The 112,902-nt window shown below is 70.9% G+C and carries 97 protein-coding genes and 1 pseudogene (1 of these 98 only partly in view); 57 read left to right on the forward strand and 41 right to left on the reverse strand.

Annotation, left to right across the window (positions count from 1 at the left end):
- The 6 genes and pseudogenes from OV207_RS21520 to OV207_RS21545 form a co-directional block, all read right to left on the reverse strand.
- A partial coding sequence (locus OV207_RS21520; protein ID WP_267556996.1) for a hypothetical protein occupies positions 1 to 883 on the reverse strand: 883 nt, incomplete at its 3' end.
- A 15-nt stretch (positions 884 to 898) separates the two neighbouring features.
- Complete coding sequence (locus OV207_RS21525; RefSeq protein ID WP_267556997.1) at positions 899 to 1,456, reverse strand: DUF2378 family protein; 558 nt, start codon at positions 1,454 to 1,456, stop codon at positions 899 to 901.
- A gap of 103 nt (positions 1,457 to 1,559) precedes the next feature.
- Positions 1,560 to 1,652: pseudogene (locus OV207_RS21530) on the reverse strand (NUDIX hydrolase); the annotation flags it as partial.
- Positions 1,653 to 1,769: 117 nt separating this feature from the next.
- The gene (locus OV207_RS21535) at positions 1,770 to 2,240 is read right to left on the reverse strand and encodes an SMI1/KNR4 family protein (protein WP_324291554.1); all 471 of its coding nucleotides are present in this window, start codon (positions 2,238 to 2,240) and stop codon (positions 1,770 to 1,772) included.
- Positions 2,241 to 2,255: 15 nt separating this feature from the next.
- Positions 2,256 to 2,771: a hypothetical protein gene (locus tag OV207_RS21540; RefSeq protein WP_267556999.1), complete on the reverse strand. Its 516-nt coding sequence runs from the start codon at positions 2,769 to 2,771 to the stop codon at positions 2,256 to 2,258.
- Between the two features lie 255 nt (positions 2,772 to 3,026).
- Complete coding sequence (locus OV207_RS21545; RefSeq protein WP_267557001.1) at positions 3,027 to 4,937, reverse strand: M4 family metallopeptidase; 1,911 nt, start codon at positions 4,935 to 4,937, stop codon at positions 3,027 to 3,029.
- A 250-nt stretch (positions 4,938 to 5,187) separates the two neighbouring features.
- Here OV207_RS21545 and purL point away from each other — a divergent pair, with 250 nt between their 5' ends.
- Positions 5,188 to 9,084, forward strand: coding sequence for a phosphoribosylformylglycinamidine synthase (gene purL / locus OV207_RS21550; RefSeq protein WP_267557002.1), 3,897 nt, complete (start codon positions 5,188 to 5,190; stop codon positions 9,082 to 9,084).
- A gap of 27 nt (positions 9,085 to 9,111) precedes the next feature.
- Here purL and OV207_RS21555 read toward each other — a convergent pair whose 3' ends face one another.
- Both OV207_RS21555 and msrB read right to left on the reverse strand, forming a co-directional pair.
- The gene (locus OV207_RS21555; RefSeq protein WP_267557003.1) at positions 9,112 to 10,992 is read right to left on the reverse strand and encodes a glycoside hydrolase family 18 protein; all 1,881 of its coding nucleotides are present in this window, start codon (positions 10,990 to 10,992) and stop codon (positions 9,112 to 9,114) included.
- A gap of 203 nt (positions 10,993 to 11,195) precedes the next feature.
- Positions 11,196 to 11,618, reverse strand: a complete 423-nt coding sequence (gene msrB, locus OV207_RS21560; RefSeq protein ID WP_267557004.1) for a peptide-methionine (R)-S-oxide reductase MsrB — start codon at positions 11,616 to 11,618, stop codon at positions 11,196 to 11,198.
- A gap of 217 nt (positions 11,619 to 11,835) precedes the next feature.
- On the opposite strand from msrB, the gene OV207_RS21565 reads away from it, so the two are divergent.
- The gene (locus OV207_RS21565; RefSeq protein ID WP_267557005.1) at positions 11,836 to 12,255 is read left to right on the forward strand and encodes a CBS domain-containing protein; all 420 of its coding nucleotides are present in this window, start codon (positions 11,836 to 11,838) and stop codon (positions 12,253 to 12,255) included.
- Between the two features lie 77 nt (positions 12,256 to 12,332).
- Here the strand turns inward: OV207_RS21565 and thrS are convergent, their stop codons facing one another.
- On the reverse strand, positions 12,333 to 13,535 hold the full coding sequence (gene thrS / locus OV207_RS21570) for a threonine--tRNA ligase (protein ID WP_267557007.1): 1,203 nt from the start codon (positions 13,533 to 13,535) through the stop codon (positions 12,333 to 12,335).
- Between the two features lie 257 nt (positions 13,536 to 13,792).
- On the reverse strand, positions 13,793 to 15,640 hold the full coding sequence (locus OV207_RS21575) for an OPT/YSL family transporter (protein ID WP_267557009.1): 1,848 nt from the start codon (positions 15,638 to 15,640) through the stop codon (positions 13,793 to 13,795).
- A 149-nt stretch (positions 15,641 to 15,789) separates the two neighbouring features.
- Between OV207_RS21575 and OV207_RS21580 the strand changes: the two genes are divergently transcribed.
- A complete protein-coding gene (locus OV207_RS21580; protein WP_267557010.1) occupies positions 15,790 to 17,388 on the forward strand; it encodes an MBL fold metallo-hydrolase in 1,599 nt (532 codons plus the stop codon).
- Here the strand turns inward: OV207_RS21580 and OV207_RS21585 are convergent.
- Positions 17,325 to 18,368, reverse strand: coding sequence for a hypothetical protein (locus tag OV207_RS21585; RefSeq protein WP_267557011.1), 1,044 nt, complete (start codon positions 18,366 to 18,368; stop codon positions 17,325 to 17,327). The genes OV207_RS21580 and OV207_RS21585 overlap by 64 nt on opposite strands.
- 133 nt (positions 18,369 to 18,501) lie before the next feature.
- On the opposite strand from OV207_RS21585, the gene OV207_RS21590 reads away from it, so the two are divergent.
- On the forward strand, positions 18,502 to 19,317 hold the full coding sequence (locus OV207_RS21590) for a methylase (protein WP_267557012.1): 816 nt from the start codon (positions 18,502 to 18,504) through the stop codon (positions 19,315 to 19,317).
- A gap of 299 nt (positions 19,318 to 19,616) precedes the next feature.
- A complete protein-coding gene (locus OV207_RS21595; protein ID WP_267557627.1) occupies positions 19,617 to 20,939 on the forward strand; it encodes a carbamoyl-phosphate synthase in 1,323 nt (440 codons plus the stop codon).
- 21 nt (positions 20,940 to 20,960) lie between these two features.
- On the opposite strand, the gene OV207_RS21600 is transcribed toward OV207_RS21595, so the two are convergent.
- The 3 genes from OV207_RS21600 to OV207_RS21610 all read right to left on the reverse strand — a co-directional run bounded on the left by OV207_RS21600 (position 20,961) and on the right by OV207_RS21610 (position 23,733).
- A complete protein-coding gene (locus OV207_RS21600; protein ID WP_267557013.1) occupies positions 20,961 to 22,406 on the reverse strand; it encodes a pyridoxal-dependent decarboxylase in 1,446 nt (481 codons plus the stop codon).
- Between the two features lie 13 nt (positions 22,407 to 22,419).
- The gene (locus OV207_RS21605) at positions 22,420 to 23,280 is read right to left on the reverse strand and encodes a glycosyltransferase family 2 protein (protein ID WP_267557014.1); all 861 of its coding nucleotides are present in this window, start codon (positions 23,278 to 23,280) and stop codon (positions 22,420 to 22,422) included.
- Between the two features lie 255 nt (positions 23,281 to 23,535).
- Entirely contained in the window at positions 23,536 to 23,733 is a 198-nt protein-coding gene (locus OV207_RS21610) for a hypothetical protein (RefSeq protein WP_267557015.1), read from the reverse strand.
- Between the two features lie 174 nt (positions 23,734 to 23,907).
- Between OV207_RS21610 and OV207_RS21615 the strand changes: the two genes are divergently transcribed.
- On the forward strand, positions 23,908 to 24,666 hold the full coding sequence (locus OV207_RS21615; RefSeq protein WP_267557016.1) for an arginyltransferase: 759 nt from the start codon (positions 23,908 to 23,910) through the stop codon (positions 24,664 to 24,666).
- A gap of 24 nt (positions 24,667 to 24,690) precedes the next feature.
- On the opposite strand, the gene OV207_RS21620 is transcribed toward OV207_RS21615, so the two are convergent.
- A complete protein-coding gene (locus tag OV207_RS21620; RefSeq protein WP_267557018.1) occupies positions 24,691 to 25,593 on the reverse strand; it encodes an alpha/beta hydrolase in 903 nt (300 codons plus the stop codon).
- 354 nt (positions 25,594 to 25,947) lie between these two features.
- On the opposite strand from OV207_RS21620, the gene OV207_RS21625 reads away from it, so the two are divergent.
- Together OV207_RS21625 and OV207_RS21630 are read left to right on the forward strand one after the other, a co-directional pair.
- On the forward strand, positions 25,948 to 27,090 hold the full coding sequence (locus tag OV207_RS21625) for a glycosyltransferase (RefSeq protein ID WP_193428379.1): 1,143 nt from the start codon (positions 25,948 to 25,950) through the stop codon (positions 27,088 to 27,090).
- Between the two features lie 89 nt (positions 27,091 to 27,179).
- Positions 27,180 to 28,862, forward strand: coding sequence for a glutamine--tRNA ligase/YqeY domain fusion protein (locus tag OV207_RS21630; protein ID WP_267557020.1), 1,683 nt, complete (start codon positions 27,180 to 27,182; stop codon positions 28,860 to 28,862).
- A gap of 163 nt (positions 28,863 to 29,025) precedes the next feature.
- Here OV207_RS21630 and OV207_RS21635 read toward each other — a convergent pair whose 3' ends face one another.
- Positions 29,026 to 29,514: a GNAT family N-acetyltransferase gene (locus tag OV207_RS21635; RefSeq protein ID WP_267557022.1), complete on the reverse strand. Its 489-nt coding sequence runs from the start codon at positions 29,512 to 29,514 to the stop codon at positions 29,026 to 29,028.
- 118 nt (positions 29,515 to 29,632) lie between these two features.
- On the opposite strand from OV207_RS21635, the gene OV207_RS21640 reads away from it, so the two are divergent.
- On the forward strand, positions 29,633 to 30,466 hold the full coding sequence (locus tag OV207_RS21640; RefSeq protein ID WP_267557023.1) for a 3'(2'),5'-bisphosphate nucleotidase CysQ family protein: 834 nt from the start codon (positions 29,633 to 29,635) through the stop codon (positions 30,464 to 30,466).
- A 7-nt stretch (positions 30,467 to 30,473) separates the two neighbouring features.
- Here the strand turns inward: OV207_RS21640 and mug are convergent, their stop codons facing one another.
- Positions 30,474 to 31,031, reverse strand: coding sequence for a G/U mismatch-specific DNA glycosylase (gene mug, locus OV207_RS21645; protein ID WP_267557024.1), 558 nt, complete (start codon positions 31,029 to 31,031; stop codon positions 30,474 to 30,476).
- 180 nt (positions 31,032 to 31,211) lie between these two features.
- Between mug and OV207_RS21650 the strand changes: the two genes are divergently transcribed.
- Positions 31,212 to 31,520 (forward strand): hypothetical protein, encoded by a 309-nt coding sequence (locus OV207_RS21650; protein WP_193428373.1) that lies wholly within the window; start codon positions 31,212 to 31,214, stop codon positions 31,518 to 31,520.
- Positions 31,521 to 31,538: 18 nt separating this feature from the next.
- Here OV207_RS21650 and OV207_RS21655 read toward each other — a convergent pair whose 3' ends face one another.
- A complete protein-coding gene (locus tag OV207_RS21655; RefSeq protein WP_193428517.1) occupies positions 31,539 to 31,913 on the reverse strand; it encodes a DUF423 domain-containing protein in 375 nt (124 codons plus the stop codon).
- A 104-nt stretch (positions 31,914 to 32,017) separates the two neighbouring features.
- On the opposite strand from OV207_RS21655, the gene OV207_RS21660 reads away from it, so the two are divergent.
- The gene (locus OV207_RS21660) at positions 32,018 to 32,743 is read left to right on the forward strand and encodes an SET domain-containing protein (RefSeq protein WP_267557628.1); all 726 of its coding nucleotides are present in this window, start codon (positions 32,018 to 32,020) and stop codon (positions 32,741 to 32,743) included.
- 52 nt (positions 32,744 to 32,795) lie between these two features.
- Positions 32,796 to 33,731, forward strand: coding sequence for an acyl-CoA dehydrogenase family protein (locus OV207_RS21665; protein ID WP_267557025.1), 936 nt, complete (start codon positions 32,796 to 32,798; stop codon positions 33,729 to 33,731).
- A 64-nt stretch (positions 33,732 to 33,795) separates the two neighbouring features.
- On the opposite strand, the gene OV207_RS21670 is transcribed toward OV207_RS21665, so the two are convergent.
- Positions 33,796 to 34,506: a hypothetical protein gene (locus OV207_RS21670; RefSeq protein ID WP_193428371.1), complete on the reverse strand. Its 711-nt coding sequence runs from the start codon at positions 34,504 to 34,506 to the stop codon at positions 33,796 to 33,798.
- Positions 34,507 to 34,632: 126 nt separating this feature from the next.
- Between OV207_RS21670 and OV207_RS21675 the strand changes: the two genes are divergently transcribed.
- Together OV207_RS21675 and OV207_RS21680 are read left to right on the forward strand one after the other, a co-directional pair.
- Positions 34,633 to 35,466 carry a hypothetical protein gene (locus tag OV207_RS21675; RefSeq protein ID WP_267557026.1) on the forward strand — a complete coding sequence of 278 codons (834 nt, stop codon included), beginning with the start codon at positions 34,633 to 34,635 and terminating at the stop codon, positions 35,464 to 35,466.
- Between the two features lie 12 nt (positions 35,467 to 35,478).
- The gene (locus OV207_RS21680; protein ID WP_267557027.1) at positions 35,479 to 36,789 is read left to right on the forward strand and encodes a M18 family aminopeptidase; all 1,311 of its coding nucleotides are present in this window, start codon (positions 35,479 to 35,481) and stop codon (positions 36,787 to 36,789) included.
- 95 nt (positions 36,790 to 36,884) lie between these two features.
- Here OV207_RS21680 and OV207_RS21685 read toward each other — a convergent pair whose 3' ends face one another.
- Positions 36,885 to 38,993, reverse strand: a complete 2,109-nt coding sequence (locus tag OV207_RS21685) for a M4 family metallopeptidase (protein WP_267557029.1) — start codon at positions 38,991 to 38,993, stop codon at positions 36,885 to 36,887.
- A 370-nt stretch (positions 38,994 to 39,363) separates the two neighbouring features.
- Here OV207_RS21685 and OV207_RS21690 point away from each other — a divergent pair, with 370 nt between their 5' ends.
- Positions 39,364 to 39,945, forward strand: coding sequence for a DUF2378 family protein (locus OV207_RS21690; RefSeq protein WP_193428367.1), 582 nt, complete (start codon positions 39,364 to 39,366; stop codon positions 39,943 to 39,945).
- A 9-nt stretch (positions 39,946 to 39,954) separates the two neighbouring features.
- Here the strand turns inward: OV207_RS21690 and OV207_RS21695 are convergent, their stop codons facing one another.
- Positions 39,955 to 40,968 carry a S1 family peptidase gene (locus OV207_RS21695; protein WP_267557030.1) on the reverse strand — a complete coding sequence of 338 codons (1,014 nt, stop codon included), beginning with the start codon at positions 40,966 to 40,968 and terminating at the stop codon, positions 39,955 to 39,957.
- 186 nt (positions 40,969 to 41,154) lie between these two features.
- On the opposite strand from OV207_RS21695, the gene uvrA reads away from it, so the two are divergent.
- The 3 genes from uvrA (at position 41,155) to OV207_RS21710 (ending at position 48,430) form a co-directional block, all read left to right on the forward strand.
- Positions 41,155 to 46,458, forward strand: a complete 5,304-nt coding sequence (gene uvrA / locus OV207_RS21700) for an excinuclease ABC subunit UvrA (protein ID WP_267557031.1) — start codon at positions 41,155 to 41,157, stop codon at positions 46,456 to 46,458.
- Positions 46,459 to 46,492: 34 nt separating this feature from the next.
- Complete coding sequence (locus tag OV207_RS21705) at positions 46,493 to 47,059, forward strand: glutathione peroxidase (RefSeq protein WP_267557032.1); 567 nt, start codon at positions 46,493 to 46,495, stop codon at positions 47,057 to 47,059.
- A 228-nt stretch (positions 47,060 to 47,287) separates the two neighbouring features.
- Positions 47,288 to 48,430 (forward strand): chemotaxis protein, encoded by a 1,143-nt coding sequence (locus OV207_RS21710; protein WP_267557033.1) that lies wholly within the window; start codon positions 47,288 to 47,290, stop codon positions 48,428 to 48,430.
- Positions 48,431 to 48,440: 10 nt separating this feature from the next.
- Here the strand turns inward: OV207_RS21710 and OV207_RS21715 are convergent, their stop codons facing one another.
- From OV207_RS21715 to OV207_RS21735, 5 genes are all read right to left on the reverse strand, one after another.
- Positions 48,441 to 49,019, reverse strand: a complete 579-nt coding sequence (locus tag OV207_RS21715; RefSeq protein WP_193428362.1) for a DUF4136 domain-containing protein — start codon at positions 49,017 to 49,019, stop codon at positions 48,441 to 48,443.
- A gap of 129 nt (positions 49,020 to 49,148) precedes the next feature.
- Complete coding sequence (locus tag OV207_RS21720; RefSeq protein WP_267557034.1) at positions 49,149 to 49,646, reverse strand: hypothetical protein; 498 nt, start codon at positions 49,644 to 49,646, stop codon at positions 49,149 to 49,151.
- On the reverse strand, positions 49,643 to 50,176 hold the full coding sequence (locus OV207_RS21725; protein WP_193428361.1) for a zf-HC2 domain-containing protein: 534 nt from the start codon (positions 50,174 to 50,176) through the stop codon (positions 49,643 to 49,645). The genes OV207_RS21720 and OV207_RS21725 overlap by 4 nt, the downstream gene beginning before the upstream one ends.
- Positions 50,176 to 50,799, reverse strand: coding sequence for an RNA polymerase sigma factor (locus tag OV207_RS21730; protein ID WP_193428360.1), 624 nt, complete (start codon positions 50,797 to 50,799; stop codon positions 50,176 to 50,178). The genes OV207_RS21725 and OV207_RS21730 overlap by 1 nt, the downstream gene beginning before the upstream one ends.
- A 180-nt stretch (positions 50,800 to 50,979) precedes the next feature.
- The gene (locus OV207_RS21735; RefSeq protein ID WP_193428359.1) at positions 50,980 to 51,456 is read right to left on the reverse strand and encodes a peroxiredoxin; all 477 of its coding nucleotides are present in this window, start codon (positions 51,454 to 51,456) and stop codon (positions 50,980 to 50,982) included.
- Positions 51,457 to 51,576: 120 nt separating this feature from the next.
- Between OV207_RS21735 and OV207_RS21740 the strand changes: the two genes are divergently transcribed.
- The 4 genes from OV207_RS21740 (at position 51,577) to OV207_RS21755 (ending at position 57,326) form a co-directional block, all read left to right on the forward strand.
- Entirely contained in the window at positions 51,577 to 52,755 is a 1,179-nt protein-coding gene (locus tag OV207_RS21740; protein ID WP_267557035.1) for a YcaO-like family protein, read from the forward strand.
- The gene (locus OV207_RS21745) at positions 52,752 to 53,933 is read left to right on the forward strand and encodes a TfuA-like protein (RefSeq protein WP_193428358.1); all 1,182 of its coding nucleotides are present in this window, start codon (positions 52,752 to 52,754) and stop codon (positions 53,931 to 53,933) included. The genes OV207_RS21740 and OV207_RS21745 overlap by 4 nt, the downstream gene beginning before the upstream one ends.
- A 397-nt stretch (positions 53,934 to 54,330) precedes the next feature.
- Positions 54,331 to 56,286 carry a serine/threonine protein kinase gene (locus OV207_RS21750; protein ID WP_267557037.1) on the forward strand — a complete coding sequence of 652 codons (1,956 nt, stop codon included), beginning with the start codon at positions 54,331 to 54,333 and terminating at the stop codon, positions 56,284 to 56,286.
- Positions 56,287 to 56,411: 125 nt separating this feature from the next.
- Positions 56,412 to 57,326, forward strand: coding sequence for a DUF2381 family protein (locus OV207_RS21755; RefSeq protein WP_267557038.1), 915 nt, complete (start codon positions 56,412 to 56,414; stop codon positions 57,324 to 57,326).
- A 16-nt stretch (positions 57,327 to 57,342) separates the two neighbouring features.
- On the opposite strand, the gene OV207_RS21760 is transcribed toward OV207_RS21755, so the two are convergent.
- Together OV207_RS21760 and OV207_RS21765 are read right to left on the reverse strand one after the other, a co-directional pair.
- Positions 57,343 to 58,257 carry a type VI immunity family protein gene (locus OV207_RS21760; RefSeq protein ID WP_267557039.1) on the reverse strand — a complete coding sequence of 305 codons (915 nt, stop codon included), beginning with the start codon at positions 58,255 to 58,257 and terminating at the stop codon, positions 57,343 to 57,345.
- Positions 58,254 to 59,063: a hypothetical protein gene (locus OV207_RS21765; protein WP_267557040.1), complete on the reverse strand. Its 810-nt coding sequence runs from the start codon at positions 59,061 to 59,063 to the stop codon at positions 58,254 to 58,256. The genes OV207_RS21760 and OV207_RS21765 overlap by 4 nt, the downstream gene beginning before the upstream one ends.
- Positions 59,064 to 59,140: 77 nt before the next feature.
- On the opposite strand from OV207_RS21765, the gene OV207_RS21770 reads away from it, so the two are divergent.
- On the forward strand, positions 59,141 to 59,914 hold the full coding sequence (locus OV207_RS21770; RefSeq protein ID WP_267557041.1) for a DNA-methyltransferase: 774 nt from the start codon (positions 59,141 to 59,143) through the stop codon (positions 59,912 to 59,914).
- On the opposite strand, the gene OV207_RS21775 is transcribed toward OV207_RS21770, so the two are convergent.
- On the reverse strand, positions 59,893 to 60,531 hold the full coding sequence (locus OV207_RS21775; RefSeq protein WP_267557042.1) for a hypothetical protein: 639 nt from the start codon (positions 60,529 to 60,531) through the stop codon (positions 59,893 to 59,895). The two genes, OV207_RS21770 and OV207_RS21775, sit on opposite strands and share 22 nt — an antisense overlap.
- Before the next feature lie 70 nt (positions 60,532 to 60,601).
- On the opposite strand from OV207_RS21775, the gene OV207_RS21780 reads away from it, so the two are divergent.
- From OV207_RS21780 to OV207_RS21790, 3 genes are all read left to right on the forward strand, one after another.
- Entirely contained in the window at positions 60,602 to 61,879 is a 1,278-nt protein-coding gene (locus OV207_RS21780) for a dicarboxylate/amino acid:cation symporter (RefSeq protein ID WP_267557043.1), read from the forward strand.
- A gap of 74 nt (positions 61,880 to 61,953) precedes the next feature.
- A complete protein-coding gene (locus OV207_RS21785) occupies positions 61,954 to 62,436 on the forward strand; it encodes an FKBP-type peptidyl-prolyl cis-trans isomerase (RefSeq protein ID WP_193428350.1) in 483 nt (160 codons plus the stop codon).
- A gap of 65 nt (positions 62,437 to 62,501) precedes the next feature.
- Positions 62,502 to 64,397 carry an OPT family oligopeptide transporter gene (locus tag OV207_RS21790; protein WP_267557044.1) on the forward strand — a complete coding sequence of 632 codons (1,896 nt, stop codon included), beginning with the start codon at positions 62,502 to 62,504 and terminating at the stop codon, positions 64,395 to 64,397.
- Between the two features lie 12 nt (positions 64,398 to 64,409).
- Here the strand turns inward: OV207_RS21790 and OV207_RS21795 are convergent, their stop codons facing one another.
- The 3 genes from OV207_RS21795 to fusA all read right to left on the reverse strand — a co-directional run bounded on the left by OV207_RS21795 (position 64,410) and on the right by fusA (position 69,644).
- Positions 64,410 to 65,327: a flagellar motor protein MotB gene (locus tag OV207_RS21795; RefSeq protein WP_267557045.1), complete on the reverse strand. Its 918-nt coding sequence runs from the start codon at positions 65,325 to 65,327 to the stop codon at positions 64,410 to 64,412.
- Between the two features lie 155 nt (positions 65,328 to 65,482).
- The gene (locus OV207_RS21800; protein ID WP_267557046.1) at positions 65,483 to 67,423 is read right to left on the reverse strand and encodes an ABC-F family ATP-binding cassette domain-containing protein; all 1,941 of its coding nucleotides are present in this window, start codon (positions 67,421 to 67,423) and stop codon (positions 65,483 to 65,485) included.
- 103 nt (positions 67,424 to 67,526) lie between these two features.
- Positions 67,527 to 69,644 carry an elongation factor G gene (fusA, locus tag OV207_RS21805; RefSeq protein WP_267557047.1) on the reverse strand — a complete coding sequence of 706 codons (2,118 nt, stop codon included), beginning with the start codon at positions 69,642 to 69,644 and terminating at the stop codon, positions 67,527 to 67,529.
- 156 nt (positions 69,645 to 69,800) lie between these two features.
- Between fusA and OV207_RS21810 the strand changes: the two genes are divergently transcribed.
- Together OV207_RS21810 and OV207_RS21815 are read left to right on the forward strand one after the other, a co-directional pair.
- The gene (locus tag OV207_RS21810) at positions 69,801 to 70,163 is read left to right on the forward strand and encodes a nuclear transport factor 2 family protein (RefSeq protein WP_193428345.1); all 363 of its coding nucleotides are present in this window, start codon (positions 69,801 to 69,803) and stop codon (positions 70,161 to 70,163) included.
- Between the two features lie 10 nt (positions 70,164 to 70,173).
- The gene (locus OV207_RS21815; RefSeq protein WP_193428344.1) at positions 70,174 to 70,500 is read left to right on the forward strand and encodes a hypothetical protein; all 327 of its coding nucleotides are present in this window, start codon (positions 70,174 to 70,176) and stop codon (positions 70,498 to 70,500) included.
- A 16-nt stretch (positions 70,501 to 70,516) separates the two neighbouring features.
- Here OV207_RS21815 and sthA read toward each other — a convergent pair whose 3' ends face one another.
- The 4 genes from sthA to OV207_RS21835 form a co-directional block, all read right to left on the reverse strand.
- A complete protein-coding gene (gene sthA, locus OV207_RS21820) occupies positions 70,517 to 71,920 on the reverse strand; it encodes a Si-specific NAD(P)(+) transhydrogenase (protein ID WP_267557049.1) in 1,404 nt (467 codons plus the stop codon).
- Positions 71,921 to 72,019: 99 nt separating this feature from the next.
- Positions 72,020 to 72,847 (reverse strand): pseudouridine synthase, encoded by an 828-nt coding sequence (locus OV207_RS21825; protein ID WP_267557050.1) that lies wholly within the window; start codon positions 72,845 to 72,847, stop codon positions 72,020 to 72,022.
- Positions 72,848 to 72,889: 42 nt separating this feature from the next.
- Positions 72,890 to 73,099 (reverse strand): hypothetical protein, encoded by a 210-nt coding sequence (locus tag OV207_RS21830; protein ID WP_267557629.1) that lies wholly within the window; start codon positions 73,097 to 73,099, stop codon positions 72,890 to 72,892.
- Positions 73,100 to 73,225: 126 nt separating this feature from the next.
- Positions 73,226 to 73,960, reverse strand: coding sequence for an RNA methyltransferase (locus OV207_RS21835; protein WP_267557051.1), 735 nt, complete (start codon positions 73,958 to 73,960; stop codon positions 73,226 to 73,228).
- 271 nt (positions 73,961 to 74,231) lie between these two features.
- On the opposite strand from OV207_RS21835, the gene OV207_RS21840 reads away from it, so the two are divergent.
- Together OV207_RS21840 and pbpC are read left to right on the forward strand one after the other, a co-directional pair.
- Positions 74,232 to 79,961, forward strand: coding sequence for an Ig-like domain-containing alpha-2-macroglobulin family protein (locus tag OV207_RS21840; RefSeq protein WP_267557052.1), 5,730 nt, complete (start codon positions 74,232 to 74,234; stop codon positions 79,959 to 79,961).
- 5 nt (positions 79,962 to 79,966) lie between these two features.
- Complete coding sequence (gene pbpC / locus OV207_RS21845) at positions 79,967 to 82,330, forward strand: penicillin-binding protein 1C (RefSeq protein ID WP_267557054.1); 2,364 nt, start codon at positions 79,967 to 79,969, stop codon at positions 82,328 to 82,330.
- A gap of 21 nt (positions 82,331 to 82,351) precedes the next feature.
- Here pbpC and OV207_RS21850 read toward each other — a convergent pair whose 3' ends face one another.
- Both OV207_RS21850 and OV207_RS21855 read right to left on the reverse strand, forming a co-directional pair.
- Positions 82,352 to 83,389, reverse strand: coding sequence for an NAD(P)/FAD-dependent oxidoreductase (locus OV207_RS21850; RefSeq protein ID WP_267557056.1), 1,038 nt, complete (start codon positions 83,387 to 83,389; stop codon positions 82,352 to 82,354).
- A gap of 103 nt (positions 83,390 to 83,492) precedes the next feature.
- Positions 83,493 to 85,292 (reverse strand): CotH kinase family protein, encoded by a 1,800-nt coding sequence (locus OV207_RS21855; protein WP_267557057.1) that lies wholly within the window; start codon positions 85,290 to 85,292, stop codon positions 83,493 to 83,495.
- Positions 85,293 to 85,624: 332 nt separating this feature from the next.
- On the opposite strand from OV207_RS21855, the gene OV207_RS21860 reads away from it, so the two are divergent.
- The gene (locus OV207_RS21860) at positions 85,625 to 86,098 is read left to right on the forward strand and encodes a hypothetical protein (RefSeq protein WP_227027618.1); all 474 of its coding nucleotides are present in this window, start codon (positions 85,625 to 85,627) and stop codon (positions 86,096 to 86,098) included.
- A gap of 45 nt (positions 86,099 to 86,143) precedes the next feature.
- Here the strand turns inward: OV207_RS21860 and OV207_RS21865 are convergent, their stop codons facing one another.
- Entirely contained in the window at positions 86,144 to 89,734 is a 3,591-nt protein-coding gene (locus OV207_RS21865) for a tolB protein precursor protein (protein ID WP_267557059.1), read from the reverse strand.
- A gap of 183 nt (positions 89,735 to 89,917) precedes the next feature.
- Here OV207_RS21865 and OV207_RS21870 point away from each other — a divergent pair, with 183 nt between their 5' ends.
- Both OV207_RS21870 and OV207_RS21875 read left to right on the forward strand, forming a co-directional pair.
- Positions 89,918 to 91,369 (forward strand): LVIVD repeat-containing protein, encoded by a 1,452-nt coding sequence (locus tag OV207_RS21870; RefSeq protein ID WP_267557060.1) that lies wholly within the window; start codon positions 89,918 to 89,920, stop codon positions 91,367 to 91,369.
- 15 nt (positions 91,370 to 91,384) lie between these two features.
- Entirely contained in the window at positions 91,385 to 92,476 is a 1,092-nt protein-coding gene (locus OV207_RS21875) for an EAL domain-containing protein (RefSeq protein ID WP_267557061.1), read from the forward strand.
- Here OV207_RS21875 and OV207_RS21880 read toward each other — a convergent pair.
- Both OV207_RS21880 and OV207_RS21885 read right to left on the reverse strand, forming a co-directional pair.
- Complete coding sequence (locus OV207_RS21880) at positions 92,466 to 93,890, reverse strand: hypothetical protein (RefSeq protein WP_267557062.1); 1,425 nt, start codon at positions 93,888 to 93,890, stop codon at positions 92,466 to 92,468. The two genes, OV207_RS21875 and OV207_RS21880, sit on opposite strands and share 11 nt — an antisense overlap.
- Before the next feature lie 237 nt (positions 93,891 to 94,127).
- Positions 94,128 to 94,724, reverse strand: a complete 597-nt coding sequence (locus tag OV207_RS21885; RefSeq protein WP_193428332.1) for a hypothetical protein — start codon at positions 94,722 to 94,724, stop codon at positions 94,128 to 94,130.
- A gap of 272 nt (positions 94,725 to 94,996) precedes the next feature.
- Between OV207_RS21885 and OV207_RS21890 the strand changes: the two genes are divergently transcribed.
- From OV207_RS21890 to OV207_RS22005, 24 genes are all read left to right on the forward strand, one after another.
- Complete coding sequence (locus OV207_RS21890; RefSeq protein WP_193428512.1) at positions 94,997 to 95,278, forward strand: hypothetical protein; 282 nt, start codon at positions 94,997 to 94,999, stop codon at positions 95,276 to 95,278.
- Positions 95,279 to 95,416: 138 nt separating this feature from the next.
- Positions 95,417 to 95,983: a hypothetical protein gene (locus OV207_RS21895; protein WP_193428331.1), complete on the forward strand. Its 567-nt coding sequence runs from the start codon at positions 95,417 to 95,419 to the stop codon at positions 95,981 to 95,983.
- 98 nt (positions 95,984 to 96,081) lie between these two features.
- A complete protein-coding gene (locus OV207_RS21900; RefSeq protein ID WP_193428330.1) occupies positions 96,082 to 96,516 on the forward strand; it encodes a tetratricopeptide repeat protein in 435 nt (144 codons plus the stop codon).
- Positions 96,517 to 96,541: 25 nt separating this feature from the next.
- Entirely contained in the window at positions 96,542 to 96,937 is a 396-nt protein-coding gene (locus tag OV207_RS21905; protein ID WP_193428329.1) for a hypothetical protein, read from the forward strand.
- A gap of 9 nt (positions 96,938 to 96,946) precedes the next feature.
- A complete protein-coding gene (locus OV207_RS21910; protein ID WP_267557063.1) occupies positions 96,947 to 97,783 on the forward strand; it encodes a sigma-70 family RNA polymerase sigma factor in 837 nt (278 codons plus the stop codon).
- A complete protein-coding gene (locus tag OV207_RS21915) occupies positions 97,665 to 98,216 on the forward strand; it encodes an ATP-dependent helicase HrpB (protein ID WP_227027617.1) in 552 nt (183 codons plus the stop codon). The genes OV207_RS21910 and OV207_RS21915 overlap by 119 nt, the downstream gene beginning before the upstream one ends.
- Before the next feature lie 108 nt (positions 98,217 to 98,324).
- Positions 98,325 to 99,143: a type III secretion protein gene (locus tag OV207_RS21920; RefSeq protein ID WP_193428328.1), complete on the forward strand. Its 819-nt coding sequence runs from the start codon at positions 98,325 to 98,327 to the stop codon at positions 99,141 to 99,143.
- Between the two features lie 146 nt (positions 99,144 to 99,289).
- Positions 99,290 to 101,395, forward strand: coding sequence for a hypothetical protein (locus OV207_RS21925; protein WP_267557064.1), 2,106 nt, complete (start codon positions 99,290 to 99,292; stop codon positions 101,393 to 101,395).
- A gap of 24 nt (positions 101,396 to 101,419) precedes the next feature.
- Complete coding sequence (locus OV207_RS21930; protein WP_193428327.1) at positions 101,420 to 102,097, forward strand: FliH/SctL family protein; 678 nt, start codon at positions 101,420 to 101,422, stop codon at positions 102,095 to 102,097.
- Positions 102,098 to 102,113: 16 nt separating this feature from the next.
- On the forward strand, positions 102,114 to 103,427 hold the full coding sequence (sctN, locus tag OV207_RS21935; protein WP_193428326.1) for a type III secretion system ATPase SctN: 1,314 nt from the start codon (positions 102,114 to 102,116) through the stop codon (positions 103,425 to 103,427).
- Positions 103,428 to 103,487: 60 nt separating this feature from the next.
- Positions 103,488 to 103,976, forward strand: coding sequence for a flagellar assembly protein FliH (locus tag OV207_RS21940; RefSeq protein ID WP_193428325.1), 489 nt, complete (start codon positions 103,488 to 103,490; stop codon positions 103,974 to 103,976).
- A 34-nt stretch (positions 103,977 to 104,010) separates the two neighbouring features.
- Complete coding sequence (locus OV207_RS21945; RefSeq protein WP_193428324.1) at positions 104,011 to 104,922, forward strand: flagellar hook-length control protein FliK; 912 nt, start codon at positions 104,011 to 104,013, stop codon at positions 104,920 to 104,922.
- Positions 104,919 to 106,277, forward strand: a complete 1,359-nt coding sequence (gene sctQ / locus OV207_RS21950) for a type III secretion system cytoplasmic ring protein SctQ (protein ID WP_193428323.1) — start codon at positions 104,919 to 104,921, stop codon at positions 106,275 to 106,277. Before OV207_RS21945 ends, sctQ begins: the two co-directional genes overlap by 4 nt.
- 102 nt (positions 106,278 to 106,379) lie before the next feature.
- On the forward strand, positions 106,380 to 107,186 hold the full coding sequence (locus OV207_RS21955) for a flagellar biosynthetic protein FliO (RefSeq protein ID WP_267557065.1): 807 nt from the start codon (positions 106,380 to 106,382) through the stop codon (positions 107,184 to 107,186).
- 10 nt (positions 107,187 to 107,196) lie between these two features.
- The gene (gene sctR, locus OV207_RS21960; protein WP_193428321.1) at positions 107,197 to 108,027 is read left to right on the forward strand and encodes a type III secretion system export apparatus subunit SctR; all 831 of its coding nucleotides are present in this window, start codon (positions 107,197 to 107,199) and stop codon (positions 108,025 to 108,027) included.
- 16 nt (positions 108,028 to 108,043) lie between these two features.
- A complete protein-coding gene (fliQ, locus tag OV207_RS21965; protein WP_014398418.1) occupies positions 108,044 to 108,310 on the forward strand; it encodes a flagellar biosynthesis protein FliQ in 267 nt (88 codons plus the stop codon).
- Positions 108,307 to 109,125 carry a flagellar biosynthetic protein FliR gene (locus tag OV207_RS21970; RefSeq protein WP_193428320.1) on the forward strand — a complete coding sequence of 273 codons (819 nt, stop codon included), beginning with the start codon at positions 108,307 to 108,309 and terminating at the stop codon, positions 109,123 to 109,125. Before fliQ ends, OV207_RS21970 begins: the two co-directional genes overlap by 4 nt.
- 19 nt (positions 109,126 to 109,144) lie before the next feature.
- Positions 109,145 to 110,221, forward strand: coding sequence for a type III secretion system export apparatus subunit SctU (gene sctU, locus OV207_RS21975; RefSeq protein WP_267557066.1), 1,077 nt, complete (start codon positions 109,145 to 109,147; stop codon positions 110,219 to 110,221).
- 9 nt (positions 110,222 to 110,230) lie between these two features.
- On the forward strand, positions 110,231 to 110,506 hold the full coding sequence (locus OV207_RS21980) for an EscU/YscU/HrcU family type III secretion system export apparatus switch protein (protein WP_193428318.1): 276 nt from the start codon (positions 110,231 to 110,233) through the stop codon (positions 110,504 to 110,506).
- A 52-nt stretch (positions 110,507 to 110,558) separates the two neighbouring features.
- Complete coding sequence (locus OV207_RS21985) at positions 110,559 to 111,041, forward strand: hypothetical protein (RefSeq protein ID WP_193428317.1); 483 nt, start codon at positions 110,559 to 110,561, stop codon at positions 111,039 to 111,041.
- 3 nt (positions 111,042 to 111,044) lie between these two features.
- The gene (locus tag OV207_RS21990; RefSeq protein ID WP_193428316.1) at positions 111,045 to 111,521 is read left to right on the forward strand and encodes a SycD/LcrH family type III secretion system chaperone; all 477 of its coding nucleotides are present in this window, start codon (positions 111,045 to 111,047) and stop codon (positions 111,519 to 111,521) included.
- Between the two features lie 78 nt (positions 111,522 to 111,599).
- Complete coding sequence (locus OV207_RS21995) at positions 111,600 to 112,181, forward strand: hypothetical protein (RefSeq protein ID WP_267557067.1); 582 nt, start codon at positions 111,600 to 111,602, stop codon at positions 112,179 to 112,181.
- A 144-nt stretch (positions 112,182 to 112,325) separates the two neighbouring features.
- Entirely contained in the window at positions 112,326 to 112,547 is a 222-nt protein-coding gene (locus OV207_RS22000) for a hypothetical protein (protein WP_193428314.1), read from the forward strand.
- 241 nt (positions 112,548 to 112,788) lie between these two features.
- Positions 112,789 to 112,902 carry the 5' portion of a hypothetical protein gene (locus OV207_RS22005; protein WP_193428314.1) on the forward strand. Its footprint extends 108 nt past the window's final position, so the window shows 114 of its 222 coding nt (coding positions 1-114); the start codon lies at positions 112,789 to 112,791; its stop codon lies beyond the right edge, outside the window.

The following is a 112,902-nucleotide window of genomic DNA, read 5'->3' on the forward strand; positions in this document are numbered from 1 at the left end:
CAACGGTCGCGTCCGGGTTGAAGCGCAGCACGCGGGGCAGCGAAGGCGCGGTGGCCTGCGTGTGCAGCTTCTCCAGCACCTTCAGTTCGATGGTGCCATCCAGGCCCAGCATCCGGTCCAGGCCCTCCGCGGGCACCTGCCGCACCACGTCGTAGCAGGCGCGGAAGAAGTCGCGCTCCCTGCCGGCGTGCTCCTTCCAGAGGGCCGCGTACACCTTGGGCAGGGGGGGCGCGTCGTCCAGGTCCTCCACGGTGAGCGGGACGGTGGCGACCTCCGCCTTGTCGCGCCCGTCCATCAGGAACTCCGGCATGAGCTGGAGCAGCGCGTGGCGGGAGAGCTGGAACTCCGCCAGCGTCAGGTACGTCTTGAGTGACATCCAGAAGCGCCGGCCGTCCGCGCCCGCCACGTACTTGCAGAAGAACGTGGAGCAGACCGACTCGCGGTACGCCCAGATGGTGCAGCCGCCGGAGTCCAGCGCGTAGTACGGGCAGCGCATGTTCGCGGAGCGGCCGAAGAACTGGTGCGCGTTCTTGTACAGGTGGTTGAACTTCGCGGGGGCCTTCACCCACTGGGGGCTCACGCCGATGCGGCTGTCGATCTTCTGCTCGATGCGCCGGCGCCCCTCCGCCATCTCCTTCGAGTCATCCGACAGGAGCGCGCCAATCAGGTAGTTGGGCAGGCGCGGGTAGTACGTGCAGCACTTGGTGTCCGGCCGGAACAGGTGTTCGACGCCGTCCACGGACTCCACGGTGGCCTGCGCGGACGTGCGGCTCATCGCGCACTTCGCGCACGTGGCCTTCGTCTCCGTGGGCGCCTCCTTCTGGAAGAAGGACGGGAGCAGGTCCCGGTACAGGGCGGGCAGGGTCGAAAGGATGGAGGACATGGCGTGCGTGCGGTGTCAGGAGGCCCGTGCGGCCCATTCCAGGTGGTAGGTGACGGCGTCGGGGGAGTGGCGGGTGCGGTGCAGGGTGAGGCCCTGCACCCCGATGCGCAACAGGCCTTCTTCCAGCACGCCCTCCGCGAAGCCCTCCAGCAGCTCCGGCTCGTTGAGCCAGAGGTCCACCTGGTTGGCGCCCAGCACGGTGAGCCGGGTCTCCGTGAAGTTGTTGCCGCTGCGGAAGTTGTGCTGCATGCGCTCCAGCGAGCGCATGGGCCCCACCACCTTCGCGAGCGTGAGCACCGCGCCGCCCATCAGGGTCTGCGCGTAGCCCTCGATCATCCGCCTGCCCAGCAGGCGCCGCGCGGCGTCCAGAGGGTGGGAGGGGTGCAGGGTGCGGCCCACGTCGTCCAGGCACTCCACCCATGTCGCCAGCGGATAGGCGGCGAGCAGCGGGGCCTTGAGGTCCAGGCCCCGCGCGCGCAGCCGGCCCACCAGGGCCTCCGGCAGCTCTGGCAGGAGCGTCTTGCGGTACAGGCTGTCCACGGTGTTGCCGAAGATGACGCGCTCGTCCCGCATGGCCTCGTGCCTTCCAGGGACCCACGGGGGCCCCGGGCGCGCATTCTTCGCCCAGGGCCCGGAAGGAGGCCAGTTCCCGGTGCGACAGGGGCTCCATGTTCGCTCAGGCTTCCTCGTCGGGGAGGAGCATTCGGAGCAGCTCGTCGTCAGGTCCGAGTGGGCGCCAACCGGAGGGAGGAGGTACCGCGCGGAGCGCTACTGCGAGGCCGCCGCGCGCCGCCTGGAGGAGGGCGCGTCCACGGTCGCCCGCGCCGCCTGAACCACCGCTGGTTCCGATTTTCCCTCTCGAATGAGGGCGAGAAACCGGAACCGCTCAGCCCTCCGGCGGATCGCTGCTCAACCAGAAGGAGCGGTTGCCGCTGCTCAATGCCTTCGCCAGGAACTCCTTGAACGAGGAGGCGATGCGAGGCGCCTCGTCAGGGGAGGTCTCGTGGAAGGCGTCAAGCAGCGGGTAGCGGTCGTTCTCGCGGTGGGCCACGTCCACGATGACGAAGTTGGTGTCCTGCATATCCACCAGGGTGAAGTGCGACGGCGAGCCGTCCTCGTTCTCATCGCGGCCCCTGATGGCGACGCGGGCACGCTCGATTCGCTCGAGCGGGAGGATGCGGTAGTTCATTTCCGGTGGCGCCTCGAACAGCGCAGCCCCATTGCAGCGTAGGTAGAAGGCGCGAAGATCGTCGTCGAGCTTCCATCCGACGCGCATTTCAAAGGCGGCTACCTGCGAGGGCGACGCGGGCGGATTGGGGAAGTGAAGCCGGGAAACCTCGGCCAGCAGCTGTTCCATGGGCATGGCAGTTCCTCAATCAGCGTAAGGGCGCTCAGGGCCCGGCGTCAGCCATCTGCCACCAGGGGCGTAGCAGGCGGGGTACTCGGCGTTGTAGGCCTTGTGCACGGAGTCAGGGACGGGCAGCACGTTGTCGCGGGCTGTCGGTGCTCCCCCGTGCGCCAGGTCGAAGACGTGATGGCCCGTCCAGAGGTCGCCGGACGTGCTGGGCCATTCCCCGAACTCCGAGCTCCACTCGCGCCTGAATCCCCTGCGTGCCTTGTCCCAGGTGTTCCGACGCCACTGAAGGTCTGGAACCTTCGGGTAGTCGCAGCAGCAGTGGGTGACGGCGAGGCGCCCACCAGCCTCCGCGGGCATCAGCATGAATCGCCCCTGCCAGTCGCCCTTGATGTCGGCGAGCCACATGCAGCCCATGAGCGCGTGGCCTTGGGCTGCGCACTTCGATTCGCAGCGGGCCATGAACGCGGCGCTGCACTGCCAGGGCCCGTAGTAGAAGGTGGTGCGCACCTGGCCGCCGGCCGGGCTGGGCATGAGTGGGCTCGTCCACTTCGCGGACGCGGGGGGGGCCGACGGTGCCGACGGTCGCCGAGCCGCAGCCCGCGAGGGCGAGGATGGCGGCGGCGCTCGCGGCGAGCTGCTGGTGGCTGGCAGCTATCACGGTAAAAAGTGATAGCGCGGCCATGGTCGGAAGTTAAGTCACAGCCGCGAGTGCGCCCCCATTGCATCCACCTCCACCTCCACCTCCACCGCGCACGGGTCGCGGTGGAGGCGGGAGGCCCTGGTGCGTCAGTAGCTCACGGACAGCGACACGCCGCTGAAGGCCGTGAAGGCCCTCAAGAGGATCCAATGCCGGCCCGCGTTCGCCTGGGTGCCCAGGCTGCACGTCTCGGTGTTGCCGTTCAGGTAGGGACGGCAGTTGTACGCGGTCGCGGTGGGCGCGGACCCGAAGCGCGTGTAGAGGTCCACGTCCCCGGTGCCCCCGGAGACGCTCACGGAGGCGGCGGTGTTCGCGGGTACGTCGAAGCAGAAGTACTGCTGCGAGCCCGCCGGGCCGGAGATGTTGGAGACCGTGGTGTTGTTCGGCAGCACCGTGCAGGGCGGCGGCGGGGGCGGGACGCCCACGCCCACGGCTGTCCACGCCGCGTCCACCGCGTCCTGGATGGCGGTGCTGTAGCCCAGCAGCTGCGCCGAGTACCGCGTCGCCGTCTTGGCCGCGTCAAGGTTCGTGTTGGCGACGAAGAGGTTCCGGTTGGCGTGGTAGAAGATGTGCGCCGCGGCCTCCACGCCAATGCCCGGCACGTTCACCGTCGACTTGCCCCTCGGGTGCACGCCGCCCGTGGCCAGCAGCTTGAACGCGAGGTTCGGCACGCCCGAGCCGTAGTGCACCGGCGTGCCGGGGCTGAGCTGGGCGTAGTGGTCCACCGACGCGCCATCCAGCGCCGGGTCGTCCATGTAGCGCAGGGCGTCCCCGGGCGTGTTCGGCGTCATGACCTGCTCTCCGATGTGCCAGACGCCCGTCGAGGCGCTCCAGGTGCCAGACGCCCAGCTCCCGCACGTCGCGGCGAAGATGTCCGACAGCGACTCGTTGAGGGCGCCAGACTCACCCGAATAGGTGAGGTTGGAGGAGAGGCTCGTCACCGCGTGGGTGACCTCGTGCACGACGACGTCCGGATCCATGCAGGGCGTCCCCGACGAGACGCCGTCGCCGTCGCTGCACACCACCACGTTGTTGAGCCAGTAGGAGTTCGGGGTCTGCGTGTCGTAGTGCACGACCGCCCTCAGCGGCCCGCCCATTCCGTTGTAGGAATCCTGGGCGAAGTTCTGCTGGAAGCAGTCGTAGAAGAGGCCCAGGTGTTCGTACGTCGTGTCGAGGACCGTGTCGCCGGTCGCGGCCTGACCCTCCAGACGGCACACGCCGTTCGTCGGGCCTCCCACCGAGCACACCTTCCGGTCCAGAGCGGTGTGGATCTCCGAGGTCCGCCGCACCTCCGCGCCGTCCGCCGCGCTGATGAAGACGTGGTCGCGCACCGGCAAGCCGTCCGGGGCCACGCCGGACACCACCACCTCGAAGGCCCGCACCAGGGCCGCGTCCGGCGTCGGGCGCACGAACACCTCCCGGGGTGCCGCCGCCGTCTGGCCTCCGGACGTCGCCGCCAGGGCCGCCTCCCGCGCCCTCTCCGGGGAGATGCGCGCTGGCTCCAGGGTCCCTTCACCATCGCGCGCGGTGCCGTTCACCAGGTACACCCGGCCGGCCGGGTCCAGGTGCACGAGCAGCTCCTCGCCCACGACCGGCAGGCCCGCCTTCACCTGGGCATAGCGCACGTGGGTGTGGCCCAGCCCGTCGCGGTGAATGCCCACGGGCGTCACGTCCTTCGGATTCAGCCGGAAGACGGGCAGCACCCGGACCAGCGTGGGCTCCAGCAGCGCATGCGCCTGCCTGGCCGAGGCCCCCGGGATGGGACGGCCCGTGGCCCCCAGCTCCCCCTGGAGGAACGACGGGACACCATCCTTGTGCGCATTCAGCACCTGCACACCGGCCAGGGACGCCAGCACCGCCGACGCCTCGTCCCGTTGGCCGGCGAACTTGATGAGCCCGGAAGGCGGAGGCGCGGGGGCCTGCGCGTCCGGCCCTCCAGCGCCACAGGCGGACAAGGTGAACGTCAGGCCGGCCAGGAGCCAGCGGCTGCTACGCGTCATGGATCTACCCCCGTTGGAGATGAAGCCCTGCTTCAAAGCCTTCCAAGGAAAGCACGGGCCGCTGACTGTCAGTAGGGGTCGCGGAAGACATGGAGTCCATGGACGGATCACCCAGGCCCACGTCGGCGGCGGTGCACCCACCTGGACGGGGGGCAGCCATCCGGCCGCGAAGTCCGGGCGTTGTGACGCGGGGCGCGATGATAAGGACGGCCCCGCTGTTACCTCCCGTCACCCGTTCGCAAGGTCCTCCATGCTCACGCTGCGCGGGGCTCCGGCCCTCTCCGAATTCCGGCTCGCCAAGCTGCTCGTCCGTTGTCGCGAGCGGGTGCCCACGGTGGCCACCCTCTATTCGGAGTACGTGCACTTCGCGGACACCTCCGCGCCGCTGACGGACGCGGAGGCGGAGCGGCTGGGGCGCCTGCTGGAGTACGGCCCCCGCGCGGCGAAGCGCGAGCGCACGGGCACGCTGCTGCTCGTGGTGCCGCGTCCGGGCACGGTGTCGCCCTGGTCCACGAAGGGCACGGACATCGCGCACCACTGCGGCCTCTCCCAGGTGCGGCGCATGGAGCGCGGCGTCGCGTTCTTCCTCACCGGCCCCGGCGGACGGGCCCTGGAGGCCGAGGAGGCCCAGGGCGTGGAGGCGGTGCTCCACGACCGGATGACGCAGGCGGTGCTCTCCCGGATGGAGGACGCGGCGGTGCTCTTCCAGACGCACGCGCCCCGGCCGCTCACGCGCGTGGACGTGCTGGGCGGAGGACGGGCCGCGCTGGCGCTGGCCAACGGCGAGCTGGGCCTGGCGCTGGCGGAGGATGAAATCGACTACCTGGTGGAGCGCTTCACGGCGCTGAAGCGCAACCCCACGGACGTCGAGCTGATGATGTTCGCGCAGGCCAACAGCGAGCACTGCCGCCATAAAATCTTCAACGCGTCGTGGACGCTGGATGGCGCGCCGCGCGAGCGCTCGCTCTTCCAGGCCATCAAGAACACCTTCGCCGCGAGCCCCGGCGGCGTGCTGTCCGCGTACAAGGACAACTCCGCCGTCATCGAGGGCTTCGAGGTGGAGCGCTTCTTCCCGCAGGGCGAGGCGCGCGAGTGGGGCGCCGTGCGCGAGCCCGCCCACATCATGATGAAGGTGGAGACGCACAACCATCCCACCGCCATCTCCCCGTATCCGGGCGCGGCCACGGGCGCGGGCGGTGAGATTCGCGACGAGGGCGCCACCGGGCGCGGCGCGAAGCCCAAGGCGGGGCTCACCGGCTTCTCCGTCAGCCACCTGCGCATCCCGGGCTACACGCAGCCGTGGGAGGTGCCGTACGGCAAGCCGGAGCGCATCGTGTCCGCGCTGGACATCATGCTGGACGGCCCGCTGGGCGGCGCCGCGTTCAACAACGAGTTCGGCCGGCCCAACCTGTGCGGCTACTTCCGCAGCTTCGAACAGCACGTCCCCACGCCCACCGGCGTGGAGGTGCGCGGCTACCACAAGCCCATCATGCTGGCGGGCGGCATGGGCAACATCCGCGCGGGCCACGTGAAGAAGGCCCTGCTGCGCGCGGGGGACAAGCTCATCGTCCTGGGCGGCCCCGCGATGCTGATTGGCCTGGGCGGCGGCGCGGCGTCCTCCATGGCGCAGGGCGCGAGCGCGGCGGATTTGGACTTCGCCTCCGTGCAGCGTGACAACGCGGAGATGGAGCGCCGCTGTCAGGAGGTCATCGACCAGTGCTGGATGCTGGGGGATGCGAACCCCGTGCGCTCCATCCACGACGTGGGCGCGGGCGGCCTGTCCAACGCGCTGCCGGAGCTGGCGCACGACAACGGCCTGGGCGGCCGGCTGGAGCTGCGCGAGGTGCCCAACGACGAGCCGGGCATGTCCCCGGTGGAGATCTGGTGCAACGAGGCGCAGGAGCGCTACGTGCTGGGCGTGGCGCCGGAGGACCTGCCGCGCTTCCAGGCCCTGTGCGAGCGCGAGCGCGCCCCCTTCGCGGTGCTGGGCGAGGCCACGCAGGAAGAGGTGCTCACGCTCACCGACCGCGAGCTGGGGGACACGCCCATCGCGCTGCCCATGGACGTGCTCTTCGGCAAGGCGCCGCGCATGCACCGCGAGGGCGTGTCCCGGCCGCTGAAGCACGCGCCGCTCTCCTTGCCCCAGGACTGCAAGGCCCTGGCGCACGCGGTGCTGTCGCACCCGACGGTGGCGGACAAGTCGTTCCTCATCACCATTGGTGACCGCACCGTGGGAGGCCTCACCGCGCGCGACCAGATGGTGGGCCCCTGGCAGGTGCCGGTGGCCGACTGCGCGGTGACGCTGTCCTCCATCCTGTCCACCACCGGCGAGGCCATGGCGCTGGGCGAGCGCACGCCGCTGGCGCTCATCGATGCGGCGGCCTCCGCGCGCATGGCGGTGGGCGAGGCGCTGACGAACCTGGCGGCGGCGCGCATCGACAAATTGTCGGACGTGAAGCTGTCCGCCAACTGGATGGCGGCGGCGGGCAGCCCCGGCGAGGACGCGAACCTCTACGCGGCGGTGCACGCGGTGGGCATGGAGCTGTGCCCCGCGCTGGGCATCGCCATCCCCGTGGGCAAGGACTCCATGTCCATGCGCACGCAGTGGCAGGAGGGCGGCGCGAAGAAGGCGGTGACGTCGCCCCTGTCGCTCGTCATCACCGCGTTCGCGCCGGTGCTGGACGCGCGCCGCGCGCTCACGCCGCAGCTGGTGGACGTGGGAGAGGACACGCGGCTGCTCCTGGTGGACGTGGCGGCGGGCCGGCAGCGCCTGGGCGCCTCCGTGCTGGCGCAGGTCCACCAGCAGGTGGGCCCGGAGTGCCCGGACGTGGACGACCCGGCCCGGCTCAAGGGCTTCTTCGCCGGGGTGCAGGAGCTCCAGGCGGCGGGCCTGCTGCTCGCCTACCACGACCGCTCCGACGGCGGGCTCTTCGCCACGCTCGCGGAGATGGCCTTCGCGGGCCACTGCGGCGTGGACGTGGACGTGGTGGCGCTGGGCGGTGACGCCGTGGCGGCCCTCTTCAACGAGGAGCTGGGCGCGGTGGTGCAGGTGCGCTCGGGCGACGTGGCGACGGTGCGGGAAGTCCTCGCCCGGCACGGCCTGGGCGCGCACGTCCAGGAGCTGGGCCGGCCCACGCAGGCGCAGGTGGTGCGCGTGCGGCAGGGGGCTCAGGTGCTGCTCGCCGAGGACACCTTGGCGCTCAAGCGCACCTGGTCGCGCGTCAGCTACGAGATGCAGAAGCTGCGCGACAACCCCACCTGCGCGGAGGAGGAGTACGCGGCGAAGTGCGACGCGGAGGACCCGGGCCTGTCGCCGGTGCTCACGTTCGACCCGACGGTGGACGTGGCGGCGCCGTTCATCGCCAGGGGCGCCCGGCCCCGCGTGGCCGTCCTGCGCGAGCAGGGCGTCAACAGCCAGCAGGAGATGGCGGCGGCGTTCACCCGCGCGGGCTTCACCGCGGTGGACGTGCACATGAGCGACCTGCTGGCGGGCCGCGTGTCGCTGGAGGACTTCAGCGGCATCCTGGCGTGCGGCGGCTTCAGCTACGGCGACGTGCTGGGCGCGGGCGGGGGCTGGGCGAAGTCCATCCTCTTCAACCCGCGCACGCGCGACGCCTTCTCCCAGTTCTTCGCGCGGCCGGACAGCTTCGGCCTGGGCGTGTGCAACGGCTGCCAGATGTTCGCGCAGCTGCGGGAGCTCATCCCCGGCGCGGACGCGTGGCCGCGCTTCGTGCGCAACGCGTCCGAGCAGTTCGAGGCCCGGCTGAGCACGGTGCAGGTGGCCCCGTCCCCGTCGCTCTTCTACCGGGGCATGGAGGGCAGCCGGATGCTCATCGTCGCGTCGCACGGCGAGGGGCGCGCGGAGTTCTCCAGCGCGGAGGAGGCCGCGCGCGTGGATGGCTCCGGGCTGGTGACGACGCGCTGGGTGGACAACCGGGGGCAGGTGGCCGCGAAGTACCCGGCCAACCCCAACGGCTCGCCGCTGGGCATCGCGGGGCTCACCACCCGGGACGGGCGCTTCACCGTCACCATGCCGCACCCGGAGCGCGTGCACCGCACCGTGCAGCACTCGTGGGCCCCGACGGCGTGGGGCGAGGACGGCCCCTGGATGCGCATGTTCCGCAACGCCCGCGCCACCCTGGGGTGACGCGGAGCCCGGAGGGGCCTTCCTTCGCTACTGGAGGAAGGCGCCCTTCACCGCGTCCAGCAGCGGGTTGGCGCCCGTCACGGGGTCGGTGCAGCCCTGGTTCACGGTCCAGATGATGGCGCCGCCGTAGCCCTGCTCCTTCACGAAGGCGCCCTTGGCCGCGATGGCCTGCGGGCCGTCATAGGAGATCCACCTCACCGTCCCGTCCTCCACTTCGCTTCCGCGCGCGAAGGTGAGGTAGCTGGACTGGGCCTGCGGGTCCCAGTGGTAGGTGCCCCGCGGGGCATAGCCGAGGATCTTCTTGTAGTTGAAGGAGTTGTCCCCCCCCACGTAGTCGGACCAGTCCGTGAAGGGTTGGTAGGGGCCGGTGATGTTGCGCCAGGCCAGCCCGTAGAACGGGATGCCGATGCCCAGCTTCTCCTTCGGGATGCCCGCTTGCACCCACGCCGCCAGGCTGGAGGACACGGACGTGGGGCGCATGCCCGCCTCTCCCGTGAGCGCGGAGGTGTGCCAGGACTGCCACCCGTCCCATGGGCCGATCATCTCGTAGGTCATGACATTGACCTGGTCCAATGAGGGCGCGAGCTGCGCGTACCAGGGGTCCGCGTCCTCGGGGAAGTTGGTGTTGATCCAATGGATGGGGAAGGTCAGCAGCATGTTCGGCCGCGCCGCGCGCAGCGCCCGCACCAGCGCCAGCAGCCGCGGCCGGTCCGCGACCTCCACCGGCTCCCAGTCGATGTCCAGCCCGTCGTAGCCGAAGTCGTCCACGGCCTTGAGCAGGTTGCTGACGAAGGCCGCCCGGTTCGCGTCGGAGGCCGCGCCCACCCAGCCGTCGTGTTCGCCGGAGCCGCCCACCATGATGACGGCCTTGCGCCCCGCCGCGTGAGCGCGCTGCGACAGGAGCCGCGCGATGGCGGGGCCTTCATCGTTGTCGAACTGGGTGCTGAGCGTCCCATCCGCCCGGGGGATGGCCCGGCCCACGAAGATGTGCGTCATCGCGGTGAAGTCCACCTTCTCCGGCGGGTACTCATCCGCGTTCCAGCCCGTGTAATAGCCCGACACCCACTTGCCCTGGCTGGTGGGCGCCTGCACCACCACGAAGGCCGTGGCCTTCTGCCGGGGGTCCTCGTTGCTGGTGGCCACCACGTTGAAGGTGCCCGGCGTCGCTGGCGCCGTGTAGACGCCGGTGGCGCTGACCGTCCCTCCCGCCGGGCCCTGCGGCACGGACCAGGTCACCGCCGTGTTGGGGGTCCCCGTCACGGTGGCGCTGAAGGCCTGGGTTCCACCGGGGACCAGGATGACGTCCGTCGGGCTGACGGCGACGCTCACCACCGGCGGAGGCGGCGTGGACGCGGCCTCCACGCCAATGTCGTCGAAGTAGAGCGGCGGCAGGCCCTTGCCGCGGTCCTCCTGGATCCAGAGCCCCGTGATGCGGGTCGAACCGGCAGGCACCAGGCTCGACAGGGGCACGCGGCAGGTCGTCCACTTGTTGGCCGGGATGGCTCCGCCCGTGCAGGTGGGGCCCAGGGGGACGCCCACCGGCTGCTGCGTCCCGATGACGGCGCGCACGCGCAGCGCGGCGTCACCGCCGGTCCTGCCCCCATTCACCTTCAGCACCAGCGTGTCGCCGGCCGCGATGGTCAGCTCCGGGTGCGCGAAGTAGAGGGCCTCCCACGGGCCCATCTTCACGGAGATGGAGTAGGTGCCCGAGGCCACGGGACTGGTGTTGCGCAGGGAGTGTTCCTTCGCCCAGGTGTAGTCCTGCCAGGGCAGCACCAGTTTGTTCCGGTAGATCCACGTGGTGATCGCGGGCGGTGAAGCTTCGGCCGGCGACGCGGCGAAGGCTCCCCCGCTCAAGGCCAACCCGAGGGTCATCGCCGCCAGCAACCACGTCCATTGCCATCTCATCGCGTTCCACCTTCGGAGGGAAAGTGCTTCGGGCCTCGCTTGCTGGAGTTCGCCGCCCGGGACGGGTTGCTTGCTCCAGTCACCCGAGCTGCTCGCACGCCGAGCGAGGACTGGCGTGGTGAAGCAATCTCGGGGGGGTGGTCACGTTCCGCACCCAGCCCTGGAGGAGGTACCGGGGGCGCGCGAGTGAGAGGGATTGTTGCCTAGGTGAGGACGGGTGGAAGGGGATTTCCCTCGGGGACGTGTTTCATGGCCACGGAGTTCATGCAGTAGCGCAGCCCCGTGGGCGGCGGGCCATCCGGGAAGACGTGGCCCAGGTGGCCGTCGCAGCGGGCGCAGCGCACCTCGGTGCGCACCATCCCGTGGGACACGTCGCGGATCTCCGTGAGCGAGTCCGGGGTCAGGGCCTGGGTGAAGGACGGCCAGCCCGTGCCGGACTCGAACTTCGTCCCGGACTGGAACAGCGGGTTGTTGCAGCCGGCGCACACGTAGGTCCCCGGCGTCTTGGTGCCCAGGAAACAGCCGGTCCCCGGGTACTCCGTGCCGTGGCGGCGCAGCACGTCGAACTCCTCGGGGGTGAGGCGCTTGCGCCACTCTTCATTGGAAAGATTGAGCTTGTCCGTCATGGGTCCTCCTCCACGGTTCCGGGCGCCTGCCCAGACACGGCCTTGGATGCTCCAGCGTGATTCCCGTCGCAACGTATAGCAGGGGAGCAGGCGGGGGGCCGCCGTCCGGGAAGGGCACCGCACGACCGTGCGGACCTGGAAAGGTGTGGGCCACGAAGCAAGGGGGGATGGGGGTTCTACCTCCGCATGGGGATGCGCCCTTCTGGAGGAGGTACCGATGCGGATTTCGGAACTGATGCACAAGGACGTGGAGACCATCGACGCGGATGAGTGCCTGCGCACCGCCGCGGAGCGCATGCGCACCTGCTACATCGGCGCGCTGCCCGTCACGGAGAACGGCCGGCTCGTGGGCATGCTGACGGACCGGGACATCGCCGTGCGCTCCACGGCGCTGGGCAAGGACCCCAACGTCACGCCCGTGCGCGAGGCGATGACGCCCACCGTCATCACCTGCTCCAAGGACGACACGCTGGATGCCGGCGAGCTCCTGATGGAGGAGAAGAGCGTGCGCCGGCTGGTCGTCGTGGACGAGGACCGCCACGCGGTGGGCATCCTCAGCATGGACGACGTGGCCTCCATCCCCGGCAAGTTGATCCGCCCCGGGGAGCTGCTGGAGCACCTGAGCATCTATTCGTGAGCCGCTGGTGAAGAGGGCCCGGCATCCCCCACCGGGGTGGGGAACACCGGGCCCGTCATCGTGCGTCGCGCCGGGCTTCAGCCCGCCACGGCCGGCTGGCACGCGGCGGACAGCCACGATACCGCCTCATCCCAGGGCAGGTCGCGCTGGGCGCCGTCGCGCTGGCGCAGGCGGACGTTGTTCGCCTCCACCTCGCGGCCGCCCACCACCGCGAGGAAGGGCACGCCGGCCTCGTGCGAGCCCAGCACCTTCTTCGACAGCGACTCGTCCCGCACGTCCGCCCTCGCGCGACAGCCCGCCTGTCTCAACCGTGACGCCAGCCGCTCCGCGTACGCGGCGGCCCCCGCGCCCACGGAGGCCACCACCACCTGTTCGGGCGCGAGCCACGCGGGCAGCGCGCCCCCGTGGTGCTCCAGCAGGATGCCGATGAACCGCTCCAGGCTGCCGAACAGCGCGCGGTGAAGCATCACCGGGCGCATGCGTGCGCCGGCCGCGTCGACGTAGTGCAGGTCGAAGCGCTCCGGCAGCACCAGGTCCAGTTGGATCGTCCCGCACTGCCACGCGCGGCCCAGCCGGTCCTGGAGCACGAACTCCAGCTTGGGGCCGTAGAAGGCGCCCTGGCCCGGCTGCTCCTCGAACTGGAGCCCCGCCTGCCGCGCGGCGGACTGGAGCCACGCCTCCGCCTGGTCCCACAGCGCGTCGCTGCCGGCGCGCATCGCCGGGCGCCCGGAGAAGGCCACCTGCACGGCGTCGAAGCCGAAGCCCGCGTAGAACGCCTTGAGCGACTTCACGTAGCGCACCACCTCCGCCTCCACCTGCTCCGGAGCGCAGAAGATGTGGCCGTCGTCCTGCGTGAACTGGCGCAGGCGGAACAGCCCATGCAGCGCGCCGCTGGGCTCGCTGCGGTGCACGAGCCCGAACTCCCCCAGGCGCAGGGGCAGGTCGCGGTGGCTGGGCGCCATGCGCTGCACGAGGTGGATGTGGCCCGGGCAGCTCACCGGCTTGAGGGCCAGGTGCCGGTCGCCCTCGGGCAGGCAGAACATGTTCTCGCGGAAGTTCTCCCAGTGGCCGCTCTGCTCCCAGAGCGGCTGGGAGAACAGCTGCGGCGTACGGACTTCCTGGTAACCCTCGTCGCGCATGCGATGGCGGACGTGCTCCTCCAGCAGGCGGTACAGCATCAGTCCGCGCGGGTGCCAGAACACCATGCCCGGGGCCTCTTCCTGCAGGTGGAAGAGGTCCAGGCGCTGGCCCAGCGCGCGGTGGTCATGTTCGTCGAGCATCGTCGTGTCTCCGTGTGTCGGTCGGGTGGGGAGCCGGGGCCGGACACGGGGCGTGAGTGCTTGCACGGTCGCCCCGGCCGGAACTCGGCGGGGCGGGAAACCGTGCGCTCGTCAGACCACCGACACGCGCACCGGTCCCACTCCCGCCGAAGCGGTGGTGGTCGTGGTCGCGGTGGTGGTGATGAAGAGGCTCACGGGACAAGAAGTGCTCCCGGACGCACGGAAAGTCAAGCCGTGCGCCGGGACGACAGGGGCCGTCAGTTCAGCAGCGCCAGCAGGCCGAACAGGCCCAGGAACAGGTAGAAGAGCGACTCGCCGGCGATGAGGCCGCCGCCCACCAGCGACATGGTGCTCATGTCCTCAGGGAGGACCGCCTCGCCCGGCGCGGGCTCGCGGGTGAAGCGCTTGGAGAAGGTGTTGAACAGCGACGTGAGCACGCCGCCCACGCCGAACCAGAGCGTGGCCGGCAGCGCGATGAAGCCACCGAACGCGGCCGCGTAGGGGCTCGGCAGCACCACCGAGTCCATCACGTAGCCCGCCGCGAAGCCCCGCCGCGAGCCCTGCACGAAGCGCAGGTACGCCGGGTGACGCCGGATGACCTTGCGCAGGACCTCCATCGTGAAGCCGATGCCCAGGCCGATGAGCAGCGCCTTCACCTTGTATTCCGACAGCGCGCCCAGGTCGCGGATGGCGCCCACGAACTTGTACGTCATCGCGCTGCCCCACTGGCCCACCTGCGTGTCGGGGTGATCCAACTGGTTGATGGACAGCACCGGGTAGGCGCCCATGAACACGCGCGCCAGGCCCACGCACAGCACCGCGCCCATGAAGATGCCCAGCACCTGGTAGCGGAACTGCACCACGCGGTTGGTGCCCAGGCGCCAGCCGGTGGAGCGGTCCTGCTGCATGTCGCAGCCCACCGACGTGGAGATGAGCAGGATGGAGGACGCCATCAGGCCCACCAGCGGATCCTTCAGGCCCAGCAGCGACATGAGCAGCACCGACATCACGAACGCGCTGGAGATGGGGTTGTTGTCGCTGATGCCGTAGGCGATGCCGTTGATGAGCACGAACAGCAGCGACAGCGCGAGCCCGAAGATGATGAAGCCCGCGGGCTGGTTCAGCACCTGCGTGGCGACGACGACGACCGCCGCGCCCCAGCCCACCACCCAGGCGATGAGCCGGGGCACGTTGACCTTCTTCCAGGCCGGCTCGTCGTCCACCGGCGCCTGCGCGCGGCTCCGGATGCGCGCCACCGCCTGCACCGCCAGCAGCGCCAGGTCCACCATCGCCGCGCCGCAGATCATCGCCAGTGAGATGAGGAAGCCGATCTTCCGGTACGGATCATCGGGCCCCAGCCACCCGATGCCCTGCAGGAACGGGGTGATGGCGAAGCCCAGCAGGCCCATGCACATCGCGGGCACGGTGATGCGGCTGCCCACCACCATGCCGGCGCCCACCGTGGAGCTGCTCACGCTCAGCGCGGCCACGGCCGCGACCTTCTCCGTCAGAAACGCGGCGAGGATGCCCAGGCCGGTGCCGCCGCCCAGCTTCGCGATGGACGCCTTGAGCAGGCGCTTGTCCGTGAGCGCGCGCAGGATGTTGGCCACCGCGTAGCCGGACGGGTAGTCCAGCTGGAGCCGGTCCACGAGCAGCGGCGTGTAGAGCATCCCCACGCCCACGCCGAACATGCCCACGCAGCCGACGAAGAGCATGAGCTGCCACGCGGGCGGCTGGGGCATGCCCAGCCACACCATGGCTTGGATCAGCACGGACATGGCGCACAGCGAGGCCACCGACGCGGCCATCGTCTGCATGTAGTTGGCGCCGTGCTTGCCCTCCGCGCCGTAGCCGTACGTGACGACGCTGCCGAGGATGCCGGAGAGCACCTGGCTGGCCACGAAGAAGCCCAGGCTGAAGTTCATGTACGACGCGGCCACGCCGCCCAGCGGGCCCAGGATGAGGATGGCCACCGTGGCGAGCAGCAGGTGGTACTTCCAGGTGTTCACCGCCGGCAGGAAGCGGAAGCGCGGGGTCACCGCCTCGGACGCGGGCGACAAGGTGGGGGAGGGCTCCGGGGGGAGCGGTTGGGCGGGGTGGGCCATGGGTGCGGGGGAGGGTAGCGGCGTTCCCCGGCCCCCCACAACCGGACGCCTCCCCCAGGGACGCGGGCGGCCCGGCGGCCCGTCGCCGACTCCGCCGTGAGGCGCGCCGGCCCTTGCGGAGGGAGCCGCGCCATGCGACGTCGCGGTGCATGCGCCTCACCCTGCACCGTGGTGTCAGCCTCGCCGTCCTCGCGTCCGCCCGCACGGAGGCGGATCACCACGAGGACCTGGGGTGCAGCATCCAGGGGCCCACCGCGCGTCCGGTGCGCCGCGCGCAGCTTCCGCTCAAGAAGCACATCGCCGCGCTGGGCCGCGAGGGTGCGCTGCGAGAAGCGGACGCGCTGGTGCGCTGGCTGGAGGACACGCCCCGCTATGCCGCGCTGTGCGTGGGCACGAAGCGGCGCATGGGCCGGCGCGTGCTGCGCCAGGACGTCCTCTTCCCGGATGCCCTGGGCCACCGTCCCCGCGTGCTGCACCTGCGCCAGGAGTCATTGGGCCTGGACGTGCCGGTGCGCGCGAAGGACTGGCCGGTGGTGGCGGACCTGTTCGCCGCGCTCGCCCGGGGCGCGACGCCGGAGGAGCTGCGGGGCCTGTCCGTCGTCCCGGTCGTGGATGGGCTGCTGGGCGACCTGTCGCAGGCCGGCTGGCTCGTGCGCCATGACGGCCCGGTGGACGTGCCCGGCCCGGGGGCCCTCTTCGTGGGGCACAACACGGTGCTGGTGGCGGGCAGGGAAGGGCGCGTGCTGGTGGATCCGTACTTCCGCCCCGCCGGGGACGCGGACCTGCCCGGCTACGCGCCCATGCAGGCGGGCGACCTGGGGCGGGTGGACGCGGTGGTCATCACCCATTCGCACGGCGACCACTTCCACCTGGGCTCGCTGCTGCCGCTGCCCCGCGACACGCGCATCTTCGTGCCGACGGTGGCGCGCGAGAGTCTCTTCTCCACGGACTGCGCGCTGCGGCTGAAGCAGCTGGGCTTCACGCGCGTGGAGCCCCTGCGCTGGGGCGAGACGCGGCAGGTGGGCGACGTGACGGTGCGCGCGCTGCCCTTCCACGGCGAGCAGCCCACTGACGGCGAGGGGCCGCACCCGGGCCTCTTCAACGAGGGCAACACCTGGCACCTCGGCACGCCGGACTTCTCCGCCGCCTTCTTCGCGGACGCGGGCCATGACGTGCGCGGGGACATGGACGCGGTGTGCCGCGCGGTGCGCAAGGCGCAGGGCCCGGTGGACGTGCTCTTCTGCGGCGTGCGCGGCTTCCGGCTGCCGCCCATCTTCTTCGGCTTCACCACGCTGGATGCCTTCCTCGTCAACGTGCCGCGCGACGCGCTCACCACGCCGCAGCGCTTGATGGCGGGGCCGGAGGAGGCGCTGCGCTACGGCGCGCTCCTGGGCGCGCGCTACGTGGTGCCGTGCGCGGACGGCGGCGCGCCCTGGTACTGGCGCGAGGGGATGGGGCCTCGCTACGAGGGCTATCCGGGGGAGCCCGTCACGGGCGCCAGCTCGCTGGATGAGAACCCGGACGCGGATCCGTATCCGGAGCGGCTGGCGGAGGTGCGCACGGAGAAGGGCGAGGGACCGAAGGCGCTCCTCCTGCGGCCCGGTGAGGCGCTGAAGTGGCGGGGGGCCCGGTCGCCGGAGGTGCGGCCCACGCCCGGCTTCGAGTGGCCCTTCGGGGACTGGCGTCAGCCCGCTTCCGCGCCGCCGCCGCGCAGCAAGCCGCGCACGCGCCAGAGGGCGCCCAGGTAGAGGACGCCCAGGGCGACGAGGCAGGTGCTGCCCACCGCCACGTACCGGCGGATGAGGTGGCTGATGTTCCAGCCGTGGGTCTGCACCAGCTTGCTCGGGTCGCTCATGCCCACGCCCTCGATGGCGCCGAAGGGGATGCGCTCCACATGGGAGAGCGCGGCCCACCACTGCTCGAAGCCGTCCATGAAGGCCGCCGCGCCAATGACGACGAAGCCCCAGCGCAGCGCGTGCCTGCGCAGGTAGTGCTCCGGGGGCACGTAGAACGTGGCCATCAGCGCCGCGCCCAGCACCATCATTCCCCCATCACCCCCGAAGGTGATCATCGCCCGGCCCTGCATGCGGTCCAGGCCCAGCGTGCCCACGGCCTGGGCCAGGAGCAGCACCGCGCCCACGCCCAGCCACGTCCACTGACGCCGCTTCCAGCCCTGGTACGTGAGGGCTGACAGCAGGACCGTCAGGGCCAGTGGGATGAAGACCGAGCGTTCCTCCGACACGCTCGTCACCCACAGCGAGGGCGTGGCGCTGAAGCCGCAGAACCACGCGGTGACGGCGTGCCCCACCTCGTGCACCGGCATCGTGAGGACGATGCGCAGGAAGGCGTGGAAGCCCGGCGAACGGACCGCGAGGTAGGCGACGAGGAGCGCCGCGGGAAGGACCCACAACCGCAGCCGGGCCTCGAAGCGCTCTCGCGCCACGTCGCCGCCGTCGAAGATGTCGGGCGTCGCGAGGTCGGGCATGGCCTCGATGTGGGGCGGGACGAACGTGGGGGCCGCGTGCCCCTCCAGGGCTTCGCGCAACGCGAGCCGCCGGTCCTCGACCTCGCGCAGGGCCGCGTCCCGCTGTGCCGCGTCGCGTGCTTCAGCACTCCGGGCGGCGGCGCGGGCCTCGGCGCGCAGGTAGATGACGCCGCAGCTCGGGCACTCGGGCCCGGCCGCACGGGGGGCGCCACAGCGGGGGCAACTGGCGGACGGGTCGCTCACAGGACCAGGACTCTAGGTGCGACGCGGAATGGACGAAAATCCAGGCGGGCGCGGTGGCGGCGGCCCGGTGGCGCAAGTCCCGGAACGGATGGGGGACCTTGACGCCCCGGTCCTGCTCGCCCATGTCAGGGGGATGGCCGACCTGGACATCCGCACGCGGGGACGGACCGCTCCGGGGCGGCTGCGCGCGCTGGATGCGTACCTGTGCCACTTCGAGGGCGCGCTCCTCACGCGCCAGGACGACGCCTGGGCCCGCGCCGTCTTCGTGGACGTGGGCTTCGGCGAACATCCGTGGACGACGCTGGAGAGCGCCGCGGCCTTCCGCGCGCTCCACCCCGAGTTGGTCGTCGTCGGCGTGGAGCTGGACGCGGAGCGCGCCCAGGCCGCCGCGCGCGCCCACGCGGATGCGCGCACGCACTTTCGCGAAGGCGGCTTCGCGCTGCCCCTGTCTCAGGAGGAGCCCGTCCGCGTCGTGCGCGCCATGAACCTCCTGCGCCAGGGCCCCCTGGAGCGCATCCCGGAGGTGCACCACGCGCTCTCACGTCCGCTGCTGCCGTCGGGTCTGCTCGTGGAGGGCAGCTCGGACACGGACGGCGCGGTGCTCGTGGCCCACCTGCTGCGTCGGGCTCCGGATGACGCGCCCCCCGTGCGCGAAGGCCTCCTGTTCCACACCGACTTCTCCCGGGGCTTCGCGCCGCTGCTGCTGCGCGACTGGTTGCCCCGCGACCTGCGCCGCCGCGTCCGTCCGGGCGAGCCCGTGCACGCCTTCTTCCAGGCCTGGGACTCCGCCTGGAAGGCCGCCCGAGCCGCCGGCCACACCGCGCCTCCAGACGCCTTCGCGGAGTCCGTCCTGCGGCTCGCGGCGACGACTCCCGGGGTCGCCACCGAGGCCTGGCTGCTGACCCACGGCTGCCTGCGCTGGAGCCCGCCCGGCGGCATTCCGCCCTGACGGAAACCCCATTGCTTGGAGGAGCAATCGTCTCCGGGAGCGGTCGCAAGCGCAGCGGGAAAAGGTATTCTGTCGCGAATTGCCCTCCGGGGTCCCCCGGGCTTCCGGAAGGCAGATGGCTCGACATGAACAGGCACCTTCTGACGCTGCTCACCGCGGGGCTGATGGCCAGCACTCCGGCCGCCGGTCCGACCGCCCCCGATGCGGGCGCGGGCCGCCTCGCGCAGCGTCTCCGACAACTTCGTCGTCCCTCCCCGCGCCCCCGCGGCGAGGCCGACCCCGCGAACCTGGAGCATGAGATGCAAGAGGCGGCCGTCTCCAACGAGGCCCCCGCGGCAGTCATCGCGGCGCGCGCCCCCGTGTTGCTGTTCTCCGCCAACTTCTACGGCACCCTGGCCGCGGCGCGCTGCCTGGGCCGCCATGGCGTGGACGTGACGGTGGCGGACACCGGCCGGCTGGGCCCGGCCAGCTATTCGCGCTTCGTCAGCCGCCGCGTGCAGTGCCCGCCGGAGTCCCAGCCGGAGGCCTTCCTCCAGTGGCTGGTGGACTTCGGCCTGCGCGAGCCCGTCAAGCACGTGCTCTACCCGACGAGCGACGAGCTGGCGTGGCTCATCTCCGCGCACCGCGCCAAGCTGGAGGGCCTCTTCCACCTCTACGACCCGGGCGTGGACGCGGTGTACGGCCTGCTCAACAAGCGCCGCCTCTACGAGGTGGGCACGGAGGTGGGCCTGCACCTGCCGCGCACCTGGTTCCCCCAGTCGGAGGCCGACATGGAGCAGGTGCGCCGCGAGGCGAATTTCCCGGTGCTGCTCAAGCCCACCACGCAGATCCTCCACGCCACCCACCGCAAGGGTCAGCCGGTGACGTCCCCGGAGGACCTGGCGCGCGAGTACCGCGAGTTCGCCCGCGACACGTACGCGCCCATGCTCGTGAAGTTCGACCCGGCCGTGGTCAACCCCATGGTGCAGGAGTTCCACCCGGAGGCCGCGGAGGGCATCTACAGCCTCTCCGGCTTCGTGGATGAGTCCGGCGAGCTCTTCGAGGCCCGCGCCGCGATGAAGGTGCTCCAGCGCCCGCGCAAGCTGGGCGTGGGCGTCTGCTTCGAGTCCGCGCCCCTGCGCCCGGACCTCGTCGCGGGCCTGACGCGGCTGTGCAAGCGCCTGGGCTACCACGGCGTCTTCGAGGTGGAGTTCATCCAGACGAAGGACTCCTACCTCCTCATCGACTTCAACCCGCGCTTCTACGGGCAGATGGGCTTCGACATCGCGCGCGGGCTGCCGCTGCCGCTGCTCGCGTACCACGCGGCCACGGGCGACCGGGAAGCCCTCGCGAGCGCCGTGGCGGACGCGCGCGCCGTCAGCGCGCGGCACGACGAAGAGGTGTTCTGCAACCGCATCGCGCTGGAGATGCTGCTCAACCTCCAGCGGCTGTCCGGCGCGCTGCCGGCCAGCGAGGCCCGGCAGTGGCGGCAGTGGCTCACCACCCACCGGGAGAAGGCCGTGGATCCGCTCATCGACCGGGACGACATGATGCCCGCGGCGGTGGAGCTGGCCACCATCGCCTACGGGTCCGCGCGCCACCCCCGCGCCTTCCTCCGGATGATGGTCTTCAACCGGAGCTGAGGCGCGGCGGACGGGCGTTCGCTAGCTGGCGGCGCGCGAGGCCGCGGGGACCTCTCCATCGAAGGTGATGAGGTCCTCGTTCGTCTCCGCCCGGCGCAGCACGCGCACCTTGCCGCCCTCCACGCTGACGATGGCGGGCTGCGGGAAGGAGAAGGACGTGCCGAAGGGCACGAAGTACGCGCCCGCGTCCATGATGGCCAGCGTGTCGCCCACCTTCAGCTCCGGCAGCCGCACCGCGTGGTACAGCGTGTCGCCCGGGGTGCAGATGGGGCCCACCACGGTGTAGGCCCGGTGCGCCTTCGCGTCCGGCCGCTCGACGTGGAAGAGCTGGTGGTACTCGTTGCGCACGCACTCCGCGTGGTTGATGCCCATGTCGAGCACCGCCCAGGTGCGCTCGCCGCCGTCCTTCAGCGCGTGCACCCGGCCCAGCAAGAGCTGCGTGTTGCCCGTCATCGCGCGGCCCGGCTCCAGGAAGATGCGCGGACGCGCGCGGCCCTTCTTCGCGTAGTGCGCCTCCACCTGGGACACCACCTTCGCCACGTAGCGCTCGATGGAGAGCGCCGCCGCGAAGTCCGGCGCGGGCAGGTCGCGCTGGAAGGTGAGGTTGAGCCGCCAGTCCCGCTGCTCGATGTGCTCCACCGTCGGCGTGCAGAGGCTGCCGCCCAGGTCCAGCACCTCCAGGTCCAGGCCCAGCTCCCGGTGCAGCGTGTCCGCGAAGTCCAGCACGGAGCCGACGAAGCCCTCCAGCTCCGCCTCCGTGCGGATGAGCTCGCCCCGGTGCGCGTGCAGGCCCACCACGTCCAGCGTGCCCGCCGCCAGCGCCTTGCGGTACGCGGCCAGCGCCATGCCGCCCGCGATGGGCGTGCCGAACTGCGACGTCCAGCCCTGCGCCGTCGTCACCCGCACCGCGACGCGCGGACGCTTGCGCAATTCCTGCGCGTGCCGCGCAAAAACGTCCAGCTCCTCCACGTGGTTCGCCGCCAGCAGGCCGATGCCGCGCGTGATGGATTCGCGGATGGACGCGTCCGACTTCACCGGGCCGTTGTAGACGATGCGCTCCGGCGCCACGCCCAGCTTGAGCGCGAGCCACAGCTCGTAGGCGGAGATGACCTCCGCGCCCACCCCGCGTGCGTGCAGCGCGGACAGCACGCCGGGCACGGGGTTGGTCTTGTAGGAGTAATAGACTTCACAGCCGCCCGCCGCGCCCGGGGGCACCGCCTGGAACGCCGCCGCGTTGCGGTGCAGGGCCGCCAGGTGCACGACGTGCAGCGGCGAGCCGTGCTCCTTCACCAGCTCCGTCAGCGACACGCCCTCCAGGAACAGGCCGTGGCCGGGGCGCGACTCCAGGCTCCACGTCTCCGGGGGGAGGCAGGCGCGCGCGGGGGCCATCGCGCGCTGCACCACGGGCCCCAGGGTCTGCTTCAACTGCCGCTTGGCGGTTCCAACGAGACGACGACGCAGGCTCACGGTGGGGGCCCTTTCAGGAGGCGCGGGGCAGCTTGAGGGGGAGGTAGCGCGTCAGCCCGAAGCGCTTCTTCAGCGCCCGCGTGGCCAGCTGCAGCAGCCGGTACTCCAACTCGCCGTACTCCCGCCGGTACTTGTTGTGGATGATGGCGTTGGACTCCGCCACGGACTTCTCCACCTTCTCGCCCTTCTTGCCCAGGTCGTGCATCAACGACGGCCTGCCCACCCGGTAGTTGAGGATGGGGCGGTCGACGTAGACGTGGCCGTAGCGGCGGATGCCGCGCATGTAGAAGTCCACGTCCTCATAGACGGGGATGTTCGGATCGAACCCGCCCAGGGGCTGGAAGTGGTCGCGGCGCACCATGCACGCGGAGTTCACGTACAGCGTGCCCAGGAACAGGATGTGCGCCACCGTCCACGCGCTGTTGGGCGTGGTGGCGCCCACCTTCGCGACGCGCTCGAAGTAGCGGCTCTTGTCCTCCAGCCACTCGGGGTCCTCGCTGAAGGGCACCACCCAGCCCACCGCCACGCCCGCGTCCGGCCGCGCGTCCAGCGCGGACACCATCGCCTTCAGGGCCCCTTCGGCCAGCAGGTCGTCGTCGTCCAGGAAGTGCAGGTAGCGGCCCCGGGCCAGCGTGGCGCCGTGGTTGCGCACCAGCGCGGGGCGGCCCTTGGACGGCACCTCCTGCTTGAAGTAGCGCACGCGCGCATCGCCCAGGCCTTCCACCGCTTGGCGCGCGGTGCCCTCGGGCGAGTCGTCCAGCACCAGCACCTCCACCTGGACGCCTTCCTGACGCAGCGCGGAGTGGATGGCTTCCACCACTTCCTTCTCGCGCTTGTACGTCGGCATCACCACCGAGACGTCAATCTGGGACATGCCGGACTTATACCGGTGGCGGCCCACGACTGAGAAGCGAGCCGGCGGGCTCCAGGCCGCGCGCGGGGCATTTCGCCACCCGGAGGCACTCCGCCCTGTGTCCGCGCTCACCCGCCTGCTTCAGGGCAGGGCGGGCGTCAGGACCTTCCTCGCGGTTTCTCGGAAGTTTCTACTGCGTCACGGGCGGTGGAGCCGGCAGGTTTTCCTGTCCGGGTACGACACGGTTGCCACAGCGTGGCCGCCCGCCCGCATGCGTCAGAAGCTGGCCACGGCGAAGTCGAAATCCTCGTCGAACGCGGCATCGGATGCGTCCTCGACGGGCAGGTCCCGGAGGGAGGCGACGAAGGGCTGCGGGGCGTCCTCCTCCGGGAAGGCGTCACCGTGAGCGGACAGGTCGGCCTCTTCGACCGGGTCGAGCGGCAGCCATCCGGGATGCAGTTCCTCGCGGGCCATGTGCGTTCATCCTCTCCGCAAGCGGTACGGTGTCCGCCGTTGACTTGCAGTCGCTGTGCCACCCTCTCTACGGAACGGGCGGTCGGGTTGGGTCGTTCCCGACAGCGGGTGGGTCGCCGGGCAGGCAGGCACTGCTTGACGTGGCGTCGCCGGGCCGACAGGAAAGGAACACCGATGGCGCTCCTGGTGGCACACGAAATCGAAACACCGCGTCCGTGCAGCTATCTGCCGGGGCGGGAGGCGTCCCTGGAGACGCTGTTGATGCGCAACGTCACGCCCCGGGAATACGAGCACCTGCTCGTGCGGGGGTGGCGCCGCTTCGGTCCGCAGTACTTCCGGCCCGCGTGCGTGTCGTGCCAGGAGTGCGTGTCCCTGCGGGTGTCGGTGGAGGACTTCCGGCCCAACCGCAGCCAGCGCCGGGCCCGGGCCGCGTGCGCGCACCTGCGCGTGGAGGTGGGGCCGCCGCGCGTGGACGAGGAGCGGCTGGCGCTCTACCGCGCCTGGCACGCGGAGCGGGAGCAGGTGCGTGAGTGGGACGCGTCGGAGCTGGGGGCGCGCGAGTACTCGCTCCAGTTCGCCTTTCCGCACCCGTCCGCGCGCGAGGTGGCCTGGTACGACGACAGCGACCCGGCGGGCCCGAAGCTGGTGGGCCTGGGCCTGTGCGACGAGATGCCGCGCGCGTGGAGCGCGGTGTACTTCTTTTATGATCCCGCCTTCTCGCGGCTGTCGCTGGGCAAGGCGAGCGTGCTGTTCCAGGTGGAGCTGGCGCGCGAGCGGGGCATCCCGTACGTGTACCTGGGCTACCGCGTGCTCGCGTGTGATTCGCTGCGCTACAAGGCCGCCTTCCGCCCGCACGAACTGCTGGAGGGCCGGCCCGCGATGGATGAGCCCCCGCACTGGCGGACCGCGCCGGAGTCTCCCGACACGCCCTGAGAAGGAGGGCGCTGCCCGGGGGCGTCAGGGGCCGCCGAGCAGCGCCGCGTCGAAGAAGGCGCGCAGGCGGCGCTCGTACTCCGCTGGCGCCTTCGTGGCGTACTCGCCGTGGTGCGCCCCTGGCACGACCCAGTACGCCTTGGGTTCGCACGCGGCCTGGAACAGCGCGTCCTGGAGGAACGCGGGCGCGTACGCGTCCACGTCGCCGTTGATCAGCAGCAGCGGCCGGCCCTTCAGCTCGCACAGGCGCGCCATGGGGTCCACCGCGTCCACGTCCACGCCGGACAGGCGCATCGTCCAGAGCACCGGCTGCACGCTCAGCGGGCCCCAGCGGCCGTAGCTGTAGCGCGTGTCCGCGACCAGCGACGGATACGCGCCCGCCGCGGCCACCGCCTTGAGGCGCGCATCCTCCAGCGCCCCCAGCATCGCGGTGGTGCCGCCCATGGAGAAGCCCAGCACGCCCAGCCGCGAGGGCTCCACGTCCGCGCGCGCCGCCACGAAGTCCACCGCCGCGCGCAGGTCCTCCCGCTCGCGGTCGCCCCAGGTGACGAGCTCGCCGTCGCTCTCCCCATGGCCGCGCGAGTCGAAGAGCAGCACGCCGTAGCCCGCGCGCGACAGCGCCTCCGCTTCAAAGAGCATCTGCGCGCGGTTCTCCGCGAAGCCGTGCATCACCACCACCGCGGCGCGGTTGCGCGACGGCACGTACCAGCCTCGCAGCGTCAGCCCGTCGCGCGTGCGCAGCGCCACGTCCGTGCGCGCCGCGAGCGTCGCGGCCCCCAGCGGCTTCAGGGCCTGCCGCGCGGGGTGCAGCACGGCGTGGGCCGCGCGGACGTTGCGCAGCGCGATGAAGGCGGCCAGCGCGAGGACACCCGCCAGGGCGAACGCGAGGATCCGGACAGGGCGGAGGGGGCGTGGGGTCGTCTTCACGGGGTTGGCGCGGAAGCCTAGGCCAGGAGCCCCCTGGCGTTCAGCGGGCGCCGCGCCAGGGCCCGATTTTCCGGCCCGAGCGGTGCCGGTTTCCCGAACCCGCCCGCCGGCCTGGCGGGCGCGTGTTTCAATTCAGGGGAGACACAACGATGGAGATCCAAAACTTTGACGCCAATCAATTGTCCACGGACTGGCGCGACCGCACGGCCTTCGCTACCTATGGCGGGGTGTGTGGGCTAAGGATCGACAGCCCCTCCACAGGGTGGGCCCGTCGGGCGTTCGAGCGCCAGACGGAGGGTGGAAATCGTTTCTTTCCGGGAAACCCAGACATTGAACCTGAGGGCGCAGCGAGACATGACGGCCTCGGCACTGGAGCCCGGCAGGCGGCGTGTGTTGTTCACGCTCGTCTTCATGGGCACGGGCGGCATCGAGCGTTCGGTGTGCAACGTGCTGGCGGGGCTGGACCGGGAGCGGTTCGAGCCGTCGTTGTTCTTCCACCACGGGCCTCCGCCGCCGGACACGCGCGACCGCATCCCCGCGGACGTGCCCATCTCCTGGGGCGTGGGGGTGGAGGCGTACCGGCGCTGGGAGCTGCCCCGGATGCTCTGGAAGCTGTTCAACGAGGCGCGCAAGGCGGACATCATCGTCTCCGGGCAGGAGGGCCGCGCGGCGCTGCTGGCGCGGATGGCCGGGGCGATGCTGGGCAAGCCGGTGCTGGGGATGGTGCACTTCGACTGGGGGGCCTTCCACCGCGAGCAGCCGCGCCGGCAGCTCTGGGGGCTGAAGGTGCTCTACCCGGGCATGGACCGCATCGTGGCGTGTGGCTACGACTCCGCGAAGGCGTTCGCGGAGCTGGTGAACGTGGAGCGGGAGCGGCTGGAGGTCATCCCCAACTTCGTGGACGCGGCGCGGATCCGCGCTGAAGCGGACGCCCCGCTGCCGCCGTGGGCGGAGGCCGTGTTCCGCAAGCCGGTGGTCATCGCCGTGGGGCGGCTGGAGCCGCAGAAGTCCTTCGACGTGCTCATCCGCGCGCATGCCCGGATGCAGGCGGCCGGGGCGGACACGCACCTGCTCATCCTGGGGGTGGGGTCGCTGCAGGAGGAGCTGAAGGCGCTGGTGAAGGAGCTGGGCCTGGAGTCGTCGGTGTTCATGCCCGGCTTCGCGGACAACCCGCATGCGCTGATGAAGCGGGCGACGGCGTTCGCGCTGTCCTCGCGCTTCGAGGGCCTGCCCATGGTCCTGCTGGAGGCGCTCGCGCTGGGCTGCCCCATCGTCAGCACGGACTGTCCGTCCGGTCCCGCCGAGGCGCTGGACGGGGGGCGGGCAGGGGTGCTGGTGCCGCTGGGGGACGACGCGGCCATGGCGGACGCCCTGGGGCGGCTGGTGAAGGAGCCGGCCTGGCGGGACGACCTGCGGGCAAGGGCCCTGGTCCGGGCGGAGGAGCTGTCCTCCGAGCGGGCCCTCAAGGCCTGGGAATCGTTGCTCGCGGACGTCTGACGCCGTCCCGGTTAAAAGAGGAAGGACGGAGGTCCGGGTCAGGAAGATCTTGCCCGCCCTGTCCGGCTTCAACAGGATTCATCCCCATCATGACGACCACGAACGAGACGCAGGGCCTCAACTTCCTCCAGGAGGTCATCGAGGAGGACCGGCGGACCGGCAAGCACGGCGGTCGCGTGCACACCCGCTTTCCGCCCGAGCCCAACGGCTACCTCCACATCGGCCACGCGAAGGCCATCGCGCTGAACTTCGGGCTGGCGCAGCAGTACGGCGGCAAGTGCAACCTGCGCCTCGACGACACCAACCCGCTCACCGAGGACACCGACTACGTGGAGTCCATCCAGCGCGACGTGCGCTGGCTCGGGTTCGACTGGGACGACCGGCGCTTCTTCGCGTCCGACTACTTCGACCGGCTCTACGCCTTCGCCGAGCAGCTCATCTCCCAGGGCCAGGCCTACGTGTGCAGCCTGTCGCCGGAGGAGATCAGCGCGTACCGCGGTGACTTCACCACGCCGGGCCGGGACAGCCCGTACCGCACGCGCACGGTGGAGGAGAACCTGGACCTGTTCCGCCGGATGAAGGCGGGCGAGTTCCCGGACGGCAAGCACACGCTGCGCGCGAAGATCGACATGACCTCGCCCAACCCCGTGCTGCGCGATCCGCCCATCTACCGCATCCGCAAGGCGCACCACCACCGCACGGGCGATAAGTGGTGCATCTACCCGCTCTACGACTTCGCGCACTGCCTGTCGGACGCCATCGAGGGCATCACCCATTCGGTGTGCACGCTGGAGTTCGAGAACCGGCGCGTGCTGTACGACTGGATCGTCGACGCGCTCATCAAGGGCGACCGGCCCTACCAGTACGAGTTCGCGCGGCTGAACCTCACCTACGCGGTGATGAGCAAGCGCAAGCTGCTCCAGATGGTGACGGAGCGGCTGGTGTCCGGCTGGGACGACCCGCGCATGCTGACCATCAGCGGCCTGCGCCGCCGGGGCTACACGCCCGCGTCGCTGCGCGACTTCGCCAGGCGCATCGGCGTGAGCAAGTCCGACAGCCTCATCGACATGGGCGTGCTGGAGCTGTCCATCCGGGACGACCTGAACGAAACGGCGCCGCGCGCCATGGCGGTGCTGCGTCCGCTCAAGGTCGTGGTGGAGAACTACCCGGAGGGGCAGACCGAGGAGCTGGAGGTCGCCAACCACCCGAAGAAGGCGGAGCTGGGCACGCGCAAGGTGCCCTTCACGCGCGAGCTGTACATCGAGGCGGACGACTTCCAGGAGGTGCCGGAGAAGGGCTTCTTCCGCCTGGCGCCGGGCAAGGAGGTGCGTCTGCGCTCCGCGTACTTCATCAAGTGCGAGCAGGTCATCAAGGACGCCGCCGGCAACGTCACGGAGCTGCGCTGCTCGTATGATCCGGCCACGCGCGGCGGGGACTCGCCGGACGGCCGCAAGGTGAAGGGCACGCTGCACTGGGTGCCGGGCACCGCGCCCGTCGCGCAGGTGCGGCTGTACGACCGACTCTTCTCCGTGGAGCAGCCGGACCGGGACAAGGAGAAGGACTTCAAGGCGTTCATCAACCCGGCCAGCCTGGAGGTCGTGTCGGATGCGCGCGTGGAGCCGTCGCTCGCGCAGGCGAACCCCGGGGACCGCTTCCAGTTCGAGCGCCTGGGGTACTTCTGCGCGGACGCGGTGGACTCGAAGCCGGGCGCGCCCGTCTTCAACCGCACGGTGACGCTGAAGGACTCGTGGGTGAAGGAACAGAAGAAGTAGGGCGGCCCCTTCGCCGTTCGTGATGCACCACCGGAGCCCCGGGCCTGTCCGCCCGGGGCTCCGCCGTTTCGACGGGGCGGGTCATCCCGGGGGCCATGGGGGGCCCCCGTCGACGCACGCCGAGGTGGAGGCCTCCAGCAGGGCCGGGGGGCCCGAAGGGCGGCTATGGGCGGGGCGGCGTCTCACGGGTCATCTCGACCATGGTGGGGCGCCAGCCCAGCCGTTCGAACAGGCGCCGCGCGGCTTCGTTCTTCGCGGCGGTGGAGAGCACGACGCGGGGCGCCCCCAGCTCCGTGAGGCGCTGCACCATGGCCTCCGCGAGCAGCTGGCCGGTGCCGGTGCCGCGCGCCTTCGCCTCCACCCAGATGTCGTGCAGGGCGCCGTGCTTGTCGAGGAGCATGTTCCAGTCCACGCCCTCCAGCCGGCCGTAGCAGTAGCCCACGACCTCGCCGTCCAGTTCGGCCACCAGCACCACGGCCTCGCCGGGGCGGCGCGCCTCCTTGCCCAGCCACCAGCGGTAGCCGGACTCCACGTCGTCGGGGACCATGAAGCGCTGCGCGTCGAAGCCGTGGTGCTGGCGCGCGAGCGCCGCGCCCATGCGGCCCAGCGCGGGTTCGTCCAGGGCCTTCGCGGGACGGATGACGACGGGCATGCGGACTCCAGGCGGCGAAGTGGGAGCCCAAGGATGGGCCGCCCGGGCCGCGTCTGTCGAAGCCTTCCTTCCCATTGGTTTCCAAAGCCACGCCGAGCGGGCACACTCGCGCCACCCCATGCCCGCCCTCGCCCTTGAGCTCGAAGTGGCCCGGCGCATCGCGCGTCAGGCTGGTGACATCCTCCTGCGGGTCTACGCCACCGACTTCTCCGTCACGCAGAAGTCTGGCGGAGCGGGGCCCGTCACCCTGGCCGACGAGCGCGCCAACGCCTTCCTCGTGGGCGAATTGCGCAAGGCCTTCCCGGGCGACGGCGTGGTCGCGGAGGAGAACGAGGACGCGTCCGACGCGAAGCGCTTCGAGCGCTGCTGGTACGTGGATCCGCTCGACGGCACGCAGGAGTTCGTGAACCGCAACGGCGAGTTCGCCGTCCACGTCGGGCTCGCGGTGGAGGGCAGGCCGGCGCTGGGCGTCGTCTACCGCGCCGTCGGGGACGTGCTCTATTCGGGCGTCGTCGGCGAGCAGGGCTTCGTGGAGGACCCCCAGGGCCGCCGCGCGCTGCGGGTGTCGGACGTGGCGGATCCGGCCGCGCTGCGGCTCGTGGTGTCGCGCTCGCACCGCTCGAAGGTGACGGATGGGGTGGTGAAGCAACTGGGCATCACCCGCGAGACGGAGTCCGGCTCCGTGGGCCTCAAGTGCGGCCTGCTGGCCGAGGCCCGCTGCGACCTCTACGTGCACGCCAGCGACAAGAGCTACCGCTGGGACAACTGCGCGCCAGAGGCCGTCCTGCGCTCCGCGGGCGGCGTCCTCACGGACCTGGCCGGCGTCCCGTACCGCTACGACGGCTCCGAGCTCCAGAACCGCCGGGGCCTGCTCGCGTGCAACGCCGCCGCCTTCGACCAGGTGCTGCCCGTCGTCTCGCGGGTGGCCCGCGAGGCCGGTCTCTTGAAGTGACGCGGCTTCAGCCCGCGTCCACCGCGCGGCGCAGCTCGCCGAACAGCCGCGCCAGGTCCGGGAGCTGGTAGCTGGCGTTGAGGCCGCTCGGGTTGGGCAGCACCCACAGCCGCGTGTCCCCCAGCGTCTCCTCCTGGTGGCCGAAGCGCGCCTTGGGCCTGGCGAAGGCGCTCCGGTACGCGCCCAGGCCCAGCACCGCGAGGAAGGACGGGCGGTAGCGCTTCACCTTGCGCTCCAGGCTCCTGCGCCCCTCCACGTACTCCTGGGCCTCCAGCTGGTCCGCGGACGCCGTGGCCCGGTCCACCACGTTGGTGATGCCCAGGCCGAGCGCCTTCATCTCGCCCTGTTCGGACGGCAGGAACCGGCGCGGGGTGAAGCCGGCCAGGTGCATCGCGGGCCAGAAGCGGTTGCCCGGCCGCGCGAAGTGCACCCCCACCACCGCGGAGTAGAGGCTGGGGTTGATGCCGCAGAAGAGCACCCGCATGCCCGGGGCCAGCAGGTCCGGCACGGTGCGGCCGGTGGCGGCGAACAGCTCGTCCTTCGTGGGGCGGTGGAGCGTCTTCATCGGGTCTGGGAGTCCAAACCTAGCGGGTCGGGTGCGGACTCGCACGCCGGTTTCCACCCGGGGCCTTCCGCTCCCCCGGACCGTGGCCCGGCCGCCTGTCCGGTGGGCGCGAGGGCAGGGGGCCCCGGCCGGGCCCGGAGGGCGATGCGGGCCCCCGGCGTCGTTGTTATCCGGAAGGCCATGGCCCGTCCGGTGAAGGTGGAGACCCTGCTGCCCGTGGAGGTGGACTTCCAGCGCGAGCGCGCCTCCGGCCTGCGCCGCTCCGGCGACAGCCTGGAGAAGGCCCTCGCGGCGCTGGCCGAGTCCGAGCGGGAGCTGCGCGCCCTGTCCAGCGCGGCGCGGGCCGCTCGCTACGGGGCGTACCGCGCGCTCTGGAAGGAGGCGGAGCGCCTGCGCTGGAACCTCACCGTGCAGCGCGAGGCCTGCGGGCTGCGCAACCACCGCGACCTGGACCTCATCTACCCGCTGCCACCCCTGCTGAAGGAGTGAGCGCGAGGGGCCGCGTCCTCACGGCGCGGTCCGCCACGCGGCCACGGCGAAGAGGACCCAGCCCGCGAGGAAGCCCAGGCCGCCCAGCGGGGTGACGGCGCCCAGCACGCGCACCCCGGAGAGGGCGAGCGCGTAGAGGCTGCCGGAGAAGAGGACGATGCCCGCGAGCATCGCCCACCCGGCGGCGGACAGCAGCGGCGAGGGCCGCGTGACGCCCAGCAGCCCCACCGCCACCAGCGCGAGCGCGTGGTACATGTGGTAGCGCGCGCCGGTTTCGAAGACGACCTGAAGGTCCTGGGGCAGTCGGGCGCGCAACGCATGCGCCCCGAAGGCTCCCGCCCCCACGGACAGGAAAGCGTTCACCGCTCCCACCACGAGCCACCACCGCATGATCGAGTGCCTTTCTTCGCGGGCTTGACTGCGGCACGCTACACCGCGCCTCACGGCAGCGTCCTGGTTGAACACGCCTCCCGCCCCAGCCGCGCCCCTCCCTGATGATGACTTCTCCATCCTTCCAGCCGACCCCGTCGATTCCCTTCGAGCTGCGCCAGTCCCCCATCCAGGGACTCGGAGCCTTCGCCACCCGCCGCATCCGCAAGGGCGCGCGCATCATCGAGTACATCGGTGAGCGCATCACCCAGGCCCAGGCGGACACGCGCTACGACGACGAGTCGATGGAGCGCCACCACACCTTCCTCTTCAACCTGGACGACGACACGGTGCTGGACGCGGGCACGCTGCACAACGAGTCGCGCTACATCAACCACTCGTGCGAGCCCAACTGCCAGTCGCTCATCGACAAGGGCCACATCCACATCTACGCGCTGCGCGCCATCGAACCGGGCGAGGAGCTGACGTACGACTACGCCTACGAGCGCACGCCGGAGATGGGCGACGACGCCGAGGGGCTCTACGTCTGCCGCTGTGGCACGCCCTCGTGCCGGGGCACCATCCTCGCCCCGGAGAAGAAGGCCCCCGCGCGCCGCAAGAAGCCCGCGAGCAAGGCCAAGGCCCCGTCGAAGTCCAAGGCCGCCTCGAAGTCGAAGACGTCCTCCAAGGTCGCTCCGAAGTCCGCCTCGAAGTCCAAGTCGTCCTCCAAGGCCGCCTCGAAGTCGAAGTCCCGGAAGACCTCCTCGTCGAAGTCCGCCGCGGGCCCGCAGCGGGGCACCCAGCGTGCGAAGGGCGCGAAGGGCGCGGGCCGGGGTCGCCGCGCGGCGAGCTGAAGGCCGCCAAACGGTCGCGCGCGTGGCGGGGGTGGGCGTTAGAGTGGGAAGCGTGAAAGACGTCCTGCGCTTCCTGCTCACCGAAGCCCCCGACTCTCCCTCGCTCGACTCGGTGGACGCCTGGTGGCGAAGGCACCTCACGGTGCTGCCGCGCTTCCCGCTCCCCGCCGACCTGGCGCTCGCGAGCGGGTTCCGGACGGACCGGCTGGGGTACGCGTTCGCTTCCGGCTACCACGCCGCGCTGCGCTCGCTCTTCCCCCAGCTCCCCGCGGACCGCCGCGTCGCGCTCTGCGCCACCGAGTCCGGCGGAGGCCACCCCAACGCCATCGGGACGACGCTCACGCCCTCCGGCGCGGGGTGGAAGCTGGAGGGGGTGAAGACCTACGTCACCCTGGGCCCGTACGCGGAGCTGCTGCTGGTGGTGGCCACCGAGGGCCGCGACGCGCAGGGGCGCAACCGCCTGCGCATGGTGGTGGTGGACGCGAAGAAGCCGGGCGTCCAGGTGGAGCCGCTGCCGCCGCTGGACTTCGTGCCGGAGGTGCCCCACGCGGCGCTGCGGCTGGAGGGCGTCACCGTGGCCCCGGAGGACGTGCTGCCCGGGGACGGCTACACGCGCTACCTGCGGCCGTTCCGCACCGTGGAGGACTGCCACGTCAACCTGGCGGTGCTGGGCTGGCTCCTGAAGGTGGGCCGGCGGTGCGGCTGGCCGGTGACGCTGCGCGAGGAGCTGGTCGCCGTCGCGGTGCTGATGCGGGCCCTGTCGAAGGAGGACCCCAGCGACCCGGGCGTGCACGTGGCGCTGGGCGGTGCGCTCGCGCAGCTGCACCGCGCGATGGAGCGCTGCGAGACGGCCTGGGAGGGCGTGGACGTGGAGACGCGCGAGAAGTGGCAGCGCGACCGGCACCTGCTGGACCTGGCCGCGAAGGTGCGCGGGAAGCGCCTGGAATCCGCGCGGCAGCGGCTTGCCGGGGGCGCGGGCGAGGATTGAAGCGGCCCGCGCGGGAGGGGCTTCGTGCCGCCTCCTGCGCTTGGACCCGGCTGCTACGACGACGTCAGTACCGGCCGCCGCCCGCCGCGGAGACGATGGCGGAGAGGATGCGGTTCTCCACGCCCCAGACGGCCTTGTTCATGCCCTTCACGCCCGCGCCGCGCATGTAGTCGGTGAAGTCGTGCAGGGCGGTGGAGCGCTGCATGCGCTCCGTCTTGGCCGCGTAGAGCAGCGGCGTGCCCGGCGCGCCCGTGAGGCCCAGGTCCGGACAGGCCTCCGACAGCTTCGCGCGGTCGATGCCCGTCACCGCGGACAGCATCGCGACGGTGAACTTGTGCACCGGCAGCTCGCGCGCGTTGGGGACCTTCTGCAGCACCTTCGCGCGGTCCTTGGGGTCCGTGGCCAGCTGCTCCAGCGTCACCTTGGACATCTCCACGAGCTGCTCGTTCGTGACGTGCTTGTTGTCCAGGATGGCGCGGTCGAACAGGCTCTGCGGCGTGTCACCCTTGATGCTGATGTTCACGTCCGCCAGCCGCGAGCGCATCGTCTGGATGGCGCGGCCCACCTCCGTGTTCGCGCCACCCCGCCACGAGCCCGGCGTCGGCGCCACCGGCGGCTGCGTCGAGCGCACCCGCGCCAGCTCCGCGCGGTTGAGCACCTCCGCGCGCGACACCTGCGTCACCTGATTGGACCGGGTCGTCTGCGCGGCCGGGGCCTGCGTGCGGGTCGTGGCTGCGGAGGGAGCGGCGGTGGGGGGGCGGCGGACGGACGTCATGGTCACCTTCTACCCTGGATTTCGGAGTACCGGATTATCGCCCGGGCGAGCAGGGGAGTTGCCTGGCCCCCGTGCCCGGCCACCCCGGCGCGTGCGTTCCGCCCCCGGGCCGCTATGGTGCGCGCCATGGCCCCGCGCTTTCCCACCCAGTTCGCCGACCTGCTCACCCCCAAGGGCCGTCGCATTCTCGAAGGTCGAGACTCCGAGACCTGCGGCGCGTTGTTGGACCCCACGCGTCCCTTCATCGCGCTGCAAGGCGTCATCGACGTGAAGAAGGCGACCCAGGTCCGCGACATGCTGGACGGGGCGATGCGCGACACGCTGGTGACGATGGAGGACCCCATCCCGGAGGACTCCATCTCCGGCATGGTGGAGAACTACACGGAGGCGCTGCCCAAGACGGTGCGCGTGCGCACCGCGCTCCTGGAGAGCCGGCGCTCGCGCTCGTGGCGGGCCGCGGAGGCCCTGGGGCTGGTGGCGCTCCTGCGCTCGGACACGTTCGCGGGCTTCGCGGCGGCGGTGAGCGGCCGGGCGCTCAAGCGCGGGTGGGGCATCCAGACGCTCTGCTACAGCCCCGGCGACTACACGGGCCCGCACACCGACCACCACCCGGAGGAGGACGACGCGCGCCACGGCTACGTGGACATGCACGTCAGCCTGACGCTGCCCGCCGTGGACCACCAGTACCTCGTGTACGCGAAGGACGGGCACTTCTCCGAGCTGACGAAGGTCAGCACCGTGGGCGGCGTCACCGTGTACCGGCTGCCCTTCTGGCACTACACGACGCCGCTGGTGGCGAAGAAGGCCCGCGAGGAGGCCGCCCGCCGCTGGGTGCTCCTGGGGACGTTCCTGGACGCCGGGCCGAAGACGCGCGCCTCCTCCACCATCCTGCCGTCGGGCGCACGCCTGCCTGTCCAGGGAACGACAGTGGGACGTGGCATGGAGGCCGGACGGCGTTAGCGTGCCGGGCCCATGAGCCCCACCGACACCGACAAGCAGGCCGGAGACCTCCTCCAGTACATCGACGCGTCGCCCACGCCGTACCACGCCGTGCGGGAGACGGCGCGCCGCCTCACCGACGCGGGCTACCGCGCGCTCGACGAGCGCGAGTCCTGGTCCCTCAAGGCCGGGGACAAGGTCTTCGTGGTGCGCGGCGACACGAGCATCGCCGCCTTCCAGCTGGGCACGAAGCCGGTGGACGCCACCGGCTTCCGGCTGGTGGGCTCGCACACGGACTCGCCCAACCTGCGCCTCAAGCCGAACGCGCCCGTCAACCGCCACGGCTACCAGCAGCTGGGCGTCGAGGTCTACGGCGGGGTGCTGCTGCACACCTGGACGGACCGCGACCTGTCGCTCGCGGGCCGCGTGGTGGTGCTGAAGAACGGCCGCCCGGAGCACCACCTGGTGGACTTCCGCCGGCCGCTCTTGCGCGTGCCCAACCTGGCCATCCACCTGAACCGCGGCGTCAACAGCGAGGGCCTCAAGCTCAACCCGCAGGAGCACATGGTGCCGGTGCTGGGCCTGGAGAGCGCGGGCCCCGCGGAGCTGCGCGCGCTGCTGGTGGAGGAGCTGGCGAAGGAGGGCGTGACGGCGGCCGCGGATGACCTCCTGGGCTATGACCTGTGCCTCTACGACGTGCAGCCGTCCACCCGCTCGGGCCTGCACGGGGAGTTCCTCCACGCGCCCCGCCTGGACAACCTGGCCTCCTGCCACACCGGCCTCACCGCGCTGCTGTCGCCGGGCGGCCCGCGCGAGGCCACCTGCGGCGTGGTGCTCTACGACCATGAGGAGTGCGGCAGCCGCAGCGCGCAGGGCGCCGCGTCGCCGTTCCTGAAGGACCTGCTGGAGCGCATCGTCCAGGGGCACGCGGACGGCCGCGCGGACGCGTTCCACCGCGCCATCCGCCGCTCGTTCATGGTGAGCGCGGACATGGCGCATGCGGTGCATCCCAACTACCCGTCCATGCACGAACCCAAGCACCAGCCGCAGCTGGGCGGCGGGCCGGTCATCAAGACGAACGTGAACCAGTCCTACGCGACGGACGGCGAGTCGTGGGCGCACTTCGCCGCGCTGTGCAAGGAGGCCGGCGTCACGCCCCAGCACTTCGTCACCCGCACGGACCTGGGCTGCGGCAGCACCATTGGCCCCATCACCGCAGGGCAGCTGGGCATCCGCACGGTGGATGTGGGCAACCCCATGCTGTCCATGCACTCCATCCGGGAGCTGGCCGCCGCGTCCGACGTGGCCCGCATGGTGGCGGTGCTGACGCGCTTCTTCGCCTGAGCCTGGGCGCTGACCGCGCCTGACGCAAAGGAAGAGGCGGGCCCGGCTTCGACACCGGACCCGCCTCGGAGTGCTTCAAGAAGCGTGGGTGACGACTAGTTCACGCCGACCGCGGTCCAGGCGTCCTTGACCTTCTGGACCTGGTTGGAGTCCGCGCCGTACAGGTCCGTGGCGGACTTGATGGTGGCCTCGCGGGCCTGCGCGAAGTTCGTCTTCGGGGTCATGTACGTGGTGAGGGCGCGGCCGAAGATCTTCAGGCCGTCCTCCATCCCGATGCCGTCCTTCACTTCCAGGCCGGAGGTGCGGTTCTTGCCGCCCTCCACCAGGAGGTAGAAGGCGTTGTTGGAGATGCCGCTGGAGCCGTGCACCTCCGTCTGCTTCGGGTAGTTCTTGTAGTTGTCGACCGAGTAGTTGTCCTTGGTCGGGTCGTTCATGTAGCGCAGGCCGTCGTGCGGGTCGCCGTTCGTCGGCGTCCACGCGGCCTCGCCCACGGTCCAGTTCCACTTGACGTCGGGGTTCTTCTGGGCGGCGTGCCACTCCACGCCCGTGCCGATGATGTCGGAGAAGGACTCGTTCAGGCCGCCGGACTCGCCGCTGTAGACGAGGTTGGCGGTGCGCTGGGTGAGGCCGTGCGCGATCTCATGGCCGGCGATGTCCAGCGTGGTGAGCGGGCCGGACTGCTTGCCGTCGCCGTCGCCGTAGCTCATCTTCTCGCCGTCCCAGAACGCGTTCACGTAGTTGTTGCGCACGTGCACGTAGCTGACGAGCTTCTCGCCCGCGCCGTCGATGGAGTCACGGCCCAGGACTTCCTTCATGAAGTCGTACGTCGCGGCCGCGCCGTAGTGCGCGTCGATGCCGGCCTTGGCGCGCGCCGGGTCGGTGGCCTCGCCCCACTTGTCGTTGTCGTCGCTGATCTTCGTCTGGCCGCTGGCCGTGTTCGCGTTCTTCGCGTCGTAGGTCACCACGCCCTTGCCGCGCGTCGAGTCCTCCAGCGAGTACGTGCCGTCCGCGTTCTTCGTGGTCTTCAGGTCGACGTTGCCGCTGTACATCGTCTTGTCGTCCGCGGTGCCCACGGGGTCCGTCGGGGGAGGCGTGGTGCCCTTGCCCGTGACGGTGAGGCCCCACGACTGCAGGGTGCCCGTGTCGCGCTTGGCCTTGTCCTCGACGGTGAGGGTCCAGTCGCCCTTGGCCGACTCGCCCGCGAACGCGGACAGGTCGAAGCTGCCCTTCACGTCGTCCACGCCGCCGCCCTTGCGGTTCTGCACGACGGCCGTCTTGCCGGACGGGCTGGTCAGGCTGATGGTGAGGTCGCCGCTGAACGTGTGCTTGATGTCCAGGTCCAGCTTGAGCGAGTCGACCGTGATGTCGTTCGAGACGGTGACCTTCGACGTGGCCTTGCCCAGGTCCGGGATGGGCGCGTTCGGGGTCGCGAACACCGTCGTCGCCTGGGTGTCACCCCCGGCCAGCGGGCGCGAGTAGCCGTGGATCTTGTTGAAGCTCTCCAGGACCTTCCCGGAGTTCGCGTCGATGATGTAGTTCTGCTTCTTGGGCTCGGCCTGGTTGGTGATCTGCGTCACCTCCACCTGGTAGGCCGAGTGGTACTTGCCTTCCGCGTCCTGGTAGATGACGCGCTCGGCGGAGGGCTGCTTGTCCGGCTTGCCGCCCAGGTCCTTCTTCGCGATGTCGATGACCTGCTGGGGCGCCAGCTTCGGCTTCTGCGAACCCAGGCCCGCGGGGATGGGGTTCTGCTCACCGGTGACGCTGCTCACCTTGCCGTCCTGGCCCAGGTGGCTGATGAGCTGCTCGCCGTAGACCTTCACGCCCTCGTGCACGCGGTCCAGGCGAACGTGCGTCATGCCCAGCGCGTCGCGCTCGACGCTCTTGGGCGCCAGCGTGGGGCCGGACTTGTTGGCCGCCAGCAGCGACGACGCCGTCATCGGAGGCGTGAGGTGCTTCAGCGACGTCTGGATGGCCGACTGGGCCTCCTTGCTGTCCAGCGCGAGGCGGCCCGGGGCCGCGCCCTGCGTCGGCGTCGTCGTCGGGGCCGCGACGGCCGCGGCGGTGTTGGTGCCACCCACGCCCTTGACGGACTCGAAGCCGTCCTTCACGCGCAGGACGTTCTGCGCCTTCGCCGGGGCCTTCGCGGTCTCAGTGGTGGGACGGAGCGTTACGGGCGTCTGACCTTCGGTGCGGCGAATGCTCATGGGGTCACTCACACTGCAAGGGGGATGAAGGATTCTCGCATGAGCCAACTTCAGAGTTTCCGATGGGTTGCGAAAGTTAAAACGCCTTCCCAGAAATCAGTGAAAACCATTGGTTGAGTTCCGGTGAATGCATCATTTGACACGCAGATTTTACTTGCAGTGGGGGTCGAGGCGGACTCGAACTCCCGGAATCCCCGACGCAGGACGTCACCGGCCGAGTGTTGAATGGCGCGAAAAAAGGCCGGAAATGTTTGGAAAAATCCGCCGGGACAGAAAGGGGCCCTGGCGGGAGGGGAAGCGGGGACTGATACACTGATGCATGGTTTCCCGGCCGGCTCGGGCGGGGGCTGGACCCTGGGGGGGTTGGCGCATGGAGTCTTGGATTCAGGAAACGGCGGAAGCGCCGCGGCGGTCGCTGCTGGCGGTGCAGGTGCCGCGTCGCAACTTCGAGGGCTTGTTCCAGCACGCGCTGCGGCCGTCGGGGTCGTTCGCCCAGGCGCTGCGGGACGTGGGGTACGACCTGGAGTCGGCGGAGGAGTACTTCCCGCTGGAGGTCTGGCGCGCGGCGCTGGCGGTGGCGCGGCGGCACGCGTGTCCGGGCCTGGCCGGCGAGGAGGCCAACCGGGTGCTGGGCACCCACTACGTGGAGGGCTTCGCGCAGACGCTGGTGGGCCGCATCTTCGCCACGGCGGCGCCGCTGCTGGGCGTGGAGCGGTGCCTGGCGCGGCTGCCCACGTACCTGCGCGCGGGCCGCGAGGACATGAAGCTGGTGCTGCAGGCGGTGCGCGCGCGCGAGTGGCGGGCCACGGTGGTGGACGCGGATCCGCTGCCGGACTTCGTGGCGGGCGTGGTGGAGCAGGTGCTGCGCCGCACGCGGGTGTTGCCCCGCGTGGACGTGCTGGAGCGCGCGCCCCAGGGCTATTCGCTGCGGATCCGCTGGAACGACGCCTGAGGCCCGCCGCTAGTTGAGGTACGTCTTGGGCGGCGGGCGCCGGGCGAGCGAGGGCGGCTGGGAGGGCCGCGCGTGGCGCCAGCGGCCGATGACGTCCATCAGCCCGTCGAAGGTGTCGCGCAGCGCCCAGGCGCGGTCCTCCGCGTCCCGCAGGGCCTCGCACCGCAGGAGCCCGTCGCGCAGCGCGCGCTGGACGCCGGGGCAGTCGTCGCGCTCGTCGATGAGCTGCTCGGCGGTGTGGGCATAGAGCCGGTAGCAGCCCTCCACGTCGCCCCGGTTGTAGGCGGGGGCGCCCACGTTGATGGCGTGGCCCAGCAGGGCGGCCACGGACTCCACCGAGGGCGTGGCGCAGCCCTCCAGCAGGTTCACCGGGTGCTGGGGCACGTGGCGCACGCGGGTGGCGCGCTGCCGGGGCGCATCCAGCGCGGACAGGGGGCGCGGAGGGCCCGGGGACACGAGCAGGGGCGCGATGTAGCGCGCCGGGATGACCAGCCCCAGCGCGCGACCGTTGGCGAGCGCGGCGGTGGCGAGCCCCACCACCTGCCCCCGCGCGTCCAGCACCGGCGCGCCCGACGCGTCCTCGGGGAGGGTGCGCGACAGCTCCAGCAGGGTGAGCCAGTCCCCCAGCACCTGCACCGCGCGGACCTCCAGCGCGCGGGCTTCGGGCCCACGTCCCGGGCGGGCGTGCAGCACCTGGAGGGACTCGCCCTCCGTGGGCAGCGTGGCGGGCCCCAGCGGGAGGGCGGGCACCAGGTCCGGCACGGACAGCCGCAGCAGGGCCAGGTCGCGCCGCTCGTCCACCGCCGCCACCTGCACCACCTGGGTGCGCAGCCCGTCGGGCAGCACGGCGGTGATGGTGCGTGCGCTCGCCACCGCGTGGAGGCTGGTGACGACGTGGCCTTCCGTGGTGAGGACGAACCCCGTGGCGGTGTGGCCGCCCAGCTCCAGCAGCACCAGCGAAGCCCCCGCGCGGCGCAGGGCCTCGTCGGTCCGGGCCTTGTGGGCCTGATCGTCGTCGGACATCGCAACCCCCGCTTGTGAAACCCGGGCCGGCATTCCCGCGCGTGCTGCGTCGGGGATGCACCCGTCCATCCTTGTAGCAGCCCGCCTGCCCCCCGCCCAACCCACCCGGGCGTCGGACTCCGGCCGGTGTTGTCCTCCATGTTGTGATTGGCGCGGGAGTGTCAGGTCGTTAAACCTCCGGCCGGCATGCACAAGACCCACCTCGTCGGCGCCCGCACCCACAACCTCAAGGATCTCTCCGTCGACCTGGCGGAGGGGGAGTTCGTCTGCATCACGGGCGTGTCCGGAGGCGGCAAGTCCAGCCTCGCGCTGGACACCCTCTACGCGGAAGGCCAGCGCCGGTTCGTGGAGAGCTTCAGCCCGTATGCCCGGCAGTTCCTGGAGCGGCTGGAGCGGCCGCCCATGGTGGCGCTGGAGCCGGTGGCGGCGGGCGTGGCGGTGGACCGGCGCGCGCCGGTGAAGAGCTCGCGCTCCACGGTGGCGACGCTGGCGGACGTGGAGCCGTACCTGTCCGCGCTCTTCACCCGGGAAGCGATGCCGGTGTGCCCGGACTGTGGCCTGGAGGCGGTCCGCACCGACGCGCGCGTGGCCGCCCAGGCCGCCCTGCGCGAGCACCCGGACGCGACGGGCGTCTTCACCTTCCCCGTGCGCATCCCGGACACGTCCGCGTTCCTGGACGCCAGGGCCCGCCTGCTCAAGGACGGCTACCACCGCCTCATGGCGCAGGGCGAGGTGAAGGAGCTGGAGACGCTCAAGCCGGGGGAGGCCACCGACTCCGCGGGCGTGGCGCAGGTGGTGGTGGACCGGGTGAAGCTGTCGGACGCGAACCTGTCGCGCGTCACCCAGGCGCTGGAGGATGCGTGGGCGCGCGCGGACGGCGAGGCGCTGCTGCACCTGCCGGAGTCCGCGCCGAAGCGGCTGCGCCGGGGCCTGGTGTGTCCGAAGTGCGCGCGGGAGTTCGAGCCCGCGCGGCCGGGCCTCTTCAGCTACCAGAGCCCGGTGGGCGCGTGCGCGCCATGTCGCGGCTTCGGGCGCACCATCGGCATCGACTGGGGGAAGGTGATCCCCAACCCGTCGCTGAGCCTGTCGGAGGGCGCCATCCGGCCGTGGTCCGGCCAGTCCACGAGCTGGGAGCGGGACATGCTCCAGCGCTGGTGCCGGCAGAAGGGCATCCCGCTGGACAAGCCGTGGGAGAAGCTGACCGCCGCGCAGCGGGAGTCGGTGCTGGAGGGCTCCGGGGGCTACGACGAGGGCCGCGCCTATCCGGGCGTGCGCGCGTGGTTCAAGTGGATGGAGGGGCGCACGTACAAGATGCACGTGCGCGTGCTGCTGGCCCGCTACCGCGCGTACACGCTCTGCGAGGACTGTCACGGCGCGCGGCTCAACGAGCAGGCCCGCGCATGGCGCGTGGGCGGCCTGGACCTGCCGGGCTGGCACGGGCTGGAGCTGACGGAGGGCCTCACGCGCCTGGAGGCGCTGAAGACGCTCACGGGGCAGGGGGACCTGGCGCGGCGCGAGCTGGCCGGCCGCCTGCGCTACCTGCAGCGCGTGGGCCTGGGCTACCTGACGTTGGACCGCCCCGCGCGCACGCTGTCGGGCGGGGAGGCGCAGCGCGTGTCGCTCACCGCCGCGCTGGGCACGTCGCTCACGGGCGCGCTCTTCGTGCTGGACGAGCCCACCGTGGGCCTGCACCCGGGGGACGTGCCGCCGCTCACGGAGGCCATCGCGGAGCTGGCGGAGCGGGGCAACATCGCGCTGGTCATCGAGCATGATCCGCTGGTCATCCGCTCCGCGCACCGCGTGCTGGAGCTGGGCCCGGGCGCCGGCCGGCACGGCGGGACGCTGTGCTTCGACGGCACCCCCGAGGCCCTGGCGAAGCGTCAGGACCTGCCCACCGGGAGGATGCTGGCGGGGGGCACGGAGGCGCCGCGCAAGCCGCGCGCCCGCACGGGCGAGCTGGTCATCCGCGAGGCGCGCGAGCACAACCTGAAGGACGTGTCCGTGCGCGTGCCGCTGGGCGTGCTGTGCGCCATCACCGGCCCCAGCGGCTCCGGCAAGAGCACGCTGATGGACGAGGTGCTCTACCGCCACCTGGCGCGCGGCCTGGGCGTCAAGGACGTGGAGGCCCCCGGCGACGTAGTGGCGGTGGAGGGCGGCGCGCAGGTGGAGGCCATCACCTTCGTGGACCAGTCCCCGCTGGGCCGCACGTCGCGCGGCAACGCGGCCACGTACACCAAGGCGTGGGACCGGCTGCGCGAGCGCTTCGCGTCGGAGCCGGAGGCGGAGGTGCGCGGCCTGACGTCCGCGCACTTCTCCTTCAACGTGGACAAGGGCCGCTGCGAGGCGTGCGCGGGCGAAGGCTACGAGACGGTGGAGATGCAGTTCCTCGCGGACGTCGCCCTCCTGTGCGCGGTGTGCCGGGGCCGGCGCTTCAAGGAGGAGGTGCTCGCCGTCCGGCACCACGGCTACAGCGTGGCGCAGGTGCTGGAGATGACGCTGGATGAGGTGCTCCAGCACTTCGGCGACGACGCGGCGCTCAAGCGCACCCTGGGCCCGGCGCAGCGCCTGGGCCTGGGCTACCTGCCCCTGGGCCAGCCCCTGTCCACGCTGTCCGGCGGCGAGGCGCAGCGGCTGAAGCTGGCGCGCGCGCTGGCCAGCGACGCGAAGGGCACGCTGTTCCTCATCGACGAGCCGAGCGCCGGCCTCCACGCGGAGGACGTGCGCCACGTGATGGCGTCGCTGCACGCGCTGGTGGACCGGGGCGCGAGCGTGCTGGTGGTGGACCACGACGTGTCGGTGATGAAGGGCTCGGATTGGATCATCGACCTGGGGCCCAGGGGCGGTCGCGACGGCGGCCGGCTGGTGGCGGAGGGCACGCCCGAGGACGTGGCGAAGGTGAAGGGCAGCGCCACCGCCGCCGCGCTCCGGGGCGAGGGCAAGCCGCTGGCCCGCACGGTGAAGCTGCGCAAGCCGGGCAAGGAGGCTCCGCCCGCCATCGAGGTGGAGCACGCGCGCGAGCACAACCTCCAGGACGTGTCATGCCGCATCCCCCTGGGGAAGATGACGGTGGTGACGGGGCCCAGCGGCTCCGGCAAGAGCTCGCTGGTGTTCGACGTCGTCTTCGCCGAAGGGCAGCGCCGCTTCCTGGAGACGCTGACGCCGTACGCGCGGCAGTTCCTGCCCACGCTGCCGCGCCCGGACGTGGAGCGGATCAGCAGCATCCCGCCCACCGTGGCGCTGGAGCAGCGCACGTCCCGCGCGGGCGCCACCAGCACCGTGGCCACCGTCACGGAGGTGGCCCACTACCTGCGGCTCATGTACGCGAAGATTGGCGAGCCGCACTGCCCCAACGACGACACGCCCATCGGCGCCACCACGCCCGCGGCGCTCTTCGCGCAGGTGACCGCGACGAAGGGGGACGGGCAGGTGCTGGCGCCCGCGGTGCGCGCTCGCAAGGGCACGTACCTGGACGTCTTCACGGCGGCGGCGCGCGCGGGCATCACGCAGGCCATCGTGGACGGGGCGCTCGCGTCCACGGACGACCCGCCCCGGCTGGCGAAGACGAAGGAGCACGACATCGACCTCGTGATGTACGAGGGCAAGCTCGCGAAGCTGCCGCGCGAGGTGTTCGAGTCCTCGCTCAACTGGGGCAAGGGCGCGCTGAAGGTCCGCGCGGGCAAGGCGGAGACGCTCCTGTCCAGCGAGCGCACCTGCCCGAAGTGCGGCACCGCCGTGCCGGAGCTGGATCCGCGCTGGTTCTCCTTCAACACGAAGCAGGGCCGCTGCGAGTCGTGCGAAGGCACCGGCGTGCAGGGCGGCGCGGCGGCGATGGCGGAGGGGGAGACGGCCCCGTGCCGGACGTGCGGGGGCAGCCGGCTGGCGCCCATGCCGCGCGCGGTGCGGCTGGAGGGCGCCCGCTACCACGAGGTGGTGCAGGCGTCGGTGACGTCCACGCTCGCGCGCGTGCGCACCTGGAAGCTCAAGGGGGACCGGGCGCTGCTGGGCGAGACGGCCCGGCAGGAGATGCTGCGGCGGCTGGAGTTCCTGGAGCGCGTGGGCCTGGGCTACCTGTCCCTGGACCGCAACGCGGCCACGCTGTCCGGCGGAGAGATGCAGCGGCTGCGGCTGTCCGCGCAGCTGGGCGCGGGCCTCACCGGCGCGCTGTACGTGCTGGATGAGCCGACCATCGGGCTGCACCCGCGCGACACGCACCGGCTGCTCGACAACCTGCGCGCGCTGGTGGACACGGGCTCCACGGTGCTGGTGGTGGAGCATGACTCGGACACCATCCGCGCGGCGGATCACCTGCTGGACCTGGGGCCCACGGGCGGGCGGGGCGGCGGCCACATCCTGGCCGAGGGCCCTCCGGACGTGGTGCTGGAGTCGCAGTCGCCCACCGCGCTCGCGCTCCGGGCCGCGCAGGTGCGGCCTCCCTCCGGACGCGGCGAGCCCCAGGCGTGGGTGGAGCTGAAGGGCGCGCGCGCGAACAACCTCCAGCGCGTGGACCTGCGGCTGCCGGTGGGGCGGCTCAACGTCGTCTCCGGCGTGTCGGGCTCCGGCAAGAGCACGCTCATCCGTCAGGTGCTCTACCCGGCGCTGCGCGACAGGCTGGGGCTGGTGACGTCGAAGCCCGGCGCGTTCGATTCGCTGAAGGGCGTGGAGTCCATCAAGCGGGTGCTGTCGGTGGACCAGTCGCCCATCGGCCGCACGCCGCGCTCCGTGCCGGCCACGTTCCTGGGCATCTGGGACGAGCTGCGCCGCGTGTTCGCGGCCACGCCCGAGGCGAAGATTCGCGGCTTCGGGCCCGCGCGCTTCTCCTTCAACACGGCGAGCGGCGGCCGCTGCAAGGTGTGCGAAGGGCAGGGCGCCATCTCCCATGAGATGTCCTTCCTGCCGGACGTCGTCACGCCGTGCGAGGCCTGCAACGGGGCGCGCTTCGACGCCGCCACGCTGGAGGTGCGCTACCACGGCCTCACCGTGGGCGACGTGCTCCGCCTGTCCGCGGACGAGGCCAAGGACGTGTTCCGCTCCATCCCGAAGGTGGCCGCGCCGCTGGTGTGCCTGGCGGACCTGGGCGTGGGCTACCTGCAACTGGGGCAGGGCTCCAACACGCTGTCCGGTGGCGAGGCGCAGCGGCTGAAGCTGGCCGCGGAGCTGACGGCCACGTCCCGCCACGAGCCCACGCTGTACGTGCTGGATGAACCCACCACGGGCCTGCACCTGGGCGACGTGGAGAAGCTCATCACCTTCCTGGGCCGGCTGGTGGACCGGGGCGACACGCTGGTCGTCATCGAGCACCACCCGTCCGTCATCGCCGCGGGCGACCACGTCGTGGAACTGGGGCCGGAGGGCGGCGAGGGCGGTGGCCGCATCGTGGGCGAGGGCACGCCCCGCGAGGTGGCGAAGCTCAAGACGCCCACGGGCCGGGTGTTGAAGACGGTTTTTTCCACTGAAGAACCCAAGGCCCGCGTGGCTTCGCGGGGACGGTGAAACCTTGAACCCCTTCCGGCATCCTGCCCCCCGCATGCGAACCCCACTGCTGTTCACCGTCGCGACGGTGCTCTGCCTCTCCACGGCGGCTTCCGCCGCGGACACGAAGCCGGAGAAGAAAGCCCCCATGTCCTTCCATCAGCTCTCCGCCAACCGGCTGGACGGCAAGCCCGAGAAGCTGTCGGACTTCCAGGGCAAGGTCGCCCTCGTCGTGAACACCGCGTCCGAGTGTGGCTACACGCCGCAGTACAAGGGCCTGGAGGCGCTGCACCGGGGCTACAAGGACAAGGGCGTCGTCGTCCTGGGCTTCCCGTCCAACGACTTCGGCGGGCAGGAGCCGGGCACGTCGCAGGAGATCGCGAAGTTCTGCGAGCTGCGCTTCAAGGTCACCTTCCCCATGTTCGAGAAGGTGAAGACGAAGGGCGAGGGCCAGTCCCCCGTCTACGCTTTCCTCGCCAAGGACCACGGCGAGCCCAAGTGGAACTTCCACAAGTACGTGGTGGGCAAGGACGGCCAGGTGAAGGCCGTCTTCCCCAGCAGCGTCACGCCGGACAGCCCGGAGCTGAAGGCCGCGCTCGACAAGGCGCTCGCGGAGAAGTGACGTCCGCCTCCCGGTGCCGGGCCCGATGTCGCGGGTCCGCGCCGGGGTGGGGCGGAGGCGGTGCCGCGTCGCCCGACGCGGGCTTCATTCCCGGCGTGAGGCGCCTTGGTGGGAGCCGAGGGATGCGAGGCCCCGCTGTCGCTGGAACCGTCCGACTTCCGACGAGGGATTCGTTCGCGGGGGCGGCTCGGCTGTTCGTCCGGACGTGCGCAGCTTGGGGGCTGGCCCATGTCCCCTGTCTCCTCCCTCCGCGTCGTGACCGTGCTGCTGCTCGCGGCGCTCCTGGGTGGGTGCGCGGGGCTGGGGCCCCAGCGCTCGGAGCTGACCGCGCGCGTGGGCCGCTCCGACGTGTCCGTGGCGGCGCTACGCGTCCGCGTGCGTGACCTGGCCCGGCGCTTCTCGGGACTGCTGGAGGCGACCGCGGACGACCTCTCCGTGCGCTCCGACTCCCCCCGGGTGTCCAGCGCCATGCTGCGCTTCAAGGCCAACGCCGTGCCCACGATGCAGAGCGTGCTCTTCCAACCGGATCCCGTGGCCGCGCTCCTCGACGCGTGGGCGCTGCTGGCGCAGATCCAGGACGCGCTGCCCCGCTACGCGGAGGGGGCTCCGCCGGAGCTCATGTCGCACGCGCAGGAGGCGCTGGCGGACATGGAGTCCCAACTGGAGGCCGTGTGGCGCGAGGTGACTGGCCGGGAGGACGTGTCGCGGGCGCGGGAGCTCGTGCACGGCTGGGCCGCGCAGCACCCCCTGACGGGACCACTGGTCACGCGCGTGTCCACCGCGCCGCTGCTGGCCTCCGTCACCGAGGCGTCCGGTGGCGGCCTGCGCTCCACGGCGGCGGGGCTCGTCGAGGACACCCGCGACCTCACGGCGCGCGTGGACCTCTACGCGACCAGCCTGCCCCGACAGGCCCGCTGGCAGGCGGAGCTGGTCGCGGACGACGCGCTGAACTCACCCCTGCTCCAGTCCTCGCTGGCGGAGCTGGGCCGCACGGTGGACCTGCTGGAGCGCGTGGGCACGGTGGCCGCGAACACGCCAGCGCTCATCGCCCACGAAAGGCGCGCGGTGCTGGACGCCCTCCACGCCGAGCGCCTGGACCTCCAGGGCTTCGTCACGCGCGAGCGGGAGGCGGTGCTCGCGGAAGTGGGCCGCGAACGGCAGGCGGTGGTGGACGCGCTGCACGCGGAGCGGGTCGCCGCGCTCCAGCAGGTGGACGGGCTGGCGCGCGGCTGGGTGGACCACGCCTTCAATCGGCTGGGGCCGCTGGTGGACCGGATCTTCCTCTGGCTCGGGCTGCTGGTGGTGTTGGTGGGCGCGGGAGGGCTGCTGGGCGCGTGGGGGCTCGCGCGGGCCTTGCGGCGGGCCCGCTGACGGGCCGGGCCTAGTCTGGCTTCTCGGGCTTGGGCGGGAAGCGCTCCAGCATCTTCTTCACCCCGTCGTCGAGCTTGTTGCCGGTGCTCTGGATGCTCGGGCTGTCACCCAGGTCCGTCTGGGCCGTGCCGCGCCACACGAGCGTCTTCTGCTTCGCGTCCACCACGTCGAGGATGAGCGTGCCCACGTCGTACTGGCGCAGGTATGTCTGTCCCCCTCCGTAGGGCCCGTAGAACGAACCCCAGAACGGATCCCACGGGTAGCCGTAGTAGCTGTCCACCGACTCCTCGGACAGCCGCGTGTCGATGGCGCCCTGCCACCCGATGAGGAAGTCCGGGTTCGCCTCCACCTTCCGGTAGCCCCGCTCCTGGAGGTCGCGGTCCACCGCCTCCTTCACCTGGGCGTCGGTGATGGCGTTGTTGATGCGCGAGTCCTGGCTCTTCTGGGGTTGAGACAGCCATGCATAGGTGCGGAAGCCCTCAATCCGCTCCACCGCCGCGGGGTCGTAGCTGGTGCCGACATCGACGCCGGCACAGGACGCGAGCCCCAGCCCCACGAGCACGGGAACGACACGGGACAGCAGGCGCATGGCGGACTCCTCGGGAGTGGGGAGTGCCCCTTGGGACGGGACACGGTAGGTCCCATGACACTGGGGATGCGCCAGGGGGATGTCCCGGCCTTGCCCGTCCGTCCGCCTCCGCCCCCGGGGAGGGACGTCTCAGTCGCCGTGCGGTCCCTTCTCCCTCTTGCCCTTGAGCCACTTCGCGCCCTCGGAGCGGGCCAGGACGATGGCCAGCCGCGCGCGCTTCTGGGGGGGCAGGTCCTTGGCGAGCGCCTGGTACATCTCCCGGTCCAGCGCGGCGATCTGCGCCCGCGCGTCGAAGACCTTCTGCGCCGCCGCGTCCACCTGGCCCTGCGCCGCGCTGTCGCCCCGCGACGCCCGTTGCAGCGTGCGCGCCGAGTCCCGCACCTGCTCGCGCAGCGGCCGGCGCCGGTCCTCGAAGCGGCGCAGCGTCTCATCCATCTTCAGCGCCTGCGCGCTGTCCAGCTCCAGCGTGTCCGCCAGCTCCAGCACCTGGCGCAGGCGCTGCCGTTGCTCGGCCCTCGCCATGCGGTCGGGGTCGCGCGCGCCGGGCCCCGGCCTGTCGGGCTGCGCCAGGGCCAGCATCGGCAGCGCGAACACCAGCGCCACGGTCATCCGCTTCAGCGTCTTCACAGTGCCTCTCCCAGGTCGAAGTCCCCGTCCACCAGCTCGTCCTCGCCGTCGGACAGGGACGCCAGCGCGTCCGCGTCCAGCGGCTCCAGCCCGGCCCATGCCTCGAACGCGGCCACCGTCTCCGCGTCCAGGTCGTCGCCGGGGGCCGCGGTCTGGGCGACCCTGCCCGTGTCCGGCGCCACGGCCCGGGGGGCCCTCAGGCGCTCCAGCGCGGACGGGCCCAGCATCAACGCCACCACCGCGGCGACGGCGGCAAGCGAACCCAGGGCCCGGCGTCCCATCCACCGGCGCGCCTGGTCGCGGCGCCACGCCGACAGCGTCCGCGCGCCCAGGCCTTCCTGCGCGCGCGCCTCGATGGCCGTCTGGGGCGGCAGCGCCACCAGCCCCAGCAGGGCCTGGGTGGACGCCACCTCCGCCTGGCAGGCCGCGCAGGACTCCAGGTGGGAGCGGAAGCGCGTGGCCTCCTCTCCCTCCAACGCCCCGGCGGCGTGGAGGCTCGCCTGCTCCTCGTATTCCACGCACGCACCCATCACGGCTTCTCCCCTGGTGTCACGGCCATGTCGGCCTTCAAGCGTTTCACCGCGTGGTGGAACTGCACCTTCGCGTTGTTCTCCGTGATGCCCAGCGTCTGGGCGATGTCCTTGAACGGCAGTCCGCCGTCCACCCGCAGCGTCAGCACCTCGCGCTGGCGCCGGGGCAGGGCGAGCACGGCCTTCCGCACCTGCTGTCCGCGCTGGGCGCGCTCCAGCGTGGCCTCCACGCTCTCCCCCACGTCGCCCGCCACGTCGTCCGTCACCGCCTCCACCAGCACCGGCCGCCAGCGGAAGCCCTGGCGCGCGTGGTTCTTCGCCAGGTTGAGCGCCACGCGCACCAGCCAGGGCCGGAAGGGCGCGGGCGTGGCGGGGTTGAAGCGCGCGAACACCCGGCGCGAGGCCTCCAGCGCCCGGAGGAAGGCCTGCTGCGTGAGGTCCGCCGCGTCCTCCGCGCTGGTGGTGTACCGGCGCACCAGCGCGAAGACGAGACCCCGGTGCCGCTCGAAGAGCTGGCCGAACGCCGCCGCGTCCCCCGCCAGGAAGGCCCCGCACAGGGCCTCGTCCGTGGGGGCCCCCGCGCCCTGCCCGGGCCGCGCCAGTCCTAGGACCCGTCCGCTCACAGGGGCTCCAACCCGCCACGGGACAGGAGGTTATTTTCCGGGGCATTTCGCCCCGCGAAGGTGCGGGAAGCCCGGAGCCAGGCAGGCCGGCAGGTGGGCAGGGGGCCGTCCCGGAGCAGGCGCGGGCCCGGGGAACCCGCCAGAGGGCCCACCCGACGCGCGTGCGTCCAGCGGGGGGCGTCAGGCCGCCGCGCTGGGGCCGCCAGGGAGGGGATTCGCCTGGAGGTACTTCAGCACGTCGTCCAGGTGCCGGTAGACGCGCACCTCGTGTTGGATGACGTGCTCGACGGTGCCATCCGCGCCGATGATGAACGTGACGCGCCGGTCCACGTTGAGCAGGGGCCACAGCACGCCCCAGGAGCGGCTGATCCGCCGCTCGTCGTCCCCCAGCAGGGCGAAGTGGATGCCCTCCTGTTCGGCGAAGTCGCACTGGGTGCTGAGGGTGTCCACGGAGACGCCGACCAGCTCCGCGCCCAGCGCGCGGATCCGCTCGTGGTTGTCCCGGAACGCCCGGTTCTCGATGGTGCACCCCACCGTGAAGGCGCGGGGGAAGAAGAAGAGCACCACCCGCCGTCCGCGCAGCCCCGACAGCCGCACGTCCTGGCCGTGGCAGTCGGTCGCGACGAAGTCTGGCGCGAGTTCTCCGACGGAAATCATGCGGTGCGCGCTCCTCCCGGGGCAGCGGGGTCGCCTTCCCCTACCACGTTTTCCCGGCCATCCCATGCCGCGGCGCGCCGGTCGCCCCGCCTGTCGGGAATCTGGCTAAGGTCTCCCATCGTGTTGCCTGCCAGGACCGACCCAGACGATGCCGCCTTCCGTACGTCCCTCGCCACCGCCCTGGGGGTGACGCGGGTGGCGCGCGTCACCGGCCTGGACCGCACGGGCGTGGAGGTGGCCTGCGCGGTGCGGCCCGGGGGCCACGTCCTCCAGGTCTGCAACGGCAAGGGGCTCACCTTCGAGGACGCCGCCCGGGGCGCGCTCCTGGAGACCGCGGAGCTGTGGGCGGCGGAGACGGTGCGGCCGGAGCGGCTGCGCTGGGGCACCCGGGAGGAACTGGCGCGGACGGGCGACCCCGTCTGGGGCGTGGAGTCCCTGGGGTCCGCGGGGCAGGTGGCGGTGCCCAGGCTCGCGGGGCCGGCCGTGCGGCTGGCGTGGTGCGAGGCGAGGGACGCGCGCGGCGACCGGCCCGTCTGGGTGCCCGCGCAGGGGGTGTTCTGCCCGCCCTCGGGGACGGTGGAGCTGGGGCCCGTGTCGGTGGGCTGGACGACGAACGGTTCGGGGGCGCACCCGGACTCCGAGCGCGCCCTGCTGCACGCGCTGCTGGAGGCCACCGAGCGCGACCAGCTCTCGCGCGCGCTGCCGGAGGGGTGGACGGAGGCCGGCGTGGTGAAGCGGATGGTGCGCCCGGAGAGCCTGCGGGACGGGGCGCCGCGCACGGCCGCCCTGTGCGAAGCGCTGCACGCGCGCGGGTTTCGCGTCCACCTCTTCGACGTGACGCCCGCGCCCCGTGGGCGTGGTGGCCGCGGGGCGGTGGGGCTGCCGGTGGCGGCCGCGGTGCTGGTGGACGCGGAGGAGGGGCCGGTGCCGCTCACCGCGGGCTATGCGTGCGCGCTGGAGCGGGACGAAGCGCTGCTCAAGGCCCTGCTGGAGGCCGCGCAGTCGCGGCTGACGGACATCCACGGCGCGCGCGAGGACGTGGAGGCCGCGGACCGCGACGCGGCGCTGGGGTTCGCCCAGGCGCTGGCGGAGGTGCGGCCCCGGCACCTCGCGGAAGCGATGCCGGAGGTGGACAGCCGGAGCACGCGCACGGTGGCGGCGCGGGTGCGCACGGTGCTGACGCGCCTGGAGCGCGCGGGCTTCGCGCGGGTGGCGGCGCTGGCGTTGGACGCGCCGCTGCCGGGACTGCACGTATGGAAGGTCGTGGTGCCGGGCATGCGCGTATCGGAGCTCCTGTGAAGCGGCGGGCCGAAGACCTGGTGGTGTTCCTGGGGCCGTCGCTGCCCGCGGCGGAGGCGCACAAGCTGGCGCCGTGCACGGTGCTGCCGCCGGCGCGGCAGGGCGACGTGTGGCGGGCGCTGTCGCTCAAGCCCCGCGCGCTGGTGCTGGTGGACGGCGTCTTCGAGGCGCAGCCGTCGGTGTGGCACCACGAATTGCTCGCGGCCATGGAGGCGGGCGTGGCGGTGTTCGGCGGTGGCAGCATGGGCGCGCTGCGCGCCGCGGAGCTGGCCTCGCACGGCATGGTGGGCGTGGGCCGCATCTACGGCTGGTACCGCGACGGCGTGGTGGTGGACGACGCGGAGGTGGCGCTGCTGCACGCGGACGCGGAGCACGGCTGGCGGCCCCTCACCGTGCCCCTGGTCAACGTGCGCCACGAGGCGGAGCGGGCGCGCAAGGCCCGCGTGCTGGGCCGCTCCGGCGCGCAGGCCCTGGTGGACGCGGCCGCGGGCCTCTTCTACCAGGAGCGCACCTGGGCGCGGATCCGCGAGGCCGTGGGCCCCGCCTGGTCCGGCCCCACGCTCGCGGCCTGGGACGCGTGGTTCGCCGACGGGGTGGAGGACCTCAAGCGGCTGGATGCCATCGCCTGCGTGCGCTCGGCGGCGGAGTTCGTGGGCCTGTCAGCCCCCGCGACGCCGGGCGCGCGGCGCAACCCCTCGTCGCTGGTGCGGCGGCGCAGGCTGGTGGAGGACGTGACGCGCGTGGGGGGCCGCGCCGTGGACTCCGGCCGCGTGCTGGAGGTGCTGCGCGGCGCGCCCGACGCGGCGGCCTGGGCGGAGGCGGGCCTGCGCCGGGCGCTGCTCGCCGGGTGGGTGCGCTCGCTGGGGCTCACGGTGACGGACGAGGAGCTGGCCGCCGAGGAGGCCGCGTGGTGGAAGGAGCGCGGCGTGCGCGCGTCGCGCCGCGAAGCCTTCCTCGCCGCCAGCGGGCTGGACGCTCCGGGCCTGCGCCAGCTGTGTGAGACGCGGGCCCTGGAGCGGCTGGCCCTGGCCCAGGCGTCGCGGCTGCTGCCGGACGGCCCCTCGTGGGATGAGGCGCTGGCGTCCGAGGCCCGGCTGGGAGGTCAGTGGGAGCAGGCCGCCCGGGCGCTGCTGGCGCACGCGGATGCGACGGACGAGGACAGCGCCGAAGGCGACTGACCCTGGGCAATCCCAGACAGTGACGCGGGCCCATCGCCTGGGGAGCGGGCCGTCGTCCTCGGGCGATACAGCCTGTCTCAGCGGAACCGGGAGGCCCCCCGTGCTCCCTGCCGGGTTGGCCCCGCGTCCAAGGATGTGCCTTCCCAGGACGTCGTGAAAAAACGTGACAGCCCCGCAGGGCCGGCTAGGGTCAACCCCGGAGGTTGTCCGCATTGAGCACCGCTCCCTGGGTGGTTCCGCCGAGGTGGCCCGCGCCGTCAACGGCACGGTGCGCTCGCGGTTTGCGGGGAATCCAACCTCCGTGGTGGGATGTGACAGGGACGGCCTGCCCGGCGCTCTTGTTTCACCGACATCCCATTCCCACCTCCCGGGTTGTGTTGCTCCTTGAGCCAGGGCCATGACGACGCCGCTCCACCCGGACCAACTGGAAGTCGGCCACCAGGTCGGACCGTGGCGCATCGTCGGCTCTTTGGGCGCGGGGGGCTTCGGCCGGGTGTTCAAGGTGGAGCGGGGCGGGCACGTCTACGCGCTGAAGCTGGCGCTGCGCCCGGCGGGGCCGCACTCGGCGGAGGAGGAGGACGTCAACGGCCGGCTGTCGCGGGAAGTGGCGGCGCTGCTCGCCTGCGCGCCGCATCCGAACCTGCCGCGCGTGCACGCGGTGGATCGCTGGCCCTCGCCGCCGGACGGCTACTTCTTCCACGTCACCGACTACGTGGACGGAGAGACGTTCCATGAGTGGCGCTGGCGGGTGAAGCCCTCCGCCGCGCACCTGCTGACCGTGTACACGGAGGTCGTGCGGGTGGTGGCGGACCTCCACCGGCGGGGCGTGCACCACCGGGACCTGAAGGCGGACAACCTGCTCATCCGCCGCGCCGACGAGCGCCCCGTGCTCATCGACCTGGGCACCGCGCGCATCCCGGGGGCCTCCACGCTGACGGTGGGCGTGGCGCCCGCGTCCCCGCACCTGCTGCCGCCCGAATGCGTGGCCTTCCTGCGCGAGGGCGCCTGGAAGGCGGGCGCGAACTTCGACGCGGGCGTGCCGGGCGACCTCTACGCGCTGGGCGCGCTGCTCTACGAATCCCTGACGGACGGCTACGCGTTCGACCCGAGGCTGCCCTACGACCGGCTGCTGCCCGCCATTGAAACGGTGGTGCCGCGCGCCCCGCACGACGTCAACCCCAGGGTGCCCCAGGCCCTGGGCGACATCGCGATGCGGCTGCTCTCCAAGCGCCCCGAGGACCGCTATTCGGGCACGGAGACGCTGCTGCAGGCGCTCTGGGAGGCCGCGAAGGACAAGCGCCAGCAGGAGTGGAAGCTGTCGCTGGACGTCCCGGTGGACCGGGAGGCGCCGCTGGTGGACCGGGGCGTGGTGTCGCTGTCCCAGTACCCGGGGACGGCTGGACCCGCGCGGGTGACGGAGCCCGTCGAGACCCCGGTCCCCTCCGTGGGTGTGTCTCCACCGCCCGATTCGCCCGCTCCAGGGGAGGAGGCGCCTCCGGACGCTCCACCCCGGTCCGGGTCGCGACGCCGCCGCTCCGCCGGGGTGCTGGGCCTGGGGGTCCTGCTCCTGGGCCTGCTGGTCTTCGGTCTGTTCCGGTTGGCTCCGAGCACCCGCCGCCCCGCTGTCCCGCCTGATTCAGAGAAAGGAAGTTCGTCCGTGACCCCAACCCCGAGTCTTCCCGACGCCTCCGTGCTCGCGGTGGCGTCCGCCCCGGATGCGGGGACTTCCCCCGAGGGGGCGCCCTCCGCGCCCGGTCAGGACGCCGAAAGGGTCGTGGCCACGTCCACGCCCGTGAAGCCCCCGCGCACGGACGGGGGTGTCCTCCGCAAGATCGCCGGGGCGGCCACCGCGGCCTGTGTGGGCGCTTCCTGCGGAGGCGGCACTGGCAGGATCCGCATCGAGGGCGACACCCACGACCCGTGCCCCAGGGGCGCCGCCAGGGCCATGCGGGAGCTGAAGGTGCCACACGACGGGGTTTCCCTCTGGGTGTCCACGATGGAGAAGCAAGACGGGATCGTGCGCGCGGTCCCGGTCTCCGAGGGATTCCGGTCCATGAGGCTTGCCAGCTCTACCCCCTTGGGGGAGGGCGGGGGAAACCATCGCTTCAAGGTGAGGATCGTCTTCGGGAAGGCCCGCACACGGTTCCTGGTCACGGAGATGACCAAGGAGGATGGGACGATCCTGCCGGTCTGCATGGAATACGTTGGGGGAGGTCGCCAATTCGGCGCTGAGTTGCTCCCCGATGAAAGGCACGGCCTATATCCGCCGGACACGGCCACGGTTCGCTACGTGCCGGGCTTCTTGGTCTTCGTGATTCCGGTGCAGTCCTTCGTGAACGTGGACGAGAGCTGACGGGGTTCCCTTCGCCGGGGCACACTACCCAGTGGGAGGGAGCCTCGTGGGGTAGGGGGCATCGGACGAGCCTCGTGGTAGACAGGGAGGCCCCTGTTGCCCCGGTTCGAGGAGCCCTCCACACCGTGCCCTCCTGTCTGTCCGTAGCGCTCCCGGTCCTGCTCTGGTCGACGTGCCTCCTGGCGGCTGCTCCCCACCAGGAGGTGAAGGGGGAGGCGGGGGAGGTGCTCCGTGTGGAGGTGGGTCCGGAGGGAACCTCGGCGCGGCCCCTCCGGATGGGCTTGGGGCTGAGCACGACCCTGCTGTTCGACACGGATATCCAGCAGGACCAGGTGCGCCTGGAAGGGCGCGCTCAGTTCGTCCGGGTGAGCACGGGCAATGCGCTCCTCGTGCTCGTTCCTTCTGGGGAACTGCGTGTGGGGGAGACCCTGAAGCTGTCCGTTCCGTACAAGGATGCGACCCTTCCCGCGCGTCTGGTGCTGACCCTTCAGGTCCAGAGCGAGGCGGTGGACCGTCAGGTCGAAGTCTCCAGGCGGTCCCGCTCCGCGGAGTCGTACCGCCAGGAGGCGGAACAGCTGCGTGCGGAACTGGAGCGCTTGCGCCAGGGCGACGCGCGGGGGCCCGCGCTGGCTCCCGAAGGGCTGGAAGGATTCCGAGCCCTCGTGTTGGGAGCGGGCGTGGTTGAACGCTTCTCTGTGGAATCCAATGACTTTGGCCCGCCGTGCCAGAAACCGTGTGCCCTGAGCATCTTGAAGAACGTGAAGTACCAGGGGGGGACACGGCGGGCCTTCTACCTTGAGTTGGGATTGAGCGGCGGCGCTCCATGGACCATCGGGCGCGCGGTGTTGTTCAATGGCAAGGGGCAGGAGTGGGAATCGCTGACGCCCTGGCAAGCCGCCCCCGCGACGCCCGGGTCGAAAGCGCGGGCGACCTTGGAGTTCGAGATGAAGGACAGCGACGGTCGGGGGCCCTTCTCCCTGAGGATCTGGGATGCGGAGGGGACGCGCAGTGCGCTGTTCCCGGGAATTGTTTTCCCGTGAAGGCAGGCCCCGTGGCTCAGTCGAGGAACCTGCGCTCCCATCGGCGCAGGGCCTCGTTCTCACGGTAGGGGCGCGCCGCTTCGCGCGACGTCAGCCACGGCTCCAGGACCCGCGCCAACTCACGGTATGCGGGCAACACGTTTCCCTGGGAGGTATCGCCCGCGTCGGGTGCGTCCCCCAGGATGACCACGGCACGGTCCTCCCCAAGCGGTTGCACGGCGGTGCCAGGGTGCGTGAGCCGGGCCCGCAGGGCTTCCGCGCCGCCCAGTTCTCCCAGGACGGAAGGTCCCAGGAAGTTCATCCAATGGATGCCCTGGAGTCGGTCCCCCACGGAGTACGCGTTGTTGTGTTCATCCGGAATGTCCATCCCTGGGTAGCGGAGGCCCAGGTTGAACATCTGTTGCGTCAGGGGTTCCATTCCCAGCCAGGCATGGAAGGACGGCCCCGCATGGCCCGAGTCGAAGGGCAGCAGGCGCGCGAGTGACAGCGCGAGGTCGCGAAACGGCCCGATGCCTTGCGACTGAAGGTAGCTGGCTGGAAGCCAGAAGGAGACCGCGCAGGCGTGGCGTTCCGGTGGGGTGTGGGCCAGAAACGGAGGTCCTAGAAAGACGCCCCGGTACTGGAACTGGTACGCTTCAAGGCTTCCGATGCTGTCCCTCATCAAGACATGAGGCCCTGGATGTGTCCGCAGTTCCTGTCGGACGTGCTCCAGTGAGGAATCATCCAACGGCTGCCATTCGCCTTCATAGTCTGGATACCACGTGAGTGCGTGTCGGCCGATGGCTCGCAGATAAATTTCGAGTGTCTGTTCCACGGATGCCGCCACATCGTGATGGGAAGCGTGCATGTAGAAACAGATGCTGAGCCCTTCCTTCAGAATCAAGGACCCTGTTTTGGCAATGACCTGCAAGTAGGGAATTTTTCCGCTCATGGATAGGCTCCCAGAATGGGTGAGACTCGAAACGCCGGGGCTTGCAGTGCCAGTTCATAAGCCTGCCCCTGATTGTAGTTTTCGAAAGGATGTCCTTCCGGATATCGATGCCAGCGTGATTCGCCCCCAACAGGGCAGGGGAACTTGAAGTCGAAGACCAGCTCGGCCCGCAGCGGATTTCCGGAGTGGATGACCACATCCGGAACCAATGTTCCCCTGAGTGCTCCCGTGCGTCCGCTCTTGATGAGCTCTTGCTCCGTGACGGCACTGATCAGTTCGAGCGCCTTCGTGTTGAAATCGTACCGATAGCGCTGATCCAGGCTGAACCCACCCGGACGTTCGACGGACAAGCGGGCCTGGACGCAGCGCGCGGCCGCTTCATGCTTCAGCTGACCCAGCTTCATGCCCCGGGTGATTGTCTGCCCCGACGCAGTCTCCCCCAGCTTCTCCTGGCACTGCTCCTGGGTGGGCGTCTTTCCCGCGAGGTATTGGTCGTTCACCTCCCAGTCGGCCTCATTCGCGCACTTCTCCACGATCTGGCGGACCCGTGCCCACGCCGCCTCGTCCATCACCTTGAGTGCGCCCGCGACGGACGCCCCCGCCTGGGCGGAGGCCCGGAGGCTGACGGGCAGGACCGTCTCCTCGCCCACGGCCCGGGTGCAGTACACCGGGTTCTGCCGACAGGCGTTCGAGCCTGAATCCATCGTCTGCTTGAGTTCGCGCCGCGTCCGGCCCGCCCCCGTGGACTGACACCCGGAGAGAAACAGCAGGGAGCCCAGGAGGGGCGCGGTGAACCGGAAGCGCATGCCCCGAAGCGTGCCAGAAATCCCGCCATCCGCGTCCCCATCCCGGCCGCTCCGCCGTGTAGGGTTCCGCTTCAACGATGACCTCCGACCTGACGCCCGAATCCCTGCGCTGCTTCCGCGCCGATGCGCGCGAGCCCGAGGGCTACCGGGCCGCCCTCGGCGACGCGCGCGCCTCCCTGCTCCACACGGATCCCCCCTATTGCCTGCTCACCCGGCGTCGCAAGGGCGGGGACCTGCGCGACCCCCGCGCGCACAAGAAGATCGACCGCAACCCCATCGTCCGCTTCGAGTCCGTGCGCGACTACCGCGTCTTCTCCGACGCCTGGCTGTCGCGCGCCGTCGCGCACCTCACCCCCGACGCGCCGCTCATCATCTGGACCAACCTGCTCGGCAAGGAGCCCATCCTCTGCGCCGCCCGCGAGCTGGGCTACCCCCACCTGCGCGGCGAGTACGTCTGGGGCAAGCGCACCACGGACAAGAACGCCAACGAGCAGCTCTTGCGCGTCTACGAAGTGGCGCTCGTCATCGCCCGCACGCCCGCGCCGCCGCTCGCGCCCGGTGACGCCCCCACGGTGTGGGCCGTGGTCGGCGGCTACGACGACGACGCGGAGGCCACGCAGTGGGGCGGCCACCCGCACCACAAGCCCTTCTCCGTGCTGGAGCCGCTGGTGCGCACCTGGAGCCGCCCGGGGGAGACGGTGCTGGATCCGTTCGCCGGCAGCGGCTCCATGCCCTCCGCCGCCCTGCGCCTGGGCCGCCTTCCTGCCTGCATGGAGGTCGAACCCGAGTGGGCCGACCGCGTCACCCAACGCCTGCGTGACACCGCCCGTCAGCTGCCCAGCGCGCGGTAGTAGCGCGTCTCGCTCCACGCCGGCACGTCGGTGGGGCGGTGGTCCCACCAGTTCATCACCAGCGTCCTGCGCTCGCGCGAAGGCCCCGGCAGCTTCCCGTCCGGCACCTGGTTGTCCGCGTCCAGCACCCCGTGCGTCAGCGTCCCGTCGAACACCACCAGCCGGTTGGGACGCGGCGCCACCAGCGTCAGCGCGTCCAGCCGGTCCGGCGCGAGCGACGGGTTGGCCTCCGACGGCAGCTCCCGCGTCACCGCCAGCGCCCCGCCGCGCACCCGGTTGAGGAACAACACCGACGAGCGCTTCGGGTGCACCAGCTTCCCCGTGCTCAGCGCCAGCCGTTCATCCCGGTCCTGGTGGAAGTCCACGCGCACGTCCGTGGCCCGCATGCGCGACAGCCACCACTCCACGCCCGCGATGTCCCAGCCCTTCGTCACCGACGGGCGCAGCGCGTGGATGACCTCCTCCACCACGTTCTGGGGAGGCCCGAACGCGTACCAGAACGTCGTCTGGTACGTGTGGCGCAGGCGCTCCCCCTTGAGCGCCCCCACGCGCCGTGACAGCCGGCGGAAGAGGGGAGGGGGCAGGGCGGGTTCGGTGAGCTGGACGAGGGATTCCACGGTGGGGCGCGAGCTTTCCCCCGAACGCGAGGTGGGCGCCACCTCCTTTCACCGCTAGGCTCCGCGCCCTATGAAGCCCCACCAGAAGATGCTCCTCGGCATTTCCGTCGGCGCGGTGGCCGGACTCGTGGCCAACGCGGTGTTTGGGGATGCCCCCTGGCTCCGGGGCGTGGTGGAGCACGTCACCAACCCGGTGGGGCAGCTCTTCATCCGGCTGCTGCTGATGCTCGTGGTGCCGCTGCTGTTCTCCGCGCTCGTCGTCGGCGTGGCCGAACTGGACCTCAAGCAGGTGGGCCGCCTGGGCGCTCGCACGCTGGGCTACACGGTCGTCTTCTCCGTCATCTCCGTGCTCATCGGCCTGCTGCTCGTCAACACGCTGCGGCCCGGGGACGGCTTGAGCGACGAGGCCCGCGCCCTGGCCCGCACGGGCACGCAGATAAAGGCCGCGCCACCGCCGGGGGACACCTCCGTGGGCGCGCTCTTCATGTCCATGGTGCCCACCAACCCGCTCAAGGCCGCGGCGGACGGGGACATGATTGGCCTCATCGTCTTCTCGCTCATCTTCGGCCTGGGCCTGGCGCTCACGCCGGGGGAGCCCGCGCGGAGCCTCAAGGACTCCATCCAGGGGCTCTACGACGTGATGATGAGGCTCATCGACGGGGTGCTGAAGCTGGCGCCCCTCGGCGTGGGCGCGCTCCTGTTCTCCATGACGGCGCGGCTGGGCTTCCACATCCTGGGGCAGCTGGCGTCGTACGTGGGCGTGGTGCTGCTGGCGCTGGGCCTCCACATGTTCGTCGTCTATTCGCTGTCCGTGCGCTTCCTGGGGGGCCGCAACCCGGTGGAGTTCTTCCGCTCCAGCCGGCTGGCCATCGTCACGGCCTTCTCCACGTCCTCGTCCAGCGCCACGCTGCCCACCGCCCTCAAGGTGGCCGAGGAGAACCTCCACCTGCCCCGCAGCGTCGCGCGCTTCGTGCTCACCGCCGGCTCCGCGATGAACCAGAACGGCACCGCGCTCTTCGAGGGCGTCACCGTGCTCTTCCTCGCGCAGGTGTACGGCGTGGACCTGGGCCTGGGGCAGCAGGCGGTCATCATGTTCATCTGCGTGCTGGCGGGCATCGGCACCGCGGGCGTGCCGGCGGGCTCCATCCCGGTCATCGCCATGATTCTGGGCATGTTCAACATCCCGGTGGAGGGCCTGGGCCTCATCCTCGGCGTGGACCGCTTCCTGGACATGTGCCGCACCACGCTCAACGTCACCGGGGACCTGGCCGCCGCGGTGTACGTGTCGCGCGGGGAGCCGCCCGACCGCCCCGTCGCCGAGGAAGCAGCGCAGTCGCCCGCGTCCTGACGCCGCCATCCCCAGGCTCCACCTTTGCCTGAAGTCCCACTCCGCCGTCCCCGAAGCCAAGGAGCTTCCCCCGCATGAAGATCGCCAACGGTCGCGTCGTCGCGCTCGAATACCGCCTCCACCTGGGAGACGGAGAGGTCATCGACCAGAGCGCCCCTGGCCAGCCGCTCGCCTATCTGCACGGCCACAAGCAGATCGTCCCCGGGCTGGAGGGCGCGCTGGACGGCCTGGGCGTGGGGGAGAGCAAGCAGGTGGTGGTGGCCCCGGAGCAGGGCTACGGCCAGCACAACCCGGAGGGGATGCGCACCGTCCCTCGCACGATGCTGCCCCAGGGCTTCACGCCCCAGGTGGGCCAGACGCTGATGGCCCAGACGGAGGACGGCAACGTCCCCCTGCGCATCCAGACGGTCAACGACGACTCCGTCGTGGTGGACCTGAACCATCCGCTGGCGGGCAAGACGCTCCACTTCGATGTCACCGTGCGCGAAGTGCGTGACGCGACGCAGGAGGAGCTCACGCACGGCCACGTGCACGGCCCGGGCGGCGCGCACGAATAAAGGCGCCGTCCCGGCGCAGGGACCGTTTCGTTCTCCAGGGGGGCGTGCACTATCTTCGCGCCCCCATGGCTCCTCCCGTCCCGAACCCCAGCCAGCTGCGCGTCCCCGCGCCCGACCCTGACGCCGTCCCGGAGCGGCCCGGAGCCTCCGCGGCGATGGACCCGGAGCTGTACTGGCGGGAGCACGTCTACCAGGGCGGCGCGCGGCAGCTCACCGTGCGCGCCATCATCGCCGGGATGCTCATTGGCGCGGTGATGTGCCTGTCCAACCTCTACGTCATCCTCAAGACGGGCTGGAGCCTGGGCGTCACCATCACCGCCTGCATCCTGGCCTTCGCGGTGTTCGGCACGCTGCGCTCGCTCCGGATGCTGAGGAATGAGTTCACCGACCTGGAGAACAACGCCATGGGCTCCGTCGCGTCCGCGGCGGGCTACATGACGGGCGGCGGCAACATGGCCGCGGTGCCCGCGCTCCTGATGCTGACGGGCACGCTGCCGTCCGCGGGCTGGCTGATGGTGTGGTTCGGCGTCATCTCCGCGCTGGGCGTCTTCGCCGCCATCCCCATCAAGCGCCAGCTCATCAACATTGAAGCGCTCCCGTTCCCCACCGGCACCGCCACCGCGGAGACCATCCGCGCCCTGCACGGCCACGGCGACGTGGCCCGCCGCAAGTCGCGCCTGCTGGGCATCGCGGGGCTCGTGGGCGCGCTGCTGGTGGTGCTGCGCGACGCGCGCTTCACCTGGCTGAAGAACCTGCCGGAGAAGGCCAGCCTGCCGTTCAGCATCCAGGGCCGCGAGGCCGGCAAGTGGTCGCTGTCGTTCGACTTCAGCCTGCTGCTCATCGGCGCGGGCGCGCTGGTGAACTTCCGCACCGGCTGGTCCATGCTCCTGGGCGCCATCCTCAACTACGGCTTCCTCGCGCCCGCGATGGTTGCCCGGGGCGTCATCCCGGAGGTCACCTACAAGGCCATCAACAGCTGGTCGCTGTGGACGGGCTCCGCGGTGCTGGTGTCGTCGGGCCTGCTGGCGTTCGCGTTCCAGTGGAAGAGCGTGGTGCGCTCCTTCTCCGCGCTGGGCGGGCTGGTGGGCATCAAGCCCAAGGAGGGCGCCAAGGAGGATCCGCTCGCGGACATCGAGTGCCCCCCTTCATGGTTCCCCCTGGGCTTCCTGCTCCTGGGCCCGGTGGCCGTCTTCCTGATGGCCTACCTGTTCCAGATTCCGTGGTGGGCCGGGGTGCTCGCGCTGCCGCTGGCGGTGGTGATGGGCGTCATCGCGTCGCGCGTGACGGGAGAGACGGACACCACGCCCACCAAGGCGCTGGGCCCCGTCACCCAGCTCATCTTCGGCGGACTCGCGCCGGGCAACATCCCCGCCAACATCATGAGCGCCAACGCCACCGGCGGCGTGGGGCTGCACTCCGCGGACCTGCTCACGGACCTCAAGTCCGGGTGGCTGCTGGGGGCGGCGCCGCGTCAGCAGTTCGTCGCGCAACTCTTCGGCGTCGTCGCGGGCGCCATCGTCGTCGTGCCCGTCTTCAACCTGCTGGTGCCGTCCGCGGACATGCTGGGCACGGAGCAGTTCCCCGCGCCCGCGTCCATGGTGTGGGCCGGCGTGTCCAAGATGCTCGCGTCCGGCGTGGCCGCGCTGCACCCCACCGCGCGCATGGGCGCCCTGTGCGGGACGCTGCTGGGCGTGACGCTGGTGCTGCTGGAGCGGTGGGCCCCGCCGAAGCTGAAGGCCTTCATCCCGTCCGCGTCCGGCCTGGGGCTGGCCATCGTCATCCCCGGCTCCAGCTCCATCAGCCTCTTCGTGGGCTCGGCGCTGGCCGCGCTCATGCGCCGGGTGAAGCCGAAGCTGGCCGAGGACGCCGTCCTGCCCGTCAGCTCCGGCTTCATCGCGGGAGAGAGCCTGCTGGGCATCGCCATCGCGATGGTGAAGGCCTTCGGCTTCATGCCGAAGTAGCCACCGGGGCCGTCAGTCCACCTTGCCGGTGGACCAGGACAGGCCCGCGACGAAGCGGATGGTGGGCGTGTCGAACCCCGCGCCCACGCCCGGGCCGCCCATCACGTACAGGTCCAGGCCCTGGAGGGCGTGGCGGCGGATGGCGATGAGCAGCTCCGCCCCCACGCGGCCCCCCTGCAGCGGCACGCCGGCGACGACGCTCACCTCGCCGCGCGTCACGTCGCCGCCCCGCGACGTCACCGTGGCGCCCAATCGCAGCTCATTGCCCACGACGTCGCCTTCCACGTAGGACACCGGCCGCAGGTCGTGGCGCTTGCGCAGGAACACCCCCGCCTCGCCGCCCACCTGGAAGCCCTCACCCACGTAGCCCAATTGCAGGCGCGGGTGCCACGCGTAGTCCTCGTGCGCCTGGGCCGCGCGGCTGCCCACCGGCAGGCCCGCCGTCAGGGCCACCGCCACGTTGATGGGCGCGCCCGTCGTCTGACGCAGGAGGGCCGCGCGGGCGCTCAGCCACGGCGTGGCGAGCCCCCCCGAGCGCGGCGGGAGGTACTCCAGCGTGGGCTTTCCTCCCTGCATCAGGATGAAGGGCAGCTCCGCCCCGACGTCCAGCCACGACAGCACGCCGTAGCCGACCGTCAGGTGCGCGGTCATCTTGTTCTCCACGAGGCCCGTGCCATCCCCCGGCTCCCAGCGCGTCTGGAAGTGCATGGGCAACTGCTCGTAGTGGTAGTTCAGCCCCACCCTCAGCAGCCCCGGCGCCAGCGTCCGGCCCGTCCCCACCACGAGCGAACCCAGGCTCCCCGGGTCCAATCGCAGTCGTTGCAGGTCAAACATTGGCAGCGGGCCCTTGGGACCGCTTTCGAGTGCGTGGGCGGACGACGGCAGGCTGAACAGCGCGACGGCGGCGGCGACGGCGGCCGTACGGAGCATGAGACAACTCCTGAGGCTGGGACGCGAGGCAGGTGGCCCTGCGCCGCGGAACACTAGCCGGACGGCCGCCTTCCGGAAATCCTCCGCGGGGGCACCCAGGTTTTGGTTTCCCAGCGCAACGACTGTCGCGGCCCCCCCCCGGCGTGCGCCGCGTCTCAGGTCGCGCCGGCCGCCAGGTCCTGCAATTCCTGCCATCGCGCATAGAGCCGATCCACTTCGGCGCTGGCGGCGGACAGGGACTGCTGGATTTCGGCCGCCTTGGACGTGTTGCTGTAGACGTTCGGGTCGGCCATCTGGGCCTCCAGGCCGGCCTTGCGCTGTTCGGCGGCCTCGATGGTGGCCTCCATGCCATCCAGTTCGCGCTGGTCCTTGTAGGAGAGCTTGACCGTCTTCTTCGGCGCGGCCTTCACGGGCGTCTCCGCGCGGACGGGCTCGTCCTTCTTCGGCTCGTTCTTCTTCGCCTGGGCGGCCTTGAGGGCGGCGGCCTGCGACTGCTCGCGCAGCCGCTTGTACATGTCGTAGTTGCCCTCGTAGCGGGTGACCTTGCCCTGGCCGTCGAAGGAGAGGATGGCGGTGGCCACCTTGTCCAGGAAGTAGCGGTCGTGCGTCACCAGCAGCGTGCTGCCGGCGAAGTCCAGCAGCAGCCGCTCCAGGATGTTGAGGGTGACGATGTCCAGGTCGTTGGTGGGCTCGTCCAGCACCAGCACGTTGGCGCCCTCCAGGAACAGGCGCGCCAGGAGCAGCCGGTTGCGCTCGCCGCCGGACAGCGCGCCCACCTTCATGCGCTGCATGGGCACCGGGAAGAGCAGGTCCTCCAGGTAGTCGCGCAGGGCCACCCGCTGGTCGGCCAACTGCACATGGTCCTCGCCGTTGGAGGCCGCGTCGTACACCGTCTGGTCCGGATCCAACTGGGCGCGCTGCTGATCGTAGTAGGCGACCTTGGTGTTCTTCCCGATGACGAGCTTCCCGCTGTCCGCGGGGATCTCCCCCAGCATCACGCGCAGGAAGGTCGTCTTGCCCACGCCGTTGGGGCCCAGGAAGCCCACGCGCTCGCCGCGCTGGAGGCGGAAGTCCACCCCGTCCAGCACCTTGCGCTCGCCGAAGGACTTCACCAGCCCCTCCGCCTCGATGACGGTGTGGCCCAGCCGGGGCGCCGCCACCACGCGCAGGTCCGCCACCTTGGGTCGCTGGAAGCCCTTCTCCGCCAGCAGCTTCTGCGCCCGCTCGATGCGCGCCTTGCTCTTGGTGCGCCGCGCCTCCGGGCCCTTGCGCAGCCACGCCACCTCCTGGGCGATCCACCGGCCGCGCTTGTGCTCCGCCGTCTCCGCGTTCTCCTGGGCGACCAGCTTCTGCTCCACGTAGGCCGCGTAGTTGCCGGGGTAGGAGACCAGCCCGCCGCCGGGCTGGATCTCGACGATGCGGTCCACCAGGTCGTCCAGGAAGTAGCGGTCGTGCGTCACCAGCAGCAGCGCGCCGGGCAGCTTGTCCAGCTCATCCTCCAGCCAGTCCACGGTGTCCGCGTCCAGGTGGTTGGTGGGCTCGTCCAGCAGCAGCAGGTCCGGGCGGGTGAGCAGCGCGCGGGCAATGGCCACGCGCTTGCGCAGGCCCCCGGACAGCTGTGACACCGGCCGGTCCCAGTCCTTCACGCCCAGCCGGTCCAGCAGCGTCTTGGCGTGGTGTTCGGTGTCCCAGCCGCCCGCCTGTTCAATGCGGTCGCTCAGGACGGACATCTGCTCCAGCATCTTCTGGGTGGCGTTGGCGGGGTCCGCCTCCAGCTTGCGCGACAGCTCCGCGTGCGCGTCCAGGGCCGCCTTGAGCGGGGCCTGGGACACGGCCAGCTCGCTCTGCACCGTGGCGCCTTCCGGGAACTCCGGCTCCTGGGGCAGGTAGGTGACGCGGGCGCCCCGGCGCAGTTGCAGCTCGCCCAGGTCCGGCTTGGACGCGCCGGCCAATATCTTCATCAGGGAGGACTTGCCGGAGCCGTTGACGCCGACGAGGCCCACGCGCTCCCCCTCCTCGATGGTGAAGGTGAGGCCCTCGAAGACGGTGCGGCTGCCGAAGGCGAGCTGGACGTTGGCGGCGCGGAGCAGCGTCACGGGAAGAACCTCTGGAAAGGGGAGGGGGAAAGCGAAAGGGCGCCCCCCACTTGAGTGGGGGAGCGCCCTTCCTACTGCCAGAGCGGCGTCTGGGAAGCCCGGACTACTTGCGGGCAGCCTGCTCCGCGGCCTGCTTCTCCTTGTACGTCGCCATCAGGGCCTCGGCCTCGTTCTTCGGCACCTGCGAGTACCGGGCGAACTCCATCGTGAACTCGCCCTTGCCCTGGGTCGCGGAGCGCAGGTCGGTGGAGTAGCCGAACATCGTGTTGAGCGGCACCTCGGCCACGGCCGTGAGGTAGCCCTCGGCCGTCTCCGTGTTGAGGATGGTGCCACGGCGCTGGTTCAGCTGACCGACGACGGAGCCCTGGAACTCCTCCGGCGCGCTGACCTCCACCTTCATGACGGGCTCCAGGATGATGGGCTTCGCGGCGGAGTAGCCCTCGCGGAAGCCCATGATGGCGGCCGTCTTGAACGCGTTTTCGGACGAGTCGACCGCGTGGAAGGCGCCGTCGTTGATGACCACGCGCAGGCCCACCACGGGGAAGCCGATGAGGCTGCCCTTCTTCACGGCCTCGGCGAAGCCCTTGTCGCACGCGGGGATGAACTCGCGCGGGATGGAGCCACCGACGATGTCGTCCACGAACTCGTACTGCTGCACGGCGTCCGAGGGCAGGGGCTCCACGTAGCCGCACACGCGCGCGAACTGACCGGAACCACCAGTCTGCTTCTTGTGCGTGTAGGCGAACTCGCCCTTCTGGCTGATGGTCTCGCGGTACGCCACCTGCGGCTTGCCGGCCTTCACTTCGCAGTCGTACTCGCGCTTCATGCGCTCGATGTAGATTTCCAGGTGGAGCTCACCCATGCCGCGGATGATGGTCTGCCCGGACTCCTCGTCGCGCGACACGCGGAAGGTGGGGTCTTCCTTGTTGAAGCGGTTGAGCGCCTTGGAGAAATTGGTCGACTTGGCGCGGTCCTTCGGCTCCACGGCCAGCGAGATGACGGCGTCCGGAACGAACATGGACGTCATCGTGTAGTTCACGGTGCCGTCGGTGAACGTGTCGCCCGACGCGCACTCGATGCCGAACAGCGCGACGATGTCGCCCGCGGTGGCCTCGTTCACGTCGTTCATCTGGCTGGAGTGCATGCGCACGATGCGCGGCACCTTGACCTTCTTCTGGTTCACCTGGTTGATGATGAAGTCGCCCTTGGTGACGCGGCCCTGGTAGACGCGCATGTACGTGAGCTGTCCGTACCGGCCGTCCTCCAGCTTGAACGCGAGGCCGACAAAGGGCTTCTCCGGATCCGACTCCAGGATGACCTTGGCCTCGTTGTTCTTCTGGTCGAGCGCCTCGTTGGTCGCTTCCTTGGGGCTCGGCAGGTAGCTGCACACCGCGTCGAGCAGGAGCTGCACGCCCTTGTTCTTGTACGCGGAGCCGCACATCACCGGCGTCATCTTCAGCGCGATGGTGGCGCGGCGCACGGCCTCACGCAGCTGCTTCTCCGTGATGGAGTCCGGGTCCATGAGGAACGCCTCGCCCAGCGTGTCGTCCACGTTGGCGACGCCTTCGATCATCTCCGCGCGGCGCAGCTCGGCCTCGTCCTTCATGTCCGCGGGGATGGCCTCCTCACGGATCTTCTCGCCGTTCTCGCCGTCGAAGTAGTACGCCTTCATCGACAGCAGGTCGATGAGGCCCTGGAAGCGGTCCTCCGCGCCGATGGGGTACTGGAGGCGCACCGCGTGGTGGCCCAGCTTCTCCTTCAGCTGCAGGGCGACGCGATCATAGTTCGCGCCCGCGCGGTCCATCTTGTTGATGAACGCGATGCGCGGAACCTTGTAGCGCTTCATCTGGCGGTCCACCGTGATGGACTGAGACTGCACGCCCGACACCGAGCAGAGCACCAGGATGGCACCGTCGAGGACGCGGAGCGCGCGCTCCACCTCGATGGTGAAGTCCACGTGTCCCGGCGTGTCGATGAGGTTGATGTTGTAGTCGCCCCAGATCGCGTACGTGGCGGCGGACTGGATGGTGATGCCCTTCTCACGCTCCAGGTCCATCGAGTCCATGATCGCGCCCACGCCGTCCTTGCCGCGGACCTCGTGGATCTCGTGGATCTTGCCCGTATAGAACAGGATGCGCTCGGAGAGCGTCGTCTTGCCCGAGTCGATGTGGGCAGAGATACCGATGTTACGAATCTTCTCGATGGTTGCGCTGGTGGCCACGATCCGGTCCTTCTTCTCTTGAAAAAATTGCCTGAGGGAACAGAGCAGGCGGGGCCCTTACTTCCCACAGGTCTCAGTTACCAGACAAATCCGCACGATGCGGGGCGTACATCCGCCTACGTTCCGCCATCTGCTTACGGCTGAGGCTTCATAACAATGAACGCGAGCGAAAACTTCTCCCTGGCCCGCGCCTGGCTGCGCGCCTTCAACGCCCACGACGTGACGGCCCTGGTGGCGCTGTACGCGGAGGATGCAACGCACACGTCGCCCAAGATTCGCGTCCTGCATCCGGAGACGGGGGGGCGCCTGGTGGGCCGGCCGGCCCTGGAGCGGTGGTGGAAGGACGCCATCGCCCGGCTGCCGGGCTTGCGGTACGAGGAGACGGCCCTCACCGCCGACGGCGACCGGGTGTTCATGGAGTACCTGCGGCACGCCCCCAATGAAGCGCCCCTGCCGGTGGCGGAGGTGCTGGAGGTCCGGGGCGGGCGCATCGTCGCGTCGCGCGTCTACCACGGATAAGGTGCCCCCCATGGCGAACCCCCTGAACTTCGACCGGGACTTCGGTTACCTGCTGCCCTTCATGGACAAGGTGGCGTCGGCGGCGTCGGACCTGCCGGACGCGTCCGCCCGCGAGGAGCTGGTGCAGCTCATGGTGGAGGAGAAGGTGCGCTGGGAGCGGATCCGCTCGCTCCTCCAGGGCGCCTCGGGCCGGGGCGCTCCCTCCATCCCGCCTCGGGAGGCGTCCCGGAAGCCCCCGGCCGCGCCCGCGATGGCGCGCGTGTCGTCGGATGACGTGAACCGCGTGGCCCGGCGCGAGGCGGGCTTCACGGTGGGCAGCCTCAAGGACTCGCGCTGAGGATGGCGCCGGGGGATCAGGTGCTGCTGACGCGCACCTGATCCAACGCGTCGTAGGTGGCGGCCTTGTAGGCCTCCGACAGCGTCGGGTAGTTGAAGCAGGTCTCCACGAAGAGCTGCGCGGTGGAGCCGGTGAGCAGCGCGGTGAGCCCCACGTGCACCAGCTCCGTGGCCTGCTCGCCCAGGATGTGCACGCCCAGCAGCTTCAGGTCGTCGCGGTGGAAGAGCAGCTTCAAGAGGCCCTGCCGCTCCCCGATGATCTGCCCGCGCGGGTTGGTGTCGAAGGTGGCGCGGCCGACGACGTAGGGGATGCCGCGCGTGCGCAGGGACTCCTCGGTGTCGCCCGCCATGGAGACTTCCGGGATGGTGTAGATGCCATAGGGCAGGATGGGCGTCAGGGTGCGCTTGCCCGGCCCGAAGGCGTGCTCCATCGCGATGCGGGCCTGCTCCATGGACGTGGAGGCCAGCGCCGGGAAGCCGATGACGTCCCCCACCGCGTAGATGTGGGGCACGGCCGTCTGGTACGCGAGCCCGACTTCAATCTGCCCGCGCTTGCCCTGCTTCACGCCCAGCGCCTCGATGCCCAGGCCCGCGGTGTTGGAGGTGCGGCCGGAGGCCACCAGCACCTGGTCGGCCTCCAGCACCTCGCCCGTGGACAGCCTCAGGCGGATGGGCTCCTCGTGGGACTCGGGGACGTGCGCGGACTCCACCACCTGGCCCAGGCGCAGCCGCACGCCCAGCGTCTCCATGCAGTCGCGCAGCAGCTGACCGACTTCGCCGTCCAGGAAGGCCAGCAGCTCGTGCTTCACCTCCACCAGCGTCACCGGGATGCCGAGCGCGGCGAACATGCACGCGTACTCACAGCCGATGACGCCGCCGCCCACCACCACCAGCGTGCGGGGCAGGGTGGTGATGTCCAGGATCTCATCCGAGTCGTGCACGCGCGGATCGCCGAAGGGATACATGGGCGGGCGGTAGGGCGACGAGCCGGTGGCGATGAGGAGGGTGGAGGCGGCGAGCGTCGCCACCACGGCGCCATCGTGGGTGACCTGCACGGTGTGCGCGTCCAGCAGGGAGCCCCGGCCCTGGAAGACCGTGACGCCGTGGCGCTGCAGGTTCTTGTGGATGCGCTCGCGCTCCATCTGCTTCACGCGGCGCTCGCGGAAGAGGAAGTCGGAGACGGTGGCTTCGTGGCGCAGGGTGGCGTCCACGCTGTAGAGGCCGCGCGCCTTGAAGCCGGACAGGTGCAGGGCCGTCTCGCGCAGCGTCTTGGAGGGAAGGGTGCCGGTGTTGGCCGCGGTGCCGCCGAGCACCGGCTCGCGCTCCACCACCGCCACCCGCTTGCCCGAAAGCGAGGCCTGGATTGCCCCCCACTCTCCGGCCGGTCCAGAGCCGATGACCACCAGGTCGAAGTCCGCCATGGGGCGCACCCTATCCCTTCCGGCGGGCCGCGCTAACCGCGAAGTCACCCGTGGGGGCCCTGTTTCGAGGCACCGCTGGAGCCCAGCCCCGGGGACCCGTCAGGCGTCCTCGGCCTCCGGGATGGCGGTGGCGGGCGCGCGGCCGGTGTAGTGCAGCTTGTCGCGGACCTCCTGTTCGGTGAGGAGCCGGAAGCCGCCCTCGGGCAGGTCGCCCAGGACGATGTCGCCCACGGCCTCCCGGTGGAGCGCGCGGGCGGGCAGGCCCACGGCGCCCAGCATCCGCTTCACCTGATGGTGGCGCCCCTCCGTGAGCGTCACCTCCACCGTCTTCTCGTCGCGCACGCGCACCACGGCGGGGCGGGCGGGACCGTCATCCAGCACCATCCCCTGGCGCAGCGGCGCCACGCGCTCCTCGTCCGCGATGCTGAACACCGTGGCCACGTAGCGCTTGGGCAGGTTCGTCTCCGGGGACGTGACGTGGGCGACGAGCTTGTCGTCGTTGGTGAAGAGCAGCAGGCCCGTGGTGTCCACGTCCAGCCGCCCCACCGCGTGCCAGGTGTAGCTGGCGAGCTCCGTGGGCAGTTGGGGCAGCAGCACTTCGAACACGGTGCCGGTGCGGTGCTGGCGCGCGGTGGAGGACAGCACGCCCGCGGGCTTGTGGAAGGCCAGGACGTGGGTGGGCGCCACCTTGCGCACCGGCAGGCCGTCCACCTTGATGACGGCGTCGGGCGGCACGGGCGTCAGGTGCGTCTTCACGACGTGGCCGTTGATGCTCACCCGGCCCGCCTTGATGGCGGCCTCCGCGTCCTTCTGGGGCATGGCGCCCGCGCGGGCCAGTGCCCGGGACAGCCAGTCCGGCTTCTCCTTGCCCTCCCAGCGGTTGGGGCGGGGAGGGGACTTCGGTGGCCGTTCGGGCTTGCGAGGCATGGGCGCGGCACTGTAGCCGCGCGGGGCGGCGGTGCGTTGGGGTTACTTCCGGGGAGGGCTGTCCGGATCCTCGCCCTCGGCGGAGCCGGGCGTCTTGCCGGGCTCGCCCTGGGGCATGCGGCGGCCCTCGTCCTCCTGGCCTCCGGACTCGGCCGTCTTCGGCGTGCGACCGGGCGGCTCCTGTGAAGGGTCCTGCCGGGGCGCGCCCGCGCCGGGCTCGCTGCCTCCCACCACCATGGATTCGTAGGGCATGTGGTCCACGCGAAGTCCTCCCATTGCGTCGTTGGTGAAGCCTCCAGTGCTTCCTTCGGGGCTTCCAGGGAGGGTAGGGACGCCTGGACATGATGGCCCGCCGCGAGGGCTGGCCTTCCCGCCTGCTCAGCCCCCGGCCTTGGGGGGAGGGAAGTGCTTGCGCACGGTGTGCAGCGCGGCCAGCCACAGCCGCGCTTCGTTGCGCGTGAGCCGGGAGCGGCGCAGGGGCGCGAACAGGTCCCTCACCGCCGTGCGCCCGGGCTGCTCGTCCACCAGGAAGCCGCCCGTGGTCAGCAGCGCCTCCAGCGTGGACTCCACCCGCGCCAGCTCCGCGTCCGTGGCGGCCAGCGGGAGGGGCCCGGGCGGCGGCGCGCTCTGGGCGAGCGCGGCCATCCGCACCTCGTAGGCGTAGAGCAGCACCGCCTGCGCCAGGTTGATGGACGGCTGCTCCGGCGCGGTGGGCACCGCGGACAGGTCATGGCAGCGCTCCACCTCCGCGTTGGTGAGCCCGCTGCGCTCGTCCCCGAAGACGAGCGCCACCGGGCCCTGCGCCGCACGCGCCACCAGCTCCTCACCGACGGCCCGGGGCGACAGGCGGCGCTTGCCCTCCACCTTGCGCGAGCTGGTCCCCACCACCCAGACGCAGTCGGACACGGCGGCCTCCAGCGTGTCCGGCCGCTTCACCCCACCCAGCATGTCCTCCGCGTGCACGGCCAGCCGGTGCGCGGGCCCCAGGTCCTCCACCTCTGGCGTCACCCAGGCCCAGTCGGACAGGCCGCAGTTCTTCAGGGCTCGGGCGGCGGCGCCCAGGTTCTCCGCGTTGCGCGGGCGCATGAGGACGAATCGGACGGGCAGCACCATGGGCCGGCAACCCTAGCGCTCCAGCCGACTCCCGGGGTCCCCCAGTTGACCGCCACGCCCCTCCACCGCCAGTCTGCGCGCCGAAACCCCGCGTCCCGCGCGCGTCCGGAGGCCACCCGAGTGCGGCTGCCCGGACACCCTGTGGGCCCGCGGACGCGCATGGGGGAGCGCCGGCACGTGGTCGCCGGGCCGCACTTTCCGTGCGCCTCCGAGGAGCCCCACGCACGGCACGCGGAATGAAATCGGTCCCGCCGCCATCCCCGGAGGAAACATGTCCCCGCAGTCCGCTGTCCCGCCCAGGCCCCCGCGCGCACCCCGTGCCCGCTGGCTGCTGCCGGCGTTCCTGGTGGGCGCGCTGCTCGCCGGCTGCAAGCAGGAGCCCGCGTCACCGCCGCCCGCCACCCCCATCACCCCCGCCACCTCCGGGGCGACGGAGGCCACGAAGCCGGGCACCTCTTCCGTCGCGGCCCTGATGCGGACGGAGACGCTGACGCCCGTCATCCACGAGCTGGGCGGCGAGAACAGCCTCCCCGAAGGCATCGTCGTCGAGTTCTCCCGCCCCGTGCGCCCGTCCAATGAATCCGTCCTGGGCAGCGTGCTGACGATTTCGCCCCCGGTGGCCGGCAGCCTGTCGTGGACCGGGCCGTCGTCGCTGCGCTTCACCCCGGCGGCCCCCGGCTTCACGGCCGGCGCGACGTACATCGTGTCGGTGGACGCCGTGGGCACCGACGTGGGCGTCGTCAAGCCGCCGTCGGAGCGGGCGTGGCGCTACAACTTCACCACGTACGCCTTCAAGTTCGTCCAGGCGGTGCCCACGCGGATGGATTTGATCAAGGGCCTGGTGGAGCTGAACGTCACCTTCTCCGGGCCGGTGGACCTGGCCGCCGTGCGCTCCCGTTCGAGCTTCCGCGTCGGGGACGCCGCCATCACGGACGTGAAGTGGGCCACCCGCGCGGACACGCGCAACTCGCTGGCCGTGACGCTCACCCACCCGAAGCTGCGGCCCGCGTCCATCGTGCAGTTCGCGCTGCGTGACGGGCTGGCGCAGGCCGGAGCGCCCGACACCCGCGCTCCGGCGGCCAACGCCAGCTTCCCGCTGGTCGGCGGCAAGCGCGCGGACATCACCTACGTCAGCCTGGAGGAGGGCGCCAACGGCTACTTCTTCGAGGTGAGCTGCCGCGACGTGGCGGCGGACGCGTCCCCCAGCCCTGTCGATGAGCGGTGGGATTCCTACTACTACGACGACGACAACCGGGGCTGCTCGCTGAGCGACGCCGTGGCTGCGGAGGCCCTGCGCTTCAAGCCCAAGGTCAAGTTCACCGTCGCGCCGTCGCGCCGTGGCTTCCGCATCTTCGGTGACTTCAAGCGCGGCCCGCACACGCTCTCCATCGCGGAGGGCACGCCCACCGTGGGTGGTGGCACCTTCCTGGGCACCTTCTCGCGCGGCTACTCCGTGCCCGCCCGAGCGCCCCAGGTGCGCTTCTCCACCAGCGGTCGCTACCTGCCGCGCAGCGCGTGGAAGAACCTGCCCCTGCAGCACCTCAACCTGGAGGAGGTGACGCTCACGGTGCGCAACGTGCCGCCGGAGAACCTCGTCTTCTGGATGAGCAACGACTCCAACGAGAAGGCGGACGAGCGGACCAGCAACGTGCTGCTGCGCAAGGACGTGCCCCTCAAGTCGACGCCGGACGCGCTGCTCACCACCTACGTGGACGTGGCGTCGCTGGTGCCCGCCGCCACGCGCGGCCTCGTGGAGATCACCGCCGAGCGCGGCGACCACCGCGCCGCCTCCCGCATCCTGCTCACCGACCTGAGCCTCGTCGCCAAGAAGGGCGGGCCCGCGCCGGGCTCCAAGGACTCCGGCGAGGTCTGGGTCTGGGCGCTCGGCCTGGAGAGCACCGAACCCCTGTCCGGCGTGGAGGTGTCGCTGGTGAAGAAGAGCGGGCAGACGGTGGCCCGCTGCACCACGCAGGGAGATGCCGGCTGCCAGCTCAAGGTGCCCGCGCCGGACGCGGATGACAGCGAACCGTTCGCGCTCGTGGCCCGGAAGGGCGAAGAGCTGACGTACCTCAAGTACGACGAGCTCAAGACGGAGATCGCCAACTCGGACGTGCAGGGCGAGCCGTACCGCGCCGCGCAGCCGTACCGCGCCTCCCTCTGGTCCGACCGCGGCGTGTACCGTCCTGGTGACACCGCGCATGTGGCCGCGGTGCTGCGCGGCCAGGACAACCTGGCGCCGCCCGCGGGCATGCCGGTGGAGGTGCGCGTCATCGACCCGCGCGAGCGTGAAATCCGCAAGGAGACGCTGAAGACGAACGCGGCGGGCCTCGTGTCGCTGGACCAGACGTTCGCGGCCTTCCAGGACACGGGCCGCTATTCGGTGCACCTGAGGATCGCCGACCGCGAGGTGGCCTCCTACGGCCTGAGCGTGGAGGAGTTCGTCCCGGAGCGCATGAAGGTGACCGCGGCCGCGCAGGCCCCCGGCTACAAGCAGGGCGGGGAGATCCCCGTGGCCGTGGAGGCCGCGTACCTCTTCGGCGGCTCGGCGGAGGGCAGCCCGGTGGAGATGACGTGCCGCCTGGAGTCGGTGCCCTTCAAGCCCAAGCAGAACGGGCAGTACACCTACGGCCTCTGGCGCCAGGACGGCAACGAGCCCCGGCCCGTCACGCTGGGCCAGGTGAAGGGCACGCTGGATGCGAAGGGACAGGCGCTGCTCAAGTGCCCGGCGCAGGCGGCGTCGGGCCCCATCAAGGGCGCGACGCGGCTGTCCGCCGTGGCCAGCGTCTTCGAGTCCGGCAGCGGCCGCGCCACCATCGGCGAGGCGAACGTGCCGGTGCACCCGGAGGCCTACTACCTGGGCCTCCAGGCCAACGCGCAGAAGGTGAAGGCGGGCACGCCCTTCACGGTGTCGGGCCTGGTGGTGGACTGGAGCGGTCAGCCCGTCGCCGACGGCAAGGGGCCGAAGACGGTGGAGCTGGAGTACCAGTCGCTGGAGGAGAACTACGGCTACTACTACGACGAGGAATCCGGCTCCGAGCAATACCAGCGCTACCTGCGCCCCCAGCGCGACGGCCAGTTGACGGTGAAGGTGGAGGGCGGCCGCTTCTCCGCCACGGTGACGCCGAGCAAGGGCGGCGCGGGCTACCTCGTGCGCGCTCGCGCGGGCGCCACCCAGACGGACCTGACGCTGGAGGGTGAGGGCCGCTACTACTGGTGGGGCGAGGGCTCGCGCGTGGACCAGACGCCGCGTCCGCTCAAGCCCACCGCGCTGGAGCTGTCGCTGCCCGCGAAGGGCAAGGTGGGCGAGGCCCTCACGGTGAAGGTCAAGGCGCCCTACCGGGGCCGCGTCCTGTTCACGGTGGAGACCGACCGCGTGCTCTTCACCGCGTGGAAGCAGGCGGAGCCCGGGGAGGTGTCCTGGAGCTTCACGCCGACGGAGTACGCACCCAACGTCTACGTGAGCGCGTTCCTCGTGAAGGATCCGCACCTGGAGTCCGCCAAGGCCTTCATGCCCGACCGCGCCTTCGGCGTGGGCAGCATCGCGCTGGAGCCGGTGGACTTCACCCAGGCCGTCACGCTGACGGTGCCCAAGGAGGTCCGCTCCAACGACACCCTCACCGTGGACCTGGCGGTGGAGGGCGTGGAGGGCCCCACCTTCGCCACCGTGGCGGTGGTGGACGAGGGCATCCTGTCCCTCACGCGCTTCCAGAGCCCGGATCCGCTCAAGGAGATCTTCACCCGGCGCGCGCTGGGCATCCAGACCTTCGAAACGGTGGGCTGGGCGCTGCTCGTTCCGCCCGGGGGCAACACCAGCTCCACCGGCGGTGACGAGGCCGGCGGGGCGGCGGGCCGCGTGCAGCCCGTCAAGCCGGTGGCGCTGTGGAGCGGCGTGGTGGAGGTGCCGGCCTCCGGCAAGCTGCGCGTGCCCTTCAAGCTGCCGCAGTACCGGGGCGCGGTGCGGGTGATGGTGGTGACGGCGGGCAACAAGCGCGTCGGCCGGGCCAGCGCGCAGGTGGTGGTGCGCGACCCGCTGGTGCTCCAGGCGACGCTGCCGCGCTTCCTCACCCAGAACGACGACATCCAGATTCCCGTCTTCGTCACCAATCTGTCCGGCAAGGCGCAGGACGTGAAGGTGACGCTGGCGGCGGAAGCCCTGGCGGTGCCGGGCATGGCGATGCCGGAGAACGCGGGCTCGCCGCTGAAGCTGTCCGGCATGAGCGAGGGCCGGGCCCGGCTGGAGGATGGCAAGTCGCGCACCTTCGTGTTCCAGGGCCGCGCGGTGCAGTCCGTGGGCGCGGCGCGGCTGCTGGTGACGGTGGAGGGTGGGGGCTACACGTCGCGCGAACAGCTGGACGTGCCGCTGTCCCCGGCGGGTCCTCGGGAGCGGAGGATCCAACAGGTGGAGCTGGCGCAGGGCACGACGGACCTGGGGCCGCTGCTCCAGGGCTGGGTGCCCACCACGGAGCGCACCACGGTGTGGGTGACGAACAATCCCTACGCGAAGTCGCTCCAGCACCTCTCGTACCTGGTGCGCTACCCGCACGGCTGCATCGAGCAGACGACGTCCTCCACCCGGCCGCTGCTGTTCGTCAGCCAGCTGGTGGACCGCGTGGACCCCACGCTCGTCTCCACGGCGAAGGTGGGGGACATGGTGCAGTCGGGCATCAACCGGGTGCTGTCGATGCAGACGGCCTCCGGCGGCTTCTCCTACTGGCCGGGCGCGGTGGAGCCCGTCGCCTGGGGCACGGCGTACGCGACGCACATGCTCCTGGACGCGCGCAAGCTGAAGTACCCGGTGCCGGAGGATCGGCTGGAGAGCGCGCTCACGTGGCTGGGCAACGAGCTGACCCAGAAGGAGGGCAAGCTCGGCCAGGACGACCACTACGGCCAGCGCGCGGAGTCGTACATGCACTACGTGCTCGCGTCCGCGGGCAAGGGGCGCAAGGCGCGGGTGCAGGCGCTGGTGAACACGCTGGAGGCGGGCGCGAAGAAGACGCCGCTCACGGGCGAGCAGTTGGAGGACCTGTACCTGCTCAAGGCCGCGCTGTGGCTGTCCGGCGACCGTCGCTACGAGAAGGACCTGCGCGGCCCGGACCTGTCGCCCGTCACCGACGAGCGCAAGAACAACTGGTCGTTCTACTCCGACAGGCGTCGGCGCGGCATGATGCTGAGCACCTTCCAGGACCTCTTCGGCGACGCGCCGGAGGGTGAGCCGCTGGCGCGCATGGTGGCGACGGCGCTCCAGTCGCGCACGTCGGCGTACTACTCCACGCAGGAGCTGGTGTGGGGCATCACCGGCCTGGGCAAGCGGCTGCAGGGCACGGCGGCCAGCTTCACGCCTCCCACGCTGACGGCCGGGGGCAAGGCCCTGGCGCCCAGCCCGGAGAAGGACGCGCGCGTGTCGGACCGCACGTGGTCGCTGGCGCGCGCCAGCGAGCGGGCCGGCCTGTCGCTGGACATGAAGGACAAGGGGACGGGCTCCGTGTACCTCATCGTCAACAGCGAGGGCGTGCGCACCACGCCGGAGGTCAAGGTGGGCGGCCAGGGGCTGACGCTCAAGCGCACCTGGCACTCGCTGGACGGCACGGAGCTGGACCTGAAGTCGACGCCGGTGAAGCTTGCGGACCTCATCTACGTGCAGCTGGAGGTGACGAACACCACCGGCGAGCGCATCCAGAACATCGCGCTGGTGGACCGGCTGCCGGCGGGCTGGGAGATTGAAAACGCCCGCCTGGGCCGCGGTGGCAGCGTGGACTGGGTGTCCGCGGACGAGCAGTGGGCCGCGGACTACGTGAACGTGCGGGATGACCGGATGGAGGTCTTCGGCGCGCTCCAGGCGCGTGAGACGAAGAAGGTCGTCTACGCGGTGCGCGCGGTGACGGCGGGCTCGTTCACCTTGCCGTCCGCGGAGGCCGAGGCGATGTACGACTCCGAGACCTGGGCCCGCGAGTCGGCGGGCACGGTGCATGTGGCGGGTCCCTGGAAGGAAGAGCTGCTCTAGGCCCCATGCGTCGCCTGCGTCTCAGCGGAAGGAAGTGGGTGGGGGTGGTGCTGGCGGGGCTCGTGCTTCTGGGCACGGGCCTCGCGGCGGCCTGGTGGGTGCCGCTGCCGGAGCGGCTGTCCGCGCCCCCCTCGGTGGTGATGGCGTACCGGGATGGCTCGCCCGCGCACGTCTTCCTCGCCCCGGACGAGCGGTGGCGCATCCCCGCGCCGAAGGACCGCGTCGACCGGGCCTACGTCCGCGCCCTGCTGGCGCTGGAGGACAAGCGCTTCTTCCAGCACCCGGGCGTGGATCCGCTGGCGGCCCTGCGCGCCGCCGGCCTCAACCTGAGCCGGGGGCGGCGGGTGTCGGGCGCCTCCACGCTGACGATGCAATTGGTGCGCGTGCTGGAGCCACGGCCGCGCACGTTCACCTCCAAGGTCGTGGAGTCGTTCCGCGCCGCGCAGCTGGAGGTGCGGTTGTCGAAGCAGGAGGTGCTGGAGGCGTACCTCCAGTTCGTGCCCTACGGCCGCAACATGGAGGGCGTGGAGGCGGCGGCGCTCGCGTACTTCGGGCACACCGCCGCGCACCTGAGTCCGGCGGAGATCGCCACGCTGCTGGCGGTGCCGCAGAACCCGAACCGGCGCTATCCCTCGCCGGAGAACGCGGCCCGGTTGCGCTCGGCGCGGGACGACATCGCCCGGAGGTTGCTGGCGTCGGGCGGCCTGGGCGTGGAAGGGGTGGCGTCCGACGTGGTGCTGGAGGAGGTGCGCGCGACCGCGGTGCCGGACGTGCTGAAGCCGTTCCCCAGGCAAGCCCCGCACGCGGCGGTGTGGCTCAAGGCGCAGCGGCCGGAGGCCCTCTGGCTGCGCACGACCCTGGACGCGGGCACGCAGCGGTTCGTGGAGCGCACGCTGGAGGACTCGGCCCGGAGGCTGGAGCGGCAGGGCATCCACAACGGCGCGGTGGTGGTGGTGGACCGCGACACCGGCGAGGTGCGCGCGCTGGTGGGCAACTTCGACTTCTTCGACGGGAAGAACGGCGGACAGATTGTCGGCTTCGCCACGCCGCGCTCTCCGGGCTCGGCGCTCAAGCCGCTGCTGTACGCCCTTGGAATCGACCAGGGGATGGTGGGGCCGGAGACGCTGGTGACGGACATCCCGGTGTCGTACGGCGGCTATGCGCCGCGCAACTTCGACGGGCGCTTCCAGGGGCTGGTGCGGATGGAGTCCGCGCTGTCGCAGTCGCTCAACCTGCCGTTCGTGCGGCTTTTGGAGCGGCTGGGCGTGGAGGGCTTCCTGGGCTCGCTGCGACAGGCGGGCGTCACCAGCCTGGCGCCGCACCCGGGGCACTACGGCCTGTCCGCGGCGGTGGGCGGGCTGGAGCTCACGCCGCTGGAGCTGGCGGGCGTGTACCTGGCGCTGGCGGGGGACGGACGGGCCCGGCCGCTGCGGGTCCTGGACGATGCTCCGGCGCCGGCGAAGCAGGCCCCTTCGCTGGTGTCACCGGGCGCCGCGTGGCTGACGCGGCAGGCGCTGTCGCTGCGCGACCGGCCGGACTTCCCGGAGCGGCGGCGGCTGACGGGGCTGCCGGCGCGGGTGCACTGGAAGACGGGCACGAGCTTCGGCAACCGGGATGCGTGGGCGGCGGGCTCCGGGCCGAAGCACACGGCGGTGGTGTGGCTGGGCAACTTCAACCACGCGTCCAGCGTCCACCTGGTGGGCGCGGAGAACGCGGCGCCGCTGCTGTTCGACATCCTGGAGGGCGTGGGGCCTCGCGGCGCGCTGTTGCAGGAGGAGGACGTCGCGCCGCCCAGGGACCTGGTGCGCGTGGAGGTGTGCGCGTACTCGGGGCACCTGCCGACGGACGCGTGCGCGCAGCGCAAAACGGTGGACGCGGTGCGCACGGCGGTGCCGACGACACCGTGTCCGTATCACCACCGGGTGGAGGTGGACCTGGACTCGGGCCTGTCGGTGGGGCCGGCCTGCCGCGAGGGCCGCAGGACGGAGTCCCGCGTGTACCTGTCGTGGCCGGCCAGCCTGCGCCGCTGGCTGGCGGAGCAGCAGCGCCAGTTGCCGGAGCCGCCCCCGCTCGCGCCCGGCTGCGTCGTGGGCGGGGAGCGCGACACGCCCGTCATCGTCTCGCCGCCGGAGGGGCAGGTGGCGCTGCTCATCCCGGGCCTGTCCGCGCGGGAGCAGGAGGTACCCCTGGAAGCGGAGGCCGCGCAGGACCGCGAGCTGACCTGGTTCGTGGACGGCGCCTATCTGGGCACCGCGCGCGCCGCCGAGCGCCTCTGGTGGCGGCCGTCCGTGGGCACGCACGACATCCTCGTCACCGACGACCGGGGCCTCACCGCCCGCCGCACGCTGGTGGTGCGCGAGCGCGAATGACGCCCGGGGCGCCCGCCGCCCTCACCCCCCGGCGACGCCCGCGACCACCTGACGCGCGAGCGCCACGCCGCTGAGGAACGCGCCTTCGACGCGGGGGCCCGCGCACCAGTCCCCGCAGGCCCCAAGCCCCGTGTCCGCGTCGTACAGGGCGGGCGTGTCCAGGGGAGGGGAGGGCATGGCGAAGCGCCAGCGGTGCGCCACCGCCTCCACCGCGCGCACGTCCGTGCCCACGGCCCGGGCGAACGCCTCCACCAGCTTCGGCGCCACCTGCTCCGGCGTCTCCTCCAGGTGCGCCGCGCTGTACTCCGGCGAGCCGTGCAGCACCCACCGCTCTCCGGAGGCCCGCCCCGGCTTGCTCGCTTCGCGGGCCGCCCACGACAGCGGCGAGTCCTTCACGAACGCGCCATCCAGCGCCAGCGCCACGGGCGCCGCGAACCGCGCCATCACCGCCCAGCACGGAGTCAGCCGGGCCTCCCGCGCCCGCGCGGCCAGCGTGGGCGCGCCCTCCAGCAGGGCCACCGCTTGCGGCGCGGGCACCGCGGCCACCACCACGTCCGCCAGCCCCAGGTCCTCGCCCGAGTCCGACGTCAGCCGCCACGCCTTCCCGTCCCGCGCCACGCGCTCCACGCGGACGCCGGTGCGCACGCCCAGCCCCTCCGCGAGCACCGTCGCCAGGGTGTTCATGCCCGGCACCCCCACGTACCGCACCGACTCCTTCGACGAGGGCGTCACCGCCCCCCGCTCCAGCGTCCCGATGCGGCCCCGCCACTCCGCCGCGACGCCCACCTCCCGCCACGCGTTCACCTGCGCCTGGAAGAGCGGATCCCTCGCCGTGAAGTACTGCGCCCCGTGGTCGAACGTGCCGCCGTCCGCGTGGAGCCGCGTGGACAGCCGCCCGCCCGGCCCGCGTCCCTTGTCCAGCACCCGCACCGGGAAGCCCGCCCCCGTCAGCATCCGGGCGAGCACCAGCCCCGAAACGCCCGCGCCGATGACGGCCACTCGGGGCAGGGGACCACCAGGACGCGGCAACAGGTCATCCAGGACGCGGGAGGCGGGCATGGTCCAGGTGCTACCCCGTCCCAGCCCGCCCCGCACGCCCTCGTCGCCCCGGATGATGCCCGGCGGACAGCGGACCCTGGAGGCCCGCCGTCCGCGCGACGGCTCAGCGCACCTCCCAGCCCTTCTCGCCGCGCGCGTAGTGCCTGCCCGCGGGCAGCTCGCCGTAGAAGAGCAGGTCCTTCATGCCCACCACCGACCTGCCGTCGAACAGGCCCACCTCGCCCCTGGCGGGGAAGGTGATGCCCAGCGCGGCGCCATCCAGCCGCACCTTCTGGCCCGGCGCCACGGTGATGTCGCCCAGCACCGCGCCCGTGGGCGCCGTCACCTGCGTGGGCGCGTGGTCACTCGCCGCCAGGCTCACCCGCAGGTTCGTCGTCAGCGTCATGCCCCGGAGCGACACGGCCTGCGCGCCGTGGTTGGCCACCTCCACCCAGCCCGCGCGCGGGTCGAAGCCGTCCATCACCAGCGTGGACTCCTTCGCCGCCAGCCGCTTCACCTCCGCCTTCACGAAGTCCCGCCGCACCTGCACGAAGCGCTTCATGTACGCCTTGCCCGCGGAGAAGCGCGCGTAGTCCATGTACGGGTCGTTCTTCATGGACGCGTCCACCAGCGCGTGGAGCGCGTCGATGTACGGGTTCATCACCTCCGGCGTGAAGAGATCCTCCAGCGCCTTGTCCAGCCGCGCCTCCAGTCGGGCGCGCAGCACGGGGTTCATCACCACGCGCGTGCCCAGGTTGGAGAACACCGGCAGGTAGCCCGGGTAGCTGGCCGTCTCCAGCTTGCGCTGCTGGTACATCTTCTCCACCCAGCCATCCAGCAGCGTGAAGTTGAACAGCGGGTGCTTCATGTTGGCCGTGGACGTGGCCATGTCCGGCACGGCGTTCACGTACCACCAGCGCGCGTCCACGTTGTTCAGGTCCCACGGCACGTAGCGCCAGCGGCCGGTCACCTTGTCGTTCAGGAAGTAGCTCTCTGAATCCTCCACGTAGTTGTTGGACATCAGCGCGTCCAACACCATGGAGCGCACGTAGGACTCCACCTCCAGGTTCTTCTCCAGCGCGGTGACGAGCTCCGGCTCCGGCGTGTGGTTGATGACGTCCAGCACCGCCCAGAGCGCGTCGTTGGGCTCCTTCTCGTTCGTCTTCTTCACCCAGTCGCCCTGGTAGGGCACCTTCCACGTCTTGAACTCCGTGTCCTTCCAGCCCGCGCGGTAGATGGATGCGTCGTCATCCGGCAGGGCATGCGCCTTCAGGAAGGCCTTGTTGACCTGCTCAATCTCCAGGAACACGCCCTCGTACTGGCCATTCACCGTGAGCCGCACGAACTTCGCGGTGGACGCCGGCACCCGCATCGCCGCCAGCAGGTCGTAGGCCATCTTCTCCGCCAGCATGGTGGCGTCGGCGTACTCGGCCACGAGGTTGAGCGACGTGCGCCCCTCGAACTTGTCCTTGCCCTCGAAGCTGACGTTCCAGCTCTTCTTGGCGAAGAAGCGCGCGGAGGCGCCGCGCAGCCGCACCTTCACCGGCAGCGTCCTGCCGTTGGCCCGGAACGTCGCGTCCTGCTCCTCCGTCCACGGGTCGGCCTGGAACTTCGCCATCGCCTCGGGCGGGATGAGCAGCTCGTAGTCCGACAGCGACGTCTGCACCTTCGGCAGCGTGAAGGGCCGCTCCACCTCCGGGACGGGCGGAGGGTCCACGGGCGGCGGCTCCACCGGGGGCGGCTGCCCGGGCGGCGGCTCCTCCGGCGGCGGGCTCCCGGTCGGTGGAACCACGGGATCCGTGACGCCGGGATCCGTGATGCCGGGGTCCGTGACCACGGGAGGTGGAACGTCGGGATTCGACGCGCCGGGACCGCACGCGGCCAGCAACATCGAAAGGCTGAGGAGGAGTCGTAAACGCATCATTGCCCGTCCATGGAGCAAGGCGTGTGCCTCCCGAGCGCACCGTCGGACGGCCTCCTACACACCCCGGAGGGCAGGCAAGTGGCCCCTGCAAGTCCTCCGCGCTGGCCCGGGTGGGGAAATTCCTTGCCCACCCGGTGGGCTTCGCCGCCCCGTGCCAGGGCTGCTCGCTCGTGGGGCTGAAGCAGCGGAGCAGGCGTCCCGTTTCCCCGGGGCGGGCAGCCGGGCGGAGGCCGCCGGAGGGCGCGTTGTGCACGAAGTCCTCCGGCGCCCCTAGCTTCCTGGAAGCAGGCTGGAGGACGGCCCGAGCCCGTCCCGAACCCGTCAGGGGAGTGATGATGGAGTCCTGGAACCAGACCTCGACCGACGCCGCGCGGACCCACGCGCCCTCCACGGTGAACCGTCGCATCGACGCCCACGTGGAGTCCTGTGTCCGCTGCATGGCCGAGCGGGCGGACCGCACGGAGATGAGCCAGTACCTCGACAAGCTGGAGCGCGAGTGGGAGATGCACCGCGCCCTGGTCGTGGGGGGCTCCGCGTTGGCCCTGGCGGGCCTGCTCCTGGGCCGCCGGGATGGCCACGGCTGGCGCCTGCTCAGCGGGGCCACGCTGGTCCTGCTGCTTCAGCAGGGCATCACCGGCTTCGGGCCGCTGTCCATGGTGGTGCGCGCGCTGGGCGTGCGCACCCGCCGGGAGATCGACCTGGAGAAGTTCGCCATCAAGGCCCTGCGCGGGGACTTCGAGCGCATCCCCAACGACGGGGGGCCGCTGGCTCGCGCCAACGCCGCCCTCGTCGCCGCGCAGTCCTGAGCCCCGGGGCCTCTGCTTCGAAGGCCCGGCCCCGGGCGCCCTGGCTCAGTGCGCCAGGGGCGTGGTGTAGCCGCCGCCCAGCGAAGGCATCAGGGAGAAGCTCGGCGCGGTGGCGACCGCCTTCTTGCCGGTGTCCTTCTGGTCGAAGAAGCCGTTGAGGCCGGCGACGCCGATGGAGAAGTTCGTCACCCAGCCCTCGTCGGGCTTGCCGGCGGCCGCCTTGATGTCGAACGGCCGCGCGAAGTGCAGGCGCAGCAGCAGGGGCCCCAGCGACAGGTTGACGCCGATGACGGCGTTGAGCACGCGGTGGTCCCAGAGGTCGCGCGTCCCGTCGCCCACGCCGCCCGCGTCGATGGCGGCGATGGCCTCCAGGTCGCTCAGGAAGGCCACCCGGATGATGTCGTTGAGGGGCAGCTGCGCCTCCAGCGTGGAGTAGACGAAGTGCTGGCCCAGCAGCCACTCCTCGTCGCCGAAGTTCACGCCGCGCAGGGTGTCGAAGCTGGACAGGTAGTAGGAGCGCGCGTACCGGCCGCCCACCGTGCTGCCGCCGCCCAGGCGGACGAAGATGTTGCTGCGGCCGTAGATGGGGAAGTACCGCTCCATGTCCAAGCGCATGTTGCCGTACGCCTGCCCGTCGAAGGGCTGCACGCCGGCGGTGGCCTCCAACAGGATGGAGCTGCCCGCGAGCGGCCCCGTCGCGTAGTGGTACTTGAGGCTGTCGTAGCCGACGCGGCCGCTCAGCTCCGTCTGGAAGCGCACGTGCTGGTTGTCCGCCCGCCACGCGGACAGCAGCTCCATGTTCGACTCGTTGCGCTCCGGGAACGCCAGGTAGAACTCGTTGTAGTCGTCCAGGAAGTACTTGGTGCCGCCGATGCTCAGGTCGCCCTGCACGTAGAAGAAGGTGCTGAGCGGGTAGCGCAGGCTGCCCAGCGCGCCGAAGTAGCGCTCCGACGAGATGAAGAACGGCCGCTGCTCCGGCGGCAGGTCGTCGAACGTCTTGTCGATGCGGAAGCGCAGCGACTGGAAGATGCCGCCGCCCCACGTCGTGCGCTTCTCGTCGTTGATGTAGAGCAGGAGGCCGTCCGTCAGCTCGAACGAGCCGTACACCGCCAGCGACAGCACCATCTGGTGGTCGCGCAGCCGGTCCGACGCGGACGCGAACACCTGGCCCACGAAGCCGCCGCCGCCCGCGCCCGCGAAGCCGAAGATGGGCCCCAGCTCGATGTTCTCTCGCGTGAAGGGCCGGTAGTCCTGCGCGTCGGTGAGCGGCCGGATGGCCATGGGGGAGGGCGGATCCGCCTGCGGCGCCTTGGGGTCCTCCAGCGACAGCATGCGCGGCGGGCGCAGCAGGGACGGCTTCCGCTGACCGGACATGTGGAAGAGCATCCACAGGCCCCCGTCGGGGCCGGGGCCCGGCTCGAAGACGCCCGTCGTCAGGTCGGTGCGCCGCACGACGCGCCCATCCGCCAGCAGCTCGTGCAGGTCGGAGCTGCTCTGGTTGTAGGCCACGAAGAACACGCGCCCGTCCGGCAGCGCCAGCGGATCCGCCTGGTCGCGCTCCTCGGTGGTGAGCCGCTCGGCCTGCCCCGCGGGCGCGTCCGGCTTCACGCGGAAGAGGTTGTACTTGCGGTGCGACGTGGCGTCGGACGTGTAGACGATGCCGGCCGGGCCCCAGGTGAGCTGCCGCTCGGCGAACACGTCGTCGGTCAGCTGCCGGGCCTTCGCGTCGGGCCCCTGGGACAGGTCCACCACGTACACGTCGCGAAGGCCGGAGTCGTTGATGCCGATGAACGCGAGGAAGCGGCCGTCCGGGGAGAAGGCCGGCGAATAGATGGCCAGCACGCCCTGCTTGTCGATGCGGTACTGGCGCCGGTCGCCCAGCTCCAGCTTCACGGTGAGGCCCACCTCCCGCCCGATGCCGGTGCGGACCGCCGAGCGCCTCACCAGCACGTCCGTGGACTTCCGCTCCTGGAGGTGCACGTAGTCCTGCACGTACAGCACGTCCCGGCCGGTGCGCTCCGCCACGAACGCGAGCTTGTCCTTGGTCAGCGCGAAGTTGCGTCCCGACACCGGGTGCAGCGACTCCACGCCCGGCACTCCGTCGCCCGCCACCTTGACGGTCTTCTCCGGCGCGCGCGGATCCACCAGGTACAGCCGGCTCTCGCCCGTCTCCGGCACGATGGTGCGCAGGGCCAGCACGTTGCCGTCCGGGCCGCTCGTCATCGCGGTGACGATTCCGGGCGTCTCATCCAGCGAGTCCAGCGCGGGCGCCGTCTGCGCGGAGTCCAGGTAGGACTTGAACGAGCGGCGCTTGAGCCAGTTCTCGAAGCGCGCGGAGATGCGCTTGGGATCATCCCCGGTCAGCCGCTCCAGCAGCTCCTCGAACTTGAGCGACGGCGCGTCGCGCGAGCCGCCCACCAGCCGGGGCGCCTCCTCCAGCAGGCGCTGGGTGATGCCCGCGCCGTACTCCTCCTCCAGGAACGCCACGCGCGCCTGTCCGACCTTGTAGATCCACAGGAAGCCGTAGGGCCCGGGGGAGAAGAAGTCGAGGAAGGCGTAGCCCTTCATCAGGTCCGGGTTGACCAGCAGGTCCCGCACCAGCATCTCCGCCTCGGGATCCAGCCCGCGCTTGGCGTAGTACTCGGCCAGCCCTTCGATGAACCACAGCGGGTAGCCGCCCAGCGGATCCCCGAACGCCTTGGCCTGCTCGGCCACGGTGCGCACCTTCTGGATGGTGAACTGGTGCGCCATCTCGTGCGTGCTGATCTCATCGAACAGGTGGTGGTCGCCCAGGTACGGCAGCGACAGCTTCAGGTCCTCGGTGCTGGTGACGCCCAGCGTTCCTTCGGAGACGGCGAACACGTTCGTCTGGAGGAACTCCGCGTAGCTGCTGTAGAGGATGTACGGGAACGTCTCCGTGGGGACGTACTTGAACTGCTCCACCAGGTACCGGTAGCCCTCCTCGATGATGGGCGCGGCGCGCTCGGCCACCTCGCGCTCGCGTTCATAGAAGTAGAAGCGCACGCCGCCCGTCTTGGCGCCCAGGTCCTTCGCGTAGGTGTAGTTGAAGCCGCCGTCCGCGCCGCCCAGCATCAGCGGGGCCCCGGAGAAGGTCGTGCCGCCGTCGTTGGCGACCATGCCCGCGACCGTGCCCGCGTCACCCGCCGTGCCGCCGTCCGCCAGCGCCACCACGCCCGGGGGCGGGATGCCGCCGTCCTGGAGGCCGACGACGCTCGGAGGACCGCTGCCCCCATCCGTCTGCCCCATGTCGGTCGCGACGCCCGCTGGCACCGCGCTGCCCGGGCCCGGAGGCGTCGTGCTCACCTGCCCGGAGGGGGTGACCTCCGGCCCGCCCGGCGGAGACTGGGTGTCGCCCGTCTGCGGCGACACGGTGGGCGCCTGGGGAATGGCGCCGCCCTGCGTGCCGGCGGGCTGATCATGCGCGGTGCCCGTGGTGGGCTTGGCGACACCGGTCGCGCCAGGGCCCACGAGGATGTCGATGTGCCGCCACTCGAACTCGTAGCTGTTCACGGGCGTCTTCCCCGAGCGGCGGGGGATGACGAAGACCTGGGCGAGCACGAGCTCCGGAAGGAGCAGGGCCAGCAGCACGGCGACCACGTGCGGACGGGGGTTCAAAAAGCACCTCGTAAGGCGAGGAGACAGGCGTATCAGGGGCCCGGCAGGAGGCTCCCTCTCCCACCGGAAACGCACAAGCGGTTCATTTGTTTCTTTGCGTGACGGTGGACGTCCGGGGTGTTCACCCTCCGCGCGCTGCAGGGGGCTTGGCTCCGGTCGGGATCGCCCGGTATGGAGGAGGGAATGAACCGTCTCCCCCTCCTGGCCGCCACCGTGTTCCTTGCCGTCGGCTGCGGCAATACCGACGATTCCGACAACAAAGCCGAGTGTCAGGTTGAAGCCATCGACCTGTCGGGTTGTGACCGCTCGACCCTGTCCGTCGTCCAACCCGAAGGCATCTGGAACACCAACATCGCCTTCGAGGACGGCTACATCGGCCCGTCCTCCATCCGCTTCTCGCCCGGGGATCCGCTGCTCATCGGCCTGACGATGACGACGAAGCAGATCTCCCCGGACACCTTCTACCTGGCCAGCGACGTGACGGGCTCGGATGGCGGGGCGGTGCGCTACGCGTTCTCCGCCTGCAAGGCCTCGGGCCCGGGGCAGGTGCAGGGCGTGGTGCGCGTGTGCGTCAACGGCGCGAAGACGCGTCAGGGCACGTTCACCGCCACGCGCGTGGTGCGGCGCGAAGGCGAAGCGGAGGCCGACCGCGTGGAGCTGCTGGGCCAGGTGGCCCTGCCGCGAGGCCGGCCCACGGGCCTGGTGGCGGCGGGCGGCTACGCCTACGTGATGGCGCGCGAAGAGGGCCTGTTCGTCTACGACGTGAAGGACCCCGCGCGCCCCACGCTGGTGTCCGAGCAGAAGTTCGCCAACGAGATCTTCACCACGGGCCTCGTCTCCGGCACGACGCTCTACGTGGGCACGTACGCCAGGGGCCTGCGCATCTGCGACCTGACGGCCAACCCCGCGGTCCCCGTCTGCGACAAGACGATCCTCGCGGACGGGCCGGTGCGGGTGGACGCCCTCACGAAGGACGGCAACCTGCTCTACGTGGCCTCGCCCGCGCCGAAGTCGGACGTCATCATCCTGGACGTGACCCAGCCGCTCGCGCCGTCGCTGGTGGTGCGCTACACGGTGGAGGGCTCGTCGCCCTCCCTGGGAGAGTACCCCTACTCGCTGGCCGCCCTGGACAACCGCCTGTACGTGAGCAACTGGAGCTACGGAGTCTCGGTGACGGACGTCACCGACGTGGCGACGAAGAAGGCACCCAAGCTGGTGGGCCGCTACGGCGGGCCCGCGACCAGCGCCCTGGCGGTGGGGAAGATTGGCACCGCCACCGCCGTGTTCCAGGGCTCCGACGCGTGGGGCTCCTCGCTCCTGGCGCTGGACGCCACCAACCCGGAGGCCATCGTCCAGCGCGGGGCGCTGGCGCTGCGGCCGGAGGCCTCACTGGGCGGCCTGACGCTGTCGGGGACGTCGCTCTACGTGGCCAACTACCAGGACGGCCTGCGCGTCTACGACGTGTCCTCGCTGGGGACGCCGAAGCCCGCTGGGTACTTCAACACCTGGAGCGAAACCGACGCGGGCCGGGGCCTGAGCTACTTCGAGGGCCTCCAGGGCGTTCACGTCGCGGACGGGCTGGTGTATGGGTGGGACACGACGCGCGGGCTGCTCATCTTCCGCCATACCCCGTGACGCCAAGGCCGCATCATGACCCAGGTGAAAGAGGGATGTGGTCGTTGCCAGACCCTGCCAGCGCCGCCCGAAGGGCCTGGGCGGCTCTTCCTGTGGCCGCCGCTGGGCCACAGCCTCGGCAAGCTGGTGGCGCACCTTCGTGACTCCGGTGGGCCCTACCAGCTTCGCCCCGACGCGCACTGTGTCGTGGTGGGCATGGGGGAAGGGGACCTGGGGCGGCTGTCCGCGCAGCTCCCCGACGTGCTGACGGCGGAGGAGGTCCGGGGCACGCGGGCCCTCTTCGTCCCGGGCGACACGGAGCCGGGGATGGCGGACTTCCCGCGCGTGGACTCGCTGCAGCGCTTCACGATGCTGCAGCAGTCGGGGTGGCTGGTGGACATGCTGGCCGAGTCACGGCTCACCACGTTCTTCCAGCCCATCGTCCATGCGCGGGACACGTCCTCCATCTTCGCGCACGAAGCGCTGATGCGAGGCCGCGACCGGGATGGCGCGCTGGTGTCCCCGGCGCGGATGCTGGACACGGCCCGGGAGGCGGACCTGCTGTTCCAGTTGGACCTGGCCGCGCGCACCACCACCATCCGCGAGGCGGTGCGCCACCAGCTGCGCACGCACCTGTTCATCAACTTCACGCCCACGGCCATCTACGATCCGGCCTACTGCCTGCGCTCCACGGTGGCGGCCATCCGCGAGGCGGGCATCCCGGAAGAGCACGTCGTCTTCGAGATCATCGAATCCGACCGGTCCGCGAACGCCGAGCACCTGCGCGCCATCGTCGACTTCTACCGGAAGGCGGGCTTCAAGGTGGCGTTGGACGACCTGGGTGCGGGCTACTCCTCGCTGAACCTCCTGCACCAGCTGCGTCCGGAGTTCATGAAGCTGGACATGGAGCTGGTGCGCGGCGTCCACGCGGATCCCTACAAGGCGTCCATCGTGCAGAAGCTGCTGGAGATCGCCCGGCAGCTGGGGATCCAGACGGTGGCCGAGGGCATTGAAACGCCCGAGGAGCTCTCCTGGGTGCGCCGGCACGGCGTGGACTTCGTGCAGGGCTACCTCATCGCGAAGCCCGCGGGCGCGCCGGCGAAGGCCACCCCGCGCCTCAACGATTGAGCAGGACGTTGGACGACCCTGGACGGTCCAGGCTCGCGGCGCGCATCAGCCGCAGCTCCTCGCCGGCCGTCTGCAGGGCGATGCGCGCGGCGTAGACGTCCCGGCGTCCGGCGGCATCCCGCGCCAGGGCAATCTGCGCGCGGGCCCGCTGCGAGTGGACGACGACCATGCCCTGGCCTTCGGCCGACGCGTTCGCGCCCACCACGGAGAAGTCCTGGTCGGCGATGCTCAGCGCGTTGTCCACGCCCAGCTCACCCTGCTCGAGCGCCTGATCCGCCGCGAGCATCCACTGGCCCGCGGATTGGATCCGCGCCAGCCGTTGCTGCCGGGAGCGCTCGCTCTCGTAGGCGCGCTGCTCGTGCGCATCCACCTGGGACTGCACGGACTGGGTGCGCTCGGTGGCCAGGGCGTCCCGCTCCTCCATCTCCTGCTCGAGCTGCGCGATGCGCTCACGAAGCCGGTTCACCTCCTCGTTCGGATTCGCCGCGTTGGGAGCCCCGGAGGCCGCCGTGCCCGCCGCGGCCTGCGTCCCCTGGACCGGCGTCGTGGCGGCGGAGCCCACCAGGTCTGGCGCCGCCTGGACCGGCGTCGCTGACGCGGAGCCCGTCTGCTCCGGTGCCCCCTGGACGGACGGCGCCGTGGCGCTCGCGCCCGCCTGATTCGGCGCGGGAGCTGCCGAGGAGGTGTTGTCCGCTGGGGCCTGCGCGGGAGCGCCCGTCGAGGGCGCGGGAGGGGGCGTGCTCGAAGTCCCGGTGTCCGTCGTGCCGGAAGCACCGGCGCCACCGGTCCCCGGCTCCTGCACCGTCACCTGGGACGAATCGAGCGGGACTTCACCCGTCCCGCCCGTGGGGGCCTGGGACGCGGGACTCGCGGGCGCCGCGCCCGTGTCCACGGTGCCGCCGAAGCCCGCTTCGCCAACGTTGGTGGGGCCTGACGTGGGAGAAGTCCCCGCCGCGCCCGCGCCCACGGTGTCCTGCCCCGCCGTGGTCCCTCCCTCGGTCGAAGCCGTGCCGGCCGCGCCCGAGCCGCCCGTGCCCGACGGAGCTTCCTGGCGCGGGGCCTCCGTGTCGGAAGGCTCGCCGGTGTCGGGCTGCGATTCGAAGATCGTGGGGACGGGGGGCGCCACGTAGGTCCGCGACTGCTCCGTCGCGACCTCGCCCGCGTTGATGGGCGGGCTGCCGTCGGGCAGCAACGGCGTGAGCGGATACGCCCCTTGCGAAGGGTCGGTCGGTCCCTGGAGCCCATAGCCCTGCGGAGGCCGGGCCCCATCTGCGTCCTCCGCGGCCTGCTCATAGGCGTCCTGGAGTGCCGCCGCGGCGGGATCCCGCACGGAGGGATCCTCCGGGGGCAGGGGCTCTACGTCCTGAGACTGTCCAAGGCTCAATCCCGCGACGATGGCGATCCAGAGGCGCATGACAGGAAGGTGTTCACGCGCGAACGCTTCCACATCACCCCGGGGCTCCTCCGCCCGCTGGCCCGCCGGGAAGGCGACCCGGGCTCATGGCGGACCGCGCTGGCCCGGAGCGCGTCCGCCGCGGATCCTGCGGTCCCTTCAGCTCCCGCGCCGTCGGCGGATCAGCGACCGTAGGAAAGCGCTCGCGGCCCGCCGGAAGAACGGCGGACCGCGAGCAGGGGAGGGAAGACGCAGGAACTAGTAGGTCTTCGGCGAGCTGCTGGTGTCGTGCGTGTTGGCGCCGGTGTCCGGATTCAGGCTGGAGTCGCTGCCGGTGCCGCCCGTGCCCTCGTTGATGGACGAGTCCGGCGACATCACGTCGCTGCCCGAGCCCCCCGTGCCCTGGTTCAGCGAGATGCTGGTCGCCATGTTCTTCTCGTCCTTCACCTGGAAGCTGGCGCGGATCTCCTGCCCCTCCTTCAGGCTCTTGGCGTTCTTCAGGCTGGGGTCGGTGAACTGGGTCTTGCTATCGATGTCCAGCGGGACCACCGCGCCGTTCGCGCTGCTGATGTAGACCTTCTTGCTCTCGCTCTTGACGACCTTGCCCGTGAGCTCGTTCGCCCCGGTCATGGCCGACGACTGGGCCGCGGATCCCGAACCGCCCATGGCGTCGGTGCTCCCCATGCTGTCGGTGGAGCCCTGCATGCTACCGCCCGACTCGATCCGCCCCGGACTTCCCTGTGCCGGCGTGGACGTCGACGGCTGCTGCGAAGGCTGCGTGGTGCTGTCCTGGGCGAAGGCCACGCCAGAACCCAGCAACGCCACGGACGCGAAAACCCCGATGAGCTTCTTCATGGAATCTCTCCCGGATGATGTGAGTGCGACGGGGCGGACGCCCCCGTTGGGAAAAAGCTAGGGGCGGTGGGGGAGGGTGACAGGCCGGGGGGGGAAGACCGCGTGCGTGCCCGTCCGCTCCCCGGCCCATGGGACGAGGTCTGGACGCGACAGCCGGCCTTACTGCCGACGCGTGGGGTGCTTGATGCCGGTGACGGATTCCCTTAGCGTCCCTGGCAAAAGAGCAGGAGCCGGCCGCACGGTCGGTCTCCCGCCAGGAGATCGTGACCTCGATGCCCCCGCCCGCCAGGACCTCCGCGCCGCCCTCTCCCCCGGAGCTGCCCATGCCCTCCTACCCCGCCGTCGAGACCTTCATCGAAAAGGCCTCCGCCGACGACGTCCAGGCGCTCTTCGCGCCCGTGAAGGAGGGCCTCGCCGGCCTCAAGGGGCCGCGCGCGGAGACCGGCAAGAAGGCGCAGGCTGCGATCGCGCGGGCCGAGGAGCTGCTGACCATGCTCGTGGACGTCCGCGAGAAGCTCGTCGCCGAGTCCAAGCAGCCCAAGGGCCGGAAATAACAGGCGTTTCGGGGGCCTGGACGATTTCTTGTCACCAGCAGGCAACACCCGGCTGGCATCCCCGATAATCCATTGAAAGAGCCGAGGGATGATCCCAGGCTCACCTTTAATTCGCTGGCAGCAGCGCGGAGGCTGAAAATGGGCGTCAAGATCGACAGCGGCATGATGGGTCCGAACCTGCGTATGAACACCCAGATGACCACGGCTCGGCAGACGCCGAACACGAGCTTTGGCGCGCGCGTCCAGAACGGCCTGAACAACGCCGCGGGCGTCGTGGGCGCGGGCGTGGGCTCCGTGGCCGGCTTCGTGCCGGGCGCGGGCATCGTCTCCGCCGCGGTCTCCTCCGCGCAGACCTTCTCCGGCGCCGCGGGCTCCGGCATGGCGGGCGGCCCCTACGCGGGCGTGATGAACACCGGCTCCGGCGCGGTGCCCACCACGTCCATGCCCGGCACGGGCGCGGGCATCCCGGGCACGGGCGGCTCCTCCTCGCTGGGCACCAGCGTTGGCGGCGGCGTCGGCGGCGCGGGCGGCGTGAGCGACTCGCTCACGAACAATGGCAGCCTGAAGGCCATGATGGACGACAACGTCAAGCTGCTGAACATGCAGTCGGCCATGCAGCACGAGTCGCAGCTCTTCACGGCGGTTTCCAACGTGATGAAGTCGCGGCACGATACGACCAAGAACTCCATCGGCAACATCCGCTAGTCTTCGGACTTCAGCGGACAAACTGACCGGTGCAAGGAAGGCGGCCCTCGACGGCCGCCTTCCGTGCTTCCGGCCACGGGAAAGGCAGCGCGAAGACCATGGCGGAAACCTCCTCGGAGATTGCCAACAGCCTCGTGCCCCTGGCGCGCCAGCCGGCCATGGTGCTGCTGGAGTCAGGCTACCTCTGGCTCGACATGGGGCACTTCGACAAGGCCCGCGAGGTCTTCGTCGGCGCCGCCGCGCTGATGCCCAAGAGCGAAGTGCCGCAGATCGGCATTGGCGCCGTGGAGTTCGCCCAGGGCCACCATGACAAGGCCCTCCAGGCCTACCGGGTCGCCCAGCGCCTGGCGCCCCTGTCGTCGCTTCCCCGGGCACACGCGGGGGAGGCCCTGTTGTTCATGGGCAAGGTGCCGGAAGCCCTCAAGGAACTGAAGGCCGCCATGGACCTGGAGCCGGACGGCGATGGTGGCCGCCTCGCCCAGGCCCTCATCCAGGCGAAGGAAGCGGGGGCGCTGCCTCCGCCTCGGAAGTAGCAGGTAGGACGAAGGAGGTACGTCGATGGCTGTCGGTGGAGTCGGACGTGGGGGTGGGAAGGGCCGCGCGGGCGGCGTCAAGGGCGCGTCCGGTGCGGCGGGTGCCGCGGGTGCGTCCTTCGGCGGCAAGGTGGACAAGGCCGAATCACTCGTCGGGCCTTCAGGTCTGGTAGGCTCCAGCAACGTCCAGGGCCCCCAGGCCGCGGATCCGATCGCGGCGCAAGCGCTCGCCATCGCCCGTCGGTTGAAGAACGGGGGCTTCAAGAGCAAGGAGGAGGCGACGAAGGCGCTCGTCTCCGAGGTGCTCCAGGAGAAGCTGCACATGAAGTCCGATGCCCTCACGGGCCGCATCGCAGGTGCCTTGCAGGATGATCCTCGGTTGAACCAGGTTCTCGAGCGGCTGTGGTCCAAGGCCGAGTGAGCGCGCCGCTTGCCTCTGGGTGAAGACAGGAAGGTCATCCTGGAGAAGTACGGCCCGTACGTGCGGTCGCTCGCGGCCACCGTGCGCAAGCAGTTCAACGCCCAGCTGGAGCTGGACGAACTGCTGGCCTATGGGCAGATCGGCCTGCTCGAAGCGGCGGAACGCTTCGATCCCAAGGTCGGCGCCAACTTCCTCACGTTTGCCCACTACCGCATCAAGGGCGCCATCTTTGATGGCCTGAGAAAGATGGGTGTCCTGCGGGGCGCGGATGCCCGCACGGCCTATCAGGGCGAGCGCGCGACCGCCTATCTTGGAAATCTTGCGGATCGCGAGCAGGGAGCAAGCAACCGCGGGTCGTCATTCGACGATGATATTGGAGACATCTCGGATGCCGTGGCGGGGCTCGCCGCGGTGTTCGCAGCGGGGGCGGAAGGGGCGGAGGCGGCGGGGTATGTCGACGAATCCCTCCCGGCGGATCAACGCCTGGAGATGGAGCAGTTGAAGAACCGGGTGCGCTCGGCCATCGAGAAGCTTCCGGAGAAAGAGCGCAAGCTCCTGCAGGGCTACTACTTCCAGGGCAGGACCCTGGAGGAAGCAGGGGCTGAGATCGGGCAGTCGAAGAGCTGGGCGTCGCGGCTTCATGCGCGCGCCATTGATCGGCTCAAGGAACTCTTGAACGAGGAGGAGGAACTCCCTCCCCCCTCGACGGATGCAAGGAGGGTGTCACATGGCGGCTCCGATGAGCGGCATCTCCGCGGGACAGGTGGCGCAGCAAAAGCTGCAGGATCAGGGCGCCCAGCAGACGAACAAGACGGGCGCGTCGAAGTTCGACGGAGTTCTCGCTGACAAGGCCCAGGGCGCCGACAAGGCGGACGCCGCCCAGGGCGTGAACAAGGCCCAGGCCGCGAACAAGGTGGACACCGTCCGCCAGGTCGAAACCGTCAACAAGACGGAAAAGGCCGGCATGAACAAGGTCAGCGGCGCGGCCCAGCAGCCCGCGACCGCCAAGGGCGCGGAGCCCGTGGACGCCAAGGCGGAAGCCGCCAAGACGGGCAAGTCGGGCGGCATGGTGTCCGACCTCGTCTCCGGTCTGGAGAAGGGCCAGGTCAGCATGGACAAGCTGATCAAGGAGGCCAGCTCCGGCAAGAACATGTCCAACGCGGAGCTGCTCGGCCTCCAGGCGTCCATGTACAAGTACTCCCAGGAGCTGGACCTGACCTCGAAGGTCGTCGAGAAGGCCACCAGCGGTCTGAAGGACGTCGTCAAGACCCAGGTCTGAGGTTCCCACCCGCCGGGCCATGGCGGCATGCGAAGGGCGGTCCCTCCCAGCTCGGGAGGGGGCGCCCTTCCGCGTTTTGCAAGGGCCCTGTTAAGCTACGTCCCGCCCATGACTCGCCGAACGCCCGCCTTCGCCGCCCCGCTCCTCGCCCTGCTGTTCCTCACCGGCTGCTCCATCGAGCTGCAGCACGAGCTGACGGAGGCGGACGCCAATGAAATCTACGTGCTGCTCAGCAAGAACGGCATCAACGCCAAGAAGGAGAAGGCGGAGGGTGGCAACGAAGTGCGCTTCACCATCGTCGTCCCCAAGGGCGACGCCGCGCAGGCCGCGGAGCTGCTGAAGCGCAACTCCCTGCCGCGCCCGGTGGAGAAGGGCCTGTCGCACTTCGCCAAGGGCAGCATGGTGCCCACCGCCACGGAGGAGCGCGCCATGCTCCTCAAGGCCATGGCCGGTGAAGTCTCCAACGCGCTCAATCAGGTCGACGGCGTGCTGGAGGCGCGCGCCATCGTGATGATCCCGGAGAACAACGACCTGTCGCAGCCGGAGAACAAGCCGATGCCGTCGGCCTCCGTCTTCATCAAGTACCGCACCAACGAGCCTGGCAAGCCCCCCATCTCCCCGGAGCTGGTGAAGCAGTTCGTCGCCAGCTCCGTGTCGGAGCTCAAGCCGGAGGCCGTCACCGTGCTGATGACGGAGGCCCTGGCCCCCACGGCGGAGATGAGCGAGACGAACCGCCTCCAGGACGTGCTCGGCGTGCGCATGACGGCGGCCAGCGCGACGACGTTCAAGATCATCCTCGGCGGCGCGTTCGCGCTCATCCTCGCGATGATGGGCCTCACCGCGTGGACCTTCATGCGCGGCGGCTCGGGCACGGGTGCCGCCGCGGCGCCGCGCCCTGCGCGCGCCCGGGGTGGTCGTCCGGAGTAGCGTCGGTCCACCGTGGCCCTCCTGGGGCGGGCCACGGGACGTGTCCTCCAGGCCGGGGACGCGCCTTCTTCCTTCAGCGGGCCACTAGGGGGCCCGCGAGGTGACCGTTGGATTCATTCTTCACCTCGCTCAGCAAGCGCCAGACCATGATGCTCCTCACCGCGGTCACCTTCGGTGGCCAGGAGAGCATGGCCGCGCTGGAGCACCTGCCCGACGAGGAGAGCGCGCTCCTGCGGCACCGGGCGCAGGAGATCCTCCAGATTCCGCGTGAGAAGCGTCTGCCCGCGGTGGTGCAGGAGCTCAAGCGTCTGATGAAGGACCGGCGCGGCCAGCTCTGGACCGCGGATCCGGAGCGGCTGGCGGCGCTGCTCCAGCGGGAGCGCGGCGCCCTGGTGGAGGTCACCCTGCGCGCGCTGCCCGGGAACATGGCGGACGCGGTGCGCGGCCACCTGCCACCCTCGCGCGTGAAGCTCACCCGCGAGGTGCGCCCGCAGGTGCTGGACATCATCCGCTGGAAGCTGGAGGAGGCGCTGGCGCGCGAGGTCGCCGGCCAGTCCGCGGGCTTCAAGTTCGCGGACGTGCTCATGCTCCAGACGCGCGAGCTGCTCACGGTGAGCGACCGTCTGGGAGCGCGCGTGCTCGGCCCCGCCCTGGCGGGTCTTCCCGAAGGGGAGCTGACGGGCTTCCTGGAGTCGCTGCCGCCGGACCTGCTCCAACTCGCGAGCAAGTCCGTGGCGGCGAACGCGCCGCGAAAGCTGCCGGAGGAGGATGCTCGCGCGCAGATCACGCTCCACGACGGCTTCACCCGGCCGGCTGGCGCCATCCGCAGCGCGGGCGTGCAGCGGCTGGCGCGGGCGTGCGTGGCGCAATCTCCGGAGTTCGCCGCGCGCATGCTGGAGAAGCACCGCGGGGAGTTCGGTCAACTGGTGGCGAAGTGGGTGCGCGAGGAGCGCTCGCGCCCGACGGCCCGGGGCGATGGTGGACGCACCGACATCGTCATGGACCTGGAGCGGCTGGCCGTGCGCGGCCTCATCGAACGTCCGGTGCGTCTGACGGCGCCGCCGCCACGTCCGTCCGCCGTGCTGCCGCCGCCGCCGGGCGCGCGCAAGGCGGCACCGCCACCGGAGGGTCGTCCCGCACAAGGCGCTCCCGCCGCGAGGCCCGGTGCTCCCGCCGCGAGGCCTGGCGGGCGCACCACCGCGCCGGATCCGTCACGACCGCCCGCGCTGCGAGCCCCCAAGTCGCTGCGGGGGAGCGGCGGAGGTGAGTCCGCGGAGGACGCAGGCGCCAAGCGCGACTTCATGGCCGAACGCGCGGCCCGCCGCGCCGGTGCTGCGTCCAGCCGTGACGCGGGCCCGGGCGCGCCGCCCGGTGAGAGGCGCCCACGTCCGCCTCCGGGAGAAGGGCGGGGCGCGTCGGTTCCCCCGGAGGGGGACGCGAACGGCTCGCAGATGCGTCGGATGCCGGTGGAGCGCGAACGGGGCCCCGCGCCCCGCGCCTCCATGGTCGCGCCCGAAGGGGACGCGAACGGCTCCCAGATGCGCCGCATGCCCGTGGAGCGTGAACGGGGCCCCATGTCGCGTGCGTCCATGGCCGTGCCCGAAGGGGACGCGAACGGCTCGCAGATGCGCCGGATGCCGGTGGAGCGCGAGCGGGGCCCCGCGCCCCGCGCCTCCACGGTCGCGCCTGAAGGCGATGCGAACGGCTCGCAGATGCGCCGGATGCCGGTGGAGCGCGAACGGGGCGCGGCGCCGCGGACCTCGACCGGGGGCGTTTCCGGGCGGCGTGAGCCGGAGGGCAGCCGTCCCACCCGTCCCGGTCAGGTGGATCCGGAAGGGGCCCGCATCGGCCCTCCGCCCTCCAGATTGGGCATGCGGGGCGAGTCCCGCCCGGTGCCGTCGGAGGATGCCCCGGCCCGTCCTGCCCGGACGGAGCGTCCCACGCGGCCGGCTCCGGAGGAGGCGCCTCGGGAGTCCCGCCGTCCGGAGCCTTCCGGCGATTCCGAGGAAGGGGCCCGGGTGCTCCGTTCGCGCACCGCCGGCCGCCCGCCATCGCGTCCCGAACCGGGAGGCGAGCCGGAGCGTCCCCCTCGCGTGCTCGCCGGCCGTGCTGGCCCGGCCTCCGGGCAGGCGGCCCCGCGTTCCTCCTCGGAGGGCACGCAGGTGGGCCGCAGACGCCCCCCACCCAACCGGGAGGGCCCGGAAGAGCCGGGTGGTCCCGGAGGGCGTGGACCGCGCGGCGGAACGCGCTAGCATCCGTTCCGCAAGGAGCAGCCCATGGCGATCGGCAAGGTAATCAAGGGGGACGGGTTGTCGGAGTCCGTGGTCGTCGCCACGTCCGAGCGGCCGGCGCTGCGGCCGCCGCGCGCGGGCGTGATGAACGCCGAGGTCTTCGAGGCGCGTCAGGGCGCCCAGGGGATCATCGAGGAGGCCCACCGAGAGAAGGAGCGCATCCTCGCGGAGGCCCAGCGGGAGAAGGAGGAACTCTTCGCGAAGGCGAAGGACCAGGGGCGGCAGGAAGGCCTGGCCCAGGCGACGGAGCTCGTCCTGCGCGCGAAGATCCAAGCCGGGGAGCTGCTGACCTCCCACGAGCAGGACATCATCGGGCTGGCGCTGAAGATGGCGGAGAAGATCCTCGGCCGCGACCTGGAGCGTGAGCCGGAGCTGATGGTGGACCTGTGCGCCGCGGCCATCGACAACCTGCGCAACGCGCGCGCCATGGTGCTGCGGGTGCACCCGAAGACGGCCGCGGTGCTGCGCGCCAAGCGCCCGGTGCTGATGGAACTCATCGGCCGCACGGTGGATCTGGCCATCAAGGAGGACCTGGAGGTCGCTCCGGTGGGCTGCATCGTGCAGACGGAGTTCGGCACGGTGGACGCGCAGCTGCCCACCCAATTGGAGATGCTCCAGAACCTCCTGTTGCCGGACCCCGCGCGCAAGAGCGGTCCGGCCTGAGCCGGAGGAAGCAGCCATGGCCATCGACCTCTCGCGCTACTACGACCTCATCAAGGAGGCGTCCCTCGTCCGGGTGCGCGGCCGCGTCACCGAACTGACCGGCCTCGTCATCAAGGCGAGCGTCCCCAACGTCCGCATCGGCGAGGTGGTGCTCGTCAAGAGCCGCACCCGTGGCGCCATGAAGTCGGAGGTCGTGGGCTTCGTGGGCGACGAGGTGATGCTCATGCCCCTGGGCGAGCTGTACGGCATCGGTCCGGACAGCGAGTGCATCCCCACCGGCCGCCCCCTGACCATCAAGTGCGGGGACGCGCTCCTGGGCCGCGTGCTCAACGGCATCGGCGAGCCCATGGACGGCCGCCCCCTGGAGGGCGACGGGCTCATCGACTGGTCCGTGGACCGCGACTGTCCGGATCCGTTCACCCGCCAGCGCATCGAACGGCCGCTGCCCCTGGGCGTCCGCTGCATCGACGGGCTGCTCACCGTGGGCGAGGGCCAGCGCGTGGGCCTCTTCGCCGGCTCCGGCGTCGGCAAGTCCACGCTGATGGGCCAGATTGCCCGCAACACCCAGGCGGACCTGAGCGTCGTGGCGCTCATCGGCGAGCGTGGTCGTGAGGTGCGCGAGTTCATCGAGGACGCGATGGGCGAGGAGGGCATGAAGCGCGCCGTGCTGGTGTGCGCCACGTCCGACCAGCCCAGCCTCGTGCGTCTGCGCGCCGCCTACGTCGCCACGGCCATCGCGGAGTACTTCCGCGAGCGCGGCGGCAACGTGCTGTTCATGCTCGACACCGTGACGCGTCTTGCGCGTGCCCAGCGCGACATCGGCCTCGCGATTGGCGAACCCCCCGCGCGTCAGGGCTATCCGCCCAGCGTCTTCTCCATGCTGCCGCGCATCCTGGAGCGCACGGGCAACTCGGAGAAGGGCAAGTGCACCGCCATCTACACCTGCCTCGTGGCCGGCGGTGACATGGAAGAGCCCATCGCCGACGAGGTCCGAGGTATTCTCGACGGCCACTTCATCCTCAACCGTGCCCTGGGCGAGCGGAACCAGTGGCCCGCCATGGACGTGCTCGCGAGCCTGAGCCGTGTGATGAGCGGCATCGTCTCCAAGGAGCACAAGAAGGCCGCCGGCAAGCTGCGCGAGACGCTCTCCACCTACGAGAAGCAGCGCGACCTCATCCTCCTGGGCGCCTACCAGGCGGGGGCCGACGCGCGCACCGACTACGCCATCGAGAAGTACGACGCCATCATCGACTTCCTCAAGCAGGACACCCACTCCAACTCCCCCTTCGAGGAGACCGTGGAGCAGCTCATCGCCCTCTTCGAGGACTGACGGCCCCCGTCCCCGGAGGTGGGGTACGGGCGGGGCGTTTCCGGTTAGGATGCCCCCACCATGCCCCCGTACCGGTTGCAGGTGTTGCTGGACATGCGTGAGAAGGCGAAGGAGGAGGCCGAGCAGGCCTTCTCCGCCGCCATCAAGGCGCTGGAGAAGGAAAAGAAGGTTCAGGCCCAGCTGGAGGCCGAACTGGAGCGCCGCAAGAAGGAGCGCAAGGCCAAGGTGGCCGAGTACTTCCAGCAGATGATGGCCAAGGGCGCCGGCATCAACGGCATGAACATGATGGGCCGCTTCGAGGAGCGCCTGAAGGACGAAGAGGCCCAGGTCGCCCTCCAGATCGAACACCAGAAGGAGGTCGTCAAGGCGGCCGCCCGCCTGGTCGAACAGCGGCGCATGCTCATGGCGGAGGCCGCCAAGGAGCTGAAGGCCATCGAGAAGAACAAGGAAACCTTCGTCAAGCAGGTGCGCCAGGAGCGCCAGCAGCGCGAGGAGCTGAACCAGGAGGAGATTGGCAACGCCTTGTTCCTGGCCCGCCAGCGCAAGTAACCTCCCGCCGCCCCCGAAGTCAGGAGAGGACGCCATGAGCCGAGTTGACGACGATCGCGATGCCGCGCGCATGGCGGAGCGGATGATCCAGGAGCGCAGGCTCGCGGAAGCCAAGGGCAAGAAGCGCCTGGAGGGCGAGTCCCTGTTCTCCAAGCTGGTCCAGCAGGGCCAGGCGGAGAAGGCCCTGCCGAAGGCGGCGACCGAAGCCCAGACCCCGCAGAGCCTGGCCAAGGCGGTGCTCGCGCGCGCCACCCAGGGGCAGGGCAAGACCTTCGACGAGAAGCTGTCCCAGAAGGAGGCCGGCTCGGCGAAGCCCGGTGAGTCCTCCCAGGGCGCCCAGCAGTCGCAGCGCGGCGGAGAGTCCCAGTCGCTGGCCCCGCGCGCGGAGACCCGCAGGTCCGAGGCCACGGAGGACAAGCGCTCCACGGACGTGCGCGAAGGCGACCTGACGAAGTCGGACGGTCAGGCCAGCCGGCTGAGCGCGGAGAAGGGCGAGATGAAGGTCGACGTCAATGCCGGCGGCGGCAAGGGCGCGGGCGGCGGCGGCAACAAGGACAAGGACGACAAGGGCGGGCAGATGGCCGCCGCGGGCTTCCGGTTCAACCCCGCGCTGATGGCGCCGGTGCCGGTGGCGAAGCCCAAGGACATGGCCGGCTCGGAGCGCCTGCGCCAGATGGCCAGTGAGATCGCCCAGAAGATCGTGGAGCGCGTGCGCGTGGGCACCAACGCCGCGGGCAACGCGGAGTTCCAGATCGACCTGCGCGGGGACGTGCTCAACGGCCTGTCCATCAAGGTCAGCGCGAGGAACGGAAAGATCTCCGCCACCTTCAGCGGCAGCGACCGCGACACGCTGAAGCTCCTGGAGGAGCAGAGCGAGGGCCTGCGCAGCGCCCTGGGAGGTCGCGGGCTGGCGCTTGAGCAGCTGCGGTTCGAGGCGAAGACATGAGCCTGGAGCCGGACGACGAACCCGGAATCTACGAGCGAACCATGTTGGTCGACACCCGGAAGCTGGGGCCCCCCGCGAAGCCCGTCTCGGCACCGGAGCCGGTGTCGCCATGGCGGCCGTTCGTCTTCACGCACCTGGAGAAGGTGTCTCGCGCGCAGAGCGAGCTGGCCGAACGGCTGCGCTGGCTGACGCCGAACCCGGGCACGTTGGAGACCGTGTGCGCGCGGCTCAAGGCCCTCTTCGACGTGGACGTGCGCCTGACGGTGGAGTCCGCCCAGGCGCGCCCCATGACGGAGCTGCGCCGTTTCCTGGGCGACCCGTCCTTCCTGGCGGTGCTCGCGCCCGGGGCGCTCGCGGGGCGGGGGGTGCTGGAGATAGAGCTGGCCCTGGCGCACTCGGCGGTGGACCTGCTGCTGGGCGGCGCCGGTGAGACGGTGGGCCTGCGGCCGCTGACGGACATCGAGGAGGGCGTGATGGGCTACGTCGTCCTGGAGGCCCTGAAGGAGCTGGCGCCCGGGCTGCAACCCGGCGTTCCCCGCCCGCGGCTGGACGGCGTGGCCCGGGGCGTGGACGAGGTCTCCGCGCGGCTGGGCGAGGACGGCCCGATGCTGGCGGTGCACCTGAACGCGGTGGTGGGCCCGCATCGCGGCATCGTGCGGCTGGTGGTGCCGTCGGCGGTGCTGGAGGCGGCCGAGCCGGCGGTGGAGAGCGCCCAGCGCCGCGAGCAGCGCCGCGCGAACATGAAGGCGCACGGGCGTCGGCTGTCCACGCTGCGCGACTGGCTGCGCGCGGAGATTGGCGTGGCGGAGCTGTCAGCCCAGGACCTGGCGTCGCTGCGGGTGAAGGACGTGCTGCTGCTGGACGCGCTGTCGGCGCGGCCGGACCGGGGCGAAGCGGGCACGGCGCAGCTGCGGCTGGGCATGGGCCTCACGGGCCACCTGGCGGCGGACGTGTTCATCGAGAACGGCCGCTACCGCGCGCGCATCACGGAGGTCGTTCCCGGAGAGCCGGGCCACGGCCAGGCGGAGCCCGGCGGCGCGAACGAGAACGAGGACTTCACCAACCCGGAGCTGGACGTACCTCCGGAACTGGAAGGGGCGGCTTTGGACGACGCGAACAACCGGGATGGCAGCGACCTGCTCAGCGATCTGCCCCTGCAGGTGGCGGTGGAACTGGCGCGCGTGGCCATCACGGCGGAGCAGGTGGTGGGATTGCGCACAGGGCAGGTCCTCGATCTGCGCCGTGGGCCGGGTGAGCCGGTGGACCTGTCGGTCAACGGCAAGGTGGTGGCCCGGGGTGAACTCGTGGAGATGGACGGTCAGCTCGGCGTGCGCATCATCAACCTGGCGGGGTGAGCCTTCCTGCCTCACGCGTCAGAGGGCAGGCGGGCAGGGGGGCCTCGTTGCCTGGGGGGCCGTGGCGGTCCTGCTCCGGGTGAACTAGGCTCGCGAGCATCCATGGCAGTCCTTCGTCTCTCCTCCTCGCGCGGGTTGCTCGGCGCCACGCTTCTCCTCGCGTCGTCCGCCGTCCTGGCGCAGGCGCCCGCGGCGCCGCAAGCGACGCCCGTCCTCCAGGCGCCTCCGGCGAAGGCCGACGCGGTCTCCCCACCGGAGCCCGCCGCCGCGCCGATTCCCCAGGCGCCTCCGGCGAAGGCCGACGCGGCCCCACCGAAGGCTGCCGCCGCGCCGGTTCCCCAGGCGCCTCCGGCCAAGGCTGAAGCGGCTACGCCTCCGTCCCCCGCCGCGCCAGACGCCGTGGCGCCCGTCGCGGTCCAGCCCACTCCCCCGACACCGGCCTCCGACGCCGTGAATCCGGCCGACCGTGCCTCCCGGCACGCGGAGGAGCTGGACAAGGAGCTGGGGGTCGCAGCCCCCGAGGAGCAGGAGAGCCTGGGCTGGGTGGTGGTGCGCACGGTGGCGCTCCTGGGCGCGGTCATCGCGGCCATCTACCTGACGCTCAACGTGGGCCTGCGCCGGCTGATGGGGCTGCAGGGCGTGCCGGTGGGCAAGGCGTCCGTCGTGTCGGTGATGGAGCGCATCCCGTTGGATCAACGGCGCACGCTCTTCGTCCTGAAGGCCGCGGACGAGTACCTGCTGGTGGGCGGCGGCGAGGGTGGCGTGCAACTTGTGTCGAAGCTGGACCGGGACGCCGTGGAGCGCATCCGCGCCGCGCGGCCTCCGTCGTCCCCCGTGTCCCTGAGTCCTTTCCTCCAGAAGCTCCTCTCCCGCCGGACCGGTGGCCCCACGCCGCCGCCGGGCGTCTGAAGGCCGTCCCGTGAACCCTGCGTCTCCCGTCCGCCCGCCCCTGTTCCGCGCTCCGCCCTGGCTCTTCGCGGCGCTCGTGTCGCTGCACCCGTTCGTCGCGTCCGCGGCGAAGAAGGGGGGCGCGGACAACTCCATGCCGGACTCCCTGGTGAAGGAGGCGGTGAACTCCGACTCGTTCACCTCCCGGCCCCTCATCCTCATCCTCGCGCTCGCGGCCATGTCGCTGGTCCCGTTCGCGCTGATGATGGTGACGAGCTTCGTGAAGATCTCCGTGGTGCTCTCCATCGTCCGCTCGGCGCTGGGCACCCAGCAGATTCCCCCCACCCAGGTCATCACCGGCCTGGCCATCATCCTCACCGTCTACATCATGGCCCCCATCGGCCAGGAGATGTACCGGGCGGGCGGGGTGGACATCTGGTCCAAGGGCACGGCGGTGTTCTCCTCGGAGACGGTGGGCACGCTGCTGGGCGCCGCGGACAAGTCCAAGGAGCCCCTGCGCGAGTTCCTGAAGAAGAAGGTCACCAACAAGGACCGCACGCTCTTCTACAGCCTGGCGAAGAAGATGCGGAAGGAGGAGGACCGCAAGGACATCGAGCCGAACGACTTCATGGTCATCGTGCCGGCGTTCGTCGTGTCCGAGCTCAAGGAGGCCTTCCAGATCGGCTTCCTGCTCTTCGTGCCGTTCATCGTCATCGACATGGTGGTGGCCAACATCCTGCTGGCGCTGGGCATGCACATGCTGTCGCCCACGACCATCTCCATGCCCTTCAAGCTGCTGTTGTTCGTGCTCGTGGACGGCTGGTACCTCATCGCCAAGGGCCTGGTCATCGGCTACCTGTAAGGAGCACCGCACTCCCATGAATCAGCTCACGTTCATCACCCAGGAGGCGCTGTTCCTGGTGCTCGTGGTCTCCGCGCCGCCGGTGCTCATGAGCCTCCTGGTGGGCTTCCTCATCTCGCTGTTCCAGGCCACCACGCAGATTCAGGAGCAGACGCTCACGTTCGCGCCCAAGGTCGTCCTCGTCTTCGGCGTGCTCGCCATGACGGGCCCGTGGATTGGCGGACAGCTCCTGCGCTTCACCTTCCACGTCTTCGACCGCTTCCCGGCGCTCATCGGCAGATGAACATCGGCGAAGCCATGGCCGAGCTGGGCACTCGGGTCAACCTGTCCGTCACCATCTTCACGGTGGCGCTCATCATGTGCAGGGTGATGCCCATCCTCATCTTCAGCCCGTTCCTGGGCGGTGAGGTCGTGCCCTCGGAGATGAAGCTGGGCCTGGGCCTGCTCATCTCCATCGTCCTGTTCCCCTCCGTCTCTGATCGGATGGACAAGATCCCCATCAGCGCGCTCCCGTACATCGCGCTGCTGTGCAAGGAGATCTTCATCGGCCTGTGCCTGTCGTACATCGTCAACATGGTGTTCGACGCGGCCCGGGTGGCCGGCACCTTGATGGACACCATGTCGGGCAGCAACAACGCCCAGCTCTTCGTGCCGCAGCTGGGCACCCAGGTGTCCATCTTCTCCAGCCTCAAGGTGCAGCTGACCGTGGTGCTGTTCCTGTCGCTGGACGGGCACCACGTCATCATCCGGGCGCTCGCGGACAGCCTCCAGGTCGTCCCGCTGGAGGGCTTCCCGCGCTTCAGCCACGGCGTGTGGCCCTTCTTCGACCTGATGATCCGCTCCTTCGCGGACCTCCTGGCGGTGAGCCTGGCCCTGGCCGGCCCCGGCATGGTGGCCGCGTTCTGCACCGACCTGGCCCTGGGCGCCATCAACCGCGTCGCGCCGCAGGTCCAGGTGTTCTTCATCTCCATGTCCCTCAAGCCGCTGGTGGGCGCGTTGATCATGTTCCTCTCGATGCATGTGATCGTCGGGCGCATGCAGCTGGAGCTGGGCAACATGCTCCGCATGGTCCAGCGCGCCATCCAACTGCTGGCCTAGGCGCCCCCGGGATTCCTCCATGTCGGAAGAGAGTGGCGACAAAACAGAGGAGCCGTCGCAGAAGAAGCTCGACGACTCCCGCAAGAAGGGCCAGGTCTGGAAGAGCAAGGACCTGACGGCCGTGGCCGTGCTCGCCGCGGGCATGGGCATCACCCGGGCCACGTGGGGCATGGTGGAAGAGGAGATCTCCATCCTCTTCCGGTTCAGCTTCGACCAGATCGCCCACTCGCAGGACCTGGCGCTCGCGACGACCCAGCTGCTCTACATGGGGGTGCGCACGCTGCTGCTGCTGACGATCCCCGTGGTGGCCGGCGCGGCGGTCTTCGGCGGGCTGTTTGACTTCCTGCAGGTGGGGTCCCTCTTCACCATCGACCCGCTGATCCCCAAGATGGACAAGCTCAACCCGATCGCCGGGTTGAAGAACATGTTCACGAAGAAGACCTTCGTGGAGCTGCTCAAGAACCTGGTCAAGCTGTCGGTCGCCGCCTACGTCGTCTACGGCGTGGTGCGCGACTCCATGCCCCTGGTCATCGAAACCGTGCGGCAGGACACGCAGGGCATCATGGTCATCCTGGGGGAGATCATCTACCGCGTGAGCGTGCGCATCCTCATGCTCTTCGTCATCTTCGGCATCTTCGACGTGTGGTGGCAGCGCAAGTCGTTCATGAAGGACATGATGATGACGAAGGACGAGGTCAAGAAGGAGTACAAGCAGAGCGAAGGCGACCCGCACCACAAGGCCAAGCGCAAGGAGCTCCACCAGGAGATCATGGAAGGGGCCCAGATGGAGGCGGTGAAGGACGCCAGCGTCATCGTCACCAACCCGGACCACGTCGCGGTGGCGCTCATCTACGACCAGAACAAGGACGGCGCGCCCCGGGTGCTCATCAAGGGCATGGACGCCAAGGCGGAGCGCATCAAGGCGCTGGCGCGCGAGTCGGACGTGCCGCTGCTGCGCAACGTGCCCCTGGCCCACGCGCTGCTGCGCGTGGAGGTGGGCGAGGAAGTCCCGGAGGAGCTCTACGACGCGGTCGCGGAGGTCCTGAACTTCGTCTACGGGCTGAAACAGCAAACGGCGCCAGCAGCGCGCGCGTGAGGAGGGGCCATGGCCAGCGACGAAGAGGCGGACATCGCCATCGCCATCAAGTACGACAAGCAGGCGGACGGCGCCCCTCGGGTGGTGGCCAAGGGAATGCGCCTCAAGGCGGAGAAGATCAAGGAGATCGCCAAGCAGTACGGCATCCCCGTGATGCGCAACGTGTCCCTGGCGCACGCCCTCTACCGGGTGGACGTGGGGCAGGAGGTCCCGGAGGAGCTCTACGACGCGGTCGCGGAGGTCCTGAACTTCATCTACAGCCTCCAGCGGGAGCAGGCGGGCTGACGCCGAGGGGGGCTGGACGCGGCCCCCTCACCTGGGTTGAAGTCGGCCCACCATGGCCAGAATCAACAATCCTCCCCCCAGTACAGCCCTTTGGCCCTGGGGTGGTCCCCGCAGCGTCCGCGAGCGGCTGGTGGACCCCTCCCAGCTCGAGCGCGCGAAGAAGCTGCGCAAGGCGGGCAACCCGAAGAACCCCGCGCTCGCGTCGGCGGCGCTGCTGGACTTCATCGGCCCCGCGCACTCGTCGGAGGAGCTGCGCCTGCCGCTGCCTCCCCACCCGGGCGGGCACGACGCGGACCTGGAGGGCTTCAGCGACCGCCCCTACCTGGCCAGCGTGGCCGGCCGTGGGGACGACGGACAGCGCCGGATGCTGGAGCGGGGCCTGTCGCGCGTGAACGCCCCGCCGGAGCGCCTGGAGCGCCTCAAGGCGCTGCTGCAGCGCGAGTCCGCGATGCTGGGCCTGGTGGATCAGGTGAGCGCGGAGTCCCAGGAGATCCTCCGCCGCATGTGGGAAGAGCAGAAGGACGAGGGCTACTGAGCCATGGCGGCGTTGGACCCCGAAGACCCGCAGGACGAAGCGAAGCTCACCGCGCTGCTGCAGCGCTGGGCGGAGGGCAAGGCCACGCTGCGCGAGGTGCGCGGCTATTCGAACGATGAGCTGTATGCCATCGCCAAGACGGCCTACTTCTTCTTCTACCAGGGCCGGGTGGCCGAGGCGCGCACGCTCTTCCAGGGCCTCTACGCGGTGAACCCCACGGACGTGTACTTCGCCAAGGCGCTCGGCGTGGTGGAGATGGCGGCCGGCAACGGCCAGGGCGCGCTCGCGGCCTTCGACGTGGCGGCGAAGCTGGCGCCGCAGGATGCGTCCGTCTACGTGGGCCGCGCGGAGGTGAAGCTGGCCATGGGGCAGAAGCCGCAGGCGCTCGAAGACCTTCGCCGCGCCGCGGCGATGACCCCCGTGGATGATCCGGTGGTCCGCAAGGCCGGAGCCATGTTGTCCGCCCTCAACCGTCGTTGACATCCGGGCGGTGTTCGCTGTGGAAGCCCGGTTTTGTCTGTTAGGCTCGCTTCACTTCCCTCAACCGATGGAGAGGCAATGACCACCCCGACTTCCAAAGAACCTCGCCCGCTCCCCCCCGAGCCGCCGGAGCTGACGGCGAAGCGCGAGAAGCTGCTCGTGGAACTGGACACCCAGTCCAAGGCCGCGACGGGTACGTTCCAGCAGGTGCTGCGCAACATGCGCAAGCTGGTGGCTTCCTCTGCTCCCACGGCGCCGCTGGACGAGACGCTCTACGCGGACGTGAAGGACGCGCTGACGCGCTTCATGAAGGACCCCATCCTCCCGCCGCCGCCCATCCTCGGCCAGGTGGTGGAGTACCTGCAGTACCGCATCTCCACCTACGGCATGACCATCCAGAAGGCCGTGATGGAGATGAACCCGGAGATTGGCGCCAAGCTGGCCATTACCCCCCCCGGTCCCGCCGCGCCCGCGGCGGCGCCCGTGGCGTCCCGCCCCAGCGCGAAGGCCACGTCGGACGGCTTCGAGAGCTCCAGCAAGGGCAAGATGGACCTGAACCCCGAGCGCAACGCGACGCCTGATCCGAAGGCGGAGCAGGCCCAGCTCGAGTCCTTCAAGGCGTGGATGAAGAATCCGGCCCTTGGGAAGTTGAAGGGCTGACAGTCCGGCGGTTCCCCTGAAGGCAGGGGAGGCGGAAAATGATCCTGGAAATCTCCCAGGAAACTCCGCGCCCCCATCCCTGATAATCTGTTTGTAGCTGCTGCGGTACAAACCCATCAAGTCGTCCTCCTGAAGGAGCATCCCATGGCCAGCGGCCTCGCGAACGTCCTCTCCACCGCCATCAGCACCTCCAACTCCCAGCGCTCCTCGATGGACAACATGATCGCCCAGGCGCCGCCGGAGCAGCGCGGCTTCCTGGAGGCGCAGAAGAAGGTGCAGCAGGATTCGCAGATCATGAGCACGATCACGAACCTGATGAAGAAGATGGACGAGATGGCGATGGCGGCCATCAACAACCTGAAGTAGTCGCTGCTCAGGTTGGTGGTTCGCTCCGGCCCCGCGCTGGTGCTCCTTCGGGGGTGCCGGTCCGGGGCCGGCGGCGTTTCAGGGCCCGGGTCGGGTCAGGCTGCCCTGGGGGGCTCGGGGCGGGGCTCCAAACAAAGAAATGCTCCTGGAAATCCCCCAGGAAACTCCAGCCCGCCTTCCCTGATAATCCTTTTGTAGCTGTCGCCGTACAAACCTCTTCGTCCTCCTGAAGGAGCACCCCATGGCCAGCGGCCTCGCGAACGTCCTCTCCACCGCCATCAGCACCTCCAACTCCCAGCGCTCCTCGATGGACAACATGATTGCCCAGGCGCCGCCGGAGCAGCGCGGCTTCCTG

Source organism: Corallococcus sp. BB11-1 (assembly GCF_026626625.1).
GTDB lineage: Bacteria > Myxococcota > Myxococcia > Myxococcales > Myxococcaceae > Corallococcus > Corallococcus soli.

What these genes read in the sequence shown, in the direction of transcription:
- OV207_RS21525 (WP_267556997.1), bottom strand. Translation starts at nt 1,456, where the DNA reads ATGCGGGACGAGCGCGTCATCTTCGGCAACACCGTGGACAGCCTGTAC.
- OV207_RS21535 (WP_324291554.1), bottom strand. Translation starts at nt 2,240, where the DNA reads ATGGAACAGCTGCTGGCCGAGGTTTCCCGGCTTCACTTCCCCAATCCG.
- OV207_RS21540 (WP_267556999.1), bottom strand. Translation starts at nt 2,771, where the DNA reads ATGCCCAGCCCGGCCGGCGGCCAGGTGCGCACCACCTTCTACTACGGG.
- OV207_RS21545 (WP_267557001.1), bottom strand. Translation starts at nt 4,937, where the DNA reads ATGACGCGTAGCAGCCGCTGGCTCCTGGCCGGCCTGACGTTCACCTTG.
- purL (WP_267557002.1), top strand. Translation starts at nt 5,188, where the DNA reads ATGCTCACGCTGCGCGGGGCTCCGGCCCTCTCCGAATTCCGGCTCGCC.
- OV207_RS21555 (WP_267557003.1), bottom strand. Translation starts at nt 10,992, where the DNA reads ATGAGATGGCAATGGACGTGGTTGCTGGCGGCGATGACCCTCGGGTTG.
- msrB (WP_267557004.1), bottom strand. Translation starts at nt 11,618, where the DNA reads ATGACGGACAAGCTCAATCTTTCCAATGAAGAGTGGCGCAAGCGCCTC.
- OV207_RS21565 (WP_267557005.1), top strand. Translation starts at nt 11,836, where the DNA reads ATGCGGATTTCGGAACTGATGCACAAGGACGTGGAGACCATCGACGCG.
- thrS (WP_267557007.1), bottom strand. Translation starts at nt 13,535, where the DNA reads ATGCTCGACGAACATGACCACCGCGCGCTGGGCCAGCGCCTGGACCTC.
- OV207_RS21575 (WP_267557009.1), bottom strand. Translation starts at nt 15,640, where the DNA reads ATGGCCCACCCCGCCCAACCGCTCCCCCCGGAGCCCTCCCCCACCTTG.
- OV207_RS21580 (WP_267557010.1), top strand. Translation starts at nt 15,790, where the DNA reads ATGCGCCTCACCCTGCACCGTGGTGTCAGCCTCGCCGTCCTCGCGTCC.
- OV207_RS21590 (WP_267557012.1), top strand. Translation starts at nt 18,502, where the DNA reads ATGGCCGACCTGGACATCCGCACGCGGGGACGGACCGCTCCGGGGCGG.
- OV207_RS21595 (WP_267557627.1), top strand. Translation starts at nt 19,617, where the DNA reads ATGCAAGAGGCGGCCGTCTCCAACGAGGCCCCCGCGGCAGTCATCGCG.
- OV207_RS21605 (WP_267557014.1), bottom strand. Translation starts at nt 23,280, where the DNA reads ATGTCCCAGATTGACGTCTCGGTGGTGATGCCGACGTACAAGCGCGAG.
- OV207_RS21610 (WP_267557015.1), bottom strand. Translation starts at nt 23,733, where the DNA reads ATGGCCCGCGAGGAACTGCATCCCGGATGGCTGCCGCTCGACCCGGTC.
- OV207_RS21615 (WP_267557016.1), top strand. Translation starts at nt 23,908, where the DNA reads ATGGCGCTCCTGGTGGCACACGAAATCGAAACACCGCGTCCGTGCAGC.
- OV207_RS21625 (WP_193428379.1), top strand. Translation starts at nt 25,948, where the DNA reads ATGACGGCCTCGGCACTGGAGCCCGGCAGGCGGCGTGTGTTGTTCACG.
- OV207_RS21630 (WP_267557020.1), top strand. Translation starts at nt 27,180, where the DNA reads ATGACGACCACGAACGAGACGCAGGGCCTCAACTTCCTCCAGGAGGTC.
- OV207_RS21635 (WP_267557022.1), bottom strand. Translation starts at nt 29,514, where the DNA reads ATGCCCGTCGTCATCCGTCCCGCGAAGGCCCTGGACGAACCCGCGCTG.
- OV207_RS21640 (WP_267557023.1), top strand. Translation starts at nt 29,633, where the DNA reads ATGCCCGCCCTCGCCCTTGAGCTCGAAGTGGCCCGGCGCATCGCGCGT.
- mug (WP_267557024.1), bottom strand. Translation starts at nt 31,031, where the DNA reads ATGAAGACGCTCCACCGCCCCACGAAGGACGAGCTGTTCGCCGCCACC.
- OV207_RS21650 (WP_193428373.1), top strand. Translation starts at nt 31,212, where the DNA reads ATGGCCCGTCCGGTGAAGGTGGAGACCCTGCTGCCCGTGGAGGTGGAC.
- OV207_RS21660 (WP_267557628.1), top strand. Translation starts at nt 32,018, where the DNA reads ATGACTTCTCCATCCTTCCAGCCGACCCCGTCGATTCCCTTCGAGCTG.
- OV207_RS21670 (WP_193428371.1), bottom strand. Translation starts at nt 34,506, where the DNA reads ATGACGTCCGTCCGCCGCCCCCCCACCGCCGCTCCCTCCGCAGCCACG.
- OV207_RS21675 (WP_267557026.1), top strand. Translation starts at nt 34,633, where the DNA reads ATGGCCCCGCGCTTTCCCACCCAGTTCGCCGACCTGCTCACCCCCAAG.
- OV207_RS21680 (WP_267557027.1), top strand. Translation starts at nt 35,479, where the DNA reads ATGAGCCCCACCGACACCGACAAGCAGGCCGGAGACCTCCTCCAGTAC.
- OV207_RS21685 (WP_267557029.1), bottom strand. Translation starts at nt 38,993, where the DNA reads ATGAGCATTCGCCGCACCGAAGGTCAGACGCCCGTAACGCTCCGTCCC.
- OV207_RS21690 (WP_193428367.1), top strand. Translation starts at nt 39,364, where the DNA reads ATGGAGTCTTGGATTCAGGAAACGGCGGAAGCGCCGCGGCGGTCGCTG.
- OV207_RS21695 (WP_267557030.1), bottom strand. Translation starts at nt 40,968, where the DNA reads ATGTCCGACGACGATCAGGCCCACAAGGCCCGGACCGACGAGGCCCTG.
- uvrA (WP_267557031.1), top strand. Translation starts at nt 41,155, where the DNA reads ATGCACAAGACCCACCTCGTCGGCGCCCGCACCCACAACCTCAAGGAT.
- OV207_RS21705 (WP_267557032.1), top strand. Translation starts at nt 46,493, where the DNA reads ATGCGAACCCCACTGCTGTTCACCGTCGCGACGGTGCTCTGCCTCTCC.
- OV207_RS21710 (WP_267557033.1), top strand. Translation starts at nt 47,288, where the DNA reads ATGTCCCCTGTCTCCTCCCTCCGCGTCGTGACCGTGCTGCTGCTCGCG.
- OV207_RS21715 (WP_193428362.1), bottom strand. Translation starts at nt 49,019, where the DNA reads ATGCGCCTGCTGTCCCGTGTCGTTCCCGTGCTCGTGGGGCTGGGGCTC.
- OV207_RS21725 (WP_193428361.1), bottom strand. Translation starts at nt 50,176, where the DNA reads ATGGGTGCGTGCGTGGAATACGAGGAGCAGGCGAGCCTCCACGCCGCC.
- OV207_RS21735 (WP_193428359.1), bottom strand. Translation starts at nt 51,456, where the DNA reads ATGATTTCCGTCGGAGAACTCGCGCCAGACTTCGTCGCGACCGACTGC.
- OV207_RS21750 (WP_267557037.1), top strand. Translation starts at nt 54,331, where the DNA reads ATGACGACGCCGCTCCACCCGGACCAACTGGAAGTCGGCCACCAGGTC.
- OV207_RS21760 (WP_267557039.1), bottom strand. Translation starts at nt 58,257, where the DNA reads ATGAGCGGAAAAATTCCCTACTTGCAGGTCATTGCCAAAACAGGGTCC.
- OV207_RS21765 (WP_267557040.1), bottom strand. Translation starts at nt 59,063, where the DNA reads ATGCGCTTCCGGTTCACCGCGCCCCTCCTGGGCTCCCTGCTGTTTCTC.
- OV207_RS21770 (WP_267557041.1), top strand. Translation starts at nt 59,141, where the DNA reads ATGACCTCCGACCTGACGCCCGAATCCCTGCGCTGCTTCCGCGCCGAT.
- OV207_RS21780 (WP_267557043.1), top strand. Translation starts at nt 60,602, where the DNA reads ATGAAGCCCCACCAGAAGATGCTCCTCGGCATTTCCGTCGGCGCGGTG.
- OV207_RS21785 (WP_193428350.1), top strand. Translation starts at nt 61,954, where the DNA reads ATGAAGATCGCCAACGGTCGCGTCGTCGCGCTCGAATACCGCCTCCAC.
- OV207_RS21790 (WP_267557044.1), top strand. Translation starts at nt 62,502, where the DNA reads ATGGCTCCTCCCGTCCCGAACCCCAGCCAGCTGCGCGTCCCCGCGCCC.
- OV207_RS21795 (WP_267557045.1), bottom strand. Translation starts at nt 65,327, where the DNA reads ATGCTCCGTACGGCCGCCGTCGCCGCCGCCGTCGCGCTGTTCAGCCTG.
- OV207_RS21810 (WP_193428345.1), top strand. Translation starts at nt 69,801, where the DNA reads ATGAACGCGAGCGAAAACTTCTCCCTGGCCCGCGCCTGGCTGCGCGCC.
- OV207_RS21815 (WP_193428344.1), top strand. Translation starts at nt 70,174, where the DNA reads ATGGCGAACCCCCTGAACTTCGACCGGGACTTCGGTTACCTGCTGCCC.
- sthA (WP_267557049.1), bottom strand. Translation starts at nt 71,920, where the DNA reads ATGGCGGACTTCGACCTGGTGGTCATCGGCTCTGGACCGGCCGGAGAG.
- OV207_RS21825 (WP_267557050.1), bottom strand. Translation starts at nt 72,847, where the DNA reads ATGCCTCGCAAGCCCGAACGGCCACCGAAGTCCCCTCCCCGCCCCAAC.
- OV207_RS21830 (WP_267557629.1), bottom strand. Translation starts at nt 73,099, where the DNA reads ATGCCCTACGAATCCATGGTGGTGGGAGGCAGCGAGCCCGGCGCGGGC.
- OV207_RS21835 (WP_267557051.1), bottom strand. Translation starts at nt 73,960, where the DNA reads ATGGTGCTGCCCGTCCGATTCGTCCTCATGCGCCCGCGCAACGCGGAG.
- OV207_RS21840 (WP_267557052.1), top strand. Translation starts at nt 74,232, where the DNA reads ATGTCCCCGCAGTCCGCTGTCCCGCCCAGGCCCCCGCGCGCACCCCGT.
- pbpC (WP_267557054.1), top strand. Translation starts at nt 79,967, where the DNA reads ATGCGTCGCCTGCGTCTCAGCGGAAGGAAGTGGGTGGGGGTGGTGCTG.
- OV207_RS21850 (WP_267557056.1), bottom strand. Translation starts at nt 83,389, where the DNA reads ATGCCCGCCTCCCGCGTCCTGGATGACCTGTTGCCGCGTCCTGGTGGT.
- OV207_RS21855 (WP_267557057.1), bottom strand. Translation starts at nt 85,292, where the DNA reads ATGATGCGTTTACGACTCCTCCTCAGCCTTTCGATGTTGCTGGCCGCG.
- OV207_RS21860 (WP_227027618.1), top strand. Translation starts at nt 85,625, where the DNA reads ATGATGGAGTCCTGGAACCAGACCTCGACCGACGCCGCGCGGACCCAC.
- OV207_RS21870 (WP_267557060.1), top strand. Translation starts at nt 89,918, where the DNA reads ATGAACCGTCTCCCCCTCCTGGCCGCCACCGTGTTCCTTGCCGTCGGC.
- OV207_RS21875 (WP_267557061.1), top strand. Translation starts at nt 91,385, where the DNA reads ATGACCCAGGTGAAAGAGGGATGTGGTCGTTGCCAGACCCTGCCAGCG.
- OV207_RS21880 (WP_267557062.1), bottom strand. Translation starts at nt 93,890, where the DNA reads ATGCGCCTCTGGATCGCCATCGTCGCGGGATTGAGCCTTGGACAGTCT.
- OV207_RS21885 (WP_193428332.1), bottom strand. Translation starts at nt 94,724, where the DNA reads ATGAAGAAGCTCATCGGGGTTTTCGCGTCCGTGGCGTTGCTGGGTTCT.
- OV207_RS21890 (WP_193428512.1), top strand. Translation starts at nt 94,997, where the DNA reads ATGCCCCCGCCCGCCAGGACCTCCGCGCCGCCCTCTCCCCCGGAGCTG.
- OV207_RS21895 (WP_193428331.1), top strand. Translation starts at nt 95,417, where the DNA reads ATGGGCGTCAAGATCGACAGCGGCATGATGGGTCCGAACCTGCGTATG.
- OV207_RS21900 (WP_193428330.1), top strand. Translation starts at nt 96,082, where the DNA reads ATGGCGGAAACCTCCTCGGAGATTGCCAACAGCCTCGTGCCCCTGGCG.
- OV207_RS21905 (WP_193428329.1), top strand. Translation starts at nt 96,542, where the DNA reads ATGGCTGTCGGTGGAGTCGGACGTGGGGGTGGGAAGGGCCGCGCGGGC.
- OV207_RS21915 (WP_227027617.1), top strand. Translation starts at nt 97,665, where the DNA reads ATGGCGGCTCCGATGAGCGGCATCTCCGCGGGACAGGTGGCGCAGCAA.
- OV207_RS21920 (WP_193428328.1), top strand. Translation starts at nt 98,325, where the DNA reads ATGACTCGCCGAACGCCCGCCTTCGCCGCCCCGCTCCTCGCCCTGCTG.
- OV207_RS21925 (WP_267557064.1), top strand. Translation starts at nt 99,290, where the DNA reads ATGATGCTCCTCACCGCGGTCACCTTCGGTGGCCAGGAGAGCATGGCC.
- OV207_RS21930 (WP_193428327.1), top strand. Translation starts at nt 101,420, where the DNA reads ATGGCGATCGGCAAGGTAATCAAGGGGGACGGGTTGTCGGAGTCCGTG.
- sctN (WP_193428326.1), top strand. Translation starts at nt 102,114, where the DNA reads ATGGCCATCGACCTCTCGCGCTACTACGACCTCATCAAGGAGGCGTCC.
- OV207_RS21940 (WP_193428325.1), top strand. Translation starts at nt 103,488, where the DNA reads ATGCCCCCGTACCGGTTGCAGGTGTTGCTGGACATGCGTGAGAAGGCG.
- OV207_RS21945 (WP_193428324.1), top strand. Translation starts at nt 104,011, where the DNA reads ATGAGCCGAGTTGACGACGATCGCGATGCCGCGCGCATGGCGGAGCGG.
- sctQ (WP_193428323.1), top strand. Translation starts at nt 104,919, where the DNA reads ATGAGCCTGGAGCCGGACGACGAACCCGGAATCTACGAGCGAACCATG.
- OV207_RS21955 (WP_267557065.1), top strand. Translation starts at nt 106,380, where the DNA reads ATGGCAGTCCTTCGTCTCTCCTCCTCGCGCGGGTTGCTCGGCGCCACG.
- fliQ (WP_014398418.1), top strand. Translation starts at nt 108,044, where the DNA reads ATGAATCAGCTCACGTTCATCACCCAGGAGGCGCTGTTCCTGGTGCTC.
- OV207_RS21970 (WP_193428320.1), top strand. Translation starts at nt 108,307, where the DNA reads ATGAACATCGGCGAAGCCATGGCCGAGCTGGGCACTCGGGTCAACCTG.
- sctU (WP_267557066.1), top strand. Translation starts at nt 109,145, where the DNA reads ATGTCGGAAGAGAGTGGCGACAAAACAGAGGAGCCGTCGCAGAAGAAG.
- OV207_RS21980 (WP_193428318.1), top strand. Translation starts at nt 110,231, where the DNA reads ATGGCCAGCGACGAAGAGGCGGACATCGCCATCGCCATCAAGTACGAC.
- OV207_RS21985 (WP_193428317.1), top strand. Translation starts at nt 110,559, where the DNA reads ATGGCCAGAATCAACAATCCTCCCCCCAGTACAGCCCTTTGGCCCTGG.
- OV207_RS21990 (WP_193428316.1), top strand. Translation starts at nt 111,045, where the DNA reads ATGGCGGCGTTGGACCCCGAAGACCCGCAGGACGAAGCGAAGCTCACC.
- OV207_RS21995 (WP_267557067.1), top strand. Translation starts at nt 111,600, where the DNA reads ATGACCACCCCGACTTCCAAAGAACCTCGCCCGCTCCCCCCCGAGCCG.
- OV207_RS22000 (WP_193428314.1), top strand. Translation starts at nt 112,326, where the DNA reads ATGGCCAGCGGCCTCGCGAACGTCCTCTCCACCGCCATCAGCACCTCC.